This is a genomic window from Bacillus sp. LH1 (assembly GCF_057924895.1).
Window position 1 is genome coordinate 3,397,518 of the sequence record NZ_CM175007.1, and the last position, 115,343, is coordinate 3,512,860.

A 115,343-nucleotide genomic window follows, 5' to 3' on the forward strand; every position below is an offset into this window, starting at 1 on the left:
CGCGATACTGACGCACAATCTCTTGTCGATAAAGTATCACAATTACACGTGAAAGTAAGTGCAGCTAAATCTTTCTTTTCCCCCTTCTTACTTAGCATAGACGAAAGCACATTACATTCTTACATAGAAGAAACAGAAGGCTTACAATATTATAAAGAAGACTTATTTGAATTATATCGTTATAAAAAACACGTATTGAATAAGGACCAAGAAGCAATTTTATCACAGATGGGTGAAGCTCTTTCTTCTCCACAGCACACATTTGGTATGTTAAACAATGCAGATATATTATTTGGTGAAGTGACGACTGACGATGGAGAAAAAGTGAACTTAACACGCGGAATGTATGCAAAGTTAATAGAAGATACGAATCGTGAAAAGCGTAAAGAAGCTTATAAAGCATATTACAAACCATATGTTCAGTTAAAGAATTCCATCGCATCTACTTTATCCGCTGCTATTAAAAATAATGTTACTGTTTCGAAGCTAAGAAACTATCCATCAGCGCTAGAGAAATCATTATTTGGCGATATGGTTCCGAAAGAAGTATATGAAAACCTAATTGATACAACGAAAAAAAACATTCAAACATTACATACATACAATGAAATTCGAAAAGAAAAATTAAACGTAGATGAACTAAGACAATACGACTTAGGCGTCGATTTAGTAGAAGGTGCAAAACAAGACATTCCATATAGTGAAGCATTTGACATTATGATTGCATCACTAGCTCCTTTAGGAGAAGAATATATTGAAACATTAAAAAGTTTTAAAGATAAAAGATATATAGACGTAAGGGAAACACCAGGAAAACGTTCTGGTGCTTATAACTTTGGTGTATATGGTGTTCACCCTTTCATTCTTTTAAATCATCACGATGATTTAAACAGCCTGTTCACTCTTACTCATGAATGCGGACACGGTATGCATACGCACTATTCACATGGATACCAACCAAGAATTTCTGCACATTATTCTATCTTTGTCGCAGAAGTCGCTTCAACAGTAAATGAAGTGTTATTAATTCACTATTTATTAAAAGAAGCAAAAGAAACGAACGTACGTAACCATTTAGTTAACCATTTTATTGAGAAATTTAAAGGTACTTTCTTTACACAAATTATGTTTGCAGAATTTGAAAAAATCACACATGAAATGGCTGAACAAGGTAAACCATTAAATGCACAAGTATTCAGTGAAATTTATGAAAAGCTATTTAAAGAATATAACGGTGATTCACTTGTATTTGATGAAGAAGTAAAATACGGATGGGCTAGAATCCCTCATTTCTATCGCCAGTTTTACGTATACAAATATGCAACTGGATTCGCATCTGCCATTCAAATCGCTGATAAACTATTAAGCGGTGATCCGAATGCTCAGAAAAATTATATTGAATTCCTTAAAGGTGGAAGTTCTGACTATCCACTAAACTTATTGAAAAAAGCTGGCGTCGATTTAACAACGCCAGAACCGATTGAAAGTGCATTGAAACAATTCACTCAACTTGTTGAGGAGTTTTCAACATTATAAAAAGCATGCAGAGTATATGCTCTGCATGCTTTTTATTTGAATTACTCTATTCTATATGCTGCTGCGTCACACAATGAATCATACCACCGTATGCATACAATTCGTTAACATATATACCGACAATTCTTCTCCCTGGAAATTGACCTTCAATGATTTGAAGCCCTAATTTATCATGTTCATCACCGTATATAGGTACCAATACAACTTCATTACCAATGTAAAAATTTAAGTACGATCCTTTACAATCTGCTTCTTTTACCAATTTTCTTGTTACTGGTACTGGAATGAGCTGAAATGGCTTGCCATCTATATTTCTTGCTTGTCGCAATTCTTGATAATGCTTTTCGTACGCCTCCAAAAGATATGACTCTCCTTCACCGAAAGGATCATATTCATACAATATCGTATTTTCATTTACAAACCGTGCTGCGCCATCAATATGATAATCCGTATCTTCATCATAATTATCTTCTCCACGTATACCAGTTATCCATATAAAATTTGTTACTCCTAAATATTTCGTTAACTCCATTTCAATTTCTTTCTGACTTAGTGTAGGATTTCGATTTTCATTTATAATAGACGTTTCCGCCGCCATTAAGGTCCCGTTTCCGTTTGTCTCAATTCCCCCGCCCTCTAGACAGACACTAGATTCAACTTTTGGAATGCGATACATTTCACTTATTTTATTCGGAATATTAGCGTCGTTTTCGTACGGATATTTATTTCCCCAACCATTAAATATCCAGTGCGTTAGATAGCGGTTCCCTTCTTTATCTTTTACAAAGATTGGTCCGTTATCTCTTATCCAAATATCATCAGTTTCTTGAATTAAGAAATCAATTTTATTCATATTCACGTTAGCTTCCATTAACTTCGATTGGACATGTATTTTTTCTTCTTCATCACATACAACAATATGGACATTTTCTCCATAGTGAAGCTCCTTTGCCATCGATATCCAAATATCATCTAACTTAGCTCTGTAACCTTCACCCCTATGTGTTTTATCATGTGGCCATTGGAGCCATGTACCTTCATGTTTCTCCCATTCCGCAGGCATATAATACAAACTATTTTCTATATTTCTCATACGTGTTCACCCCTTATATGAATGTATGTCCAGTCTATACTTTGACATCGTGTTAAGGTCAACAGGAATATATTCATTTACTTGTAGCAACTTTATAAGGTGACTCTTTATTTCTCCTTGTGATACACTACTTCTCCTTGTAAAACCGTCACTAAAACTTTCGCATTCGGAATCTTATCGGCACTCATTTTAGTAATATCTTCATTTAGTAATACCATATCAGCTGATTTGCCTACTTCAATCGAACCTGTAATGTTATCAAGACCTAGCGCTTTAGCTGGCTTAATTGTATAGGCATCAATAGCTGCGTATACATCAGACAAGCCCTTTTCATCAATGCTTAATGCATTTGAAATCGTCACAAGTGGATTCAGTTCGTTTACATCCCAATCACTACTAAGTGATACATTCGCACCGGTTTTCCAAATTCGCCCTAACGGCATAATTCGTTTCATTTGCTGATTTGTAAAATACGTACTTGCCCAGCTTTGTTTTGGATCTTCCGCAAAATCATGACCTACTTGAAAATCAGCGCTAATACCTAACTTAGCAAAACGATCTATATCACTATCTTCTACCATTTCCACATGCGTAAGTGTATAAGGCTGGTTTGCACCTTCTTTTTTCGCTGCTTCAATCGCATTTAAACTCTCTCTTACCCCAGCATCTCCAATTGTATGAATAAGTGCACCGTAACCAATTTTATTTAATTCGGTTAACCACCATTTCATTTTTTCTTCTGGAATATAATTCAACCCATACGGAGTTCCTGTAAACCATTCAAATTTATATTTTTCTAGTGTTTTAGCAGTGCTATTAATACTAATTCCATCACTATACATTTTCACTTGATTAATAAGCATACGGGATGACACATCATCACGCTTAATTTTTTTGAAATACTCCATTTGTTCTGCTTCGTTTAAATTTGGATATACCCATGGTCGAAGTACTACGCGTGACGTTAGCTTTTTTTCGTCATTTACTTTATTCCAAACGTCTAACCAGCCTCGCTTCCAATAAAGACGTCCATCACCAACTGTAGTAATACCATTCTTTGCAACCTCATCTAAACCGTCTAATAAACCTTCATAATTTTTTTCAAACAGATTTGGTTGAGAATTCCATGCTTTTTCCATCACGATATCTCCTGCTGTATCATAAAGAATACCAAACGGTTCTCCTGTCTCGGAATCCCGAATAATCCTTCCACCTTGTGGATCTTTTGTATCTTTATTTATTCCAGCTAACTCGAGTGCCTTTGAATTAACCCATACAGAATGGGAGGTTCTTTCCATAATTAATACTGGATTATTAGGAAATAACTCATCAAGAACTTGTAATGGGGTTTGTTGCTCTGATTTTTCGTCCATATCTTTTAACAACGCTTCCAAACTGAACCCCGTTCCACTTATCCATTCGCCATCTTTCACACCTTTTTTACAAGCCTTTAAATACGAGCGTTGTTTTTGCAGAGAAGCATCTGGTGAGACACTACAATTTCCTGCTGCTGGTGATTTTGCTTCAAATATATGATTATGATTGTCCACAAAACCAGGAAGGATAAAACGTCCTTGTAAATCCACCACTTTCGTATCTTCATTTATAAATTCCTCTACATCCTTGTTTGAACCAACAAATATAATTTTCCCCTCTTTAACGGCTACAGCCTCTACGATGTCTTGCTTTTCATTTGAAGTATAGATTGTACCATTTTTAAACACTACATTTTTAGGTAACTGACTTGGTAGTACAGCGCTACCACTCTCACCTTCTCCTACTCCAGCAGTACATGCGGAAATCCATACCATACTTAGAACGAGACAAATAATCATGATTGTTCTTCTCATATTCTCTCTCCTTTTTATTATGATAAATTGCTTTCATACATAGAATAAGGATTGACATAATGTTAATGTCAATCCTTATTCTCATTCTATTTTCGTAACTAAAAAACAAATTTGTGTCACATACTCTTCTGCTAAACAATCACATTCAGGTCCCTTTATATAAACCTCATATGGCGAATTAATTATCACATACCCATTTCTTTCAATCCATTCTTCTAACGCTATATAAGCGTAACCTATATAGTCGTAACTTCCATAATGCATAGTAGTAACGATATGATGTGGACTTAGTTGTTTCATTTCATACTCTTGTGCTACGTCTTCATCATTCCCCTGCATAACCGGGATTCTTAATTCAATATCACTGTTACTTGGAATATATTCTTCATCATAAAAGACTGCAGATGGTGAACCGACTATTTGAAAATTATTTTTTTGTACCTCTTCATATAAGTCATAAAAATAATCATCCATATCATCTATATCTATTTTTACTCTTTGAGTAATTATCGTTACTTCATTCCTCATTCCCATTAATATATCGTAATTTCTATGACGAGCAATATTTAGACTACTATTCACCTTTACCATTTCATTCATTTCTGAAATAACCTGTAAATTTTGCTTCACTTCATGAGACAACTCGATAATTTGTGATTGTATATGTTGAACAAACGAATCTTGATCTGATGACTGCAAAACAATTTTAATTTTTGGAAGAGGAAATTTATACTCCCTTAACTTTTTGATTTTCAACGCTACTTCCAGCTGCTCTTGTTCATAATATCTATACCCATTAACCGGATTCACATATGCCGGTTTTAATATCTCCTCTTTGTCATAATGTCTTAACATCCGCGTACTCATTTTACAAATCCGAGAAAACTCAGCGATGGTATACATATCAATACTCCTTGAATAGATTTTCTTTTCATTACTTATTTATTAAAACCAATCAAAAATCTTCTTCATTGAAAAATCTTCATTCTGATTTTTTAATCTTCTCATTTTTGAAGGTAACAAATGGCTTGGACAATACCACGTTAAACAATTCATTGCGCCTCCCATTGTTGATATTTCTCCTACATGAATTTGAATAACTTGCTTCTCCGTATACTGTTGAATATATCGTAAAACTTCCTCATCTTTAGCTAATCCAAACTTAGGAACATAAAGAGCATCACATGATTCTAACATATTTATATACAACCCTTTTGCTGATGCTATCTCTTGATCATATTGTCCTTTCTCTGTATATGATGAAGGAACAACTATAAATTCAGCTTCTGGCATTTGTTCTTGAATAATCTCTTGAACACTATATCTAAATTCATGATCCCCTAAAAAATCACTAATAAACATTGTATGTTCATCAATAAATTTAACCATTCCGTCTGCGTGTGCTAGTACATCCCCTTCTTCAGCAGGAATAATAATAACTCGGCTCACATCTAAATCCCATTCTAACTGCTCAATAATTTCCTCTTCTGTCCAATCATCGTTATCATCAAATATACGTTCTGTTAATATTACGGTATCTTTTTTATTCCAAATAAGATTACCACCATCTAATATTAATGGGGATTTCACATATTCAAAGTCATTCTTTTTCAACCATTTATTAAACTGTTGATCTAAATATCGCCCTTGATCATCTGGCAAATAATTTGGTCGATATTTAAATTTAACTAGATGATTTGTGACAACCGGTGCAACATCTCTTAGCCAAATATCATCATACTCAAAACAGCTCGTATGAAAGTCTTGTTCTTCAACAGATAAAGATATAAGTTGATCCGCAATTGATTTCTTTTCATTTAAACATTCATTAAAGTAAATCAAGTCTTCATAAAATGGTTGATAATATTCATTCGATTCGTCTGGTATTGCAGTAAAAATAATCCCATTATGTTTTTGTTCCATATTATTTACCTCGCTTTTTAATAGTAGTTACATAACTGATTTCACAAAGCCAACTATTCCTCAATTCATTTCTCTTTTCATTACAACTCATGAACCGCGTATATTTCATGAATGGATTATAGCATGGAGAAATATTATATATTTATATAAAAAATATAAAGCTGACGTTAAGTCTTAAATTGACTCTTGACAAGTTTTTTAAATAACCTATTTTAAAACAACAATAAATGATTAAATGATTTTTGTATCAAGATTCAAACCCATTACTTCTAATAGATCGTTTTGATTATATAAATTCACTAAATGCGCTTCTACTCCTATACAAATTCCTTCTAGCGGAAGATCATTTGGATCCTGACCAAAGGGATCTTCAATTTCAACCCCTATTGCTTCAATACCTATGAATGCAAAACTTATAAACGTAGTCGCAAGTACTGTAAACCATCCGAGACTATCAACAAGACCAATTGGTAAAGTCGCACAAAATATAATCAATAAAATTTTTATATGAGCAAAATATGCAAAAGGAATAGGTGTTGTTTTGATACGATCACATCCACCCACAGATGTAAGTAACGTATTCAAATCCATTTCCATACTAATTATCGCATTTGGATGAATTTGCCCCGTTTTCAAACCTTTTGATAGTATAGTTTTCAACATAAAAACTATACTAATCGGTAAATGATTGGACTCAACCAAAAGTGCTTTTTCCTTCTCAGAACAGACAGCGAGCAATGATTTCACTTCAGATAAATCTTTTTCCTCTCTCAAGTGTCCTTTCGCTAACTTTGGAAATGCAATTAATAGATGTAAAAATTTTATTTTTTCCTGCTCCATACTCTTCCCTTTAGAATCCCAATGACACAAAAAACTAATTGCTAAATTTCTAGTACAAGCACCAATCGCGCCAAACAGCTTTCTACCTTCCCAGTACCGATCATAGGCAGTATTCGTACGAAACACTAATAGTAATCCTAAAGCTCCTCCGACGATTACCCAAGGAGTCTGATTTATATTTATTTCTGTATAGTAATAATTAATCACAGCTACTATCGTTGAAATACACGTATATAATACGATTTGTGGGAAAATATCTCTTATAATTGTCCCTTTTAATGTAAATATTTGATGTAAACTATTTTGATTATTGTAATGAACCATATTTACAAAAACCTCTTTCTCTATTAACCTTTTATTCTTTTAAATCATGAAAGTATACAATTAAATAATAGAATCATAAACCCTATCATTATGAGGCTGGTTAAGATTATTTCTTTCAATACCGTTACTCCTTTTTTGCAAAAAGATAAAATATCTTATTTAATTCAACAACAAATGTTTACTATTCTAAATCCCGACGCATCATTTTAGAATTCGCAATGAACAATGCACTAATTAATACAAAGATTGCACAGGCATATAACAATAAATCTAACGGACTATCGTGATCTATAATGATGAGACGCACAATAGCTGTTATACCTATATATATAAAATATCGTAATGGAAAATGAAAATTCATTTGAAAATACTTTATAATCATTACGATGAACTCGAAGTACAGAAAGAATACGACGATACTATCAATTAAATGATAACTAGATTCATTACCATCCAATTTCAGTTCTTGTATAAACTGAATGACTTCTTTCATAAGAAACACACTTAGAACAACCCCTAAGCAAATTAAAGCTACATTTAAAATGTACTGTAAAACGATAGGGAAATACGAAAACACTATTTTAAAATTCTTTAACACAAACATTTTTCTCCTTTACCATATAAAACGAAAAGCGAATATACACTACAATTCATTTATCATTATATTTAAATTTATTTTTATAAATAATAAGGAATGACAAAATAGGTAATAAGATTCCACCTATTTTGTCTATATAGCAGCACAACGAAATTACAATTAATTACTTCAATGCAATTGGTTGTTGTTGTGTCACACAATGTATCATACCGCCGTTTTTATACAACTCCCTCACATCAATACCGACTACTTTACGATCTGGGTATAACTTCTGAATCGTATCGTTTGCGATTTTATCATTCGGATCATTATAATTAGGCACTAATACAACTGTATTCCCAATATAATAATTGATATACGATCCCTTATAATCGAGAGTTTTTCCATTCTCTAAAGCAACCTTTTCTTTACTAAGCGGCAAGTATTCATACTTATATTTCTGTCCTGAAGCATTTTTGGCATCTAACAATGTATCCATATCTTTATTAGATAAACCCCATTCAGCTAGGTCATCTTCTTTCATCGTTACAATAGTAGATTTATTATGGAATTTAGCAAATCCATCAATATGAAAGTCCGTAATATCTAAATTAGGTACTCCGTCTAACCAAATAAAGTTTGATACCCCAAGGTCACTTATATATTTTTCAATTTCCTTTTCTGATAAATCAGGATTTCTATTTTTATTCGTTACTGCACTTCGAGTTAATAAAGCAGTCCCATTGCTGTCTAATTCAATTGCGCCGCCTTCAAGGACAAATTTCCCCCAATCAACTCTTTCAATTCCTGATTGTTTACTAACATTCTTACGTATTTGAGCATCATTTTTATAAGGTGTTTTCTTCCCCCAACCATTAAATGCTGGATCTAATATTTTGAGATTTTTATTGCTGTCATAAACAAAAATTGGTCCACTGTCCCTTGCCCATACATCATCAGTAGGCGCGATAAAGAAATCAATCTTCTCCATATTTAACCCTTCATCTGTTAAAAGGTTATTGATTCTTTCTTTTTCTTCCTGGTCATATGCAACAATGTGGACTTTCTCACCCTCAGTTAAAGCACTTGCCATCTTAACCCAAATAGGTTCAACTTCCTTCTTATACTCTTCACCATATGTATATTCATGTGGCCATTGCAGCCATGTACCTTCATGTTTATCTTTTTCATCTGGCATCGTATATTTCCCAGCATTTTTCTGTACCTCTACTTTTTCCCCTTCTTTCCCTTTAACATTTTCATTGTTACCCTCAAAAGAGCATCCACTAATAATTGTTGTAGATAATGTAGCTATTAAACAAAACTTTATTGCTTTTTTCATTTTTTCAACCTCCTGTTCTTGTCTCCAATAATATAAAGCTTCACATAGTGTGAAGCTCAAGCTTTTTTATCAATGTAAAAATTACCAATTGTTCTTTGCATTACTTAGCATTTAACTACCTATTTAGATTTATTCATATGCCAATCACCTTTCTTACCTATTTATCCCGCTATTTATGGGCAGTAAGACCCTCACCTCAAAATTCAGCGCAAGCAAAAAAGTTAGGTGGGGGCCCTGCTGCCCGTAAAAGCCCGATTGATGAGGGCTTCTACTCAGTGGGGGATGAACAAAGCCCCTCCACTGAATAAAGTTTCACTTTATTCAGTAAGTAAAACTTTACAAAATAAAAAAATCGGTATTGATAATTACATATCAATACCGATTTTTTATAATTATTTTCCTTCTATTAAATCATTCGCCATTTTCCTGAATTCTTGATTAAATGCGTCATTCATACCATTTTGGACGTTAGAAAATAATATGACAAACGTTCGTTTATCCCAGTTAAAATTATTAAAAGTGTTCCAACCAGCTAATACACCGTGGTTATGATAATAATCTGGGTAAATATAGAAACTAAATCCATATTTTCTTGCAGGTGATGCAGAAAACATATCTGATACACTTTGTTTAGAAAGTAGTTTACCATCCATAATAGCTTCATCTAACTTTTTCATATCTTCAACAGTCGTATACATTTCACCACAACCATACAGCCAGTTCATTTTTAAGCGCGGCGTGGCTATTAACTTATTATCTTTTTTCGTATACCCTTCTGCTAAGAAAATATCTTCTGGAAGTGTTGCGCCCATTCCAGATTCATTCATTTCAACGGGAGTCAAAATATTTTCTTTCACATATTCAGCAAGTGGTTTATTCGATATTTTTTCTACAATATATGCAAGCACCATATAATTATAATCTGTATATTTCCATCCTGTCCCTGCTGGAAATTGTAACGTTTGTGCCCCAATCCACGTTACTAATTTTAACCGTGATGCTGCGTCAACACTACCTTGTCCCTGTTCTGGTAATCCAGACGTATGTGTTAACAAGTTTCGTAACGTAATATTTTTATCTGCTGGAAACGATGGGATATATTTATTTACATTGTCTTCAATGTTCAACTTCCCTTTTTCTTTTAGTTGCATAATAGATATTGCAACAACTGTTTTCGTAATAGAACCAATGCGATATTTCGTTCTTGGCGTTGTTAATACTTGATCTTTCACATTCGCATAACCGTAGCCTTTTCGTAAAATCACATGACCTTTACTTGCTACAAGAACACTTCCATTAAATCCTTTATCTTTTAAGTACTGATCTAGTTTTCCAGCTGCAATTTCATAACGCTTTTTCTCATTCGCATCAATTTCCTGCTTAACATCTTTTTGCTTACTATTTACATTAGAAAATGCCTTTGCATCATATTTTTTTCCTTTATTTGCATGTATTAGTGTAACAATACTTCCACAAAAAACTGCAAAAATAAAGAAAACGATTAACCATTTCTTTAACATACTAGGAACCCTCTTTTATCTAGTTTCACTTAACGTACATCCATTCTATTTTATATCTTTTAATTATCAAGTATATTATAATATTATTTAATATTCACTCTGTTAAAACTAGATTCCTTTTTCTCATTTTCAATTTTGACTACTCTCTATTGTATTTCTTTCTTGCAAAATTTCCAACATACAATCGGATGCATTACACTATAATTTCAAATTCTTTTGTAACATTTGTTACATACTAAAAAGAATGGAGATGTAATATGAAAAACACCGATAAACGCAATCGTTTAGATGATAAGATGTTTCATTATCGGATAACAAAAAACAACATGGTATTAATTGAATATTACGGAAAACTGATTATGGTATTAAAAGGAAAAGATGCTGAAAAATTTTCAAATAAAATAAATCATGCAAATAACGATAAAGAAAAACAGCTAATTATGGCTAAAATTACAGGTAATTTCAAAAGAGGTAATGAACGAAATTGAAAACGAATCTCATTTATATTTTGATTATACAACAAATAAAAAAAGAAATGTCGCTCATTCAACATTTCTTTAGACTTTCTTCATAAAAAATTTACATTGCTAACATTCCTTCATTTTCTATCCTTCCTATATAAGCTAACCGCTGAAATAGTTAGTAATACAACTATGCATAACCACGCATACGTATATCCCTTCTTATCTACAATATAACCAAATAAAGCAGGCGCAGCAATAATGGCAATTTGATTTAATGTAAGTGCAAAACTCACTGTCATCCCTACCGATTCTTCACTTGCTGATTCCGCAACTTCAGTTATGAAAAGGCTAAACCATCCAATTGCAAAGAACCCTAACAATGCACTTACACCATACAATACATTCGTTATTGTATGTATGCTCATTACTAATATTAGAATGAAGAAAATAGAAATACAAACAGTTATAAATAAGAGGTTACGCCTATTCCCCTTATAAAATAAATCACTAGTAGCTGCTAATATAACCCTACCAACCATTCCAGAAAAGAACATAACGGAAAATACTTTTCCAGCTAAAATTGGCGTGATTGATTGTTCCAATACTAAAAATTTTATAAAGTGCGCAACTAACACCATTTGCAATGAAATCATACAAATGCCAGTTATATAAATTGCATATAACTCTTTTTTACACATCACTTCTTTTAACTGCATCCAAAAAGAAAGTTTACTACGTGCTTGTTTAACTTTCTCTTGAATATATGGTTCCTTATAAAATATAAAAAATAAAAACCCTCCAATTATACAAATACATGCAATACTATTTACCGCATAGGCCATATTATATTTTATTGTAAGAAACGGGATCAATACTCCCGCTAATGTACCACCAATCGGTATACCGGCTTGTCTAATCCCCATCGCTAACCCGCGATTTTCTTTTGAGAACCACTTCATTATCACCTTACTTCCTCCTGGCTGCGAAACACTATAAAACGTTCCTACTAATAAAAGTACAAAGAGTAACCCATTAAATCCATTGACCATATTAGTCAGTAAAAACGAACCTCCTAGTAAAAATGAACTTATCGAAATTAACAACTTTTCATTGTATTGATCAAGTAGCCGCCCGACAAAAAGCATACAAAATAGCGGTCCTATATTTACAACACTTACTAACAATCCAATCTCCGTATTCGTAAGTGCATATTCTTCTTTCCAAAATAAAGCAAACGCTCCAACACCATACGTTATAAGTGTCGCTGTTGTTTGAGCAACCGTCGCAAAAATTAACATAACCCACTTATAAGTACTATTTACCCTTTCTTCCATTAACACAATAATCCCTCCATCCCCTTCCATTGTATGAAAGTTCTGATATCATATAAAATAAAGATTTATCATGTAATTCATCAAAAAAAATGATACCTTTTCTGGAGGGATGATACTTGGATATAAAAGATTTAACTGTATTTTACGAAGTTGCGAAAGAAAAAAACATATCTCACGCAGCTAAAAATTTAAACTATGTACAGTCTGGCGTAACAATGCGTATGAAACAACTAGAAAACGAATTAGGTGTGCCTTTATTTTACCGAAACGGAAAAGGTGTAACTTTAACTTCTAATGGTGAGATTTTATTAACATACGCCAAACAAATTATCTACTTAATGGATCAATCTGTTAAAGCAGTTCAAAGTAATGGGATCGAACCAAGAGGCACTTTAAAAATTGGATGTACAGAATCTACAACCGCTGTAAGACTTCCATCTATATTAACGGCCTATTATGAGAAATACTCAAAAGTCGAATTGATTTTAGAATCAAATACGACGGAACAATTGATTAGGCTTGTACTAGAACGAAAACTGGACGGAGCGTTTATAGCTGGCTCTACTCAGCATGCTGAACTTCATACAAATATATTTCGTGAAGAAGAATTAGTTCTCATTAGCAAAAAGCCTTTATCTTCCTTTAAAGACATAGGAGACATGAATTTACTTGCATTTAGTCATGGGTGCTATTATAGAAATTTATTAGAAGATTGGCTTCAAGAAGAAGGAATTTCACCTAAGCGAGTATTAGAGTTTGGAACAATTGAAGCGATTCTCGCATGTGTAAAATCAGGTATAGGCATAGCAATTATGATGAAGTCTATTTTAAGTGGTCATAAACATGACATATCATTCAATCCTTTACCAAATAGCTTCAAAAAAGTTCCTACTACTTTTATTACTAGAAAAGATATATATCACTCTGCTGCATTACAAAAATTTATGGAGATGACTCGCAATGCGTGAAAAGAAAATAAGTGGTATGAAACGAAAAACAAACACTATGATAAAGCGAATTGAGGAACATACAAAAACGTTCCCTTCTACTTTCTATAACGATGAATATTGGAATATGCTATTGCCAGTTTCGCAAGCTTTTATTGACTCTCGTAAAACACCTAGAAAAGTAAAACGGTTATGTATTCAAACCTTATTAAATCAAGCAAATCATTTAATAAATATGAAACCGAGCGATACACATACATATCGAGTTGTTGTTTTGATTTCTATAAATAATTTGTGGGATTCGCAAATCATTATATTTAAAAATGAGGACTACTTTCATAATTTCTTTAATAGAGATAGTGAATTTCAAAAATGGATTCTTCTTTCAAATGAAATTGATTTTTGGGAGACACGGGAAATGTCAGTTTGTCATTCCTTCAAAACGCTTCACTTTCAAGAAATTATTTATGATGCAGATGAATGCTATGAAAAAGAGATTCTGTTTATTGGAGAGTTAGATTAAAAAGGGTATACCTAAAACACTGGTATACCCTTTTCCACTTATTTTTCCTTCAATACACTATGTAATCGATCCGGATAATTTGTAAACATTCCTGTAGCACCCCATTTGATTAACAGTCTCATATCTGGTTTCTCATTAATTGTATAAGGGTGAATTAACAGTCCATTTTTCCTAGCCATTTTCATATATGACTCATCAATAATTAGTTCCCCGTTATCATTACGTAAGTTTGGTCCAATACCAGCTGCATACTTTTTAATTTCTTGAAAATCATCATTTGTTACACTTTTCGGTTCATGTGTAATGCCAGACCATTCAACAATTTCATTGTTTTCATTTGGGTAATACCAAAGCAATTGAACTAACGGAATATTTTCATTCATACTATGAATCTTTTTCAAACTATCTTTACTAAATGATTGAATCATAACACGGCTAGAAGACATGTTTTGGCCTACTAAATTATATTTTTGTAACAACGCCAACAATTTCTCTTCCATTCCTGGATACACATCTGGTGATTTTGTTTCAATATAATACTTCATACTTCTTCCATACTTTTGGAAGATTTCTTCAAGAGTTGGAACCTTTTGCCCAACATACTCTTGCTTAGCCTTTTCTGGATACGCTTTATTAAACCATGATCCAGCATCTAAACTCTTTATTTCACTTAACGTTTTATCGCGTACTTCGCCTGTTCCATTTGTAGTGCGATCAACTGCTGTATCATGCATTGCAATTAATTGGCCATCCTTTGTTAATTGAATGTCTAACTCTAAATAATCCGCTTTCATTTTTTTCACTAAATCATAAGAAGCAAAAGTATGCTCAGGTGCATGTCCACTTGCTCCGCGATGTGCAATATTTAAAAACTTATTCGTATTCCATTCATGCTTTCCTTCTGCTTTCGCATGAACAGCTCCCCCAGCAAAGATACTTCCAGTCATAAAGAAAATAACTAAAACGCTAATAATCTTTCTCATTCTTCTAACCCTTCCTACGTTGCAAATTTCAACAAGCTAATGAGATTTACACGAAACAGAAGACACACTTTCATTATTTTTATAAACCTATATTAAAATTCCAATCTTACAAATGTTTTCTATATTATTAATATAGAAAACTAGTATTATCCTATTTAATTTCTATAGCCCTCCTTTTCACATGTAACTCCCTATTTTGTACGGTTCATTCAATAAAAAAAGCCATAAATTATTTAGGCTACACTCCTGTATCCCTAAATAAATTTATGGCTTTTCTCAAATATCTCCGGCCTCTATTAACTTGTCGAATTTAATCATATCAAACCTATTGAAATTTGTGAATATTTTTTTCAGTGCAGTGAAGCACATAAAACAATATTTCCGTAGTTACTTAAAAATCACATAATAAATTTCCCATTACCTCGTCCAATACTATATCTGGATTTACTACCGCTTTTTCTGAACGCCATCCTATAAAGCCATCTGGTCTAATTAATACAGCACCTCCATTCTCTATACCATATAATTTGCTAAAAATATCTTCTGGAGCAATAAAGTCTCCACTTAAGCCAACACGATACCCTTTTATATTTATTCCTAATTTAGCTGAAACAGTATGTGCTACCTCAGCCCAAGAACTATTTTCTACTCCTGTAAGTAATACAAAACTGTTACCGAATAAGTCTAATGTAGAAACTTTCTTCCCTTCATACGTTCCCCATAAATGTGGCGCTCGCGTTCCAGGTCTTCCGTTCAACTCTATGCTATCCATTCTATGTGGAGTGACTGAATTATCTATAATCGCCTCTGAACAATACTGATATCCAACTGTAACAGCTAAACCATCCATATTATTCAAACTGCCTTTCTCTCTCTTCGCAGCACGAAACAGTAAACTACTTGCATAAGCTGTCGTTAATTTTGCAACAGAGTGTCTCTCTTCATGATATGTTTCTAACAATTTTGGTTTTGCCTTCCTTTTTATAACAGCCGCTAATTTCCAAGCTAAGTTATGCGCATCTTGTATTCCTGTATTTGAACCAAATCCGCCTGTTGGTGGCATAATATGTGCTGAATCTCCAACTAGAAAGACTCGATTTCCTTGAAATTTCATTGCTGTACTTTCGGCCGCTTCCCACGGTAAAACACTTAATATTTCTGACTCAACATTTGTACTTCCAATTGCTATTTCAATAATTTGTTTACAACGTTCCATCGTGAAATCCTCTGGTCCCTCTCCTTTTAATGGATCGTAGGCTACATGGTAAATCCATTTTTTTACGTTATCTACTGGGATCAGTGCACCAAGAACCTCTGGATGAAGTACCATAGAAAAACCGAATGCGTCTCCTTGTATAAACTCACTTAAGTCTGCTTCAAAATAAATATTCATATAATAGCCACCAATGGTTCCACGCCCCTCAGTTTTAATCCCTAACTGCTCACGTATTTTACTTTTCGCTCCATCTGCTGCAATTACATAGTCACAATGTATGACACTTTCTTTTTCTGCTTCACGATTTCGAATCTTTGCTTTTACCCCGTTTTCACTTTGTTCAAATGAAACTAATTCATGATAAAAAGATAGTTGCCCGCCTAGCGTTTTTGCCTCTTGTAACATCATCTCTTCTAAAATAATTTGATAACATGCAGTTTGTTTTGATGGACTAATCTTTTCTATTTTTTGAAGTAACTCTTCATCGTTTCTGTATTGCGTCGCTCTCATTTGTTCCAGGTCTTCTTTATTCGCTTCAGCTATTGTATGAACCGCTATTCTTCCTCGGCAGTTCTCTAATGCTTTACCTGCCAATTTAATTCTTTGTTCCAAGCCTAATTCTCGAAATAACTCCATTGTACGTAAAGTAAGACCACCTGCTTTCGGATGAATGGCAGTAGACGGATGCCTTTCAATAAGTAAGTACTCAATGTTATGTTTTGCAAGAAATAACGCAGACGCTAACCCAGATAATCCCCCTCCAACAATTAAAACTGGTACATAATTCGATTTCATATATTTACCCTCCACATCATTGTTCTGAGCTCAGTGACATAAATATAATCAAAAAAAACATTAAAATATAGACTTATATTTCATTTTGAATTATCATATAGATAGATTACGCCCCAAAATTCCTTTTACCTTTTCATACATCTATAATCCACCTGAATTGTGTCTGTATGAAAGTGTAAAACAAAAGAACTTACTTTACGTTGAACCATGTTCTATCGTAAAAATCAAAAATAATATAAACATTATAAGCGGTCGTAACCTTATGGATTATACAAGGTTACGACCGCTTATTTTATTGTTACATCATTTTTTGTTTTTAAAACTTCATCTATTGTGTTATGTAATCCTTCCAATCCCTTTTCTATCTCCCTATAATTTTCAACAATAAAAAATTCATTCGTCTCGATTTTCTTTCTCAATATTGCACCTCGTACAACAATCATGTAGCATTACCGTATCGAAGTAATGGTTTATCATCTTAAACCTTTCGACTAATTACCTGGAGGCAAAGTGATTGAAATGAATAAACAAGAACAATTAAATATTATAAAAAAAGATTTTATTGATTCTCAAAAAGTATTATTGGCAATTGGTGATGAAACACGTCAAGCTATTTTATTAGTGCTAATGGAAACAGAATGTCAAACAGGATTACGTGTAGGAGAAATCACGAAGCAAACACACCTTTCCCGTCCAGCAGTATCACATCACCTTAAGATTTTACGAGAAGCTGGCATTATTTTAATGAGAAAAGAAGGTACAAAGAATTTTTATTATATTGATATACGTACAAAATTAGGTTTATTAAAAAATCTTGTATTAGATATTGAGAAGCTATTGCAAAACTTTTATTAAAACTTGGAGGTATAAGATATGAAAGCAATGATAATTGATAGATATGGAAAAGTCCCAATGCGTATGGCAGAGGTACCTACTCCTGAAATTAATGAGTATGAAGTGCTCGCAGAAATTCATGCAGCTAGTATTAACCCAATTGATTTTAAAATACGTGATGGAAAAGTTAAAATGTTACTGAAATATGAAATGCCTCTAATCCTTGGGAATGACTTTTCCGGTGTCATCACGAAGGTTGGATCAAAAGTGACTCGTTTTAAAGTCGGTGATGAAATATATGCTCGTCCAAGAAAAAATAAGATTGGTACTTTCGCGGAGTATATAGCCATTCATGAAGATGATATTGCTTTAAAACCGAAAAATTTAAGTTTTGAGGAAGCTGCTTCGATTCCACTCGTTGGCTTAACATCATATCAAGCATTACATGACATCATGCAATTACAAAAAGGACAAAAGATTTTAATTCACGCCGGATCCGGTGGTGTTGGTACTTTCGCTATTCAGCTAGCAAAAATAATGGGTGCCATTGTTACAACGACTGCTAGTGAAGCTGGTGCGAATTTAGTAACGTCTCTTGGCGCAGATGAAATTATTAATTACAAAACAGAGAAATTTGAAGATATACTAAAAAATTATGATGCCGTATTTGATACAATCGGCGGTGCAACACTTGAAAAATCATTCAATATTATAAAAAGGGGAGGAAACATTGTTTCCGTTTCAGGCATGCCGAATGCTCGCTTCGGTAAAGAATTTGGTTCAGGATTCTTTAAAACTCTCTTATTTTCATTAGCCAGCAAAAAACTTACTGCACTTGAAAAAAAGCATAATGCTCAATATTCATTTTTATTTATGAAGCCAAGTGGGGGTCAATTACGTACTATTGCAAACTATATTGAAGCTGGTGAAATCAAACCGGTAATCGATCGAGTTTTCCCTTTTGAAGATGCGCAAAAAGCAATGGAATATTCCGAGGCTGGAAGAGCAAAAGGAAAAATAATTGTAAAAATTAAATAATAATAAAACCTCCATTTTCTTAAAATGGAGGTTTTAAATTTGCTGTTAAATAGACATAGTGCAATGAAGTCCTTACAATAGATTGCAAGGGGAAATATTATATTATACTTTTAGTTAACTTTACAAAGAATATATACGTACAAATACATAATTTAAAATACAAAAAGGAGGAGATACAATGACTAAAAATAATGAAACAGGTTGGAATTTAGATAATAGTTATACGACTTTACCACAATCATTTTATACAGAAATCCCCCCTACTCCCGTAAGTTCACCGGAGTTAGTTAAACTAAATCATTCATTAGCGATATCTCTTGGCTTAACCCCTGAAGAACTGAAAAAGGAAGCTGAAATTGCCATTTTCGCTGGCAATGGACTTCCAGAAGGAGCTCATCCATTAGCTCAAGCATATGCTGGTCATCAATTCGGACATTTTAATATGTTAGGCGACGGTCGTGCTCTTTTAATTGGCGAACAAATTACTCCTTCAGGTGAGCGTTTCGATATTCAACTGAAAGGTTCTGGCCCTACTCCCTATTCACGCCGAGGAGATGGCCGTGCTGCACTCGGTCCGATGCTACGTGAATATATTATTAGTGAAGCAATGTATGCACTTGATATTCCGACTACTCGCAGTTTAGCAGTTGTTACAACCGGGGAGCCAACATATCGTGAAACAAAATTACCTGGAGCAATTTTAACTAGAGTCGCTAGTAGTCATATACGGGTCGGTACATTTCAATATGCTGCAGCTCGTGGTTCAATAGAGGACCTGAAATCACTAGCTGACTATACGATAAAAAGGCATTATCCAGAAATTGAAGCTCATGAAAACCGATATACTGCATTACTACAAGAAGTCATTAAAAGACAAGCCAGTCTTATCGCAAAATGGCAACTTGTTGGATTTATTCACGGCGTAATGAACACTGACAATATAACAATCAGTGGCGAAACAATTGATTACGGTCCTTGTGCATTTATGGACAATTACGACCAAGGAACCGTATTTAGCTCTATTGACACACAAGGTCGTTATGCATATGGAAATCAACCATATATGGCCGCATGGGATCTAGCACGACTAGCTGAATCTTTAATACCAATTCTGCACGAAGATGAAGAAGAAGCATTAAAAATCGCTCAAGACGAAATTTCGAAATTTAGCGTACAGTATGAAAAACAGTGGTTCCTTGGAATGAAAAAGAAATTAGGACTATTTAGCAACGAAGAACAAGATCAATCACTTATTGAGCAACTTTTAAAAATGATGGAGAAATATAAAGCGGATTATACAAATACATTCCGTTCATTAACTCTTGATGCTATCGAAAATACAGCTCTATTTGAAAGTCCTGAATTTAAAGAATGGTACAAAATGTGGCAATCTCGATTAGAAAGACAAGAACAATCAAAAGAAAACGCCTACGAGATGATGAAAAATAATAACCCATCAATCATCCCGAGGAACCACCGTGTAGAAGAAGCACTAGAAGCAGCTGTTACAAATGAAGACTATAGCGTAATGGAGCAACTTCTTGAAGCTTTATCAAACCCTTATGCGTATTCTACAGATCAAGAAGAATACTGCATTCCGCCTGCACCGACGAATCGCCCTTATCGTACTTTTTGTGGGACTTGATTGTTTAATATGTAAAAAGGTGCGTTCATATAATTTGTGTGAACGCACCCTTTTTATATCCCCCCACTCAACTAAAACTTTAAAATACACATCCCCCGATGCCATTTCTTTAATCCAAAACAAATTCTACACTATTCCAATAGACTTACTCGTAAGCTTGTTAAACAAATATTGAGAAATATAAAACATCATTTCTAAATATTTTTATTTTTGATACTATATTTTATAAGAATATTCAAAAAGTGAGGGGATTTCATGAACGTTCAACTACAAGGTAATGAACAAATTACAAAATTATTTAATGACTGGTATAGAGCTATGTTACAGCATCAAACTACCCATGCAACAAAAATAAAAAAAGATATTGAAAATACCATCTCTAATTCAGAAGAAGATACAAACCTACAATTGTATTATTCACTTTTTAATTTCAGATACAAAATCTTAACAGATGGTTTAAATATTAATAAAGATGATTTTAATAAAATTGATTCTTTCCCACTTCCAGAGAATGGGCTATTTTCTTATTATTATCATTTTTTTAAGGCTATTCACAATACAATTATTGGAAACTACAATGCAGCAAAACACCTTTTCGAGAACGCTAAAAAGCTGCTAATACACGTATCTGACGAACTAGAGAATGCTGAATTTAACTACCGCTTAGCTGCCTATTATTATCAAACATATCAACCACTAGTAGCAATCCAATCTGCAAATGAAGCTAAAGCGATTTTTTCAAAACATATAAACTGTGAAATTAATGTTGCTTTGTGTGATAACATCTTTGGTTTATCTTGTATTGATTTAAAACAGTTTGAACAAGCTGAAATTAGACTTGATTCAGCATTAAATATTCTACAGAAGTATTCAGAGGAGACTTTATCATTAAGAGTACGACATAATTTAGCTTGGCTATATGCAAGTCAAAACCTTTCAGAGTTAGCAATGCGTCATATTTCAGAGGTTACAACTAAGCAACCAAATCACTTTAAAGCACTTTTTGTTGAAGCACGTGAATACTACAAGCTTGGAGAATATACCCAGGCTAAAGAACTTATAAAAAAAGGATTAAACATCTCAAATAAACTAGAAAACAAAGAGTTTCAATATCGTTTCATGATTTTAAGAGAACTAAATAATAAAACTTCTATAAATGATTTAGAAATGATAATTTTGGAAGGAATTTCTTACTTTAAAACAGAAAACCTTTGGGAATGTATACAAGAGTACACTGATGTTCTAGCAAATATGTTTTATGAAAAAGAAGACCATATAAAAGCTAGTCAATACTTTTACATGGCCAATCAAGCAAGAAAAAAACATGAAGAAAAGGGAGCTTTGATATAATGAAAAAGATTAAATTGAGCATCATTGGCTTAGCTGTTATTAGCATCACAACTCTTGGGTTAAGCTTCACCTCAGAAACACCGAAAACACAGTTAGGATATGTAGCATTAAACATTGGGGACACCCCTGCACCACAAAGACCTGACCTTGTTCAATCTATTGACGTAAGTAAAGACTACAACTCAACAACAACTGAAAAAGCACTTTAAAAAATGAAAGACCTTCAATTAAGAAGGTCTTTTTAAATACGCTTATTTAGAATATTTCCCTTTCATGTAGGCTTTATTTTCTCATCAACTCCGCAATCCTCTTACTCTCCTCACTACCAACTTTCTCAAGTTTCTCCACAACTAAATTCCGTCTCTCTACAGAATGATTTTGACTTAACTTCGCTTTTCCTTCTATTTTATTTATCTTTATTTTGAATCCAACTATTCCCTTACTTAATCCTCCCATATAATTTGGATCTACATCATTAAGTGAGTAGGTGCTCTCTGGATCTTCATATTTATTTACTAAATCTTGAAGAGAATCTACTAATGTCTTCTCATCTTCAACAATTTCTAATTCACCATATACATGCACTGCAACGTAATTCCATGTTGGTACTGCATTGTTTGTTTCATACCATGACGGAGAGATGTAACTATGTGGTCCTTGAAATATAGCTAGTACTTGCTGAGTCCCAATATCTTTCCACTGTTCATTCGGTCGTGCGAAGTGACCATGTAAAGTAAGGGTCTCCCTATTTAGCAACAACGGCAAGTGCGTTGCATATGGTTCTCCGTTATGTTGAGAAAATAATGTCGCAAAGCTATTTTGTTCCATTATTTCGTACTTCATCTCTTCATCTTGTATTGCGAAATATTTTGGTATGTACATAAGCTCCCTCTTTTCCGCTCTTTTCTATTTTATTTCCTATTATATTTAGTAACCGCATCAATCAACAGGGCCAGTTTATATTTGTTTTATAATGGCAGCTTTCTATTTCAAAACAATAGGCAGCATGTATTCCATGCTGCCTTAGTTTATTTTTTCTAATATATTTGTAATAAATACGGTCTTACCTTCAATATAACTAGATCGATTTTTCGACTCTCTTGCTAACTCTTCCTTCAAGTTTCCATACTTATTAGCTACTTCAGTATGTTCACGAAGGTAATCTCGAAACGCTATATGCCTTCTCAACTCTTCACTATTTTTATCACACACATATAAATGATGTTCCATCCAAACTGTATTTCCCTCGTTCCATGGAACGAACATATCCTTTCTTCCAAATGCCTCTCTTCCTTTAAAGCTCCATTCTAACTGATGATAGTACCCTATCTTCTCAAGTTTTTTTACTACCTCATGAAAAATTTCGTACTCTTCTATTACAACATCAATATCTAGTATTGGTTTTGATGCAAGCCCTTTAACAGATGTACTCCCAACATGTTCAATGGATAAAATGCTGTCTTCCATCACATCGTTAATGAGAGTTTGTAGCTTATTAAATTCACTTTCCCATTTGATGTTATATTCTTCGATAGTAATTCTCTGTTTCAACGTATCCCTCTCCTCAAAAGCAATTATAATCTTTGAATATGAGTATCCTTAAAATCCGTCTCATATTTCAATCCATATCCAAACATTCGATCCATTCCAATATGTGCTGTCCATATTAAGCCAATCATTATAACGGTATCTATCTTAAAATAGACACCTATTAGAACAATTAATATGGATATGATATATGTATGACATACGTTATATATTTTCGCACCAACGTGATTATTGATCCCATACGCTAACATGGATAAATCCGGCGCAAAAAGGAATACAAAAAATATAATCCAACTAAACTCATATATTGAATACATATAAATCGTGGCTAAAAATACAACCATTCCTTCAAAATGTACAATACGTTTTTGCATTATTTATCATTCCTATTTTTCTATATTTATTGATACATTTTCATCGCTGAAAGTGTTCTTTGCATTTTTTGACCAGATGGTTGCTAATATTGGCCCTACAATGTTATGCCATACTGCCGCTAATACACTTGGGAGTGCAGCAGCCGGTCCACAATGCAAAATACTTTCCAGCTATATTACTTATCGCTTCTAGTACTTTCATCCAATCAGCCCCTATCTTTTAATTGAAACACCTTATTCGGATTCAAAATATTTTGCGGATCAAGAGCTTTCTTTATTTTCTCCATTACAAATAATGCTGCCCCATGCTCTTCTTCTTGATACTTTCGTTTTCCGATTCCAACGCCATGTTCTCCTGTACACGTTCCTCCTCGTTTAAGAGCATACTGAACGATACTTTCATTTATTTCGTCTGCCTTCTTCACTTCCTCTTTATCATTTGTATCAATCATTAAGAGTACATGGAAATTCCCATCCCCAACATGACCGAGAATACCGCCAATAAGCCCTACTTTATCTAATACCTCTTTCGCATGTTGAATCGCTCCAGCTAATTCCGAAATTGGCACACATACGTCTGTACTCATTAGCTTTTTACCAGGATAACTATGCACGTAAGAGTACGCTAAGTTATGCCTTGCATCCCACAGTTTATTTCTCGCTGCTGTTTCCATCTCAAACGCAATTTCTATACATTTATGATCAAGAACGATTTCTTTCGTAAATTCAATATCTTGCTTTAACCCTGCTTCATTGCCGTGGAACTCTACAAACAGTGTCGGTTCTTCTCTGTAACTTGTTTCATTGTAATGATTTACTTGTTTCATAGATAATTCATCAACGAGTTCAATTCTCGCGATTGGAATACCTGCTTGTAATATGTTAATTACAGCTTCTACTGCATCATTTATAGTTGGAAACGATGCCCTCGCAGCCATAACATGTTCTGGTATACCGTATACTTTTAAAGTTAACTCCGTGAAACATCCAAGTGTTCCTTCTGAGCCTACGAAAATACCATTTAAATGATAACCTGATGATGACTTCGCCGCTAAATTCCCGGTATGTATTACTACTCCATCAGCAAGAACGACTTCTAAATCTCGAACTTGATCACGCATTACCCCATACTTTACCGCTGTCGTTCCGCTCGCATTTGTAGCAGCCATTCCTCCTAACGTTGCATCAGCTCCTGGGTCTACACTAAAAAACAATCCATACTTTTTCAATTCTTTATTAAGCTGAGAGCGCGTCACCCCTGGCTGTACTCTCACAAGAAAATCCTTTTCTCTTATTTCAAGTATTTTGTTCATAAGAGAAAAGTCCATTGTAATTCCTTTTTCGTAAGGGATTACATGTCCCTCTAAACTGGATCCTACTCCAAATGGAACGACAGCTGTTCCGTGCTGACTCGCTATTTTCATTATCGCGCTAACTTCTTCGGTTGTTTTTGGAAAAACAACTACATCAGGTAAACTACTACTATGGTAAGATTCATCTTTACTATGTAACTCTCGTACTGTCATATTTATTACTACTCGATCTTCAGGAAGTATGCCTTTTAATTCATTTACTACATGTTCAATTGTTATTTCCATAATCAACTCTCCTTTTTAATTTTAAAACAAGTATACCATCTTTATACTAAATAATTAGAAAAATAAGATTATTAAATCTGAACATACAAAAAAGAACCTGTAGCACACGCTACAAGTTCTTTTTTACTACATTTTAAACGATTTCTTTATTAACAACATAAACCAAATTAAAGTAACTGCCATCAACGAATGAGAAAACCCTACAATATAAGTTAACCCTTTAAAGTCAGCTCCATTTAACTGAAGAAGCCCTCTCGCTGCTAGCGAACCTAACATTAATGTTAATGCAATGTTATGTAAAACAAACCACTTATTAAACCCTTGCACTTCATGAAATGCGAATACTTTTGCTAATCCTAAAGCAATTAAAAAGAAGAAAAAGCCAAGTACAAGTGTATGTGTATGCAAAAGATTTAACAAAGTAGATCCTAAAATCCCTTTATACTTACCATACTCCCTAGCGAAAATCCCTGATAATAAACCGATAATCAAATACGTAAACGATGCATTATATAATTTCTTCATTATGTACCTCCTTGAGTAGAATGTGTAGTGTGTCATATTTAGTAATAATGATAGTTATATAGTAAAAACTCCTAGTCACCTAGGAGTCATTGTATAAGTATCTCACTCTTTACAATCAATCCTAATTATAAAATATCTCTCTATACAAAACAAACGAACTTTATGTGAACAAACACCCCCATTAAAATATGTTGCACTTTTGTTTTACACAATCCATACTAATTGTTATAACTTTTTAAAGGTGGTGTAATAATTGATAGTTCTTGAAACCGAACGTCTAAATCTTCGTTGGTTTGATATAAAAGACGCTTCTTTTATTCTTGAGTTAGTAAACGATCCTGCATGGATTCAGTTTATCGGTGACAAAGGGGTTAGAAACTTAGAAGATGCAAAAAATTATATTGTAAACGGTCCCATCGATATGTATAACAAACTCGGATTTGGCCTTTACTTAGTAGAACGAAAAGAAGATCTCACTCCACTTGGTATGTGTGGCCTTATTAAAAGAGATTCATTAGAAGACGTTGATATCGGATTTGCCTTTTTAGAAACATTCCGTTCAAAAGGATATGGCTACGAGTCAGCTTCTGCGATAATCGAATACGGTGTACAAAAGCTCGGCATGAAACGAATTGTAGCAATTACTTCTATAGATAACATTGCCTCAGGAAAGCTTTTAGAAAAAGTAGGATTACGATTTGAGAAAATCATTTCAGATTCAGGAGAAGATTTAAAATTATTTGGGTATAACGCATAGTAAAAAAGGTCGCCTTGAATGGCGACCTTTTTTACTACTTTACTGATCTCGTAATAATACTTTTAGTTACATTATAGTTTTGCAGTAATTCTTGTGATTACCACTATTCCTTTCATATCACATTTTTGGAAATTCATAGAAATAAAACTTTCACTTCTAAATAAATTATATTAATATATTAAATAAAGGAAGTGAAAATAAATGGGACAACCGCTATTTTTATTAGTTCTTCAATTCATTGCATTTATATTAATTATTTGTATCGTATATGGAATCTTGTACAATACCGTATTGAAATTAAATATGCCTAAATGGACTGCACATATAGTAGCTACGGTATTTTCACTTGGTATCGCCTATCAAGCTTTTATAAATTTCATTTGAATAACCTTTTTAGCAATTACTTCTATTGTTGATGCAGTAAAGCTTTTAGAAAAGCAGGATTGCAATTTGAGAAGATTATTTCAAAATCAGGAAACGTAGCCATTTTTTTATAAAGTCTGTCCTGCGCAAAATAGTGAAGACGTTATTTTCGCTGAAAATGTGTTTGCATAACAAGAAATGAATTTAATTGATCCTGCAAAAATTTTATTTTAAATCAAAGATATGTAAGAAAATAAGCACATCCTGTTAAAAAACAGATGTGCTTATTTTTTAATTTCTATGCATTTTTACGTTTCAAGAAAATAACTCCACCAACAATTAACAGTAATGCGCCTGCAACCATAGAGATCCAACTTGTAAGATTAGTACCTGTTTGCGGTAACCATCCAATTTTAGATTGAATTTCTTGCTTAGGTTGTGGTTGTTCTTTTACTTGCTCGTTAGGCTGCTCTGGTGTTGAAGTATTTTTATCTGAATTTGGCTGTTCTGGTTTAGGTTGTTCCGGCTTTGCCTCTTTAAATTTCACTGTTTGTCCCTTATCTTCAATTTCAGCGTGAATAGCTACTAATATATTATCTTGATACAGTTCTTCAAACACGACTACTTCTTTACCTTGTAATGCAGAAGCATTAAATGTGAAATCTAGTGTGATAGAACCATTCTTCTCTTTAGCAATAAACTTAGATTCTACTGTTACTTCTTTACCATCAACTAATAATGGCTTGTTTGTTGCTTTATCCATCAGTTTACCTTTTACAACATACTCTTTGCCCACGATTAAGTCTTTGTATTCCACTGTATCTTGGATTGTTACAGATTTAGAAGCGTCTAACTCTTTAGAACCATCAGCTTTGTTTGTTGCTGTCGTTTTTACTGATGGCTTAACGAACTTAACTGTTTGACCTTTATCATTGATATCAGCATGTGTCGTAACAACTTTTCCGTCTTTCAGTAACTCTTCGAATACTACTACTTCTTTTTCTTCTAAACCAGTTGCATCAAAAGTGAAATCTAGTGTAATAGAACCATTTGCTTCTTTTGGTGTAAACTTCGTTTCAGCAGTTACTTCTTTACCATTTACAACTAATGGTTTATTAGTCTCTTTATTCATTAATTTACCTTTTAAAGTGTACTCTTTACCTACTTGTAGGTCTTTGTATTCCACTTTATCTTGGATTGTTACAGACTTAGACGTGTGCATTTCTTTTGTACCATCTGTTTTATCAGTAGCTGTTGTTTTTATTGAAGGAATCTTTTCATCTTTGACAATGTGTTTAATGATTTGACCATTCTCTTTAATTTCAAAAGAGAACGTTTCTTCATTTAATACATAACCTTTTGGTGCAACAGTTTCTTTATATGTGTATTTTCCAAATGGTAATTTTTCAAATTTAGCGATTCCTTTATCGTCTGTTTTTCCTTTTACTACTTCTTTTCCTGCTTCGTTATAAATCGTAAATTCTGCATTTGGAAGCTTGTTATTTCCATCAGCTACATCTACCTTTGTAATTTCTAGATCACCTTTGATAAGATGATTAACTGCCAATAACTCAATAATCTTCCCATGTTCCTTTATTTCGAACATAATTTGTTCTTTAACAAGAACGTAACCATGTGGAGAAGCCTTTTCTACAAATGAATATTTACCATACGCTAAATCTTTGACGTTAATCTCACCATTTTTATCTGTCTTATATTCCCCAACTACTTTTCCGCTTGCATCTTTTAGCTCGAATGCTGCACCTTCTAATTTTTTACTAATATCTTCATTATCTACTTTTAGTAATTTTACACTACCTTTCACTTCGGTATTTTCCACTGTAAAAGTAAGTGTTTTATTGTGCTCTTTAATTTCAAAAGGATACTTTGTTTTATTTCCAATATATCCATTAGGTGTTTTTGTCTCTAAGAAATAATATTTACCATACGTAAGACCTTCAACGTTTGCAATTCCATTTTCTTTTGTTACTACTTTTTTCACTTCTTTTCCATCTTCAGTGAAGACTGTGAATTCAACATTTGGTAAAATCTTTCCTGAATCACTAAGCTTTTTAATTTCGATGTTACCTTTTACTTTGTTATTTACTATTTGGACAGCTCCTGTTTCTCCTGTCTTAACTTCAATAGTTTGTGGTTTATCATCTGAAACATAGCCTGTTGGTGCTTTAATTTCTTTTAATGTGTAAGTACCAATTGGTAAGTTGTTTAATTCTGCCATACCATCAGCACCAGTCGTGATTTTTCCGACTGATTCATTATTTACATTAAAGACCTCAAATACTGCACCAGCTAAAACTTCTCCATTTTCTCCAACCTTTTTAATTTTTAAAGAACCAGCTGCTTCCCAATTTACTGCAAGATCACTACTAAGCTTTTCTTCATTTCTTTCTAATAGTACTGTAGCGTTCTGAACAGTATCCGTACCACGGTAAGCAATTGCTTGAACTTTAGTTAAATTAGCAGCAACACTTAAATTAAATTCACCCGTTTTTGTATTCTTAGGAATTTGGATACGAAATTTTTCTCCAACTGAAAGCTGATCTTTCACTTCTCCATTTTCACTAACAATTCTAACTCCATTAGGTGCATTTTTCGCTACTACCTTATAAGAACCACTCTTAGCATTTGTTTGTACTGAATATAGATTTGTTTCGAAGAATTCACCCTTTAATTCTGCTTTTTGCTTTTCAGCAGGAATCACATTCATAAAAACATCTTGAGTCTCTTCACTATTATTAGCATTACTAATAATAGCCTTAGCTGCTTTTTCAACATTTTTATTCTCATGTTTTAATTCATTTACATCGAGTTGACCTAATGCATTCCAAACCGCAAGTTGCGTTGCATAATGCGCTTCATTTTTATTAGCTACTCCCAGCTGTTCAGCACTTTTTTGCGGGAAACCATTTAATAAGACTCTATATACTACATTATCTGTTTTCCCCATTTCAGGAAGATCTTCACCATTTGGTGATTTTAATCCAAGGGTTAAGCAATAAGCAATTTGACCACTTGAATTTTTAATCATTTCAGTGCGAATGTACTTACCTAGACTATTACTATAACTCCAGTCCATTGAATATTTCTCATGCGTCATAACCTCTGCACTAGCCCTAGGTAAAAATACATTAAGGAATAATGCCAGTACTGATAATAATGTAAAAACTCTTATAATGACTCTCTTACCCAATTTTGTAACCTCCCTAGAATAAATTAATCCGAGTATATATCGCAATATCTAAAACATTCACGATCGACCCATTTATCATTATAAAACAATAAATTACAAATATTAAATAATTTTAATAAAATAGTCAAAAAATTTACACATTTTATTATTTATCAAGTTTTTTAACGAATTTACTATATACAAATTCTAAAACACGTCTACAATTTAAAAGACAAATATGTATGTTAAATATATAAATAGCAATTCCTTTACTCCAGTTATTAAGCTTTCCCCATATAATTTAGCGGAATGTTACATCATCTTTATTTTAATATGTTTTATAGTAGACATTCTCTAGTTGACACAATCTAGTAGGTTAGCAATGGGAATATCAAAATATATTTATAATTATTTTCTGTTTAATAGCAAAAAACGAACACCCTCTCCCAATTAGATAAGGTGCTCGTTTTCATTTTTATCGGTAATTCTCAATTCAATTTAGCTTCTTTCCAATAAGTAAAGATTAAATTAACTTAAAAACAAAGCGTTTTAAATTTAATTCATAGATCTTACTGAAACTTGGAATTGCCCCTTAGAACCATCATCATTTGAAACGTAAATTTTATATGTTCCATTCGGTAATGGAGATAAAGCATTCCGTACATTTGTAACATTAATTTGTTGTTCTCCAGGTTTTATATAACCACCAACAATTAGCTCTGTATTTGGACCTTTTACACTATATCCCATTGTATTTTGACCATTATTTTTCATAGAGAAGCTTAAGTCAGTACTCCCATCATATACGAAAGAAGTTACAGCCTCACCACTATAATCCATTGTTTGGGTTAATAATAAGTCTGCAGAAACATGTTCAACTACATGAATTGGATCATTCGTTTTGTGTACTTCTTCAGCATAAGTATTATTCCCTAACACACCAAGTGTTAATGCTGAAACTACTCCACAACTAAGCACTAGTTTATTTAACTTCATTTTAAGTTCCCCCTTGATGTTTGTATTCTATTACCATCATACATCCTTTTTTAAGTGCGTTTTTATGTAATAATTCATATCTATAAACCTATATATATTAACTTTCCGCCTTAATAGTTATTGAGAAAGCCACATAGATAAAGCTACAATATTACACTTCATAAAAAACATGTAAATTTTAAAGTCTTTTTCTAGCAACAGAAAAAGGAACTGGGCTTGGTACTATGATTGCTTATAGTATTATTAGAGAATTAAACGGAGATATAGAAATAGAGAGTGAATTAGGTAAAGGGACACGCTTTTCTATTAGTATCCCTTGCTAATGTGATAACAATTTTCTGTTTAGTTAATTACATAAATGAATTTTAAGAATCCCGCTAGCTAGCTTACTTATTAATTATCTTAAATTCATATGCGTTAATTAAATATAATAAGGATCAGAGCTTATCTATTGTTACAGATACACTCTGATCCTTTAGTTTAACTACATTAAACGCACTTAATATTTATAACTTTTCTTACATCGTGATGAAATACTAGTTCATCGATTTTATCTCATTTACTGATTAGATTTGTTTAATGTAAATATAATATCTCGCGATACTTAATTTGTTATTATCATTAGGGACATTTCCTGCAGTTGTTTTTTCATTAAAGTACAGACCTTGTGCCATTCATTGAAAAAGACAACTCCCTTTTTACTACTTCACTTCCACCGTATAATTCCCTGTTCCACCACCATACTGATACACATGTAAATAATACTTCCCTGGATATGTGTAGTAACTACCTACTAGTTTATTCCCTTGTTGCTGAGCATACGTAACATAATTATTTAAATCTGCTGCAGAATAAAGTACCCAGTTCATTCCGATATTATTTTCATTCGTTACGTTAATTTGAAGGTTTTTAGCATTCTCCACATTAATTTCAAAGAAGTCACTTGTATCGCCATTTCCTAAACTAGCACGTAAAACTTGATTTAACTGCAGTTTGTTTGCTGTTTGGAATGAGTTATTCGGTTCTTTTTCTACACTGTTATCTTCTTTCTTTTGAACAGTTACAGTCGCTGTAGCAGTATTAGTTGCTCCTTTATCGTCTGTTACCGTTAATTTCGTCGTATACGTTCCTTCTTTTGTATATACGTGAGTTGGATTTTGCTCATTACTTACTGCTCCATCACCAAACTCCCATCTATACAAAGTAATTTTCCCGTCTTCATCTTTTGATCCGTCGCTTTTAAATGAAATTGCTTCATTTACATTTCCACTATACGGACCATTTATAACTGCAACTGGTGCTTTATTCTCTGCACCTTCTTCTGTATTAATACCGTGAAACACAACATCATATTCAAATTGTCCTGATGCATTCACGCGATAATTTACGAAGTATGCTGTTACTGTTTTATAGCCTGTCCATTCCTTTACACTTAAACGTTTTAACGTATCATTAACGTTTTGTGTAATTGTTTTCCAATCTTCGTATTCTCCTTTTGCTGCAGTTCCTGTATATGTTCCTTGTAGTGTGAATGTATTAAAGAACTGTGATTTATTTTTCTTCACTGATACATTTTTCAATTTTGCTTCCGCTGTTATTTCTGCTGCAATATCTGAAACTGGCTTCGATGCATGATTCGCTAAATAATCGTCTGATACTAATGGCACATTATACTTCTCACGATTATCAACTAGCATTTGCATATAGTCTTGATATTCTTTATTTAAATTCGCATCTTTACTTAATGTAGAGCGATATGCATCATATGCTGTTACATCATTTTTCCTAATAAGATCATGTATTTTATCGAACATATCATATCTCTTATTGTACATATACGATTGTAAAGCAAAGGAATAATTATAGAAATCCCACGTTCCATACTTTGCATTTAACGTTCGCTCTGCCGTATAACGCTCTGCTGGATTTGAAGATAATCCTCCTATAATACTCTTTCTCGGTACAACATTATCCGTTCTCGTTGCCCCTGCAAAAAATTCAGCATTTCCTTCTTCAAACCAAGATAATCTTTCATTTTCATATATTTTTCCTTGTCCCCATAATCCTGGTACTTCATATCTACCTTGTAAATAATGCGTGAACTCGTGCCGGAATAATTCTTCTAAACTATAAATACTTTCTTCTGGCGTACGCTCATAAGTAAAGAACGTACCTGTTCCTTCTATATAAAGACCACCGTTATTCGTTTCATAACCGTACAATTGACGATTAAATTGATATTCTGCTGGGCTATTATAAATAACCATCGTTAGTACATCATCAGGATTTCCATTTTCTAAAGGTTGATCACTTTCAACCGTACGATGGAATTGTGCCTTCACTTCTTTTGCCGCCCAATATAAACGTTTTACTTTTTCTTCTGTCACTTTATCTCCAGCTTTTAAAACAATTGCCCCATCATCAAACGTATACGTTTTTGGCAAATATTTTTTCTTTCCATCTTCTCTTATTTGATCTAAATTCACCACTTTACCATTTGCATCTTTTCCGCCATAATTCGTTGCGATTTGCTCAGCAGCTACGAAATATTGCTCCCCTAAATACGGATAAATTTTCATCGCATCTGTTACAACTTGTAACCCTTTCGTTCCTGTACTATGGAATGTACCAAGTCTACCTGTATAATAAATGCCATTATTAATAAGCCAACCGTTTTTTGCTGTAATCGTTCCCATTAATGCAAAACGACTTAGTTCATTAATATAACTATCTATTTTCTGATACCATACTGTATCTTTCGGAGCTTTCCTCGTATCGTACAAATACGATTGAATGTCGTAATCAACACCTTGCATAATATCGTAAATAGCATTTCCAGCTGAAAGATTATCTACTAATGTAGAAAAATTATCATTATATTGTTTGAAAATTTTTGCAGCTGATGTTATCGTTTCCACATCACTCGAAGCGTTTCCTATTAACTTTCCGTATGATGATACCACTCTATTTTGCTCTAATGTACCCAGCTTGAAATTTGAATTGTTAGCTATCGCTTTTAATGCAGGTAAGCATTTATCATGATAACTCCGTTCATTTAATTTACTAAGTTCCGAATTATAAAATCCTAAATAAAATCCTGAACGCAATACCTCCACTAATGTCTCAATCCCTTTTGAATCATCCTTCGTATAGGCTTGTCCTTGCTGCTTCAATTTATCAATAATCGCCTGCATCCTACTATCATTTTGATAGAATGCTAGACTGTCTGTATTAAACTGAAATAGCCCCGTAATTTGCTCCCAATCAATTGTTACAAGTAAATCTACTAACTGCTGATTGCTTAATTGATTTAATTCAGCAATTGTATAAGTTTTCGCTACAGCTAATTGCTTACTTTCTTTTTTCACCTCAGGTGGTCTTTGTGATAAATCGGCAAATTGTAACCTTTTCTCAAAAGACTTGCTTTCGAGCACTTTCGATGAATGAGCTAATTCTTGTACTGGTAGTTGTACACCGACTGGCTCCATTTTGAGCACATTTCGATAAGAAACTTGCTCTCCCTTAGTATCTTCTGCCAAACTGACCCCTTGAAAACTCCCTAACATTAAACTAGCAAAACTTACCCCTACTAACATGTTCTTTGAATAGCCTTTCATGCTCTCCCCTACCTTACATTTTTAGTGTCCCGCTCCATTATTTTACTATTTTCGCTTTTTGTCCTGTATTGAGAAAAAATAAGGTAACGTTCACACATGTATCCATTCCATGTAAAATTAACGCTTGACTTTCCGTGCATTTTATATCAAAAAAGATAGATAATAGCAAAATTTCTGCTACATCTATCCTCGTTTTCAACACTATGATTTTAACTTTATAAACGTAACTTCCGGTAATGTTTGCATATGCTGAATAAACTCATTCTTTTCTTCTGACGATATATTTTTCAGCTGCATTCCTACCTTATAAACAGTTTCTGTACCTTGCTGTGAAGCTTCCACCTCATATGAGAGTATTGGGATGCCTTTCACTTGTAGTGTTTCTAATATTTGTTGTATCGCTTCATGTTTATTTACAAACATTTGCACTGTTATATTTTGTGGAAATAGAAATTGCACCTTAAAAATACGACTTACAATTTCTAAACCAATTAAAACGAGAATCGTCGCTCCAATGCCTACTACATACATTCCCGCTCCAATTGCTAATCCTATACCGGCAGTAGCCCATAAACCAGCCGCGGTCGTTAATCCTTTCACCGCCTGCTTTTGAATAATAATTGTGCCTGCACCTAAAAAACCAACTCCACTAACGACTTGTGCTGCAATACGACTTGGGTCTAGAGACATATGCTCTTCAAACACAATATCTGAAAAGGCATATTTCGAAACAACCATTATTAACGCACTTCCTACCGCTACGAGGAAATGAGTCTTTAATCCAGCTTCTTTCGATCGAATTTCTCTTTCAATGCCAATCATTGCTCCTAACAAGCCAGCAACACCGATTCGTATAATAAAATCAAAATCTACACTCACGGGCACTTCCCCCTTTCATTCATTATAGATAGATAAAACAAAAAATATCACAAACATCCATTTATCAACATGAAGGAATACCACTAAAATACACTTAATACTCCGGTCGTTTTATGTTAATATTTAAAATATTAACATAAAATAAATAACTTCTAATTTTAAACCTTCACTAATTTTCTAAAAAATAAAAGGTGAATTACATGAAATTAGGTTGAGAAACTTCAGAAAACGCTTTCATTTTGTATCATAATTTTTTATAAATACTACATAAACAAAGGAGCTTACTAACAATGAACGTCTCGTTACTTACACCTACTACTGATTTACAAGAAGAATACTTAGATTTCTATAACGAATGGAAAGATAGCGGTGAAACAATGATCCCGTGGGTTATCTCAAAAAATCCTGCCAACTTCCCAGCTATGGTTCAAGAACTTCTCGATGCGCATAACGGAATAAATATCCCTGAAACTTGGGTACCAGACTCTACATATTGGCTTGTTACAGATGAAAATAAAATTGTGGGAGCTGTTAATATACGTCATAGTTTAACCGAACACTTATTTAACGCTGGCGGTCATATTGGTTATGGCATTCGCCCTTCTGAAAGAAGAAAAGGTTATGCTACGAAGTTACTAGCATTATCATTAGAAAAAACGAAGGAATTAGACATCACGAAAGTACTTGTCGTTTGCGACGCAGTGAATACCGCTTCTGAAAAAACGATTTTACATAACGGCGGGCTTCGTGATGATGATTTCACTGAGGAAGATGGGAATGTAGTAAGAAGATATTGGATTGAGCTATGAATGATCACAAATAAGCGAGAAAGTGATTATACACTTTCTCGCTTATTTTACACTGCTTCTATTTCAAACTGCACTGTAATACCACTTGGATCTACCACCACAAACCCATTTGTAGTTTCATTTATTTCATGTTGTTTTTCTATTAATCTTTCTTTCACTTCATCTAACGCTTCTTTATACGGTAGTACAATCGTATACACCTTTAGCCCAGTTGCATGTACTGGTGGGTGTGGATTGTTTACTCCGTTCCACGTATTTGCACCAATATGGTGATGATATCCCCCTGCTGAAATAAATAAGCAATCCTCTTCACGCTGTTGTACTTCAAAACCTACTGTTTCCACATAAAATTCATGTGATTTCTCTACATCAGCTATTCGTAAATGTACGTGCCCAACGACAGTATTAGCAGGCAAACCATCAAACTCATAATCAACGAATGTTGCCAATTCTTTTAAATCAAGTGGTGTACTTCCTCCTGGCCCTTCTCCCCATCGATCGCGCGGACGGTCTGCATAAATTTCAATACCATTCCCCTCTAAATCTTGCAAATAAAAAGCTTCGCTATATGTATGATCACTTGCACTATTAAACCTTGAAATTGGTAAAATTTCATTTGAATATGTATAACGCCCTTCTTGCTCAGCCGGGCTGTCAATTACATTCTTATTACGAAGAACCCCAAATAGCGCAGAAGCAAAAGCTTCACGAGTCGGAACTAAAAAGGCTACATGATATATACCAGTCGTACGCGGTTCTTGCAGTACCCCGTCCTCTAACTTTTCAAGAACAAGTAACGCATTCTTTCCACCTTTTCCAGATAAATATGCTTTATTCCCCTCTTGCTTAATTACCTCTAATCCTACAACATTCTCATAAAAAGCAATTTGACGCTCTAAATCTTTCACTTTAAATTCAACATGACCAATACGTGTTTTCGGATGAATTTTTACCATGAATAACTTCATCTCCTTATCCCTATATTTTCCCATTACATATAACCGTTACTATGAAGGATACAACTAAAATCATCCTATGTAAATAAGAAAAGTCAGAATTTACATACATTTTTATTTTCATAATAAAAAGCCACCTTTTCTAACTTTTAGAAAAGATGGCTTTTTAACTCTTATCTCATTTTATGTACTTCAGCAACTAGCTTTCCACCCTGAATGCCCATATAAAGCTTCACAGGTGCATCATTCGTATTTTCAAATACTAAATCTAAGTATGGATATGCAATTGTAGCATCTCTTCCTTGTGGAACATAACCTACCGTTTTAGAATGTGTAGTTCTCTCCACCATTTTCAGACCAGCTTGATCTGCTGCATTGTATAAAGTTGAAGATGTTTGACAAACACCACCGCCATATCCATCTACTAATTTACCATCAACTATTTCTTTCCCTAATTGATATCCTTTATCTGGTGTTGTATCACCGATTAATGAATTAAAAGAGAAACGGTCTCCTTTTGCTAACACAACTCCATTTATGCTCGCTGCTGACAAACGAATATTCTCAATACGGCCACCTGTTGAACCACCTAAATTCGTTTCATATCTACCAATTACCGTACCATTTCCTTGCGCATCACTTAATGTTGCGACTGGTTTTTTCTCCACGATCGGCAACTGATACGTAGCATCCCACATACCAACATTTAACAATTTATCTACTAATTCTTTTTCCATTAATTCATAAGAAGGTTTTCCTTCTTGCCAACTTCCATCAGGTGCTATACGTGAAGGAACCATTTTTTTGTCGACGCTTTTTCCAACCTCACCAACAACCTTTGTTACAGACTTTTTAAATTTCGCTTCATCTTCAAAATAGCCTAAACTAGATAAATCTAATTTTTTCACTTCAGTACCAGTTCGACCATCAACTAAACTAATAGTATCCTGCACTTCTGCTTTAGCCTCTACAGTATGCCCACCAATATCACTTACCAATGCAACATCACTTACTTTTGCACCACAGCCACTCATTATAGCTACACATAACACCCCAACCAATATACCCTTTACTTTACGGAACAATATACTCTCTCCCTTTCCCCAACATCACTATTATGTATTTATTTCATTTTTATGTATGTTTTGTTACAATCATTTTACAATATGTTTATAAAATGTTACAAGTTATTTTTCACTCTATATAAATTACTCTTTTCTTTTATAAATGTCTATACATATTTACATAAAAGTTTGAGTTTGATAGAATTGTAACTTTTATGTAAACTTTCTCTTTTATCCAGTATATACCATTAAGCAAAAGAAATACAAATCAAAAACCCTCAAGCTATTTTTTATAAAGTGAAACTGTAATCAGTGGGGGTTTTACGGGCATCCCGATCTTCTTTGTTTCTGCTGAATTTTGACATGGGGGTCTTATTGCCCAGCAAATAGCGGGATAAAGAGAAATCCCGTCAACATAAATAGGTATTTGCCGTGCCACCACTCCGCTTTTGCACATACATTATGGTGAATTCAACCTATTTTAAAGAAATGGAGGATGTTATTATGTATCCCTACAATCCATATGATCCATATAATCAATATGCGTACCAACAACCACAGTATGACTTACAAACACAATATCAATCTTATATAGATCAAGCAGAGCACACGAATCCATATGACCAAAATAGACAATTCCAACTTCCAATCTCTTTTCCTGGCACTGGAAATCGTCAATTAGAAAGACGCGTAAATGAGCTTGAACAAAGAGTTCGTCAACTAGAAAATACAGTTGAGCGCCATACACGTAGACTAAACCGCTTAAACCAACGTTTACGCACAGTAGAAAACAGACTAAACATTCCATTCGCAGCATTAGAAGACGGATTTTAATCGAGAAAATAAAGATTATATAAAGGAAGGGGCTTCCCCTTCCTTATATAAATTGACGAAAGTTTTTTCCATCTCTATACTGATAAGAGTTAATGAAATGAAACAAGGTGATAAATATGGATTTTGAAATAAATTATCTTTCCTTTTATGTTGTACAAGTAGAAGGAAAAGGTGAAGCAGTTGATAAACGCTACAAACATTTTCAAACTTTAGACGCTGAAGAATATGAAGATAGTTCCTTAAAAGAATTTTTGAATGGTGAGTTATTAAAAATATCGAAGCGAAAAGTAGAACGTCATGCAAAAACAGAACAAGCCCCAACAAAAATTGGTCGCTTTATTGTAGAAGAAGGGCACGAACTTGATTCAAACCCTCATTACAACCTTTTTAATCGTATTCGCTTTGCAGAAACAAAAGAAAACTTTAAAGATATGAGCGAACCTCTCGTTTATACATATCTTGACACAAGCGCTGTACGTGGTGGTGTATTTTTAATTGCTCAGGCAAAACTACGCAAATACTTTGATGATCCATTCGTATTCGTAATGAAATGCGACTTTGAACCAAAGGTTGCTTCTATTTCTGATGAATCAACACTGATTCGTAACGTTGAAATGGCCATCACAACAAAGAATATGAAATCTATCCAATATCCGTACATGCCTGAAGAAGGTATGGTTGAAGTAGGCGAACTAAAAATACACCAAGCATCACATGCCCGCTACTTTGAAGACTTCTTAAAATTCGTCGAATATGAACGCTCTATGCCTGAAATTATGAAAACACAGGTAATGGACATGGTATACGACCAAATTGAAGATGTATTTGAAGAAGGTACGGAAGAACGCGAACAATTCGACCAAGCGATGGAAGTATGGGCTGCTAGTCCGAAGCGGGAAATTATGGAACAATTTTCAACCGAAGAAGTAATGGAAGCTACCGCTCAAATCGTCGAGCATGCTCCTGAAGTGGAATTAAAACTAAAAGCCGATCATATCTCTGTGAAGGCTTTGCTTGCTGATTTCGGGGATCAAATACATATTGCGAAGGTAAATGACCGATATGTACTTATGATTGAAGCAGACACACTTACATTTGAAAAAGGCTTCTCTCCGATTGAGTTTCTGAAGCCAGATGAGCTGCAGGATGTGATTGAGCGGATTGAGAATAAGCAGCAGTATTCATTTGATCCGAGCGGTATTGAATAAAATGAAACTTTAATCAGTGGGGTTTTGTTCATCCCCCACTAATTATTACCCTCACCAATCGGGCTGTTACGGGATAAATACTTCCATATAACTGTTGTTACTGGGCGCTTATAATAAGCGCTCTTTTGTTTATATTAAAAACCGATTCTACTAAGAATCGATTTTTCTGCTTTATAATAAAACATGTTTATTTTCAAATTTTTTTGATGCAAGATGACATTTGTTGCAGAATCAAATACATCCCTTCCTTGTTATACAAGCTTATTTCCATTAGAAATATCTACTTCAATATTTCTAGTTGACCAAGACCTTCTATAAGTTGTTAAGATGCAAATTTCACTTTACTACCTCAAATTTATTGTACTCGTAAAAAGATAATTGAAAACGATATTCCGGATGTTCTCTCACCCAATCGTAGGCTTCTTCTAAAATTTCCATTTTGTTTTGCAAGTCATTAAGTTCACTACATTCGTCCCTTTTCTGTTTGCACAGAGGGCAGAATCCATTCACTATTTCCGCACTCGTCGCCCTAATAGTTTTACTTTCTAAATCAACTACTAGACGAAGAATAACAGAATGCTCTTCTTTTGTAGTCACCTTCATTTCAGCAATCCGATCCTCATTCCAAAAGACACCGTTTAATTCCATCTTTACTGTGACATCTTTAATATCCAAGTCTACCACTATCACACCTCCCTTGTACAAAACTCAATCTTACTCTTCTATTTTAAACTTTAATACACCACAACTTAAAGAGATATTAAGTTTTTTCCAATTCTTCTTTACTATGAAAGAAAGTGTAGTTAATGCTAATTGTGTGGTAAATATTATCCCAAAAACTAAAACAGTTAAAATGTTAAAGATCGTTTCCATTAAACTACACTCTTTTCTTTATATATATTTTTATTTTATTAATACGGTTTAAAACTCTTATTACGTCTTAACAATCCCAAAGCAATTATAATGCACAATCACAACAACAAGTTGATGCCTATTTAATATCAATACGCTGTTATTACATGTATGTAGTTAGAGGGGGAGGAGAAATTCATTTAACCTCTGTATTCTCCTCCATCTCAGCCAAATACCTAATCTGCCGTTCCGCTTTTCTCACTGCTGTACGAAAATGTTTTTTCAGGAGTTCCACTGTATTTTCACTTATATAATATCTTTCCGTTATACTTTCCCACGTGTCACCACTTTCAAATGTACTCCATTCAAAAGGGCGTTCTGTATTTTTCTTTAGTTCTTTAAAAACCCATTTTCGCATCTTTTTTTTCGCTTTTTCTGTTAGTTTTCCGTTTTTTACAAGTTCAAGTTCACCATGTCTTTTGTATCGCTTATTGATATCTCTCTCGCTATATACTTTAAGAAGTATATTTGCTGTATTTTCAGCATCTGCTAAAGCACGGTGCTGTTTTCCTTCCCACGTTAAAGCGAGCTGTTCTACCGCAAAGTGTAAACTTGGCGTATGTTCAAACAATTCCTCATATGCTTGGAAAACAAATTTTTGCAAATCAATTCTATTTTCTTTTTCTATACTTGGGCATTCAACACCATATAATGTACAATCATGAGATAGAAAGCGATAATCTTCTTTTCCCCATGAAACAAATATAGAACCTTCGCCGATGAACTGAATAAATTTCTCTATAATTTGAGGGAATTTTTCTACACCCATTAAATCTTTTTTCGTAATACCGGTTAATTTTGTTGTATGACGAGTTAATCGTGCACTTGGTTTTACTAACTCCGAAAATTCTTCAATTATCTTCATTGTACCTATTTCTATTTTTACAGCTCCGATATCAACTATTTCTGATGGATCTTCTGATTTATACGGTCTGAAATTCCTTTCAATATCAAACACAATGAAATGTGTAGCATTTTTCAATTTATTTACCTCTTTCTAAATTCCTTTTCACACAAACACTTTATTTTCAGTATTTATTTATTCATGTACTTTATACAAAAATACTCCGAATAAATAAATGAAAATTCAGTCTTGTTATGATATGTAAGTAGGAGGACATCTATAAAAATGCAAAAAAAAAGAAGGGCGAGCCCTTCTTTTTTCAAAAATTACTTCTTGTTTACGTTAGTAGCTTGAGGTCCACGGTTACCTTGTTCTACTTCGAAAGTAACTTCTTGACCTTCTTCTAAAGTTTTGAAGCCTTCGCCTTGGATAGCTGAGAAATGAACGAATACGTCTTCTCCGCCTTCAACTTCGATGAAACCGAAACCTTTTTCTGAGTTAAACCATTTTACTTTACCGTTTTGCATGAAAAAAATCCTCCTACAATGTACCTATATGTACATATTCATTTTCAACCACCTTACAATAATAAGCCAGATATTAAAAAACTGCAACCCCTGAGGAGATTTAACATTGCTATCCTCCTCGGAAGTTACAGCTCATTTAAATCTCTATATTATTAAAAGTAAAATGGTTTAAATATACTATATCATATCAATATAATAAAAGTAAAGTTTTTTTCTTAAATTATTTTTTGTTCCCACTGCATTGCTTTTAATTCACCTGATCCGGCTACTACATAACCATCTTTTTGATTAACAATGCGCCATCCGTGCCCTTTAACTGAATCACATACTGTAACAATACCTTCTTCAAGAAGCACACGGCACACACTACTAATCCCCGCCTTATTTTGCGTTGAAGTTGTATATAAAACATGTTGATCTACACTTAAGTCTAAATAACTACTTGCTTTCTGCTCACTTTGACATGTATGCCAATATATTTTTTCACTTGCAATACTTTCATCTATTTTACAATAAGAAATATTTCCGCTAACTCCCTTGCACGATCCACTTGCCACTACTAAATAAGAATTGTGTAAAGTCAACGCGGAGATCATTTGATTCATCGCAATTTTAATCCTCTTTAATTTACGTGTCTTCAAATCAAAGAGCCAAACACCACCATATTTAGCATGTATTTTCGTACCAATAAATAAGTAATGTTTATATAAAAATAATGATCGAATAGACGGTGCCGCACTGCCATACTCAAGAAACGGATGAATAGTTTCCCATGTCAAACCGAAATTATTAGAAAGATACAGCGTTTTTTCTCCATGAGCAACAACAGTTCCTTGTACATTGCTACATACATTCCAACTCGTTGCTTTTGTTGGAAAACGCTGAATTGTCCAGTTCTCTCCACCATTCATACTGCGAATAAAAATCCCTTCGTCACCTACACCATAAACTACATTATCTTCGCTATGTAAATCCCTAATTCGTTTTTGAAAACCATTTAAAATTCGTTTCCATTCTCCGTCTTGTTCAACAAATAAGCCATTATATGTAGTAGCTAACAACAGTTTTCCATCTCTTAACTTTGTAATAGCAGTTGCACTTAACATTGTCTCCACGTTGACACTCCCATTCTTAGAACTTCTCAGCAAATGCAATTGCAAAATTACTGCATTTTTCAACATCCTCTTCATCTTCTGGAGCTAATTCAATTTTCAGCCCTTCTTGTACAAGCTCTGCACCGCGTTCCACAAGACGTTCTTCAAATATCGTTACCGCTTCACAAAACAGTTCATACGCTGTATCACCCGATCCGAATACCGCTACCTTTTTCCCAGCTAAATCTATATTTTCTAAGTCATCATGAAAATCTTCCGCTTCAAATGGTAATTCACCATCGCCCCACGTATAAGATCCTAAAATGATTCCATCATAAGCTAATAATTCTTCAGCGTCCATGCCTTCCATTTCTTGCAATACTACTTCATGATCAAAAGCATCTAAACTAACTTTAATTAAATCAGCAATACTCTCTGTATTTCCTGACATACTTGCATAAGCTATTAAAATTTTTGCCACTTTGGCATCCCCCTCTAACAATAAATGATTCTCATTCTCATTATATTAATAATGAGAATCAATTTCAATTGATTTTTTCTACTTTTATTTACATTTCACATTACTTATTTCAAATAAGGTGAAACTTTAATCAGTGAGGGTATTCATCCCCCACCTAACTTCTTTGTTTCCGCTGAATTTTGAGGCGGGGGGCTTACTGCCCGGCAAATAGCGGGATAAAGTGAAAGTTTAATGAGTCCTCACCAATCAGGCTTTTTCAGACAACCCACAAAGAGCGGAATAAATAAAAAAGCACAGATGACTATACAATCATCTGTGCTTTTTTATTATTTTTTAAAAATACCAAAAGGCTTTCCTACTGGTAAAACAACTTTTCCGAAGTGTGTATTTAACACTGCTGCAGCTGAACCGTAGAAAGATAATAATGAAATAAGAAGTTCAGAATATGCTGCTAAATTATGCATTGCATGCGGCATAACACCTAAAGTACTTAATGAAAGACCGATAAATAAGAAATCAATAAGGACGAAAATCATAAATAATACTTTATGTGTTTCCATTGCACCAATTGTCATAAAGATTGTGAAAATCAAATATCCGATAAAGGCTACACCAAGCTGTTTTGAATCTGCAGCTTGTGCTAATTTTTCGCCAAATACTCCAAGTTGAATTAACCAAGTCATTCCAACACCTAGCCAAAATAGACCGTACGCACCGAATGCTGTTGTACCGAATGTATTGTTATGCTTTGCATCATGAATGCAAGCAAAGATTTGTGCAAATCCTCCTAAAAAGATTGCCCACGGTAATACAAGTGAAACGCCATCTGTTAAGCCTAACTTTTGAGATGATGCTACAAGTGTTACCATCGCTAATCCAAATAGACCAATTCCAGATGGATCCGCTGTTGTCATTTTCACATGATGTGTAGTAGTTTGATTGCTCATATAAACCTCCTGATTATAAACATACTCGAATACAATACTTAAATCAGAAGACTATGTCAATGGTTTTTTTTGTATGTTGTCAGACGTTATATTTTATAATGATTAAATATATTTCTGACCACTTCATAAGGTTTTATATTCACTTTTTCCAACTCGTTTATCGGTAGCCATAACGGAATATAATTTCCCCTACCTTCCAGCTGAAATTCCTCAGCTGTTCCGCTTCCGAACACTCCGCCTGTAATATAGGCAGCATAATAATATTCATTTCCTTTATATTTTACCTTTGCAATAAGGTGCTCCACTTGTATATGTACCCCTAATTCTTCGTATACCTCTCTTTTCGTTGCCTCTTCAGGCGTTTCACCTTCCTCAATCCCTCCGCCAGGAAAAACATAATATCTTTCCTCTTCTCGAATACGTTTTATAAGAGCGATTTTTCCTTCCTGTACAATGATAGCGGCTCCGCGATTTCTTATCATTTTATTACCTCAATACGAATCGCAACTGTTCCCCACTCTTTTTCTTGTTCTTTCGTATATATTTTGTATGTACTTTCTAACATTTCCTCTAAACTATCATTTTCACAATCCAATAATTTTTTATCGATTTGTTCATATATAGCTTTAAAGCTCTCGTATCGCTTTATTTCCTTTACTTTTACCGTCATCATTTCTGTTGTCTTAAGATTCGTAAATACGATTTCATCGTCTTTGTTTATTAGTTGACGTTTTTTATCGTATAGGCGTACTTCATATACTTTTTTCCCTGATCGAATTGACTGAAACGGTTTATTATATAAACCCATTTCGTATCGCATACATCCCACTCCCTTTTGTTCATTTCACCTATTAATACAGTTCACATTACTACATCTTGCATATAATATTCCATACGTATCACTTAATTGAGAAAGGAGGCTGAAGAAGCATGTTATATTTAAATCAAAAACCTGAATATAATAAATATGATATTGGTGATTATACTTATAGTAAAGTAGGGCCAACCATTTTTTCTTGGAACGATGAAACAAAATTGAAAATAGGTAAGTTTTGTTCATTAGCAGAAGAAGTCGTTTTCATACTTGGCGGTGAACATCGCGCAGACTGGATAACAACTTATCCATTTAATGCACTTTTTGATGAAGGAGCACATATTACTGGTCACCCTTCTTCAAAAGGTGATATCGTAGTTGGCAATGATGTATGGATTGGTTATCAATCCTGCATTTTATCTGGTGTTACAATTGGTAACGGTGCCATTATTGGTGCAAAAAGTGTTGTTACAAAAGACGTCCCTCCATATGCAATTGTGGCTGGTAATCCAGCAAAATTTATTCGATATCGTTTCCCGCAAGAAACAATTGACAAACTAGAGAATCTTGCATGGTGGGACTGGGACATTTCTGTTATAAAAGGAGCTATTCCATTACTACTTTCCGACAAAATCGACGAATTTTTCACCTCGCCCGAAAATGAATCTATATGATTAAAACAGAAAGAGCATCCAATTATTTTTCAGGATGCTCTTTCTGTTTTTATTTTTTATGTCCATGCAAATGATTACACGGAGAACATTGAAATGGAATCTTATCTAAGCAATTAAAGTTTGTTTCGCAAATTTGTTCAATCGTTGGAACAAATGGAATGACAACTATGTTACTTTCTACTATTTGTGTAACAGGTGGCAATACTGTGCCTACTTGATGTTCAAAACGAATACTCGCTTGATTTATATAATTTCCTGAACCATTTGGCGCGCTCTGTACTGCTACTTGGAACGAAACTGTCCTTGCTTCACCAGGATTTAAACTTCCGATAAGAAACCCTACTGCCGGGCTTACATTCGGCACTGGCGTATTATCAACCGTTACACTTCCAGGAACAAATCGAACACTACTATCTAACATATCTTGAAAACGAATATTTTGCATTACAGTATCACCCGTATTTGTGATGACTGTCGCAAACGTAATGACATCTCCAATTGTTGCTACCTGTAAATCTGCCGTTTTTACGACTGTCGTTGAGACATTTTGAGGAATAAACGGGATAACAACTGTATTACTATCACCTTCAACTACTACTGGCGGCTCATTCGGATTTACAGTTGCAAGCCCATTCGCTGTAGCAGTATTTGTAACTAAATTATTTACTTGCCCTCCTATTATTACAACTTGGAAATTAATAATTGCTGCATCATTTGGCTGAAAATCACCTAACGGAATACCAGTATTCGGATTAGCAAATGGAAGAGGTACATCATTTACCGTTACCGTACCATTTATAAATAGCGTATTCGGATCAATGATATCTGTTAACACAATATTGGTCACAGGAACTGTACTATCATTTATAACAGCGATTCCGTAAGTGACAACATCCCCTATCATTGCTACTTCAAAGTTTGCTCCTTTTGCAACAAATAAGATTGCAGTATTTACCGTCACTATAACTGTATTGCTTGTATCCATCACTGTAACTGGCGGCTCCCCTGGTACTAAAATATATTCTGCTAACGCCCCAGCAACGTTCACTACTGTACCACCATCCGGAAAACTTGTAATCGTAGCTTCATATGTTACAAGTGACGTCTCACCAACTGGTATATCAGGTATCGTAAATCCAATCTGCGGATTTAACCCCGGTTGCGGAACCCCATTTATCGTTACACTATTTGGAACGAAATCAGCTTCCTGAGATAGCACATCGATAAATTGAACATTCATTGCATCAGCAGTACCAGTATTTAATATACGAACAGTATACGTTACCGTTTCTCCTACACCAACAACTGAATCGTCTACTTCTTTTAGCATATCTAAGCTACCTCTATTTACCGGCGTAACCGTCGTATTACTTGAATTTGTAATTGTAGACGGAGGTTCTCCTGGAATCAATTCGAAATCACCCGTTACTCTTGCTGTATTCATAATGCTACTAGAAGGCGGAACTGCGATTACATTTACTTCAAATGTAATTAATACACTATCCCCTACTGCAAGATCAGGCAATGCAAAGCCTACAAATGGATCTAAACCTACTTGCGGAATCCCATTTATTTGTACACTTCCAGGAACGAATTCTAAACTAGGTGATGGAACATCGATAAACTGAACATTCGTTGCTGTTACCGTTCCCGTATTTGTAACTTGCACACTATACGTTAACGTATCTCCTAATCGTGTCGCTTCTTTATTTACAGATTTTATAACGCTGAATCGTCCTCTATTCACTCTAGTTATCGTCGTATTACTCGGCTCTGTTACTACAACTGGTGGTTCTCCTGGCACTAAAGTAAAGCTTCCTGTTATATTTGCAACGTTCGTAATTGTTCCTGATGACGGGATGTTTGTAACTGTCGCTTGAAACGTCACTATAACTGTTTCACCAACTGGGATATCTCCAACTCCAAATCCAGTAATCGGATTTAAGTTTGGTTGCGAGGCTCCATTTATCGTTACACTATTTGGTACAAATGACGCCCCTGCTGAAATGGTATCAACAAACTGAACAGCATTAGCTGTTACTGTTCCAGTATTTGTTATTTGAACCGTATACGTTAATATATCTCCAACGAGAGTAGCAACCCTATTTACTTGTTTAATAACATTAAATTGCCCTCTATTTACAGTTGTAAGTGTTGTATTGCTCGGCTCTGTTACTATAACTGGTGGTTCTCCTGGTACTAATACAAAACTTCCAGTTACATTTGCCGTATTGGCAATTGTTCCGTTTGATGGCGCACTAACAACGGTTACTTGGAAGATGACTTCTACACTTTCACCTGGGTTTATATCTGGAAGCGGGAATCCATTATTCGGATTGAATCCAGGTTGTAACACACCGTCTATCGTTACAGTGTTCGGCACGAATGCTATAGAGGAAGGTAATACATCACTATATTGAATATTCGTTGCTGGCACTGTTCCTGTATTTTGAACTACTGTTGTATATGTGATTGTATCGCCTACTGCAACAACCGGCTGACTCACTGATTTTAAAACATTCAAACCAGGCTCATTGATTTCTGTTAATGTCGTATTACTTGTCGTTGTTTCCGTAATAGGCGGTTCTGTTTCACTTACAGCAAATGTAGCTGTAACGTCTACAAAATTAACAATCGTTCCACCTTCTGGTATGCTTGTAACCACTTCCTGATATGTGACAAGTACAAAATCATCGACAGGTATATCTGGAACTGTAAAACCAATGAAAGGATCTAATCCTGGTGCTGGTACCCCGTTTATGCTCACACTTCCTGGTACAAATGCTACACCCGCGGAAGTAGTATCGATAAATTGAACATTCGTCGCTGGCACTGTTCCGAAATTAAAAATCAATACATCATACGTTAATATTTCTCCTACCGTCGCTACTTCTTTATCTACTAGTTTCAATGGAAAAATAAACGCTATATTAATTGTCGTAACGACTAAATTTGTTAATATCGTTTCCGTAATCGGTGGTTCCTGCGGATTTGGTTGTGAAGTAAATGTAACATCTGCATCATTTAATATGACTTCATTATCTGGAATTTCTGTAATCGTCACTTGGAATGTGACCTCAATACTTCCACCAGCGATTAATAATGGAGTAACTGTAAATCCTATTTCTGGATTTAAATCAAGTTGCTGCACTCCACCTATCGTTACACTATTGTCAACAAACGTCGTTCCTTCTGGTATGACATCTTGGAAGAACACATCTGTAACAGGGATAATTCCTACGTTTGAAATGAGCACAGTATACGTTAATACATCCCCAACGGCCCCAGTTGCAACATCAACTGTCTTTGTTGCAGTTACTTCACCAGGAGGAGGTAACGGTATTGTAACTACCGTTGTATTACTTGAATTCGTTGTTGTTACAGGTGGCTGTAAAGGATTTAATAAGAAAGTGGCTGTAGCAGATGCTGTATTTAATACTGCTCCACGTGTAGACGGTGCAACTACCGTAACTTGGAACGTTACTGTCAATGATGTTCCAGCTGCAATATTAGGAAGCGGGAAACCAACATTTGGGTCAAATCCAGGTTGTGGCGTTCCATTTATCGTTACACTATTTGCTACAAAAGTTGTTTCTAAAGCAATTGGATCAAGGAAAGAGACATTCGTTGCTGTTACTGTACCGTTATTTCGAATAACAACAGAATACGTGTAAGTTTCTCCAAGTGCTGCTTGTTGTACAGATGAAGATTTTTGTATATTTAACTGTGCTGTGTTTACTTGCGTCACTACAAAATTACTATTTGTAACAGTCGTTATTGGAGGGTTTGCTGGATTTATAAGAAAACTTGCAGTAACGTTTGATTGGTTTCTTATATTTCCACCGCTCGGAACACTCGTCACTGTAACTTGAAACGTAATCGTAGCCGTTTGCCCGACCGGAATATTTGGTACCGGGAAACCTAGCATAGGATCCGCGCCTTGCTGTACGACTCCATTTATCGTCACACTATTTGCTACAAAGGCAGTACCAGACGGAATTGGATCTTGAAAAACAATATTCGTTGCAGGAACAGTTCCTGTATTTTGAATAAGAATCGTATACGTTAACGTATCTCCTACACCGGCTTGTAGTGTATTTACACTCTTCATTACATTAAGTGATCCTACATTCACTCGCGTCACAACAATATTACTAATCGTTACAATTGTAATTGGTGGCTGGAGAGGACTTACTTGGAAATCAGCAGTGACATTCGCATTATTCGGAAGAACTCTATTTGGTGGTACACTCGTGATTGTCACTTGAAAAGTGACCGTCACCATTCCTCCTACTGGAATATTAGCAAGTGGAAATCCAGTTGTCGGGTTTAAACCTGGTTGAGGTGTCCCGTTTATTGTTACACTATTCGCTACAAAAGTGGTTCCAACTGGAATCGGATCAAGGAATGATACATTTGTCGCTGTCACCGTTCCACTATTTTGTATACGAACTGTATACGTTAACGTATCTCCTACACCGGCTTCAGTAGCACTTACACTTTTCATTACATTTAACCCTGAAGAATTCACGATCGTCATAACAGTATTACTTGGTACTGTTACAGTAATCGGCGGCTCTGTTGGATTTACAAGGAAATCTCCAGTTACATTCGCATTATTTACAACATTATTTCCTTGGGGAATTTCATCAATTAATACTTCAAATGTAACAATAACACTGGCGCCAGTAGGCAAATTATTTAATGGGAATCCAAGTTCTGGATCTGCCCCTTCTTGTAAAACACCATTCACAACTACACTATTTTCAATAAATAATGTCCCTTGGGGAATTGAATCTTGGAAAAATACATTCGTAGCTGGTACACTACCTGCATTTATGACTTCTATTGTATATACTAAAATATCCCCTACTGTTGCAACATCCGTATTGACTGCTTTCACAACTTCAAAGTTTCCTGATTGTACTGTCGTATTCACAACATTACTCGGTACATTGATTGTTACTGGTGGTTCATTCGGATTCACTTGAAAGCTTGCTGTTACATTTGCTTGATTTAAAATATCTTCATTTTCTGGATTCTGTACAATTACTACGTCAAATGTGACTACAACCGTTTGAGCCGCAGGAATATTCGGAAGAGAGAATCCTGTATTCGGATTTAGTCCACTTTGCTGTACTCCATTAATTGTTACAGAATTTGCAACAAATGAAACAGCAGAAGAAATAGGGTCTTGGAAAAATACATTTGTTAACGGAACATTCCCTGTATTTTGAACGGCAATTGTGTATGTTAAAGTGTCTCCTACTGCCGCTTGCGTTGTATTCACTTCTTTTATTACATTTAAACCGCCTGTATTAACTTGTGTCACAACTGTATTCGTTTGTCTATTAATCGTTATTGGTGGCTGATTTGGAATAACGACGAAATTAGCAGTTACATTTCCGCGATTCGCAATTGTGCCTCCTGATGGCGTTGATGTCACTCGTACTTGAAAAGTCACTGTCCTACTTCCGCCGGGAGATATATTTGCTACTGTAAACCCAGTCGCTGGATTTACCCCAGGTTGTGAAACCCCATCCACAGTCACACTATTTGCTATAAATGTCGTTCCAATTGGTATTGGATCTTGAAAAATAACGTTCGTTGCAAGTACATTTCCTGTATTTTGAATTGTTACCGTGTACGTAAGAACATCGTTAACCGTTGCAAAAGCTCTATCCACTGTTTTTCTCGTTGTTATATCAGCTATATTAATTGTCGTAACTACAGTATTACTTGTCGCTTGCCCTGAAACTGGTTGTTGACCAGGCACTGGAGTAAAGGTAAATGTTGCACTTGCACGGTTTGGAATTGGATTGACAAGAGGGTTCGATGTTACTCGAACTTGAAAGCGCACTACAGTCGTTTGCGAAGCATTAATACTTCCTAGATTAATACTACTTGCTGGATTCGCTCCTGGACGCGCTACTCCATTTACCGTAACGCTATTTGCGACAAATGTTGTTCCAGCAGGGATACTATCAACAAAAATAACATTGCTCGCAGTGACATTTCCATTATTTGTGATATTAACTGTGTACGTTAATACATCATTAAGCGTTGCCGTCTGTAAATCTACAGATTTCTGCATACTTATAGTTGCTTGATTCACTGTCGTTTGTACTGTGTTTGAAGAAGACGTACTTGTAATAGGAGGACTACCAACGAAAGGACGAAATTGATATGACACCATTGCACGATTTAAAATAGGATTGGGATTCGGGAATGATATTATTCGAACTTGAAATGTAACAATTCTTTGCGTGTTATTTGGGATTGTACCTAAATTAATTCCATTAGAAGGGTTTGCATTCGGCTGTGTTACTCCCCCTACCGTAACACTACCTGCAACAAACGTCGTTCCGTTCGGAATACTATCACGTAATACAACGTTTTCTGCACTTCCTGTTCCTGTATTTGGGACCGTAATCGTATAAGTGAGAATATCCCCTACCCCTGCGACTGTTCTATTAACTGATTTAACAGGATTAATAATTGGACCTGTTGCATCAATTTGAACACCAAAACCAGCTGCTGCGTATCCATCTCCATTTGTAACAAATCGAACCGTTGCTGATGTTTGATTGTTTACTAAAGATGAGGAGGCATCTACATTCGTAATATCCCACCCTTGTCTTCGGACGGCCAAAGCTACCCCTAACGGCTGATTCAAATCTCCAAACGTGCCGCTCGTATCTAAATTTCCACTATCATTACAAATTTGTGACTGAAAGAAATTATTCGCAGGATTTCTCGGTCCGAATAATGCAACTGTAGCATTTGCATTCGGCCCAAAGCGAAGTTGATCTCCAACAATGTTAGAATCACCTTCTTGAGCAGTTACGAGCACTCTTCCTGTAACAGCTCCTGTTGCCGGCGTAGCAAAACCTGAAATTGTAGCATCAACTGGCGGGGATGAAGCATCGATAATTTCTTGACCTGCATATACTGACAAATTTCGAAGTGGTAAACTTGCATTTTGATACACAACCTCAAGCGTCCATCCAGCTGAACGACTGATTGTCGGGTCGGCTGAAGTTCTTGCAGCTGGCACGGCACCTGTAGTATATGTGCCTGCTCCACCTGCACTAACAAGATTCGTTACATTGGCAGAGCGAGCATAATAAAACTGGTTTCCTACTGAACCTTGCTGCGCGGTAGCAGGATCTGGCGTAACAGAAAACGTCCCTGCTGGCGTTGTAAATGTAATGTTATCATTTAAAAATGGTAAAACATCTTCCGTATCAGTCCGGAAAGTACCAGCCCAAACTAATTCTGCATATAACACACTGCTTCCCGCTGGAATATTTAAAATTGCACTTGAAGAATTCAATTGCCACTCATCTGTTGTCCCCGCTGGGAATCCTGGTACTTGCAATGCTGTATTTACTGTCGTAAACACAGCAAGTGTACCAAAAATATTACCTGGTGCAGGTGATGTAGGGCTAAGTCCCAGCGTATTCCCAGTAAACGTGACGGCACCAGGTACTGTTGTCGTAAACCTATTTATAAAAGGCACACAATCATCTCATTTCAATTATAGTAAAAAGTGCTCTATACTATAAAATGTAGACAAACTATACAATGTACGTTGTCCAACAAAATTCCGCACATATGAGAGGGGTTTATAAAACTATGCGCTACGTTATCATAACAGGAACTTCACAAGGTTTAGGTGAGGCAATCGCTACGCAATTATTAGAAAAAAATACAACTGTCATCTCTATTTCTAGAAGAGAAAATAAAGAGCTTACGAAACTTGCAGAGCAATATAACAGCAATTGCATTTTTCATTCCCTAGATCTTCAAGATGTACATAACTTAGAAACTAACTTTAAAGAGATCATTTCATCTATTAAAAAAGACAATATATCCTCTATTCATTTAATTAATAATGCGGGTACAGTTGCACCTATGAAACCAATTGAAAAAGCAGAAAGCGAACAATTCATTACAAACGTTCACATTAATTTACTTGCTCCAATGATTCTTACATCTACTTTCATGAAACATACAAAAGACTGGAAAGTAGATAAACGCGTTATAAATATTTCATCTGGCGCAGGAAAAAATCCTTATTTCGGATGGGGCGCTTATTGTACGACGAAAGCTGGTGTAAATATGTTTACACAGTGCGTAGCAACCGAAGAAGCAGAAAAAGAATATCCAGTAAAAATCGTCGCTTTTGCACCTGGTGTCGTTGATACAAATATGCAAGCACAAATTCGGGAAACAAATAAAGAAGACTTCACAAATTTAGATCGATTCATCGCATTAAAAGAAGAAGGAAAGCTATTATCACCTGAATACGTTGCGAAAGCTATTCGTAACTTACTAGAAACTGAAAACTTCCCTCAAGGCGAGGTTATTAGAATTGATGAATAACAAAAAGGCGTGCTAAAATAGCACGCCTTTTTGTTCTACTTCTCTAAAAATATAAGCACAGACTCCGCAATTTGCTCATAACCAATTTCTTGATAAATTTTATTCGATGTCGGATTCGCTAAATCAGTATATAACGTAGTCGTCTTGTACCCTTCATCTAACATACGTTGACTAAGTGCCGCTACACACTTAGATGCGTATCCCTTTTTCCTTGCTTCTTTCGGCGTATATACAAAATTAACTGTTATATTATTTTTAGTTGGTCTCGTTTTTGCAGCTACAGAAACGAGTTTCCCATCCACTTCCAAACCAAACAGTCGATTTGTAGTTATTAATGTATATGCAGTTTGTTTTGCTTCTTCTTTCGTAGTAGGAAGCTTTACATCTTCACAAAATTGATATATCCACTGTTCTATTAATGGTAATTCATCATTATTTACCGCTCGAAAAAGTCCATTCGCATTACACTTCTTCTTTACTCTGTTCAACTCATACACACCTTGCTCCATTGCAACATTCATTTTCTTATTTTCTAATACCGCAATCTCTTCCGCTAATTTCTGTACAATTTTCTTATTACCGATCAATCCAGGAATATCCGGATATACTTTCGTTAACTCTTTTGCAAGTTCCTCAATAGCTACTCCCGAAATTTCAGAAGTTGCAACAATGATTTGTTTCTTCTCTTCTGTTTGCAGAAATACAACCGCAATGTCTTCTCCTTGTTTCGCTATCCCCATAAATATCGGTTCTTGAACCATTTGTAATACACCTAATATGAGATTGTTTTCCTGCTCATTCTTTTCTAGAAATGGTGTAACATCTTCTTTAAAATGAAAAATCTCTTCATATACATGTAATTGAATCATCGACAATCTCTTCTCTCTATTTATATTTTAATTAAGTATTGGCGATTAATTCATTAAATCCCTCTTTTACGATTCAATAATATTCAAAGCTAATGTATTCAAGGCATTTTCAGCTTGTAAAATTCTCTGTTTTTCCTTTTCAAATACATCTTCTTCTTTTCGAAAGGACTCTTTTCGATTTTTAATCATACGCTTCATTTCTTTTTTACTCGGTCCACCGTATACATTTCTTTTTTGAATAAAAGCTTCTGGCGATATAATTTCTTTCCACTCTTTTTCTAATAAATTTATTTTAAAATGTTCTTGCAAATACATATTTACATCTTTGAAGTGTAATTCATGTAGTTCTTTTTTCTGCTCCAATGACATATTTGCAATAACACTTGCTGCATGATGAGCATGCCGAAATGGAATTTCATAATTTTTCGTTAAAACATCAGCGAAATCCGTTATCGTTATTGCATGTTTATAGGAACGACTTTTTAACGTTTCTTCTTCTACTTTCATCGTTAGGATCACTGCATTCATCATACAAAAAACACGAATCGCCTTTTCAATCCCTTTATATAAATATGGCTGCAAGTCATCTTCCGTATCGACAATATCACCAAATGGTGTATTATGAATCATTTGAAATACTGTAAATGCTTCTCCTAAAGCACTACTCGTAATTGCACGAGCGTGTTCAATTGAAACCGGATTTCGTTTTTGCGGCATAATACTACTAATTTGTACATATGGCTTTGCAACAGTAATACCGTCATATTCTTTCGTTGCTAACAACAAAAAGTCATGAATCCATCTACTCGTATTCGTCATCATTACCATAAGTAGCGAGCTAACTTCTAATAAATAATCCGCTCCGGCAACAGCATCATATGAGTTCTCAATTACAGTTGTAAATCCAAGTAGATGAGCAACTCGTTCTCGTTTAATCGGGAAACTTGTTGTAGAGAGTGCAGCCGCCCCCATTGGAGACTGATTTAAAAGCTGGTACGTTTTTTTCATTCGTTCTAAATCTCTTTGCATCGTATCATAAATTGCTAACGTATAATGACCAAATGTTGTTGGCTGTGCCGGTTGTGTATGTGTATAAGCTGGCATGATCGTTTCCTTATGATCATCAGCAAGTTGCAGTACACTTTCTTGCAATAGCAAATAATGTTCCATTAATCGTAATATATACCGCCTTAAACTCATGCGATACATCGTTACACCCATATCATTTCTACTTCTACCAATATGCATATTACTTACAAAATCGCATTTCGCTTCTTGAGAAATTAAATGTTCGATTAAAAAAAAGAGGTCTTCATGCTGCTCTGTATATACCAATTTATCTTTTGGTATTCGCTCTACTTTTCTAAGTGCGTTTAATATAACTTTAGCTTCTTCTATTTTTATTAAACTTTCTTCAGTCAGCATCGTAATATGTGCTTTATGCACTTGAAACATATCTTTCAATAAGTAATTTCGTTGAAAATCAAATACATGTTGTAATACACAATCCACATATGTTTTTCCAGGGAAATCAGCGCCTTCACTCTTTATAAACTCTTCCTTACTCTGTTTCATCACCTTTTCCCCTCTCACCTAAGTATTACTACCCATCATACCCATTGATAGAAAAAAAGTGCCTGTACATAAAAATAAACTCGGTGCTCTCTGCACCGAGTTTATTTAATAAAAGTCGCATCATACTTATCACTTTGCAACACTTGGAAATGTAAGTTTGCTAAATGTTTCCGTATTTCTGCACTATCGTCTTCATTTAAATTATTCGCCAAAAACACAATCTCCGTACAGTTTCCACGTTTATCCATAGCGTAAACTGCTTTTGTAACCGTCCATGGTGTATAACCATTCTTTTGCCCAGCATGTCTAAATGTTTTACGGTATTTCTTGGCACTCATGTCTGTTTCAACGATATTTGCCCACACTTTTTCTTCAGCTTCTGTCAAGCCACCTTTATGGTTTGCCTTTTGAAGTAATACCATATAATCATTTGCAGAAGCTGCTGGTAATCTATCTGACCAAATTTTGTCGTAACGTTCCTCTAAATAAAGCGGAATTTCCTTCTGTAATAATGGTCCCTTCTTCTTTAAGCGTTCATGAATAATCATCGCATATTCACGATATTGCTCTTGAGACATTTCTTTTAACTTTTTCTCTATTTTATATTTTGGAACATGTAATTCTTTATGCAAATATCCCGGGATATACAAAGATGAGACGATTGGAAATAGTGGTTGATGTGCAGGAAGTGATAAACTTTGTAAATTTCGATTGATGTTATCTAATCCTAACAATTCCATTAAGTATTCAGCATTTGCATTCGAACTAAACTTAACCATTCCTTTTGCCACTTCTTCTAAAGAAACCGCTCCTTCAGTTATCTTGCCCGTCTTCTCCAAATACTTTTGCCATCTATCTTGTGCACCACCATCTGTATTCGGCACATAATAGCGATTCACATCATTAATCGACACGAAACTAGAAGAATCAATTTTCCCATCAGTAACTTGTTTCGTATATTCAAGCGCCACAATTAATTTCATCGTACTAGCAACTGGCAATACAACATTTGGGTTTACAGAATAAACAACTTTATCATTTCTCTTTACTAGAAGCGCACTATTTTTTTCATCTTTATGTTCTTCAATAAAAGATGCAATATACTGTGCATCATCATTATTTGAACTCCACACTTTTTTCACTAAAAAGTTACCCGATATTAGCAAAACAAAAATACCCACAATTACTGCGCATACTATAGTTTTTTTCAAGTAAAATTCCTCTCCTATTGTGTAACTCTTCTCTATTTATCATTTAAAAACAAAATAATGGAGATGGTTATTTACATAACCATCTCCATTATTTTAACTTGTATGCTCCTATTATGTCTACGTCATAAATTTCACAAAATCCTCAAGAAACTTTTTATAATGTAACGACCAACCAATTCGCACCCAATTTTTTAATGCTTTTGCATCAGGTTGAGGCCGAAAATCAGCAATACTCTCTCCTTTTGCAATTCCAGCTGTATCTACATCGACACGACGATATACATAATCTAAAAGGGATGGATTTGCCGCAACCATCATTGTAACGACGTCATGTACTGGACTTCCCTTTATTTTCGGATTTAACTTTCTATAAGCTTTATAATAGTACGTAAATATCGGCTCGATTAACTTATTAAAACTCGTTTTAGAGTGTTTCGTAATATATTTTACCATTTCCGGTGTAATAATTGCTTCAGATGTAACGTTAAGTGGCACTAATGTCACATTTTTGGCATTTTGCATAACTAATTGTGACGCAATGGGATCACCATGAAAATTCGCCTCTGCGACTGGTGTTACATTGCCAGGCATTAAGAAAGCACCGCCCATTATATAATATTCTTTCACATACTTCATCATCGGCTTTTCTAAAATAAATGCTGTCGCTAATGTTGTTGATCTACCAGCATCGACTATTATTAATTCTCCTTTATATTTTTCAAGAAGATCAAAAAATGTACAAAAAGGCTTTATATTTGGTAAAAAAGTTTTTGGAGGTTTAATTGGCCCTAAACCGTCTGTCCCATGAATTTCTGGATAATACGTCGTAATATCTCCGGATAAAGGAATTTTCGCACCATTAATAACAGGTATATCTTCCCGTCCTGCCATTTGCAATAAATATGCGGCATTACTTGTCGCCTTTTCTTGTGTTACATTTCCATATCCCGTTACTACACCAACAATATCAATATCAGGATGCAACAATCCATACATAATTGCTAAAGAGTCATCAATTCCTGGGTCTCCTAAAAATAACACTTTTTTCATCGACCTCAACTCCATCCCCTCAGTTGTTATTAATTTATGAATAACCGTGGATATACAGAATAAAAAAAGAACAAATTCATACGAAAAAACGCAGTCTTATAAGGACTACGTTCTTCAGCTAACCTATACTGTTTTTTTTACAGCACTCATACTTCCAATAACATAAGCGATAAACGCAAAACAAATCGGGAAGACAACTGTATGTATACCGAACGGATTTGGATAGAAAAGATGAATACACATATATGAGCCTACCCCAACTAAAATAGACGCAAGCGCTCCTGTAGCATTTCCTTTCCTCCAATATAACCCTAATACGATTGGCCAAATGAATGCTGCTTCTAATCCACCGAAAGAAAATAAATTTAGCCATATTAAAAAATCTGGTGGTTTAATCGCCGTTGCATAAACGAGTAGTCCTACAATACCAGTAATCCACAAACTTCCTTTTTTTATCGTACTGTCTGCTGCATCTTTATTTATGTAATTTACATATATATCTTTAATAATTGACGAGCTTACAAGTAATAATAAAGAGTTTACTGTAGACATAATCGCTGCCATCGGTGCAGCTAAGAAAACTCCAGCTAACCAAGGAGGTAACACTTCCATCGCAAGTAGCGGCATTACTTTATCTGGTACCGTTATACCTGGAAGTACTACTCTTGCAAATACACCAGTTAAATGCATACCGATCATAATTGTGCCAACGACAACGGTTCCAATTATTAAAGCTTGATGCATCGCTTTTGAATTTTTATAAGACATGGCACGCACGCTAATTTGCGGTAAGCCGACAACGCCAATTCCAATTAAAATCCAAAATGATGTAACATATGATTTCGTTAAACTGCCATCTGCTCCGAATGGTGTAATTAACTTTGGATTAATTTGAACAAGTTCCTGCATAATCTTTTCAATTCCACCACCAGCAATGACAGTAGCAATTAAAATGATTGTCGTTCCAACTAACATAATGATTCCTAATAATGTATCTGATAGAGCAACTGCACGAAATCCACCAATTAATACGTACACAAGTACAGAAAAAGTAAATAAAAATAGTGCTGTTGTATACGATAGACCAGTTAGTGACTCGATTAATCGTCCACCACCGACCCACTGGGCTACTGTCGCTGAAAATAAAAAGATAATAATACATAACGCAGAAAGTATAACAACTGCTTTATTATTGTATCTCCCTTTTAAATAATCGATAAGAGTAATTGCTTCCATCTTCCTAGCGATAATTGCAAACTTTTTACCGATAACGGTTAAAACGATATAGCCTGTTACAACTTGAATCGCAGATAACAGTACCCATCCAAGACCCATATTGTAAGCAATACCAGGGCCACCAATAAAGCTACTTGCACTACCGTACGTAGCAATCATTGTCATCGCTAATAATAAACCGCCTAGCTCACGCCCACCAAGAAAATATTCTTGTAAAAATTTATTATGAGCAGTTGCTTGCACACGTCTTGAAGCATATACACCAATTAAAAATACAACGATAAACGAAATTATCATTGGAATGATTACATACCAATTCATCTATTATTCCTCACTTTTTTCTTCCTCATCGAGTGAAATATCTTGAAATACAAAACGAACAACTAAACTAAGTAAAATAACCATAACGATAAATCCAACGATACAGCTATAAAAAAACCATGCGGGAAAACCTAATACATATGTATATTCATTCGGATTTTTACTACCAAGCCCATAAGCAAATCCGTACCATATTATAAAATTAATAATAGCAAGTCCAAGACCAATTAACGCTTCTCTATGGGCTATTCGAAAGCGTGGATCATCATGATAATCTTTCATTTTTACCCCTCCTCTCACGATGTATTATTGTACCATTGTTCTTCTAGTTTTTCCTACTAGAAAGCAAAAACAAGCAGGATTTTTTATAATCATATAGAAGATTCTCTTACATTACATATTTTTTACAATTGTAACACAAATGAAATTTGAATTTTCAGTATTTATTAATTATGATTTTAATTAGAGGCTTTCCATCTAGTTTCCACATCCTTGATTTCGGAATAAGCGCCGTCTCGTACTGCGTTTACATTATATTTTCAAGGGGGTTATACAATGAGTCAACTAGCTGTAAATCTTCATGAAAAGGTAGAGAAATTTCTTCAAGGTACAAAAAAGTTATATGTGAATGGATCTTTCATTGAAAGCGCTTCCGGTAAAACATTTAAAACACCTAACCCAGCAACTGGTGAAACACTTGCCGTCGTTTCTGAAGCTGGTCGCGAAGATATTCATAAAGCTGTAGTCGCAGCTCGTATGGCTTTTGACGAAGGTCCTTGGTCTCGTATGAGCACCGCTGAGCGAAGCCGTCTCATGTACAAGTTAGCTGATTTAATGGAAGAACATAAAGAAGAGCTTGCACAGCTCGAAACATTAGATAACGGAAAGCCAATCCGTGAAACCATGGCAGCAGACATACCACTTGCAATTGAGCATATGCGCTATTACGCTGGATGGGCTACGAAAATCGTTGGTCAAACAATTCCTGTTTCCGGTGATTACTTTAACTATACACGCCATGAAGCTGTTGGTGTCGTTGGTCAAATTATCCCTTGGAACTTCCCGCTTCTTATGGCAATGTGGAAAATGGGAGCAGCGCTTGCTACAGGATGTACAATCGTTTTAAAACCTGCAGAACAAACTCCACTATCTGCTCTATACTTAGCTGAATTAATTGAAGAAGCTGGATTCCCGAAAGGTGTTATTAATATCGTACCTGGATTCGGTGAATCAGCTGGACAAGCTCTCGTTAATCATCCACTCGTTGATAAAATTGCATTTACCGGTTCTACTCCTGTCGGTAAACAAATTATGCGACAAGCATCCGAAACATTAAAACGCGTTACACTTGAATTAGGCGGTAAATCACCAAATATCATATTGCCAGATGCTGATTTATCTCGCGCGATTCCTGGTGCACTTTCTGGTGTTATGTTTAACCAAGGACAAGTATGCTCTGCTGGATCACGCTTATTTGTTCCGAAGAAAATGTATGATAATGTCATGGCTGATCTCGTCCTCTATTCTAAAAAACTAAATCAAGGTGTCGGTCTTAACCCTGAAACAACAATTGGCCCTCTCGTTTCCGAAGAACAACAAAAACGTGTAATGGGCTACATTGAAAAAGGGATTGAAGAAGGCGCTGAAGTACTTTGCGGAGGAAGTAATCCATTCGATCAAGGCTACTTCGTTTCTCCTACAGTATTCGCTGACGTAAATGATGAAATGACGATCGCAAAAGAAGAAATTTTCGGTCCAGTTATTTCTGCAATACCGTTTAACGATATTGACGAAGTAATTGAACGTGCAAATAAATCACAATTCGGCTTAGCGGCTGGTGTGTGGACAGAAAATGTTAAAACAGCACACTATGTTGCAAGTAAAGTACGTGCAGGTACAGTATGGGTAAACTGCTATAACGTCTTTGATGCAGCATCTCCATTTGGAGGATTTAAACAATCTGGTCTTGGCCGTGAAATGGGATCTTACGCATTAAATAACTATACAGAAGTAAAGAGCGTTTGGCTTAACTTAAATTAATGAGAAAGAACCTGACCTACCTGGTCAGGTTCTTTTCATTATGTATTCCTTTAAACTTGCAGTCCTCCGCTCACATTTAATACTTCACCTGTAATATAAGATGCGTATTCTGATGCTAAAAAGGCTGCTGCGTTCGCAATATCTTCTGGCGTTCCAATTCTACCAACTGGAATAGCGCCAACCATCTTTTCTTTCACTTTATCTGGTATCGTTTTGGTCATATCTGTATCCATAAACCCCGGACAAATCGCATTACAAGTAATACCGAAACTTCCAACTTCTTTCGCTGCTGTTTTCGTTAATCCTACAACTCCTGCCTTTGTAGCCGCATAATTTGCTTGACCTATGTTTCCTTCTCTACTAATTGAAGATATATTAATAATGCGTCCATACCCTTGTTGTCTCATGTAAAGAAGCGCGGGTTGCATACAATAAAAAACTCCAGTTAAGTTCACTTGTAATACTTGTTCCCAAGCAGACTTCTCCATTTTATGTAACATTGCGTCTCTTGTAATTCCAGCATTATTCACCAAAATATGTAATGTACCAAATTTTTGAACCGCATATTCAATTAACGACTTTGCTTCATTTTGATTACTCACATCACATCGATATGAGCACACTTCATATCCTTCATCTGATAATTCACGTGTCGTTTTTTGTAGATTTTCTTCATTTACATCGCTAATTAATACTTTCGCCCCTAGTTTTGCATAAACCCTTGCAATCTCTTTTCCAATTCCCTGTGCAGCTCCTGTTACAACAGCTGTTTTCCCATTTAAAAACTCCATTCCTATCCCCCATTTCTATTACTTATACTGTATATTTCGGCTCCTTGCTTTCCAATTCCTCTTTGTATAAAAAAGTCTATTTGTGTCAAACTAACTTTGCAACGTCGCATAAACGCAAGGAGATTGTGTCGAATGAACAAAAAGAATTTCAAACAAAGCAAAGCAACTGATGGCATTGATGTTGAGTTCTCTCGCGAACTCGCTGACCACAACGACTTAGAAGCAAATGCACGTGCAAATGCCGCTGATGCACGTCAAAAGCGCCAATCAACCGAAAAATAAGGTACATCACAACCTTATTCTTTTCAAAAGGGACCTACTACCCAACAAAATAAACCGAGAGACATCTCTCGGTTTATTTTCTATATTTTTTTGCATAATGAGCCAAAGTAAGCAATGGATATATATGAGCATAACTATGATAACGAATATAAAACCCACCTGGTAAACCTGTTCCAGTAGGATATTTTTCATTTATATAAGAGTTGGAGAGCAAATATGAAATACCTTTTCGAATGACTGGCGTTTCTTTATCATAGTAAGAAATGAGGGCATCTAACGCCCATGCTGTTTGGGATGGTGTACTAAATGGCAAAGTAACAAATCTTTTTTCCACGCTACTTTGGCAAGATTCTCCCCAGCCACCATCTTCATGCTGTATATGTTCAAGCCATAAAGCTGCTCGTTTCACTGATGGATCGCTAGATGGTATTCCTAGTGACCGTAAACCAGTCAACACTGCCCATGTACCATATATATAACAAATTCCCCATTTCCCATACCACGATCCATTTTCCTCTTGTACATTCATTAACCAATTTATCGCACTTTGTTTTTGTTTCTCGGGCAATTCATTTTGCGTATACGTTCCGAAAAATTCTAATACTCTTCCTGTAATATCTGGTGTAGAAGGATCTGTAATCATATCACTTGCATTTTCGATTGGTAAATTTGCTAATATACGGCTCGTTACCCCCTTTTCAAAAGCCCCCCAACCACCATCATTATTTTGCAATCCTTTAACCCAATTAACCGCTCGCTTCCAAGCAGTGTCTACATTTTCGTTCCCTCTACTTCGCGCCAATGCTCTTAACGCAGCAGTTGTATCATCAATATCTGGAATCGTCGTATTCACATCCGAAAAGCCCCAACCACCCGGGAAGAGATCCGGTGCATGTACACTCCAATCTACTTTCTTCGTTTGCTGTTTTCTTAGTAAATATGCTGATGCATTGTGAATCACTTTACTTGCTTTCGGAACTTGAGCTTCTTGCAAAGCATAACTGAGTAAAGCTGTATCCCATACAGTTGATGGAGAGTTTTGCAAATGGCTCCCTCTCTCCATCTTCCATATATAAGATGTGATTCCCGTTATAGCTTTTTGAATAATTGGTGATTGAATAGAATGTCCTAATGCAAGTAAAGCATAAATCATATAAAACGAGGCAGTTGCGTAGCTATATAATGTTCCATTTTCATCAATACGCTCTTTCATAAAACGTTCTACTTCCTCATATCCTTTATGATGCAAAGAAAGTGGATACGTTATAATTTTCTTCACGTCACTTACTAACGTTTGAAAAACTGGAGACCGATCCTCCCGAAACCATTCTCCGCCCCCGCCTGCAATGTGATTTAAATTTGGCAATAACTTTTTCCCTACTCGAAATCTTTTATTTAAACACAACATCATCGGAATTAAATGAATACGTGCTGAGCTACTCAGTTCAAAAATACTGAGAGGGGAATCATTCTGCAGAAACATAATTGGTGTTGGCAAATGAAAGAGAGAAGGATATTCATATTCTCCATGAATCGCTAATAAAAACTTCGTCATAAAATGAGCACGCGCTACCCCACCGCGCTCATTTATAAACATTTCCGCTCGCTTCATATTCACATCTTCTTTTGTATATTTTTTCGATGCAAGTAAGGCAGCATAAGATTGAATTGTAGCAGATAAATTACCACCCACTTCATCTTCATACAATTTCCATGTTCCTTCATTTGTTTGGAGTGATGCTAATCTTTTTACAAACGGTTCTATCTCTTTATCTTTACCTAATAATTTTAATAAAAAAATCATATGACAATCTGTTAGTGGCGCTCCTTCAAAACAAAACCGCCACGTACCATCTTGCCGTTGCATTGTTTGAAGTGCAGTTGTTCTTCTCGCTATTTCTTCATGCACTTTTTCATATAATAACAAGTTGCTCACCCACCCTTTCGAAATCCGTATAACGATATTCAAAAAGGTAGCTGAATATGTATAAAAACAAAGAAAAGCAGAACATATAAAATGTTCTGCTCATAAACAATACCCTACTCCGACAATAATCCCTAATAAAGCACCGACTACTACTTCATACGGTGTATGCCCAACAAGTTCATTTAACTTCTTATATTCTGTTTCTCTACCGTGAAAAAAGTCATTCAATATTTTTGCTTGTTTACTTACTGCAAGCCTTACTCCTGAAGCATCATACATAACAATAATGGCAAAAATTGTAGCAACCGCAAACATCGAGCTTTCCACACCTTCCACTACTCCAACTCCTGTAGCAAGCGCTGTAACTGTTGAAGCATGAGAACTTGGCATCCCACCTGAAGCAAAAAACTTTGCAAAATCAAATTCACCTGTTTTAACTAATTTGAAGACTACTTTCGTTAATTGTGCTAAAAACCATGAAATTACAGCTGCCATAAGCGGATCATTATGTAAAATTGTTTCCATGTTCTCAGCTCCTTACTGACTATAATGGAAATTCTATATAATATAAGTATAAAGAAAAATGCGTAGAAAATACTACGCATTATGATACTTTTGCTGATTTATTTTTTATAAATTTCGGTTGTTTCTGCACTAAAAACTTAGTCTTCGCTACCGAGAATACAAATAATGCAACCCATATACAGAAAAATGCAATCATATGAGTAGATGTGAAATGTTCACCAAATACGAATACACCTAAAATTAAGCTAATTGTTGGTGCAATATATTGTAAAAAACCTACCATATAAAGCGGAATAAGTTGGGCTCCTTTTGCAAAATAAAAAAGTGGTAGAGCTGTAACAATACCTGCTCCTATTAATAGTAATGTCGATAACATTGAAATAGATCCAAATGAGCCGAAACCATGGGCGCCTGTCATAACAAGGTAAATGATTGCAAGCGGTGTCACTAACATCGTTTCCATCGTAAGTCCAATTGTAGCATCATAGTTTAACAGTTTTTTCGTTAATCCGTATAATCCAAATGAAAAGGCAAGTGAAAGAGAAACCCACGGAATAGATCCGAAACGCACTGTTAAAATGATAACCCCCACTCCAGCTAAACCAACTGCAACATATTGCCAGAAGTTTAACTTTTCCTTTAAAACGACTGTACCAAGTAAAATACTAATAAGCGGATTAATATAATAGCCAAGACTCGCTTCAATAACATGATTATGATTAACGGCCCATATGTAAACAAACCAGTTTCCGCTAATCAAGACTGAAGCTATTGTTAATGACATTAATAATTTAGGTCGTTTAAAAAGATTCACAAATTCCCCAATAAACTGACGAAACCTCTTCGTAACACCTAATACGAGTAACATAAAAACAAATGCCCAAACGATGCGGTGTGCTAATATTTCATCTGCTGGAACTTCCTCAACCCATTTCCAATAAATCGGTAGGATTCCCCACATCGTGTAAGCACCAGCCGCGTATAGTATCCCTTTTTTTTGCTCTGCTGATTGACTCCCCATCTTCCTTTTTCTCCTCTTCTCATTTTTTCTCCATTATACGGTCTCACATGCTCACTTTACCAATAATCAATCTGCATTTCTTTCGACATTTCTCATACAACGAATAATAAACATACCGTTATTACAACAAGTAACGGTATGCCGAAAACAAATTTCTTTTTATGAGTTTTATGATGAAACATATACATGCCGATCCAAGCTCCAACTGCTCCTCCAGCTGCCGCCGATAAAAACAACGTACTTTCTGGCGTTCTCCACTGTTTCTTCTTTGCTTTTCGTTTATCAAGCCCCATAAGGCTAAAAGCTATAACGTTAATAATAAGAAAATAAATCCATTTCATCGCTTTCTCTCCTTATGAAAAATTCGATTAATAGTAACACGAAAAAACGACGGAAACAACTGAAGAACTCTTTTTATCCAACTAGTTTCATTCCTTTTTCTTAATTAGTTACCTTCATATTTACATAACCAACTAAAATCGCAGTTAAAGCATTTAATATAGAAAAATGTTATGAGTAGAATCTTATATTTCATTACATTCATCCACTACCATATCATCAAAAAAATTGCTCTCAATCACTTTCTCATCAAAACGAAGAACTACAATTAGCCCTACATATAAAGAAACAAAATTTAGAAACCATTCCCCATTCTCATCTTTCTTAGCTAAGCATTTAAATATCTCTTGAAATTGCATACGCTCGTCTGCAGCAACAATGGGACGTACACCAAAATATTTCAATACAAGATTCAGCTTCAGCTGTACGGATAATGATAAAATATATTTTAATAGCTTCGTATACTCTGCACTATCTTTTTGACTATACAACTTCACAAGCTTTGGATGTAAATTCGAAATCGATAATTCCTCGTCAGTCACTCTAGTTACTTCTATCGTTTCAATCATCTTTTTCATATCCATCACATTCACCCCTTCTGAAAAAATTCTAAAGCCAAAGAGTACTTAATTCAAAATGTACAACAATTGTGCGTTTCTCGTCTCTCGTTCTTCCTCACTGACTAAATCATACTTTTTTAGGAGGTGAAAAACATCATTTAATAATTTCTGTGAATGAATACCTTGCAAAAAACTCTTTAACTCTTTAAAGATCCCTTCAGGTAAAAAATTCTTTTGACTTTCAAGCTTATTCATCACATCTTCAATAGAATGATCAATGTTACATGCCATACTAAACTTCCCCCTCTATCCTCTATAAATAATATCCTCAGCTAACGATGTAAACACTTCTCCAACAAGAGAATCTTCATCATATACAGATGAACCATTATTTTCTTCACGTTTCGCAAAAGGTATTTTGGCAATTACTTCTGTTTGCAATTGTTCTGCAAGCATTTCGCCGCCGCCTTTTCCGAAGAGATAATTTTTCGATCCATCTTGTTCTTCATAATAAGCCATATTTTCCACAATACCTAAAATCTCATGCTTCGTATGTTTTGCCATTACACCAACTCTTGAAGCAACGAATGAAGCTATATTGTGCGGAGTTGTAACAATTATTTCTTTCGCTTGCGGAATCATCGCTGCAACATCAATCGCAACATCTCCTGTACCTGGTGGTAAATCAAGTAATAAATAATCTAATTCTCCCCAGTGCGTATTCGCAAGGAAATTTTGAATCCATTTATTTAGCATCGGTCCGCGCCACATCACTGGGTTATTTCCTTCTGTAAAGAATCCCATCGACATGATTTTAACACCGTGACTAATGACTGGAATTGCCGTTTGATCAATCATCGTTGGTTTCTTATTCGTTTCCATCATAGCTGGAATACTAAAACCATATATATCTGCATCTAATATCCCCACTTTTTTGCCCATACGAGCTAGTGCAGTTGCAAGATTAATTGTCACCGTTGATTTTCCAACTCCGCCTTTTCCGCTCGTTACAGTAATAAAACGTACTCCTGAATCCGGGCGAAGCATGCTCGGCATACCAGTTTCTGTTCTAGTATTTCGCTTTAACTTCTCTGTTAAAGCTGCACGTTCTTCTTGTGTCATAGAACCAAATGTTACCTCCACTTTAGAGGCACCAATTGCGTGAAGCGATTCTTCAATATCTTGTTGAATTTTTGCTTTTAACGGACAACCTTGGATTGTTAGTACTACTTCAAGTTTAACCTCTGTTCCGTTCATTTGTATATTTCTAACCATATTTAATTCTACAACACTTTTGTGTAACTCTGGATCCTCTACATGTTTTAATGCATTCATTATTTGTTCTTGAGTAAGCATAGAACTCATCCCTTCTCTTATTCTAATTTATATACAACATTTTCTTGGCACTTCATCTGGTGAAAAAGCTTATTATCCCCCGCTAACGGGTGGGATTAATGCGACTATATCTCCGGCTTTTATCATCTCTTCATTCATTACAAACTCTTCATTAACAGCCACCATCACTTTATCCAGCGATTGTAAACAATAGCTGGCTTTGAGCCATTCTTTTAATTGCTGCACTGTCATTTCTTGCTTTTCTGAAATTACTAATCGATCCGATCCAACTTCCTCACGCAAATTTGCAAACAGTAAAATTGTAATCATTTTCTCATTCTTCCTTCTTTGGTTTTCCTTCTGGATAAGGTGTGTTTTCAAGTTGATCTCCAACCCACATCGTTCCATCTTCCCAAAATTCTTTTTTCCAAATTGGAACGATTCGTTTTATACGTTCAATCGCGTACTCATTCGCTTCATAAGCTACTTTACGATGCGGTGATGAAACTGCAATGACTACCGCAATATCCATTATTTCTAGCCGCCCTACACGGTGCGTAATTGCTACTTTTGCATCCAGCCATCTTTCACTAATTTCTTCACCAATTCTCATAAGTTGTTTTACTGCCATCGGTTTATATGCTTCATACTCTAAATGTAGCGTTCGTTTTCCTTTTGTTAATTCTCTCACCGTACCAATAAATGTTGTAATCGCACCTGCTTCCCTTCTTGCGACTTTATTCGTTACTTCTTCAACTAAAATCGGTTTATCTACAATCTCAAATAGCACTTGTCCCATTAAAACCACCTCTCACTTTATGAAATGTCCAAGGCCATTCACTACCTTCGTTATCTTCTAATAAAAGAACATCGACAAACATATCTTTTTTATATCCTCTTGTCCCGCCCGGCAATACGATAAACGCGTTGGATTCTGCCAATGAAGAAACTGAGCTAGATTTATCAAACCCTGATGGATAAGCGATTAATTTCCCCTCATCATATTGCAATTTTGCTCGTACAAATCTTGTAAATGGATTCGGTTTTAGAAAATCTTCTCCTAATAACGCTTTTTCTCTTTTTAAATGTACTTTTTCACTAAACATATACGTCCGAATACACGGTCTTACGAATAATTCAAACCCTACGTAACAAGCTGATGGATTCCCTGATAAACCAAATAATAACTTGCCATTTAATTGTGCTACAGTCGTAACACTTCCTGGTCGCATTGCAACTTTATTAAAAAGAACAGATGCACCTAACTTTTCGTAAATAGCTGGTAAATAATCATAATCTCCTACTGATACACCGCCCGTTGTAATTAACATATCTACTTGGCCAAGCGCTTCTTTCACAGCTGTAAAACACGTATTAAAATCATCACTAAACTTCCCAAAATATTTTACTCTTCCGCCCGCTCTTCGAATTTGAGACAATATCATGTACGTATTACTGTTTCGGATTTTCCCTGGCTGTAATGAATCATTGACATCCAGTAATTCACTCCCAGTCGCTAACAATCCAATTACAGGCTTTCTCGCAACTGGTACTTCACTATAACCGAATGTAGCAAGAAGAGCTGAAATACCTGGATTAATGTACGATCCCTTCTTTGCAAGAACTGTTCCTTTACGAGCATCTTCACCTTGAAAAGAAATATTGTCGCCCGTTTTGAATGATCGCTTCACTTCCATATAATTGTTGCCATTCTTCTCATATTGACGAGTCAGCTCTAACATAACAACCGCATCACATCCATTCGGAATTTGTGCTCCTGTCATAATTCGAACTGCTTGAAATGGACCTACTTTCTCATGGAATAGCGATCCTGCACCAATTTCACCCACTACTTCAAATACAATTGGCGTTTCATAACTTGCTAAATTAGTATCTTCTGCTCGAATAGCAAATCCGTCATACGGCGAACGATTAAATGACGGTACATCATGGTCAGCTACTAAATCCTCTGCTAATATACGTCCATAAGCTAATTCAATTGGTAATAGCTCCTTTAAGCCCTTATCAGCAAATCCCATCACTTTACGAACAGCTTCTTCAACCGTAATTGGCACTCTTCTTTCCATTGTTGACACCCTCTCTATTAACCGAATACGCGATAATATAGTTGTTTCGCTTTCGAAATATCATTTGTACCATGAATAAAAACACGACCATCCCGAAAAAAAACGATGCGGTAATCATCGGATTGGCAAGATAGTAAATACGGATTCCGATCTACTTTTCCCAGTTTTTTTAATACTTTTTCTATATCATCAAAATTGTATTTCCTATTGTCTACTGTTCTAATTTGAACTGTATTTCTTCCGCATAAAACAGCTGCTTTCGTTTGATTTTCGTATGATAAATAAGGATAAGTTCGATTCAAACCGCATGAGAGACAAGCGTCTGTTTTTATTTTCCCTAATTTTATAAAATGATTTTGATTACTCCATATATCAAACATGAAAAATGTTTTTCTAATTGCTGAGAAATCTTCCACTAAAATTTTGAGCGCTTCTGCCACTTGATATGCTGCGACGATTTGAACAGTCGGGCTAATAATCCCAGCAGTATCACACGTCACACCTGTAACAGGGATATTTTTCAGCATACAATGTAAACACGGTGTCTCTTGCGGAATAATTATATAACTCATACCATATGATCCAACGCAAGAACCATATACCCACGGAATATTATGTTTTTGTGATAAATCATTTATTACAAATCGAATATCAAAATTATCTGTTGCATCAATGATTACATCTACATTTTTTAATAGACCTTCCATATTTTCTGAAGTTGCATCCATTACGAAAGCATGTATTTGTACTTCCGAATTAATTTGTTCTAGCCGATTTTTTGCAGCAATTGCTTTCGGCATTTTCTCTCTCGCATCTTGTTCAGAGTACAATTGTTGCCTTTGTAAATTACTCCATTCAACGTAGTCACGATCGATAATCGTCAACTTACCAACACCTGCACGTACGAAACTTTCGGCACTTGCACTTCCTAATGCGCCTGCCCCTACAATTAACACATGTTTATTTCGAATTTTTTCTTGTCCTTTACTCCCAATTGGTTTGAACAACTGTTGTCGTGAATACCGATCAGCCATTACATACCCTTCCTCTCAAGAACTCTATTTCATATTAGAATGTTGTTTCTGATAACAAGCAAAGTAAGCAAAACCAACAAACCCAGCTCCTCCAATTACATTTCCGATAAAAACAGGAACAAAATTTTTAGCCAGATCCATCCACGTTAGATGACCAGCAAAAATAACAGCGGAAATGACAAACATATTTGCTACTACTTGCTGAAATCCAATCACTACAAATGCCATAATTGGAATCCAAATTCCGATGATTTTCCCGACAAAATCACTCGTCCCGTAAGCGAGCCAAAGAGCAAGACAAACGAGCCAATTACAACCAATTGCTAAAATCAAAGTTCTCCCAAATGATTCATGTAACTTCCCTTCCGCTATCGCTACCGTTTTATTTAAATACTCTCCCTCTGTTAATCCGCCAAGATGTCCAAAGCAATACGCAACGAAAATTGCCCCAATAAAGTTCATGAGAGTAATCCAAACCCAGTTATTCAGTACACTTATCAATGTAATTTTCTTTGCATAAAGCGCCATAGACAGTGACATCATATTTCCCGTAATTAATTCTCCTCCTGCTAATACTACGAGCATGAGTCCAACAGGAAATACTGCTCCTCCTAAAACATTCACTAGACTTCCCCAGCGCTCAGGTAAATTCCCTAAAACTCGAATGTTAAGTAAAAAACCTATCGCAATAAACGCTCCTCCTAAAAAACCGAGAATAAGCATCGCTGGCAATGTCTGTCTTACTTTTTGAACACCGGCCTCAATGACAAGCTCAGCAATTTGTTCCGGCTTATGAAATGCCATTACCCATTCCTCCATTTTCTCCAAATAAAAAAGCAGCTTCAAAAAACCTCCTCAAAATAAAGGTTTTTGAATGCTGCTTAATTTCTCTGCACATCTTTTACAGAGATATCAATCATCACTTTTACTATAAAATAGAAAATCCACAACTCTTGTAAATTTTCCATTTTTCACTATGACGCTAGCTTTATATATTAACCACCGATATGTGACATTTCAATTTTAGGTATTGTTTTCTTATTTGTATGATTTAAGCGTTCATCTGAATAACGATCTTCCCTATTATTCCATATATCGCGTACTACATCTGTAATGTCCTCATCTGTATGTTCAGAACGAAGCAATTCTCTTAAATCATTTCCTTTAGAAGCAAATAAGCAAGTATATAATTTTCCTTCTGCAGAAATACGAGCTCTCGTACATGATGAGCAAAAAGAATCTGTTACTGATGAAATAATACCTATTTCCTCATCGCTTCCTATATAACGATACCTAGTAGCCACTTCACCAGAATAATTTGCTTCTATCCGTTCTAACGGCATAACTTGATGAATCGTATCTACTATTTCTTGTTTAGAGACGACCTCTTTTAAATCCCAACCATTATAATTTCCAACATCCATATACTCAATAAAACGAAGAATATGCTTATTTTCCTTAAAATATTGCGCCATCTGCAAAATGTCCTGTTCGTTTTTTCCCTTTTGAACGACCATGTTTATTTTAATTTTCATTCCAACTTCAGCTGCAGCCTGTATTCCTTCCAGAACCCTTTGCACTTTGCTCCTATTACCATTTAAATAGAAAAACCGCTCTTCTTCTAAGGAATCTAAGCTAACTGTTACACGTGATAGTCCCGCCTTATATAAATCAGGAGCAAACTTTTTAAGTAACGATCCATTGGTTGTTAAACCGATATCTTCTACACCATCAATTTTATTAAGGCGCTCAATAAGCTTTGGAAGCCCTCTTCGAAGTAACGGTTCTCCGCCTGTAATCCGTAATTTTCTCACACCTAAAGAAACGAAAATACGTGTTATCCTTTCAATTTCATCAAAAGATAAAATTTTATCATTAGACAAAAACGAGTAATCAGGACCAAATATTTCTTCTGGCATACAATATCGGCAGCGAAAATTACAGCGATCAGTAACTGAAATACGTAAATCCTTTAACGGACGTTGCAACTTGTCTAATGTAACTGATTTCATCTTCATTGCCTCACTTTTATTTTATATTTAAAACACGTTCTGGATGGGTATATACATTTAAGGAGTGATTACGAATAAATCCTATTGTCGTAATACCTAAATCTTCCGCTAGTTGCAAAGCTAACTCAGTTGGAGCTGATTTTGATAGTATAATTTCACAACCGATTTTTGCAACTTTCAATAATATTTCCGAAGAAATACGACCACTAAAAACAATGATTTTATCTTTTATAGAAATATCGTTTCTTAAACAATAACCGTAAATTTTGTCTAGTGCATTATGCCTACCAATATCCATTCGGCTTAAAATAATACCATTAACATCACATAAAGCTGCATTATGAACCCCACCAGTACGATGAAACGTATCCGCAGATTGCTGCATTTCTTTCATTAACCGAAAACAATCATCGGCAGCAACCTGTACATGGACACCCTTCATTTTTTTTGCACTTAGTGCATCATTTGCAAAAACAAACCCTTGCCTACTCATACCACAACAAGACGTAATATAGCGTTTATTTTGCATTTGTTCATAATACGGATTTACTTTTGTCGTTGTTACATGCACAAATCCTTCTTTCTCCTGCACCCATACACTATCAATGTCTTCATACTTCCGAATGATTCCTTCAGACGCTAAGAAGCCTATTACCATATCTTCTATATATTCTGGAGTACTAACCATTGTAACAAACTCCTGTCCGTTCATTTTAATGGTGACAGGAAACTCTGTTACAATGCTGTCCTCTATATGTTTAAATGCTCCTTGTTCATAACGAAAGATTTCTCTTTCTACCTGTATCGGTTTCACGATCAGTATCCTTCTCTCACGTTATATTTTTATCAAAAACAAATACAGAAACTGCAATATCTTCTTCTACTTTCATATCTGAAAACAAATTCACTAATTTCGCTCCAACAAGTTCCTCCAAATGTTCACGGGAATTCGCAGCATACACTTCTTGAATCATTTTCGTTCTAGCCATATGAACCATTTCCGCACCGTCCATCGTACTTGAAATAAATTTTTCAGTAGGTGTTAAGTTTCCATAAAGAGTCGCTATAGCCATATTTTCCGCAAAAACAGTATGAATTCGTTCTGGTCCTTTTCCGAAAAGTTCCTTTCGAAGTTTTCGTATCATATCATTAAATTCATGTACTTTTTTTGACATACAATTATACCTCCCAAAAGCCTCATTTTACTCTATTATATATTTTACCAAAATGAGCCTTCCGCCCAAACTATTTCCTACAAATATTTGGGCGGAAAGGTTCACTTCATGAAGTTTATTCGTCTTTTAACCCTTTCCCCATACCTTTTAAAAAATGAAGCCCAAACCCGATAGCACGGTTAATATCTGGGTCTTTCAATACTTTCATAAGATCGAATACCCCTACTTTTTTATTACTTTCTAGATGTTCATTACCTTCTTCTAGCCCGACTAATAAACTACCTATAAGCTTTTTCGTAAGTTCTGGGTCAAGTTCAGTTAACGCACCTGCAGCGCCCATCATATTATTAATTAAATTTGTAACAGGCTCACGAGTTACTTGACCTAGAACAATTTTCGCAATTGGTTCTTTCGCTTTTAGCATTGAATTTGCAGCTTCTAGCATTCCAATGTCATTTAATTCCCCTACTATATTAAACATCTGATTTAGAGCTTCTTCATTATTAGTTAGAAGCTCTTTTAAATCATCTAACTTTTGCTGTTTTATTTCTTCCTCAGTTAATTCTTGTTTTTGAATCATTTTTATAGGTGCAGCCATAGTTTTCTCCTCCTACTTATCCGTTAAATGCACATACCCTGGACGTGCCCACTTACGATGTACCTCAATTCCAGCTTGAGGGTGACGTTTTTTATTGCGTGGGTTCGCTTTTGGCATCGGATTTTCGCCATCAACTTCTAATACTTCCATACGTACTTTTGTTTGTTTATACGCAGGTGTATTCGTACGTACATCCACAGCAGGACCTGTTAAGAAATTAATTGCCGTTTCGTTATCTGTAGAGTTCATCGGTAAATATAACTCATTCGCTTTTACACGATCTGTAACGAGTGCACGTAATTTTAATGCTCCAAAAGGAGAGACAAGACGAACTAACGAACCTGTTTTTACGCCACGTTCTTTTGCAAGGTCTGGAGAGATTTCAACGAAAACACCAGGTACTTTCGTTTGAATACCTGTTGATTTATTTGTCATATTCCCTTCATGGAAATGCTCAAGCATACGACCGTTGTTAATGTGAAGGTCAAACTCAGCTGGAAATTCAGCTGGACGTACCCAGTCAGCAATCGCAAAACGAGCCTTTTTATCTGGGAAGTTAAATCCGTCTTGGAACAGAAGTGGTGTATTCGTTCCATCAAAACTTCCCCAATGGAAACTGTTCCATCCTTCAAGCACTTCATAGTTCGCTTGGGAGAACAATGGTGATAAACTTGCCATCTCAGCAAAGATTTCACTTGGGTGGCTATAATTCCAGTTTGCACCTAGTTTATTCGCAACTTCCTGGACGATCCACCAGTCTGGTTTCGCATCTCCTAGCGTAGGAAGAACTTGATATAACCTTTGGACACGACGCTCTGTATTTGTGAAAGTACCTTCTTTCTCAAGAGATGGCGCTGCTGGTAATACAACATCTGCATATTGAGCAGTTTTAGAAAGGAAAACATCTTGCACAACGAAGAAATCAAGGCTCGATAACACTTCATGTACATGATTTGCATTAGAATCTACAAGAGCCATATCTTCTCCGACAAGATACATTGCTTTCATTTTTCCTTCGTCAATTGCGTGAAGCATTTCGATATTATTAAGACCTGGTTCACTATCAATTTTCACTCCGTAAGCAGTTTCAAATTTCGCACGTTCCATTTCGTTAGTAACGTGCTGATACCCTGGAAGCCACCCTGGTAAAGTACCCATATCACAAGCACCTTGTACGTTATTGTGGCCTCGAAGTGGGTATGCGCCTGCTCCTGGACGACGGTAGTTCCCTGTTGCAAGAAGTAAGTTTGAAATTGCAGCGGAAGTATCAGAACCACCTGTATTTTGCGTTACCCCCATACCCCAAAGGATACATGTACCATCTGCATCACGAATCATTTCAGCCATTTGAATAAGCGTTTCTTTTGAAATGCCTGTTACTTCTTCTGCATATTCAAGTGTATATTCCTCTAGGCTTTCTTTGAAATCTTCAAAGAAGTTTACATTCTCATTAATGAATTCCTGATCATGCCAACCTTGATCAATCATATATTTCGTAACAGCCATTAACCAAACTTGATCTGTTCCTTGTTTTGGACTAATAAAGACATCTGATCGCTCTGCCATTTCGGTTTTACGAAGATCAGCTACAATTAACTTTTGTCCGTGTAATTTATGTGCACGTTTAATACGTGTAGCTAGAACAGGATGACCTTCTGTCGGATTACATCCTACAATAATAACAAGACCAGATTGCGCAATATCTTTAATCGTTCCGGCATCACCGCCCATACCAATTGTACGGAACAAACCATCCGTTGCTGGTGATTGGCAATAACGTGAGCAGTTATCAATATTATTCGTTCCAAATACTTGTCGAGCTAATTTTTGAATTACATAATTGTCTTCATTTGTAATTTTAGAGGAAGAAATAAATCCGATAGAACCTTTACCGTACTCTTCTTTAATAGCGCCTAATTTATTTGCAACTACATTCAGTGCTTCTTCCCATGTAGATTCAACAAACGTTCCATTTTTACGAATTAAAGGTTTTGTTATTCGTTCTTTAGAATTTACGAAATCCCAACCAAATTTCCCTTTTACACAAGTGGAAATTGCGTTAACTGGTGCATCAGAAGAAGGTTGTACTTTAAGAATTTTACGTCCTTTCGTCCACACTTCAAATGAACACCCTACACCACAAAATGTACATACTGTTTTCGTTTTCTTCGTACGAGTATCACGCATGGCCGCTTCCACTTCTGATACCGCAAAAATACCGCTATATCCAGGCTCAACTTCTTTAATTAAATCTACCATTGGTTCAAGAATATCTGGTTTTAATCCCGTCATAAATCCAGCTTCACCGAGCATCGTTTTCTCCATTAAAGCATTACAAGGACAAATCGTTACACATTGACCACAGCTAACGCATGAAGAATCATTAATATTTACTCCTTCATCCCAAATAACTCGTGGGCGTTCCGCTTCCCAGTCTATCGATAACGTTTCATTTACTTGTAAGTTTTGACACACCTCAACGCATTGACCGCATGCAATACATTGATTAGGATCATAGCGATAAAACGGATGCGTCATATCAACTTCACTTACATCTACTTTTGGTTCATACGGATATTTTTGATGTTCAATTTCCATTAATTCTGCTGTATTATGCAGTTTACAGTTCCCATTGTTGTTGTCACATACTGTACAGTATAATAAATGATTTTCTAGTAACCGATCCATCGCCTCTGTTTGTGCTTCTTTTGCGCGAACAGAAGCACGTTCAATGTTCATACCTTCCGTTGCTATCGTCGAACAAGAACGCATTAACTTTCCGTCAACTTCTACAATACAAGTGTCACATGTTTGAATAGGATCTACTTCTGGCACGTAACAAATTTGCGGATGTTCAATCCCGTTCTCATTAATAACACCCAATATCGTTGAACCGGGCTCCGCTGTATACTTTTTTCCGTCAATTGTAATATGAACCATGTTGTTATTCATGGTCTTTCCCCCTTTTTGAGAATAAAAAAACTCCACCACGAAAATATACGCACCACATTTCGGCACGTTATTATCATGGTGGAGTAGTTTATTAGCACATCTTGCTAAAATACCAATCCATTTATTCATAAATAAAACGATAGAGTCATAACAGGTCATATCACGATTCCATCTTTAACACTATAATTATAGCGTTAAAGTTAAAAATATACAATATAAAATTTAAACTACGCATATGTCAGCTTGTAACTATCCATAATAACCCATATAAAGTGAAACTTTAATCAGTGGGGGGTTTTCTTCATCCCCCACTGATTATCAGCCCTCACCAATCGGGATAAAACATAACAAGGAGTAAGCGAACAAATGGGGTCTTTTAATAAATGGATTCGTGGTGAAAAATCTTTTTCTACCCAAGAGCAAGCTGATTACGCATTAAATAAATCTATCTCTTCTTCCCTTTCCCTTAATTTAAAGCACTTGTCCAAACTGTTTAGCGGTATTCCAGAATTAATAACACGCACTTTTCCATTAAAAAACGGACAGGAAGCTGCACTCATATATATGGAAGGACTTGTAGACAAAACTGTTATTAACGTAAACATTCTTCGTCCTCTCTTATTTAAAGAGTGGAATGAAGACGATTTTTGGAAAGCCTCTGTTTCTATCGGAAATATTAAAAAAGTTCAACAGTGGACAGACATTGAACAATCTCTTTTACACGGCAAAAGTATTTTATTTATAAACGGACAACTATCCGCTTTAGAGCTCGATACGCAAGCGGCACCAAAAAGGAGTATTGAAGAACCTACAACAGAGAGCTCCATAAAAAGCTCACACGAAGGATTTAATGAAGTAGCGAGCGACAGCCTTGCACTTATTCGTCGATATATTCCAAATCGCGAACTAAAAGTGAAGGAATTCACTGTTGGTGAACGAGCTACTTCAAAGGTTTTTTTGCTTTATCTAGCAGATGTTGCGAACGAAAATGTCGTAAAAGAAATGGCATCCCGTATCGAGTCAGTAAAAGTTGATGCGATTCTTACTACTGGTGAATTAGAGGGGTTTGTTGAAGATAATTCATTTACTCTCTTTCCGCAATTATCAATAACTGAACGCCCCGACACAACAGCACATCATATTCTAGATGGGCGAATTGCCGTTGTTGTAGATCGCTCACCAGGCGTATTAATAGGACCTATGACCTTTTCATCCTTTTTTCAGACGATAGATGATTACAGCTTCAGACCCATGATTCCATCTTTTATACGACTCCTTCGTTTCACTGGGCTATTTATTGCAATATTTGCTCCTGCTCTTTATATTGCTATGATTTCCTTCCATTATGAAGTGATTCCGCTCAAATTGTTGTTAACGATTGGAGAATCTCGAGCCAAAATTCCTTTTCCTCCCATATTAGAAGCTTTATTAATGGAATTAGTTCTCGAAATGCTCCGAGAAGCAGCGATTCGGCTTCCTGGACCTGTTGGGCAAACAATCGGCGTCGTAGGAGGAATTGTAATTGGACAAGCTGCCGTTCAAGCTGGGATTGTTAGTAACGTTATGGTTATCGTCGTATCAATTACTGCGGTTGCCTCCTTCATTATTCCTAACTTAGAAATGTCAGCAGGAATTCGGCTTCTTCGATTCCCTATGATGATAGCCGCCTCTTTATTTGGCGTCATTGGAATTATGGTTGGGATGGCGATCATTATTATTCATATACTTTCTATGGAATCTCTCGGTGTTCCTTATGGTAGTCCTTTTTCTCCGTTATTTGCTTCGGATTTAAAAGATACCCTTGTACGTTTCCCATGGAAAATTATGAAGAAACGGCCACTATCTCTACAATTAAAACAAGATAACCGGCAAAGAGATGTTGAGGAAAAGGAGGATAATAAGTGACAAAACGTGCAAAGAGGGAGATTAGTTTATTTCAATACATTTTAACGATTAGTGGTGTTCAAGTAGGATTCGGTGTCCTTACACTTCCGCGTGAAGTTGCACAAGGGGCAAATACAGATGGCTGGATGTCTATTATTATTGGATGTGCTCTCACTACTTTAGTCAGTTTATGTATTGTGAAAATTATGGAAAAGCATCCTGGATATACTTTACTCGATGTGCTAACTCGTTATCTTGGGAAGTGGCTAGGAAGAGTAGGAATGATTTTTTGGATTTTATATGCTGTCCTTGCAGCTATTTCCTTAATTTTTTCCCTCTTATACGTTATTCACATTTGGATTTTACCTAGAACTCCAATGTTTTTAATTATGATTTTACTATCTATTCCAATGTTAATGCTAGCATGTAAAGGCGTTCTTATTATAAGTCGCTACGCTGTTTTCACTGTATTTTTCACGCTATGGATGCCTTTTCTATTGTTTATTCCGCTTAAAGATGGGCATTGGATTTATCTTCTTCCTCTTCTTAAAGAAGGCTGGATACCAGTTTTAAACACAGTAAAATCAACTATCATTGCGTTTCTCGGATTTGAGTTTGCATTTGTCCTTTATCCTTATCTCAGTAATAAATCATCTGCAAAAAAAGGAATTGTTATCGCAAATTTGATTACGCTATTTATTTATCTTCAAGTCACGTTTGTCTCTTTTGTTTATTTTAGTCCAGATGGTATAACAAAGTTTTTATGGCCGACTCTTTCTCTTGTTACACCGTTTCACTTCTCATTTCTTGAGCGATTTGAAATTATCTTTTTGTCATTTTATCTCTTTATTATTTTTGATTCCTGTATTCCTTATATTTTCACTGCTTCAGATGGAATTAATCAATTTCTTAACAAAAAAGGCAGTTCATTACCTATTTATGTTTTATTATTCGGGTGTATTTTCATCTTATTCTTTTATATCCCTTCCTCTTACCAAATAAGTGCGTTGCGGGAATTTTGGGGAACTGCTAGTTATTTTATCGTTTTTCTATTCCCAGTCGTATTTCTCTTATACATGACACTTTATCAGCATTGGAAAAGGAGAAGAGTTTAAATGTGGCGCTTTATTCATTTCACTATACTTTACTTTCTCATAACCTTTTTAACAGGCTGTGGAGATCGACTCGACTTAGAAAAACAATCGATTTCATTAATTTACGGCTTTGACGCAAAAGCAAAAGGAAAATTAATTGTGTACCACGTGAATCCTATTTTTAATGAAGACGTAGAAAAAAAGTACGAAACACATGAAGCAAAAGTGCGTACACCTCGAGAAGCAAAAGCAACGTTTAATAGTTCAAGTGGCGGTTTAGTATCTACAGAAAAGTTACAGCTCATTTTATTTAGCACAAATTTTTTAAAACAAGAAGGGGCTATGCCTTACCTTGATGTTTGGTATCGTGATCCTAAAAACACTGGAAACATGCGCATGGTTGCAGTAGACGGTCCAATTTCTTCAGTTATATATAATAACTTTAAAGATAAGCCTGCCCTTCCCGAGTATTTAACAGATTTAATTAATACGAACAAACTGTACAATCGGACCGTTTTTACGACATTCCATGAATTTCACAGGCAAACGTTTAATAAAGGTATAACACCTGCTATTTCAGAAATAAAAAAAGGTAAAAAGGATGTTATCGTTACTGGTTCCGCGCTATTAACTTCTCGCGGAATTTATAAAATGTCATTAAATCGTTATGAAAGCGCCCTTCTTCTTTTGTTACAAAAGAAAGCGAATACACCGGTTTCGCTTACATTGAAAATCCCTTCTACTTCAGTTGAAAGTAATAGTGATTTAAAAGATACCGATGGCGGCGATTTCGTAACAATAAATGTTCTTAGCATGAATCGTGATATCCATACAGATTATAGCGATAACCACTTCAAATTTCATGTTAAAATGGATTTAAAAATTGCTGTCTCTGAACTTACATTCAATATGGATATAGACAAAGATAGAAAGAAATTAACTTCTCTTATTACAAAACAATTAAACAAAGATTTGAACGATTTAATCCACAACATTCAAAAACAGCAACTTGATCCATTCGGATTTGGTGATTATGCGAGAGCGTTTCAATATAAAGAATGGAAACAAGTCGAAGATGATTGGCCGAGTGCCTTTTCAAAAGCTAATGTGAAAGTGGCACCAACTATTAAAATTTTAGAAAATGGGATTATTAAATAGAAAAAACACGCTACTTGTTCTTATATGAATAAGTAGCGTGTTTTCATTTCCATTACAAGTATTATTTCAATGGACTATACTTTATTTCTATTTCTAACATTACTATGTTTTTTAGCATATACAAAATATATGAAAACACCTACTATAATCCATGCAACAAAACTAATTAAAGTAAGCTTAGAAAGGTTCAAAGCTAAATATATACAACTTACTATCGAAACGATAGGTAAAAAAGGTACTAGAGGAGCACGGAATGGCCTCTTCATATTAGGATGTGTCTTTCTTAATACAATGACAGCTATAGATACAAACACAAACGCTGTTATCGTTCCCATATTCACTAAATTAGCTAATAAATTCAAATCCACTAATCCCGCTAATAAAGCTGCTAGTATACCTGTAACCCATGTATTAAAAAATGGAGTTTGTAAACGTTTATGAACACTTGAAAGTCTTTTTGGTAACAATCCATCTCGACTCATCGAGTAAGATACACGAACAAATGCAAACATAGCTACTAACAGAACTGTTGTTAGCCCTGCTATCGCTCCCACCGATAACAACCCAGCAATTCTATCTTCTCCTACAGTGCGCAACGCATATGCAACAGGATCAGCAACATTTAATTCCGTAAACGGAACCATTCCAGTTAACACGAATGAAACACCTACATATAGAACCGTACAAATGAACAAGGAAACAAGTAGCCCAATTGGCACGTTACGTTGTGGACGCTTCACTTCTTCTGCGGCTGTTGCAACTGCATCAAATCCTAAAAAAGCAAAAAATACAGTAGCAGCGCCTCCTACCACACCGTGAAAACCAAACGGTAGAAATGGTTGCCAATTCTCTGGTCTTACATATTGTGTCCCTACAACAATAAATCCTACAATAACAGCCAGTTTAATAATAACCATTATATTATTTATTCGTGCACTTTCTTTTGCACCACGGCTTAATAAAAATGTAACAACTAAAATAATAAGAACTGCTGGTAAATCAATGATTCCACCCTTCCCCATTCCTGGTGCCGAAGCAAAAATCGTAGGAATGTGAATATTAAAACCTAGTAGCAATGACTGAAAATATGCTGACCAGCCTGCTGCAACCGCAGAAGTCGCTAATAAATACTCCAGCATAACACACCAGCCAACTATAAATGCAAAAATCTCACCTAGTGTCATATATGTATATGAATATACACTTCCCGAAACTGGAACTGTAGATGCAAATTCAGCATAACAGAAAGCTACACATGCACATATAATTGCCGCTAATACAAAAGATAATACAATCGCTGGACCAGCATGTTTCGCTGCTACAATACCAGTTAATACGAAAATACCTGTACCAATAATTGCTCCAATCCCTAAAAGAGTTAGATCAATCGCTCCTAAAGTTTGATTCAATACTTTTTTCTTTTCTTCATCCATTGCTTTCTTTATGAAAAGACTCATTCTTTGAAACCTCTTTTTCAAGTTTATCTCTTACTTGTTACATTCTTTATTACTGTTCTATTTTAAAAATAAAAATATACATAGTTCACTTCCCCTATAGACTTAGTAACCCACCTCAAAAAAAACAGAAAAATCAATCTCTTTATGCCGTATTGAATTTTCAAAATATTAATCGTACCAAAAACCATTAAGAATGCTGATTGAATTTATCATACAATTAATTATATTGTCAATAATAAATCAATCAAAAATAATCGGTTGATTATGTATCAAATGTTATTTTTATACATAATTATTTTCTCAAAAACATTGTTGTTTTCCACCTTAATATTCATACACATTTTATTACATTGATTTTCATACAATTTTCATTACATACAATGCAATAAAAATTATAATAACCTCAAATGAATTATTATTTAAAAATAATAATTCATTTGAGGTTATTTTACCATTTTAATACTAACAAAAAAGTGCAGATTTTCATCTGCACTTTTTTTATTCTTCCGCTTCAGCTTCTGCACTACTATTTCCAAGATGCTCCTTCTGAGCTTCCTCTTGCAGCTCCGCTGAAATCATCCCATAATAAAGTTCCGGATATAACCCAAATATTTGATATACACTTCCTAAAAACGGCATCAGAATCCCTCTTTTCTAAAGTTGTATTGCCACTTTTAAGGATTCCCTTTTCATTCATTATACATTCGTTTTTGACGTTTCTTCTTCATCTTGAACACCTAATAAATTTTGCCATTTTTTATACGGAGCGCTATTTGGATCTACATATCCTTTCGCATGCGAGCGATCCCACAATTGTTTAATAAACATTTCTTTCTCTTTCTTTGCCACCATATCGGCACCTGTACCGTAATAGTTCTGGAAATACAACTCGATTTCATCAAGGAATAGTCTTAATAATTCATCTGATGTTTCTTCTAACGTCGGATCATACTTCGCTTCACGATCATACATTAAAATCATATCTAAAAGATTGTGGACATGTTCTTTTCTAAGCCATCTTACATCTTGGGCTCCTAATACGAACGGATGTGTATATAAATGTCCACCTTGTATCATCGCCTTTTCTTGCTCTTCTTCAAATCGTGACAAGATGTTTTCATAAATAAACGGATTATGAAGCAACGCTCTGTGTAATTTATAACTTTCGCTTGAAATATTTTTCCCCATTGACTGAATTAAAAAGCTACGTCCTACACCGTTATATTGATACACAAACTGTCCATCAACAGCAACTAAACTAATCCAGCGATACATATATGCGTATAGTAATGCACGATTACATTTATCATAATCTAATTTTGTTTGAGTCGCATTTAAATCTGGCATAAAGGCTGGTAAGTGCCAATACTTATCTAAATGCGGCGTTAAACTAGATTTTTTACTATTTAATTTGTTTACACGGCGATAATACGATTGGAAATAGTCACCTTTATCATTCATAAATCCATTTGAAATATGTCCTGATGATAATTTAGGAAAGTCTTGCAGCGATAAGCCGTAATGCGCTCGATAACAGATCACTTCAAATGGCGAAAAGGCTTCATGTACTGTATCTTTTTCTTTAAACATTTCTTGAATTAATTCCTCTTGCAACTCTTTCTTTAAAGAAGGATGTATACCCCAATATTGTAATTCCCTATGATGAGCAACTTTCGGAACGAATGGACTCGCTAAATGGAACAGGTCTTCAATTTTTTCACGAACGTATTCATCGCGATCACGTTTCTTATAATCTGCTTCTTTTCGCAACGCTTCAATAATATTCAGTTCTAATTTATCACGATAGCGTACTTGCAGTTCGTCATAACAATAGCTCAGTATATGTTCTCGGTAGAAATCCTCTACCTTTTTCGACTGAATCTCTTCTGTTTTCGCATCACGACAATATTCCCCGTACAAACTCATGTAAATTTCCGCTGATATATCTTTCGGTAGTACACCTAAATTTAAATGTTGCTGCATATCTTGCCATATCTTTTCTTGCAGCTGTTCCTCAGCTAATACATATACATTCGTCGGGTTTGTTTTCCCTTCAAATTCCTTACTGCGCTTTTGGATTTCAAACAGTAAATTTTCACGTGTTTCATGTAAATTATCAAAAAATCTTTCCCAATATTGAATCATTTTATTAACTGCTTGATATAGCGATTGATATACAAGTTCTAATAGCATTTCTTTTCGATATTCATTTAATTTGTGTACATATTGCGTTACGATGTCTTCAAATTCTCTTTTGAATAAACGTTGCTGATTATTAATCATTTTTCCGAACCAGCCTTGTTGTTGAGCAATTTCTACTCGGCGTACAGCCGTTACCGTTCCATCAATATTACCCACATTAAATTTTTTATCGTAATTTTGAATTACATTACGCTTTTGTTCATTATTTTCATGTAGTCGATTCATTTTTTCTACTAACTGCTTTCGAATTTCATATAACATAAAACGCGCTGCTACTGGGTGAACGGGATCTGTTTTCTTTAAAAACCATGTATTTAATTGATAGGACTGCCCTTCAGAACCACTTGGTGAAAAGCGGTCTGATTCAATCATGTCATATAAAAGTGTCGTTACATGTTCATGTACCCGGCTCGGAATCGCATACGCATATAAACGCACCGCATGATCCACTCTTGCCACTTCACCCTTCATCTGTTCCATCATTTTCAGTTTCGTAGCTGAAATTTTACACTCATGTTGCAGACGATTTAATTCCTCATCTTTTTGCACCGTTCGTTGTACATAACTTTCTACAGCTTCTAAAAACAGTTTTGATTTCGCAACTCCGAGCTTACCACCCTCTGCTCCTTCACGTGTTTCATTGTACATTTGTCTATAGAAAATATGAGCTTGCTCTGGACGGGTAGCAAGATGCTCCAAGTCCTCTAAATAACTTTTACCTCTCTCCGGCTTTTCACGTTGCATCCCACGTTTTACATCTTGATCGTATCTTTGCTTCTTCTCTTGAAACAGTTGATCTAAATGAAGCCACGATTCATCTAAACCTTGCACAGCCCATTTTAAAGCACAATATTTTAACACATGTTCATATGGATAAATGAGTTTTGCCGTTCCTGCCCCGCAATATCGTCCTTTTCCGCTTGATTCTGCTAATTGCTGAATTTGATTGTCTTCCTGTGCAAAATGACTTGTGGACATCGGGCTAAATAACTGTAAATAAATTGTATTTGCCATCTGTTCCATATAGTCTGATAAATTGTGTAAATGGTGTCCATGTAGGTTTTCGTAATCGTATAAGAAACAATAATTGTACGGTAAATGATGTTGTTTAATTGTATGATTCGTTCTTCCGTCTTCATCTACTTGATCAGGGCGATACTCTAATTCAATTGTTACACCGCCGCGTTTTGATAATTCTCCAGTAGACCCGAGCGTAATAGCATGTAATTCTTTTAACGATGCATAGCCATTTGCTTGCACCGTTTCAAATTCTTTCGCGCTAACCGTTCTCGTCTTTACTAAAACATCCGGCATTAAAAACGCACCGCGTATTAAAATGTTATGATGCTGCAATTTCTTCCGAAGCATTTCACGTAAATATAAAGCAATTTGCAGAAACATCCCTGAACCTGTTCCGCCTGCTAGTGATGTTACTATAATGACACGCACACCATATTCCGTTTGATCACTTGTAACCGGAAAGATTTTCTCGATTTCTTGCCAAAAAGATGTCAATTTATCTTCTTTCATCGCAGCACGTAACGCTAAACGTGAAATGACGCGTAACTGTCCTGCTCCTTCTGTTAATGGTTTATCAAGTATAGTCGGATCCATCGGAAACCACTCTGGGATCGTTGGATCTCCCGCAATATACTCCCTAGGCGTTTTACTAGAACTTGTTTGTGTCTTAAACTTTCGAATATGATCGAATTTACTTAATGTATTCACATCTGTATCAAATACGTGCATTGCTACCTTTTTCCGGCGCTCTTCAGGCAGTTTTTCATATATTTGATGCGTCACAGTACTACCGATTCCACCTAAACCAATTAATATTGTTGGAACTTGTAATGTCATGTGAACCACCTTCCTATTCTTGCTTGTTGGAAAAAAGGGAAAGAGGATTAATACTCCATCCCCTTCTTATCCCTACCTACTATTCACATTCGTACTTGTAAATCTCTTTACCATATCCCCTATCAATTAGTAAAAGTTCATTTGGATATAGTGTCTTATGTTCCATTCCTACTTCATCCTCTGCTATAAACATTCCATCAATAATCATTCCAACTACTTGTGATTCTTTCGCTACAAAGACAGATTTCGAACCTTTCTTCGCTATAAACGTAACGGATTGCACGGTTTTTCTTTCTGCTCTATACGGAATACCAAAATAATGGTTCCACCATTTATTTCGAAGTAATTCTGGTTCAGATTGATATAGCCAATCTTTCGCTACCTCTTGATCCCATTCATAATACAGTAGTGCTTTCCGGTGAAATCTTGGCCGAATAATCCATCCTAAAACAATGATTCCTACTACTAGCAGTAATAAAGTGATAGGAATGACAAACTTAAAAATAAGCGCATATTTTTCATAAAACGGAGCATCTTGAATATGGAATGTTATGTTTTTCTTTACTTCTTGTAACTTTGAATCCTGCATTACGATGGTAGCTTCTACGGTGCCGGTATCTGTAAAATTAAATGTGTCGGAGTAATAGGGACGAGGATAAACATAGATTTGATTTCCATGTTGCTTTATTTCATAATTGATTGATTGTTTAGATGTGACACCAGTAGATTTTAATAGTTTTTTTACAGCCTCTTCTGTCATCGGCTTATCATCTAACTGTGGTTGTATAATAAATGGTTTACTATTCTCTAAATTTGTTACTTTTTCTTCATAATCTTTCGTGACAGTTTGAAGTGATAATTTAGGCTTTTTCGTTGTTTCGATTTTAAATTCTTTCGTCTGTCTGTAAAACCCCTTTATGTTCATATGAACTTTCCCGCGTACTAACCCTTTAGTAAGCTTCGTTTCGTAATAAAATACATGTCTTTTATCGTCCCACTTCATCGCATATTGCTTCCCGTCTATTTCTACTTCTGCCTGAAAGTAAGAAGACTGAACTGGCAACTCAGTAGGTTTTGCTTGAATAACAGCTGTCACATCTTCATACATTTCCTCAACATTTTTTCTATCCTTATCCTCTTTGTCATAAGTAGAAACAGTATAATTAAGTGCCGGTTCGACTAGTACTTGTAATCCTTCTTTCTCAATATCTCGGTCCACTTCTATCGTATACGTTCCTGGTTTAATAACTTCTTCATTTTCCGTACTGATATGAACTATATTTCCGAACAATTTCGCTTCACCTGGTGCATGTATGGAAAAAGAAGATTGTAATTGTAATGGTTTAGAAATTTGTGTGACCTGATAATCGGGCAAAGAAGGCGATTGTCGTACAAGTGTCATACGTTTTAACGGAAATGGTGTTGTAATCTCTACTTTCTTCCCTATTACTTTCGTTTTTACAATCGATTCAACGGAAGAGAACGGATCACGATTTGCAACTAATGCTGCCACTTGATTGACGCTTTTTACAATCCCATCCTCTCCACTAGATGGCATCGTAACCCCGTTGAGCTCTTTCTTCCATATTTCTTTAAACGTATTTAGTTGTGCTTTTTCTTGTTGCCCTAAATCCTCTTCCATCGTAATTAAAATTGGATGTAGCGATATCTTTTTTGCATCCATATCCTTCTTAAACTGTGCTAACTTTTGTGTAATTTGTTCTTTTCCGCCAACCTTATCTTTCTCTAAATCATTAAATGCCCCGTCAGTTAAGACAATAAGCCAAAATTCACGCTTCCCATCTATATCTGCTTCCTTTTTTATAGATTGCATCGCCGTTTCTACCGCGCTAAATGGAGTATTTAAATACGTTTTCCACGCTCCAATTCCCTCAATTTCCATTTGTCTCTTATCCTTCGCTAACGAAATGTTTAATGGATCATTCGGCTTACTCATTGGAACGTAAGAAAATTTATCTTTTTCATCTAATAGCGCAACTAAACTTTGCAAAGCATAATTGGCATATTTCCAGCGATCGTTATTTCTCATGCTGCCCGAATCATCATATACAAGTGAAACGACCCTTTCCTTTGCCTCCTCTCCTTTTGCAAAAGTCCAAAAAGGATGTAACCATATAAATAGAAACAACATGAATGTGGCACAAATTCGAATTTTCATGATGAGGCTTCGCCACCTTTGTAGACAAATTCCTATGTTTAAATTTATGAGAGGAAACAAGATATATGACTTGTATTTTAGGACAACTAACCCACCATAACTTTATTATGTAAACAGATCATACACTTGGTAATATTCCTTCTAGCATTCTCTATCCAATTATATAAGTAAAAAAGCCTGTTTAAGCTCCACGCTTAAAACAGACTTTTCCTACTTTTTATTTTAAAAACACATGACAAAAAGTTTGATTTTTAACTTAACACATCACTTCTATTGTAAATCCACCAGGTGCTTCAACGTAAAACGTATACGCATGGGCATGCTTAGGAGGCTGGACCAAAAATCCATCTTCCTTCAATCTTTGATTTATCTTATCTACTTGTTCTTCACTTTCTTGTGGAAATCCTACATGAAATGTTTTTGGATACTGAACTTCTTTTCCTTTCATTAACGTTAGTATAAATCCATCATTATCACGCATAACTGCAAAGGCATTCCCCCTTGTTCCACTACAAGTTAAGCCAAAATACTTTTCTAAAAACTCTCTTGCAGCTACTACATCTGCAACTGTTAAATTAAGATGTTTAATTCCCAATTCATCACCTTATTTCTTAATTTTCTAACATTTTATCATACAATTAAAAAACACGCCTTTCACAGCGTGTTTCCTTGCTTTACATACACTTCAACAATCGGATTCTCTTTATGATCCGCATGCAAGCGTATATTCTCTTCACTTGTATTATAAATACTAGCTAATAACATTATCGTTAACACATTAGGTGTCTTCGCATCACTTCCGTATTTTCTCTCAAGCGCTTCCTTATATTCAAAATCTAAATCCCCCTGCACATATGTATACACTTCAAAACCATCTTCTAAATTGCAAACTACTGTATCAATAATATCTGCCCCTACTTGCTTCTTCATTTCCTCTCGCAACGCTTCAATAAATTCTTCCCACGGTACTTCGTATGTCTGAAACTGATTTGTAGATTTCATGCCTTTTCCTCCTTATATATCCTCTTCTTATATTTCCCCTTTCCTATAACAATTATGATAGATAGGGCATTCGTACAAGCCGCACTTGTCCCCCTTACATATCGTATTACTGTAATGCGGAAGGAGGAAAGAACATGCATAGACAAAAATGTTATGATACATGCCGACGTTACTTCGGAAAAGTTGTTCGGATTGAAGACCGTGATGGCCGTATACATTTAGGGAAAATAATCGATGTGACACAAAGCTCTGTATGGATTGAACCGGTGCAACAGCGCTCATCTTTTGATTCAGGATTCGGCTACTATGACGCTTATGCAAACGGTGGTTGTGACCTTTGTGGAGGCCTTAGCAGGTGTGATAGTTGTGGATTCGGATGCGGTGGTGGATTCAGCAGCTGCGGATGTGGTGGTCGTGGTTGTAGTAGTTGTGGTTGCGGTGGCTGGGGAGGCGGCAGTTGTGGCTGGGGTGTTGAACTCGGATTTGGTTTCATCTTCGGAATTACATTAGCTGCATTATTTTTCATTTAACATAGTAAAGAGTTGGCTACCTTTAGCCAACTCTTTTTCTTTATTTTTCACATATAAAAATACGATACCCTAAAATGTGTTGGTACATAAGCCGTATATTTTCATGCTGTACCCACGCCTCATATAACTCATTCGGAATATGTGAGGATACATTCCATTCTGGCTCTTCTACATAGCCAGAGATCGTTTCTGCAATCGTGCCACCGCCAGCAATTGTAATTCTTTTAAAATTTGCTTTCTGAAATAATTGTACCCACTCATTCTCCGTTAATAATTCTTTCATACCATATAATTGGGCGATTTTTTCTTCCTCACCCTTATCAATGTGCCTATCAATAATCATTTCAATGACAACAAGCTTACCGTCCTGCTGTAATACACGATAACACTCCGAGATAACCCTTTCTTTGTCTGTAAAAGCGATGATTGATTCTCCAAGTACGAACTCAAATGAGTTATTCAAACACGGTAAATGCTCCACATTTCCTTCAATTAATTGTATAGCTAACCCTTCAAACAACCATCTATCTTTTGCCTTTTGAATCATAATTTCATTCTTTTCAACCGTTGTTACTTTATAACCAAATTCCCTTGTCATATATGCCGCTGTTTTCCCCGTACCGCAACCTATCTCAAGGACATTCGCTCCATATTTAAAAGGCAGTTGTGCTAACAATTGTTTTGTTAACGTAAAGCCACCAGGATGAGCGCTTCCTATTCCGTAATAAGCTAGGAAATCGATGTATGTGTTTCGCTTCATGGGATTCTCCCTTTTTTATTTTATATATTCGAGCAAGGAAGAAAAGTGCATAGAAAAAAGGGCGTATTGTACGCCCCTCATCTTACTTATCCTCTGTAATATATGCCCATTTATAGCTGTAGTCTCCACCAACTGGATGGTGAACAATACCTTTTACTTTAGGTCTTTGAACGATAGCATCACCACGTTGATATAATGGTGCAATTACAGCATCTTCCAATAACATTTTCTCCGCTTTCAGTAAGCTATCCCAACGCTCTTTCGTTTTCGTTAATAGCTCACCTTTACCTTTTTGTACAATCTCATCATATTTAGGATTTGAATATCCTGTTTGGTTATGAGGGCCATTTGTAACAAACATATCAATGAATGTCATTGGATCTAAGTAGTCAGGCCCCCAACCAGCGTAAGATAAATCATAATCTAGATCTGATTCTAATTTTAACTTTTGTTTAAATGGCTGGTTTTTCAAATTCACCGTTAAACCTGGTAGGTTTTTCTCAAGTTCTCCTTTTAAGAATTCTCCTACTTTTTTCGCACCATCACCATCATAGTTTAATAGTTCTACTGTAATTGCATCTTTTCCAAGCTCTTTTTTCGCTTTTTCCCAATGCTCTTTTGCTTTTTTCACATCTGTTTTTAAAATATCTCCATTTTCTTTACGGAAGTCTTTTCCATCTGGGCTCTTAGCAAATTCTTTTGGCACTAAATAATCTGCAGGTGTAGAACCATCATTTAAAATTACATTCGTTAAGCCTTTTTTATCGTACGCTTTTGCAATCGCTAAACGTAGATCTTTGCTCTTTAACACTGTATCTTGCCCACCACGTTTTTGGTTTAAGCGTAAGAAGAATGTTGACGGTGTTTTTTGTGTAAAGAAGTCGGGGTTTGATTTATATTTGTCAACAAATTCAGATGTAAGTCCTGAACGATCGATTTGTCCACTTTCATATAAGTTAACACGTGTACCGCTATCTTTTACTACGTCAAAGTTGATTTCATCTAACTTAACTGTTTTATTATCCCAATATTGTGCATTTTTCTTTAACTTCCAACCTTCTTCATGTTTCCAGTCTGTTAATGTAAACGGTCCATTGTATAACGTCGTATCTGATTCTAAACCGTACTTTTCTCCTTTTTCTTTTACAAATTTCTCGTTTAATGGATAAAATGTTCCAAATGAAGTTAATTCTACAAAGTAAGGAACTGGATTTTCTAATTCTACTTCTAACGTATAGTCATCTACAGCTTTTACTCCTAACGTATCTAGTTCAGCTTTTCCTTCATTAATCGCTTGTGCATTTTTCAAATCAAACATAATGTATGCATATTCTGCTGCTGTATTTTTATCTACCGCACGTTTCCAAGCAAACACGAAATCCTTCGCTGTTACAGGCTCTCCATTTGACCATTTTGCATTTTTATTTAATGTAAATGTGTATTTTTTACCATCATCACTCTTTTTATATGATTCAGCAACTCCTGGTGTTGCTTTATTATCTTTATCAAGTCGATATAAACCTTCCATTACGTTGTTTAAAGCTAGAAACGATACTTGGTCTGTCGCTTTAGCAGAGTCCATAGATGGAATCTCTTGAGACTCTGTTAAATTAAGCACTTGCTTCGCCGCTAGCTTTCCGCCTTCTTTTTCACCGCTTTTTGGTGTTGTGCTTGCCTTCTCTTTATCTCCTGATCCAGAGCAAGCTGTTAATGCCATACTCATTACTAAAACTGGTGCTACGACCGCTGTAAATTTTTTCATCTTTTTTCTCTTCATTTTTTTGTACCCTCCCCAATTATATGTACGATATTAACATTTAGAAATTCTCTACTAACTTTCGTTATCAGAAAATTCTTATTAATTAATATTCTACTGTTTTTTTAAATTTTGTAAAGTATTTTTGTAAATTTTCTAAATATTTATTTTTTTATTATAGTATCTTGTTGTTTTAACTACTATATGAATTATCCCCCGTCTACTATATGTAAACATCCCTTCTCTTATTCCACTCTATTACTACATTCTATATTTTTCTTATTAGCATGAGGTCTCTTACTATCATTCATCTTTCTTACCACTTACTGACCTCTCTAATTTCCTCAGATAGAACCTTCCTAATCACCTATCCAATTCTCAATAGGCTAAAGAGATTTATTCCCTTATACATACTAAAAAGCATTTCAAAAGCAGCTCAGCCACTTTTGAAATGCTTTCACTTTATTTTTTTCCGCCATCCTCAGTTACATACGCCCACTTAAAGCTATATTCTGGACTGATGTTATGTTTCACAATTCCTTTTACATTCGGTTTCATTACGTACGATCTTCCTGTTTGATATAAAGGAACTAACCCTGCATCTTCTTCAAGGAATAATTTTTCAGCTTTCCCTAACGTTTCCCAACGTTTTTTCGCATCACTCATTAATTCATTACCTGCTTTTCCTACCATTTCATCGTATTTTGGATTTGAATAACTCATTTGGTTGTACGGGCTCTTCGATTCAAACATATCAATAAATGTCATTGGATCCGCATAGTCTGGACTCCAACCTGCATAAGAAATTTCATAATCTTGCGCAGTTTCTAATTTTAATTTTTGTTTGAATGGCTGAATTTTCGTATTAATCGTTACACCTTTTAAATTTTTCTCAATTTGATCTTTTACATAGTCAGCAATCTTTTTCGCAGTTCCATCATCATAACTTAGTAATTCAATTGTCACTTGATCTTTTCCAAGTTCTTTTTTCGCCGCTTCCCAAGCTGCTGCTCCTTTTTTCGGATTATATTTCAGACCATTTTTAAATGTATCTTGATAATCTTTACCATCTGGCCCTGTCGCAAGTCCTTTTGGAACCAATTGATCTGTTGCTTTTGATCCATTATTTAAAATTACATTTGCCAATCCTTTTTTATCAACTGATAATGCAATTGCTTCACGTAGTTTTTTGCTCTTTAAAGGTGTATCTTGTCCGTTACGTTTTTGATTTAAACGTAAGAAGAATGTACTTGATTCCGCATACTCACCATATTCTTCTTTGTTCGATTTATATTTATCTACAAACTCTCCTGATAGTAATGTAAAATCAATTGATCCTGTATCATATAAGTTTACTTTCGTTGCAACCTCTTTTACTACACTATAGTTAATTTCTTCTAATTTCACAGTCTTTTTATCCCAGTACTTATCATTTTTCTTCAGCTGCCAACCTTGTTCATGTTTCCATGAAGACATAACGAATGGACCGTTATACACAGTTGTATCTGCTTCTAAACCGTACTTATCACCTTTTTCTTTTACGAATTTTTCATTTAATGGATAGTATGATGGGAATGCTAATAAATTTAAGAAATACGGTACCGGTTTTTCTAATTCTACTTCTAGCGTGTAATCATCTACCGCCTTCGCTCCTAATTCAGTTACAGGTTTTTCCCCTTTATTAATCGCTTCTGCATTTTTAATATAGTAAGCAATAAATGCATATTCTGCCGCAGTATTCTTATCAAGTAAGCGCTGCCATGCGAAAACGAAATCTTTCGCTGTTACAGGATCACCATTTGACCATTTTGCATCTTTTCGCAGTTTAAACGTATACTTTTTACCATCTTCACTTTTCGTACTAGACTCTGCCGCAGCAGGAATTGGCTTATTATCTTTATCAAGGCGATATAGGCCTTCCATCGTGTTCCCTAAAATTTGCGCACCTAATGTATCAGTAGATTTAGAAGTATCCATTGTCGGAATTTCTTGGTTTTCCGTACGATTTAATACTTGTTTCGCTGCATATTTAATATCAGATTTTTTTTCTTCCCCACTATTTGATGTAGTAGTCGTTTTCTTTTCCCCACCTGACACAGAACATGCTGTCAATGCAACACTCATCGCTAAAACTGGTACCACAACTGCCGTTAACTTTTTCATCTTTTTTCTCTTCATTTTTGTACCCTCCCTAATTATATGTACATTACCAACCCTTGAGAGACCCCTTACTAAAGATTAATTTTTCGGAAAATTACAACTAATGTTATTCTACTCTTTTTTTCGCATTTGTAAATAGTTTAATTTTAAATATTCTGACTTTTTTGTTTTAGTAGGATTTATCCCCCATCTACTATATGTACATACTATACACCTTATTCTCCTCTATTTAACCATACTAAAAATTAGTATTTTAAGCTCACAAAAAAGCATTTCAAAGTAGCTTAGCTACTTTGAAATGCTTTTTTAACTCTATTATTTTTCAGTTACATATGCCCATTTAAAGCTATATTCCGGACTGATATTATGTTTTACAATACCTTTAATATTTTGTTTTAGAACATATGCATCACCACGTTGGTATAAAGGTACAAGTGCTACATCTTTCTCAAGAAGTAATTTCTCAGCTTTTCCTAGCTCTTCCCAACGTTTCTTCGCGTCACCCATTAATTCAGTGCCAGCTTTTTTAATCATATCATCATACTTAGAATCAGCGAAGCTCATTTGGTTATGAGAATGATTAGACTGGAACATATCTAAGAATGTCATTGGGTCAGCATAGTCAGGTCCCCAACCAGCATATGATAAATCATAATCTTGCTCTGTTTCTAGTTTTAGTTTTTGTTTGAATGGCTGAAGTTTAATATTAACTGTTACACCTTTTAAATTTTTCTCAATTTGGTCTTTTACATATTCCCCTACTTTTTTCGCATTACCAGTATCATAGTTTAATAACTCAATTGTAACTTGGTCTTTACCAAGTTCTTTTTTCGCTTCTTCCCAGGCCGCAGCAGCTTTTTTCGCATCTGGTTTGATACCATTTTTAAATGTTTCTTGGAAGTCTTTTCCGTCTGGTCCAGTCGCTAACCCTTTCGGTACTAAGAAGTCTGCTGGTTTAGATCCGTCATTTAAAATAACGTTTGCTAAGTTTTTCTTATCGATAGAAAGCGCGATTGCTTCACGTAATTTCTGACTCTTTAATGGTGTATCTTGTCCACCACGTTTTTGATTCATACGTAAGAAGAATGTACTTACTTGTGAGTATGTGCCAAACTCCTCTTTGTTATTTCTATATTTGTCAACGAATTCACCTGATAGAAGTGCGAAATCAATTGCACCTGTATCAAATAAGTTAACCCTTGTATTTATTTCTTTTACTACACTATAGTTGATTTCATCTAATTTTACAGTCTTTTTATCCCAATATTGATCATTTTTCTTTAGTTTCCAGCCTTGCTCATGCTTCCAATCAGTAAGAACGAATGGTCCGTTATATACTGTTGTATCAGACTCTAAACCGTATTTATCACCTTTTTCTTTTACGAACTTCTCATTTAATGGATAGTACGATGGGAACGCTACTAAGTTTAAGAAGTATGGTACCGCTTGTTCTAATTCAACTTCTAATGTATAGTCATCTACCGCCTTAACTCCTAGTTCAGTTACTGGTTTTTCACCTTTATTAATCGCCTCTGCATTTTTAATTGGGAATGCGATAAACGCATATTCTGCAGTTGTTTTTGGATCTAATAATCGTTGCCATGCATAAGCAAAGTCTTTTGCTGTTACAGGATCACCATTTGACCATTTTGCATCTTTACGTAGTTTAAATGTATATTTTTTACCATCTTCACTTTTCGTACTAGATTCTGCTGCAGCTGGGATTGGTTTATTATCTTTATCTAATCGATATAACCCTTCCATTGTGTTCCCTAAAATTTGAGAACCTAATGTATCTGTATTTTTTGAAGTATCCATTGTTGGGATCTCATTTGTTTCTGTACGATTTAACACTTGTTTTGCTGCTAATTTTTCCCCTGATTTACTATCTCCACTAGAGCTAGAATTTGTGCTTGTCTTCTTATCTCCACCTGATGTAGAACATGCTGTTAACGCCATGCTCATTGCTAAAACCGGTGCTACAACTGCTGTTAGTTTTTTCATTTGTTTCTTTTTCATTTTGTACCCTCCCTAATTCTTAACGATAGCTATTAAAGAATTTTCTGATAATTCTGTTTTTCTCTATATATTTATCAGACGATTCTTACTAATTCTTATTCTACTAATTTTTTAATTTTTGTAAAGTATTATTATTGAAAATTTTTAAAAAATTATTTTTTTACAGTAATATTCATAAAAATTCCATATTTTGTTCAAACCTTATTTCGCATTCATACACATTCGTTGTTTTAATCACTTTCATCTCATTTACCACTTGAATACTTGTTAATTATTGCTAATAAATAATGCATATATCTAAAAACATCTTTTCTACAAAAATAAAAAAGTCAGCAAAGCTGACTTTTTACCCGACCATTTTTTCTCTTTTCATTTCCTCTACTACTCTCGTATACTTCTCATCATCAAATTCATTTTCACTTTTCGCAACAACTACAGTTGCAATACCGTTACCAATTAAATTAACGATAGCACGTGCTTCTGACATGAAACGATCTACACCAAGTAATAACGCTAAACCTTCTAATGGGATAACATTCATTGCCGATAGGGTAGATGCTAGTACAATGAATCCCCCGCCGGTTACTGCTGCTGCTCCTTTAGATGTAACTAACAAAATAGCTATTATAGTTAATTGTTGACCTAGTGAAAGATCGACGTGAAAAACTTGCGCTAAAAATATAGTTGCCATTGATAAATAAATCGTTGTTCCATCTAAGTTAAAAGAGTAACCTGTTGGAATGACTAAACCTACTACCGGCTTCGAACACCCGAAGTCTTCCATCTTTGTCATCATCCGCGGCAGTACTGATTCTGACGATGATGTCCCGAGAACAATAAGTAATTCTTCTTTAATATGCGCTAAATATTTCCACAAACTAAATTTATACAATTTACAAATAAAATTTAAAACAATAAAAACAAATAATGCCATTGTCGCATATACACAAATCATTAATTTACCAAGTGGTATGAGCGTGCTTAAACCATACTTCCCAATTGTAAATGCCATCCCACCGAATGCTCCAACTGGTGCTAATTTCATTACAATTGATAAAATGTTAAAAAATACTTTCGATAATCTTTCAAAAAAGTCAATAACCGGTTGTCCATTTTTTCCTAACATCGTTAACCCTGCTCCGAATAAAATGGAGAAGAACAGAACTTGTAAAATATCACCTTTGGCAAATGCTTCAAACATGTTAGACGGCACGATATGTAAAAAGAAATCCATCCATTTCATTTCTTGCCCACTTTGTACATATTGCGAAACATCTCCGCCTTTTAGTTTTGAGGGATCTAATCCATCTCCTGGACGTACAACATTCGCTACGATGATACCAATAATTAAAGCCGCTGTTGTAACAATTTCAAAATATAATAGTGCCTTCCCACCAACACGGCCTACCTTTTTCATACTTCCCATACTTGCAATACCGAGCACAATTGTTAAAAAGATAATCGGTGCAATAACCATTTTAATCATATTGATGAATGTTTCACCAATTGGCTTCATTTGTTGTCCAACACTCGGCCAAATTGCCCCTACTGCAATACCACAAATAATGGCCACAATAACTTGGAATGTTAAATTCTTTACGATTCTCATTTTTGATACTCCCCTGTATTTTCATTTCTCCCATACTATTTCAATAATTGCTAATGATATATTCTATGTAATAGCCCCCCTGTTATTTAACTTAAACTATAACTTTATGTTACACTATTATCTTAAACTTGAAAATAGTATATAATATTCACGAATAAAAGACATACTATTTAACGTAATAAAAAAGCAGACATTACATCTGCTTTAATTCTCCTCAATCTGTTTTTCACTTAATCCTAGATGTGTTCTAAGAGTATTACTCAAACTCTGTAGATCTTTTTTATTAGGATTATAATAATATACACGTTGCCCGTTTGGGCCATTAGGTAAGTATAAATCATCACCAGCTAATTGTATTTTTTCAACTGAACCGTTTAAACCGTATTTATAAAAAGATAAAATATCATCCATTACTAAATTTGTTTTAAAATCACCATCAACCGCCTCAACTATTTTTTCTAGCTTCGTAATCGATCCTACACTTTTTAATTTACTTAAAATCGCTTCAATAACAAGTTGTTGGCGCTGTCCTCTCATTGCATCACTATCAATATGGCGCGTTCTTGCTAGTGCAAGTGCTTCTTCCCCATTTAATTTTTGTAATCCTTTTTTCAAATGAATCGCATCAGGTTCATCTTTACTATTTTGCTCCGTAAATTCAACTGGGACATCCACTTCAATACCATCTAACCCATCAACAATTTTAGTAAAGGAACCAAAATTAAATTTCACAAAATAATCAACAGGCACCTGTAACAATTTTTCTACCGCTTCCACAGAAGCTTGCGGTCCTCCATCTTTACCATTTTTAACGAAACCACTTCCATATGCATGGGTTATTTTATCTTTTTTCTTTTCAACTGGAACATATGTATATGTATCACGCGGTATGCTCGTTAATTTCACTGTTTTATCGTCTTTATTAAAAGTCGCTAACAATAATGCATCTGTATGAAATGCACCATTATATTCCTTTTGTCGTTCTTGATTTTCATCAATTCCCATAATTAAAAGTGAAACATGATTTGCAATTGGCTTTACAGATTTCTCACGTAAATTGGATTTTTCACCTCGTGCTAAATTCAAATTAGATTTTTGTACAAGACTAGAAGTTTTCATATATACATAGGCCCCATAGCCAATTCCACCAAATAGTAATACCGCCAGTAGTAAACTTATTATCTTTTTCTTTTTATATTTTTGCTTATTTTTCTCTTCTCTTAAAGATGAATGATTCCCCATTTACTCTCCTCCTGTTTCTATTCATCCAATATGTTTTTCATTTTTTCATATTTAGCGCTATCCTTTTGAAACATACTTTCTTTCAATCCCTTATCTATTTGTATCCATTCAGTCGTAACTGAATATTGAATCAAGCCTTCTTGAAAACTAAGAAATTTCAACATAATCCCTGTATTTTTCTCCACAACCATTTCGAATTTCCCTCTTAAATCTTCAGAGGTGCTAACAGGCATCTCTATGTTTATAACTCCTTCAATTTTGTAACAATCTAATCCAAGATATTTCGTTTCTTTATAATTCCAATCTTTATATCGAATTAATAAATCTGCGAATTCTGATTGAATACTATATTTAGCTAGCCCTACATATTCATCATCATATCTCTTTTTCTCATCTGATTTTCTCACTAACCTTTCCGTAGGATTTAATTTTAATAGTTCATTGTTTCTTTCTTTCGGGTTCCATTTTGTCTCTTTATAGGTATACTTCTCATCATCAAACTCTTTTTTCTTCCCCTCGTTATATATAATTGTTCGTTTTTTGGCTAGTTTATCTTCTTTCGAAGAGATACCTCTTTGTTTCTCCGTATCAATCGCATACTTATATGTTGTAGCAATTCTTGATGAGCTAGAATATTCCTCAAATTGTCCTGAAATATTTTTAAAATAATCAATAGAATCTAGCATTTTTTGATGAATCTTTTCTTTATCTGGATAATGTACATTCGATTTTATTTCTTCTTCATTTTCATAATCAGAAAACGCTTTTTTCTTTACATATTCAAATACTCCACCATTTTGCGCAAAACTTTGTATAGAAAACTCAGTCATAGATACCACTGAAAGTATACAAACCGCTGCACTAATTATCATCATATGAATTTTGTAACTCTTCTTTTTTACCTTAAGATTATGTAGCGTGCTATTAATCTTTTCATTTAACTCTGGAGGTACTATAACATTTTCATCTTTTATTCTCTTTTTTAATTTCTCATCAAATAATTTTTCATTATCCATCCTTTACACCCCCTATTCCATCTTTAATCGTTTTTGTAGTTGTTCCCTCGCACGTGATAATCTTGATTTCACTGTTCCTTTCGGTATTTCTAACAGCTTTGCTATACTCTCTTGATGCATGTCTTCATAGTAATAAAGCACCGTAACAGCTCTTAATTCTTCATGTAACGATTGAATCGCATTACACAAATCTATATCTTCATACTGATCACACGCACTCATAATGTAATCATTCTCTTCTGTCACAATTACATTTTTATACGCTCTAATAATATTGTTACACTCATTTATTAGTATTCGAATTAACCAAGTTTGAAAAAATTCTTCTTTTTTTAATTTTTTTATATTTTCATAGGCTTTTAAAATTGTTGTCTGTATCGCATCCTCTATATTTGTCTCATCACGTAACATCGCCTTTGCTATTCGATACATCTTCGCTTTTTCTGTATGTATAAGCGCTATAAAGGCTTCATGATCACCTTTTTTCGCTAAAGAAACATCCGTTTCTTCTTTTACAATCATTTTATATAAAGGGATTACTTTCACAATTGCTCCTCCTGTTTCATCCTCACTTCATCACTTCCAATTTAACTTTACATGTATTAGACGTATGAACCTAGAAAAAGGTTCATTTTTTTGAATATTTTCTTAATTAAAAAGATAAATATCCTTTATAAGTGTTATGCGATAAACATACTAGTTTAAATTTACAAATAAAAAAAGCCCACTTTCTCAGTGGACTTTCTACTCTATAACGGTAAATCCCTCTTCCTAAATAATACAATCGCTACGATAAAAATACAAAGCGCTACAGTAGTTAAACCTATACTTACCGGCCATATATTATATGATCCTTCAGCAATTTCTTTCGGACGAAACAGCGTGAATAATGATAGGTTTTTCATCCATTCTAACTTATCACTTAACTTCCCTACCATATCCAATACGAAAAATAAAATAGTTAAACTCGCTGAATAACTTAGTGCTTTTCTTTCGTCATTACATATACAAGAAAAGAAAAATGAATACGCACTAATGACTAAAAATATGAGCCCTCCGACTACATTTATCTTCAAAAATAATTCTTTATTTAAGTTGTTATCTTGTAAAAACCATTCTGCACCTACTAACCCAGCTACATACGTAACAGATACAATAATTAGAAGTCCCAATATGAGAACAGCAGCTTGTGTAATCGCAATTTGCACTCTAGATACAGGTGTTGCTAGCAAGTATGCCATTGCTCCTTTATCTACATGACGAGCAATTAAATGTGTCGCAACTGTTACGCAAAAAATTGTTAAAATGATAATAAACAATAGACTATAGTATTCGCCCGCTAGAAAATCCATTACGTTTTGAATCGGACTTTCCATACCAACGATTTTTTTCACACTATCAGGCATGGCAGCTATTAATTCATTTAGCCCTTTCGCTGATACCATTGACGGGAATATCCAAATTAATAACCACAGATATAAAGCTGCACCAGACGCATAACTCAAAATACTTTTTTGTGTTTCTTTCAAACTAGCTAAAAATAATTGCTTATTCATGCGTTACCCCTTCTTTCTTATCGTAATAATGCATAAATAAATGTTCTAAATCCATCGCTCTCGTTTGAAGTGCCGTTACATTATAGTTTGAAAGTGTTTGTAAAACAATTTGATAGTTTCCTTGTACAATGATAGATGCCTCTCTACCTTTTACCGCTTCAAATTGCAAATTACACTTTGTAAGGGACTCAATCTCTTCTTGTGATGATACTGTTACATCTATCACCTGTCTTCTCATACTTTGTAAATCGTGAATATTTTCAACCGTTACGAGTCGACCATCTTTAATAATAGCTACTCTGTCACAAGTTCTCTCAATTTCAGTAAAAATATGTGATGACATTAGGATTGTTTTTCCTCTTTGCTTTTCCTCTAATATTAAATCTATAAACACTTGTTGCATAAGTGGATCAAGTCCAGATGTTGGTTCATCTAAAATTAACACCTCTGGATCGTGCATAAATGCAGCGACTATCCCTACTTTTTGCTTCATTCCTTTAGACATTTTGCGAATCGGTGTTTTCACATCAAATTGCAGACGCTCTATCAGTTCATCTCGTTTTTTCGTATCCTTTAATCCACGCATTCCCTGCATTAATTTTAAAAACTCTAATCCATTCATTCCTTCAATAAAAGAAATTTCACCTGGCAAGTAACCAACTTCCCTTTGAATTTTCGCTGCTTCATTCCAACAATCTAATCCAAAAATTGTCGCTTTACCAGCTGTCGGTTTTATAAATCCCATTAAATTACGAATCGTCGTTGATTTTCCGGCACCATTCGGTCCTAAATAACCAAATACTTCTCCCTCTTTTACATCAAATGTAATATGAAACAAACCTTTTCCATTCGAAAACTGTTTTGTGACATCTTGAACTGAAATCATAATTCCACCTCATTTTTTGAAATATTTAATGTTTGATATTTCAAAATTATTGTACTCCTCATCTTCCATATTCGCAACAACTTTTTGAAATATTTATTAGTCCATATTTCAAAATTATTGTTTTCCATTATTTTTTCTTGTATATTTTAAGTGAGGTGATTGCATTGAACGGCTTTGAAAGAGTAAAAGAAAAGAAAAAGCGTGCCATTAAAGAAGCAGCATTCGTATTATTTTCAGAACGTGGATTTAATGAAGTGAAAATAGAACATATCGCAAAAGAAGCAAACGTTTCTCAAGTTACAATTTATAATCATTTCGGAAGTAAAGATGCGTTATTTAGGGAGCTTATACAAGAATTTATCATATCTGAATTTCAATATTATAAAGAGCTTGCAGAAGAAAAATTACCTTTTCATGATATGATGCAAAAAATGATTGTAAGAAAAATGAATACTGGCGGATTATTTCAACCTGATATGTTACTACAAATGATGCAAAGGGACGAAGAACTCCGTAAGTTTATTTATAGTTATCAAAATGAAAAAATCCTACCCTGGTATTTAGAAATATTAGAACAAGCTCAGCGCAAAAACGAAATTAATCCACACCTTACTAAAGAAATGATGTTACTTTACATTCAAATGTTTACAAAATTAGGTGATGAATTTGGAGCACAACTTCTTGAAGGAGATCGGGAAAAACATATAAAAGATATCGTTACGATGTTCTTTTATGGACTGTCCGTCCCAGAAAAATAATTGTTTCTAAAAAACAAATACAATCACCAAAAAGCCCTTTGGATATTTAAATCTCAAGGGCTTTTTCATATCAAATAAATAGCTAAAACTAACTTTATCTTAAAGAAGTTAAATGCTGCTTTATAGATAACACCTTATTATAGATTAACTCTTTTAGCATAACAGGCTGAATTGAAATAATCGTTTCACCGAAATTCAGAAAATAATTTGAAATAAAATCAGATTCTTGCTTGTTAAAATAGCCTGTTATAATGTAATTTTCATTTTCCTTTTGCAACCTCATGGAAGGGTAATTCTCTTTATCAAAAATGTCTTTTCCTTTTTGATTAACAATGACGCTAAAATCAATTGCATCAGACTTTCTGTGAAAGGTAGTAAGATAACTTAATAATTCTTCAAGATTTTTTGGATGAACATTGCTTGTTTCCACAATAGAAAGAATTTTATCACATCTAATTATTTGAACATGATTTGTCTCAAAATTAAAGATTTTAGCATACCACTGGCCAAATTTAGATTCTATTCGAATAAATTGGGCAACCAATGCTTTCTCCTCACCTTTTTTTAAATATGTTAAATGATAAACTTGCTCAGCAAAAATTCCCTGTAAAATTTCTTTTAAGAACGGACTAAAATTACTATGATTTGTTACTTCAAAGGAAAGCGTTCGTTCCATAATTGAAATATTTTTACTCACATTATCAGGTAATACATGTTTAAATTTATTTTCAAGCGCAATACTTTCTACATTAAATGGTTTTGTCTTGTATCCATTTAGCGTAAGAATTGAAAAGTATAACGCATACATTTCATCCACACTAAAATAAATTGGCGATAACACACTATTTTCTATAATTTTATAACTTCCATTTCTACCTAATTCAGAATATATGGGTACACCTATTTCTTCCAATGATTGAATATCTCGCAACGCAGTACTTTTAGAAATATCATATCTAGCCATTAAATCTTTTAAATTAAAATATCTTTTATTATTTAAGAAAATAAGCATGTCATTTATTCGTTCAATTTTTTTCATATTTCCCTCCCAAAAAGGTATCATGTATTGAAACCTTTTTAATCTATATTATAATTATCAACTAATAAAGGAGTTATATATTTATGACATTAGAGATAGCTATTTTTCTTTCAATGAACGGGCAAGCAAAGGAGGCGATTAACTTTTATACACGTAATTTAGAAGCCAAAAAATTAATGATTGTTACGTATGAAGAACTGGCGAAAAGAGATAGTTCTTTTAAAATTACAAGTGAAAATAAAGATCATATTGCTCACTCTGTTTTACAAATTGGGAATACAAAGCTAATGATAGCAGAAGATACAATGAAGCATAATGAACGTTATAACGTTGGAAATAACATGTCACTTTGCATTCAAAGCGCTAATTTAGAAGAAATACAACGGTTTTATAATAATTTAATTTCCGATAAGCATGTGAAAATAATCTCTCCGCTAGAAAAAAATATATTTAGTGAAGCATATGGTATTATTGAAGATCCTTATGGCATACAAATCCAATTAATGTATGATAAACGACTAAACTAATTAATTAATCATATTCACATATTCCTAATAAAAAAGACACCCATATGTTAAATATATATAACCATTATTAAACATTAAAATATAAAGCTTGTATCGACGATTACCTGGTAATTTTCGATACAGGCTTTTTTTACTTATTCGCTATTTTTCCAAGTAGAATAGAATTGTCTCTTTTTAGTTTTTTGTTTTCTTCTTCTAAATTACCTATTCTTCTTTTTAGGGAATCAATAAGTTTGTCCTTGGAACTTTCACTAAATGTCTGTTTTTTTGTGATAACCTTTAATTTCTGATTTTGTTTTATTATTGCTTCATCAATTGGCTTTATAAGTTCTTCTGGATACGAGTACAAAAACGTTTTACTTACTCCTGCTTTACGGCAAATTTCAGCTTTTGATATAGGGTTACTTATTGGATCATCAAGGAGCGTTAGCTCCTTTAGAACAGCTAAAACAGTTTGCTTCTTTAACCTGCTTTCCATTTTCTTTGATTCAACCATTTTAGAGGTATTTGGACTCATATTAGCCATTAATGGACACCTCCTGTATAGAAATGTTTTGAGGCATCGAATGTTTCACCCTTTTCAATGATTTCCAATGCGGTTTGATAGAACTGAACTACCTTGTCAAATTCCTCAATTTTTTCATTTAGTCCAATTTGTTTCGCTTGGTTTAAATGCGTTGTAAAGGCATCTATTGTATCTATAACTGCGTTTTTATGTCTCGGCAATATCTTTTTCTTAATGCACGTTTTACAAGCCACCTGATGAGGACAGGAGGGCATCTTATAAGGATGCTCACAACATCCGTCACCTTGGTCAAAAATAGCGATAATTTTGTTTTTGACCCATTTGTTATCACCGAAAGTTTCTTCTTGCTCTGGGAGATTGTCTTTAATTGCTGTGGCATCAGATTTAAGAAGCTTATCTTTAAACTCCTTTTTTAAACGTTGTTGGTAGACCTTAATATACTTTTCTGTCATGTTAACTGATGAATGCCCTAAAAAGTTTTTAACAGCGTATATATCGACTCCTGCATCAATCATTTCGGTGGCTACTGTATGCCTAAACTGGTGTGAAGCTATTTTATAAATATCTCCAGACTGTGCACCAATATCTGATAATGGGATTTGATTACATATTTTAGACAGTACATGATGATAAATAGTGGCATAACTAACAGACTCCGTTATCAGAGTTTTTTCTTGAACGAAAGTAATAACTTCCCTAAATAAATACTTTTGCTTATCAGAAGTAGGAGGTAAATCTTTTACCCGTTCCTTTTGGCGTAAAATTGCCCGTTCCACTATATTTCTTCCTTTGGAGTCTTTTAAATGTGCTAATGGAACGACCAAATCTTTTTTGATTTTTGCAATACGATGGTCAAGGAAAAGTTGTGGATCTCCATCCAAATCATATTTCAAACAATCAATATCACTTCCATCTGCAATTAAGTGAGCTATGTCCTCAAAACGTCTTCCTGTATATCTTAAAATGATAATTAAATCCCAATAAGTCGGGGATACAATGGGAGTTTCCTCACTATCTTCCAATAGGGGGATTACTATATTTTCCAAGTAATCATCCAATTTTATTTTAATATGTGGTGGAATGGGTCTTGGTAGGGTTTCTACCGTTTTAGGCGTATCATAACTAATCAATAAAGCGTCTGTTTTTGGTCCATCGGACCATTTATTTTCGTACATGTATCGGAACATAGAACGGGTAGTTATTATCGCTCTGATAGATTTGCAGTTAGAAAGTGAATATATGTCAGGAAGAATTTTTTCGATATGTTCCTGCCTATTTAGCTCCTTAAAAGATTTGATATTCGGAAATTTATCATGCAGTATACTAAAAAAATCACTCAAGCATAGGATGTTTTCTTTAAACGTTTTAGCTTCCCAAGTTCCAAGCATATTTACAAAATACCTTTTTACCGTTGGGCGTAAATGAATATTTTCCAATTTAGTCAATTTAACGATAAATTGAACAGGAGAAAGATGTTTTGGATAATTCTTAAATAACCTTCTTACATCCCACACATCTTCTTTGAGATATTCTTCTCGCTCTTTTGGGTTTTTAATGTACTCAACTTCGTGATGGGGAGGGTAGTCATCTTCGTAGTGTTTTACCTGAACACCCATGTTTTCTAAAAGTTCAGCGAACTTTTCATCTTTGATGGCTGTATACCAAGGACCAGAGCTTTTAAATCCTGCTAATTTAGATAATACGTCATACTTTTTATCTTGGTTTTCAGATTGCTGTAAGACTTCGAAGAACTTCTTCTGTGTCTTCGTCATCCAAGAGGTATCGATAGCTGTAATAGGAAAAGGAGAAAAGGTTGCCTTTGTTCCCAAACTCTTCGAGTTATTTGCTTTTGATGAATTTGCTGCTTCATTTTTTGCCATTTTCTCGCTCCTTCCGTTTCTCTTCTCTATACTCACTCATTCGTTGGTATTCTTTTTTATGGTCTTCTGCATTTAAATGGGCATATATTTGCATCGTGGTTGCAACATCTTTGTGACCAACCCTTTCTTGGATATACTTCCAGTTGATAGGCTCACCTTTACTGATGTACTCTCTTGCTAATTCAGTAACGTGCGTGTGTCTTAGTTTATGGGTGTTCAGTTTAATCCCTGTTTTCCTGTTGTAATGATTAAGGGTGGAGGTAAGTGTCGATTTCTTCATCGGCTTTCCATTATCCATAGGATTATTACTATTAACCACAACAAACAGGAAATCAGTAACAGGGTCACTGTTCACCCAATAGCTACTAATATATCTATCTATCAAAATCATAAGGTCAGGTGGGAGATGAACAAACCTGTCCCTGCCATACCCAGCCTTAGCCCTTGATCCATTTTCGTTGTCTGGTCTGAAACGAATATGTATGCCTTGCTCGCCATAATCAATGTCCTCAAGCTTTACTCCAAGAAGCTCACCAGACCTTACCCCTCCTTCTTTAAGAGTTAAGAGAATGATTTTATCTCGTAAGAGATTGACTGCCTTCAGGTACGTCTGAAAATCCTTTTGATCAATGGTCTTAGGAATAATATGAGGAACTTTTGATTTTAAAGTGTTCTTCTGAACAGTCCTGCTTTTCCGAGTGTGGGATAACATATCTTTATCTCTCATCTCATTTGTAACCATGACATTACGATACACAACAGGATTGTCTTTAATCCTCCCACTAGCTTTAAGCCAAAGGAATAAAGAACTTACCCTATCTACGATGGCATTGACAGTAGAAACTTTAAGGTCGTCTTCAACGTATTCATAATCTAGCATCTCTACATTTTCATAAAATCTATACGGGTTCTTGAGCCATAATTTGAAGTTAGTAAGAATATCAGGTTTTCCATCTAGGTCCAAAATACCCAAACCCTTTATTTTCAAATACACAATGAAATACCATAAGTTGTAGCAATATGTTTTTATCGTATTAGGAGATACTTCTCGTATTGCTCTTGCTTGTATCATATCGAGATATTCTTTTACTAATAGTATAAAATCTAAGTTTTCATCCATAAGATAGTACATTGTCCCATTACCTGTTTGTGCTTCTCTAACAGATACAATCTCATGCCATTTATCCTTTATTGTTTTTTCCTTACGAGATATTGTCATTTAGCTACTAACTCCTTTACTTAAATTCAAGGTCCTCGCACAGAGGCTACGTCTTCCTCCATAAAAATAATATATATAATATTCAGATAATAACATAAAGTATCTATTATTACTATGTATTTTAAATTTATCCGTTTAGATAAAAAAAGATAGTAGGGATAATCAATCCTTACTATCTTTACTCTTATTATTCATATGTCTTTAAGAATTTCGTGTCTTTTTATTTTATAGAAATGACTCTACCCTTTTCACTACTTTCAATCGCTAATTGAATCATTTTAATAACATCTAAACCTTCTTTTGCTGTTACAGGTAGTTCCTCACCATTTAATATACTATCTCGTACACCTTGATAATAATTGTCATAACAACCGACTTCTGTTGGAATACGCTCTAAGCTTTCTTCTGTTTCTAAAGTAGCAAAATTCTCTTCATCGTCTACTCCATAACCGTTATCACCTGGCTTCATTCCATTTTTTAATTGCTCTTCCTGCGAATCCATACCGTACTTCACGATAGAACCTTTCTCTCCATGCACTATAAAATGTGGTCCAGCTTTTTTCACATAACTGCTACTACGTAAAATGACACGTTTAACTCCGTAATGAAGTACTATGTGGAAATAATCATCCACCTCTGCACCTGGTCGTTGTTTTATTACATCTGCACTTATCGCATCTGGTTTCCCGAATATTGATAACGCTTGGTCAATTAAATGCGATCCTAAATCGTATAATATACCGGAGCCTGGTAGATTTTTTTCTCTCCATCGATCACGTACATGTGGACGGAAACGATCAAAATTCGATTCATATGCGTATACATTCCCTACTCTGTTTTCTCCTAACAATTTCTTAATTGTTAAGAAATCATTATCAAAACGACGATTATGATATACGCTTAACATTACATTATGCTGCTCTGCTAATGAAATAAGCTCTTCCCCTTCTTCAATTGAGACAACAAATGGTTTTTCTACAACAACATGCTTACCTTTTAAAATTGCTTCTTTTACATATGGAAAATGAGTTGTATTAGGTGATGTAATAACAACTAAGTCAACATCAGCTCGCTTCACCAATTCATCAATTGTACTAACAACATTAGCGTTTGGTAATGTGTCTTTTACTACCTCTTCTTTTGAGGATAATACAGCACGAATATCATATTCTTCTATTGTTTGTAATAGTGGGATATGAAATGTCGTACTAGAAAAACCAAATCCTACAATCCCTACACCTATTTTTTTCATGTTGCCCCTCCATTTGTGCCGCTTTAACGAGCAGTAAGATTCCTAACCCAAAATTCAGTGAAAGCTAAGGAATTAGGTGAGGAATCAACTGCTTGTTAAAGCCCGATTAGTTGAACTTTATGAGAACGATTTCATTTAGTTATTATAACAAGATTATTATTATTTACATAATAAATTGCCTAGAAAAAAGCATCTTGCTACTATTCATAGCAAGATGCCCTCTTTATTCTGGTCTTTTCTTCGTCCACGTTTCTACTACTTCACCAGTATCATTAACATCTAGCACAAGGCTACCATTACTATACCGGTCTTTATTTCGATACGCTTTCGGATCAATTTCTTCTACAATGTTTTTCTCTGTCTTCATGTAAACTAATTCATCGTCCCGAACGATTTCAATACCGACAATGCGGTACGGATTACGTTTTAATTCTTTGAAAATAACAAGACCTCGCTTCGCCCTCGTTGATTTCTCAATTTCTGATGCTTTTAGGCGTTTTACAGCACCGCGCTGTGTTACGAGAATAAGTTGATCTTTGTCACCATTTAACGGTTTACCAGAAGCGACATAGTCATCTTCTTTTAAATTAATTGCTTTCACTCCAGCAGCTCTTACACCGACTGGACTTACTTCCTCTTCATGGAAAATAAGTGCATATGCACCGTGTGTAGCAAGAACAATATCACTCGTTCCATCTGTCGCAAATATATCGACAACTTCATCATCTTTTTTCAAGTTTACAGCAACGAATGCCCTTGAATAACGCTGAACTTTATATTGATTTAATTCTGTTTTCTTTATCATACCATTTCGTGTTACAAATACGATAAATCGTTTTTCTTCCTCAAAGTTCGGTACAACCGTTGCCCAAATGATTGTTTCATCCCGGTCGAGTGAAACGATATTAGCAACGTGCTGACCTAAATCTTTCCAACGAATATCTGGCATTTCGTATACTGGCAGATATATATAGTTTCCTTTATTCGTAAATAAGAGGACTGTCTCTGTCGTATTCGTATCGAATCGTTCAAGTAAGATGTCACCCTCTTTCATACCGAAGTCTTTGCCGTTTGAGGCATTATGTGAGCGCCATCCAGTACGTTTCACATATCCTTCTTTCGTTACAGTAACGATGACATCTTCTTGTGGGATCATCACTTCTACATCGATTTTAATTTCCTCGATTTGATCTTCAATAATCGCGCGTCGATCATCACTATACGTTTTCTTAACTCTCTTTAAATCAGTTTTAATTACTTGAAGTAATCTTTTTTCACTTTGTAAAATTGCCTGTAGCTCAA

Annotated in this window: 102 protein-coding genes and 2 pseudogenes (2 of these 104 cut by a window edge); 25 read left to right on the top strand and 79 right to left on the bottom strand. The window is 34.9% G+C overall.

What is annotated here, in order from left to right; all coding sequences use genetic code 11:
* On the top strand, positions 1-1,536 hold the 3' portion of the coding sequence (gene pepF, locus ACX9TM_RS17600; RefSeq protein WP_072770236.1) for an oligoendopeptidase F. The gene continues 252 nt to the left of window position 1, outside the view; the window shows 1,536 of its 1,788 coding nt (coding positions 253-1,788); its start codon lies beyond the left edge, outside the window; its stop codon occupies positions 1,534-1,536.
* Positions 1,537-1,582: 46 nt separating this feature from the next.
* On the opposite strand, the gene ACX9TM_RS17605 is transcribed toward pepF, so the two are convergent.
* From ACX9TM_RS17605 to ACX9TM_RS17640, 8 genes are all read right to left on the bottom strand, one after another.
* A complete protein-coding gene (locus tag ACX9TM_RS17605) occupies positions 1,583-2,629 on the bottom strand; it encodes an agmatine deiminase family protein (protein WP_065382386.1) in 1,047 nt (348 codons plus the stop codon).
* A 107-nt stretch (positions 2,630-2,736) separates the two neighbouring features.
* On the bottom strand, positions 2,737-4,479 hold the full coding sequence (locus tag ACX9TM_RS17610; protein ID WP_001254972.1) for an amidohydrolase: 1,743 nt from the start codon (positions 4,477-4,479) through the stop codon (positions 2,737-2,739).
* An 81-nt stretch (positions 4,480-4,560) separates the two neighbouring features.
* The gene (locus ACX9TM_RS17615) at positions 4,561-5,382 is read right to left on the bottom strand and encodes a MerR family transcriptional regulator (RefSeq protein WP_000287978.1); all 822 of its coding nucleotides are present in this window, start codon (positions 5,380-5,382) and stop codon (positions 4,561-4,563) included.
* Positions 5,383-5,424: 42 nt separating this feature from the next.
* Positions 5,425-6,402: an agmatine deiminase family protein gene (locus ACX9TM_RS17620; protein WP_000435519.1), complete on the bottom strand. Its 978-nt coding sequence runs from the start codon at positions 6,400-6,402 to the stop codon at positions 5,425-5,427.
* A gap of 231 nt (positions 6,403-6,633) precedes the next feature.
* Positions 6,634-7,566, bottom strand: a complete 933-nt coding sequence (locus ACX9TM_RS17625; RefSeq protein ID WP_065382387.1) for a bestrophin family protein — start codon at positions 7,564-7,566, stop codon at positions 6,634-6,636.
* 181 nt (positions 7,567-7,747) lie between these two features.
* Positions 7,748-8,164, bottom strand: coding sequence for a phosphate-starvation-inducible protein PsiE (gene psiE, locus ACX9TM_RS17630; RefSeq protein ID WP_000916570.1), 417 nt, complete (start codon positions 8,162-8,164; stop codon positions 7,748-7,750).
* Positions 8,165-8,327: 163 nt separating this feature from the next.
* Positions 8,328-9,485, bottom strand: coding sequence for an agmatine deiminase family protein (locus ACX9TM_RS17635; protein WP_000709181.1), 1,158 nt, complete (start codon positions 9,483-9,485; stop codon positions 8,328-8,330).
* Positions 9,486-9,877: 392 nt separating this feature from the next.
* Complete coding sequence (locus tag ACX9TM_RS17640) at positions 9,878-11,005, bottom strand: serine hydrolase domain-containing protein (RefSeq protein ID WP_000915192.1); 1,128 nt, start codon at positions 11,003-11,005, stop codon at positions 9,878-9,880.
* A gap of 257 nt (positions 11,006-11,262) precedes the next feature.
* Between ACX9TM_RS17640 and ACX9TM_RS17645 the strand changes: the two genes are divergently transcribed.
* Positions 11,263-11,493, top strand: coding sequence for a hypothetical protein (locus ACX9TM_RS17645; RefSeq protein ID WP_065382230.1), 231 nt, complete (start codon positions 11,263-11,265; stop codon positions 11,491-11,493).
* A 110-nt stretch (positions 11,494-11,603) separates the two neighbouring features.
* Here ACX9TM_RS17645 and ACX9TM_RS17650 read toward each other — a convergent pair whose 3' ends face one another.
* Positions 11,604-12,833, bottom strand: coding sequence for an MFS transporter (locus ACX9TM_RS17650; RefSeq protein WP_065382231.1), 1,230 nt, complete (start codon positions 12,831-12,833; stop codon positions 11,604-11,606).
* 86 nt (positions 12,834-12,919) lie between these two features.
* Between ACX9TM_RS17650 and ACX9TM_RS17655 the strand changes: the two genes are divergently transcribed.
* Together ACX9TM_RS17655 and ACX9TM_RS17660 are read left to right on the top strand one after the other, a co-directional pair.
* On the top strand, positions 12,920-13,771 hold the full coding sequence (locus ACX9TM_RS17655) for a LysR family transcriptional regulator (RefSeq protein ID WP_065382232.1): 852 nt from the start codon (positions 12,920-12,922) through the stop codon (positions 13,769-13,771).
* Entirely contained in the window at positions 13,764-14,273 is a 510-nt protein-coding gene (locus tag ACX9TM_RS17660) for a DUF3916 domain-containing protein (RefSeq protein ID WP_065382233.1), read from the top strand. The genes ACX9TM_RS17655 and ACX9TM_RS17660 overlap by 8 nt, the downstream gene beginning before the upstream one ends.
* Positions 14,274-14,311: 38 nt before the next feature.
* Here the strand turns inward: ACX9TM_RS17660 and ACX9TM_RS17665 are convergent, their stop codons facing one another.
* The 3 genes from ACX9TM_RS17665 to ACX9TM_RS17675 all read right to left on the bottom strand — a co-directional run bounded on the left by ACX9TM_RS17665 (position 14,312) and on the right by ACX9TM_RS17675 (position 17,686).
* Positions 14,312-15,256 carry a glycerophosphodiester phosphodiesterase gene (locus ACX9TM_RS17665; protein ID WP_001226340.1) on the bottom strand — a complete coding sequence of 315 codons (945 nt, stop codon included), beginning with the start codon at positions 15,254-15,256 and terminating at the stop codon, positions 14,312-14,314.
* A gap of 391 nt (positions 15,257-15,647) precedes the next feature.
* On the bottom strand, positions 15,648-17,267 hold the full coding sequence (locus ACX9TM_RS17670) for an FAD-dependent oxidoreductase (protein ID WP_077393165.1): 1,620 nt from the start codon (positions 17,265-17,267) through the stop codon (positions 15,648-15,650).
* Between the two features lie 287 nt (positions 17,268-17,554).
* A complete protein-coding gene (locus ACX9TM_RS17675) occupies positions 17,555-17,686 on the bottom strand; it encodes a hypothetical protein (RefSeq protein WP_001227549.1) in 132 nt (43 codons plus the stop codon).
* 91 nt (positions 17,687-17,777) lie between these two features.
* On the opposite strand from ACX9TM_RS17675, the gene ACX9TM_RS17680 reads away from it, so the two are divergent.
* From ACX9TM_RS17680 to ACX9TM_RS17700, 5 genes are all read left to right on the top strand, one after another.
* Positions 17,778-18,122: an ArsR/SmtB family transcription factor gene (locus tag ACX9TM_RS17680; RefSeq protein WP_000571870.1), complete on the top strand. Its 345-nt coding sequence runs from the start codon at positions 17,778-17,780 to the stop codon at positions 18,120-18,122.
* Positions 18,123-18,140: 18 nt separating this feature from the next.
* A complete protein-coding gene (locus ACX9TM_RS17685) occupies positions 18,141-19,139 on the top strand; it encodes an NADP-dependent oxidoreductase (protein ID WP_063220831.1) in 999 nt (332 codons plus the stop codon).
* A 178-nt stretch (positions 19,140-19,317) separates the two neighbouring features.
* On the top strand, positions 19,318-20,784 hold the full coding sequence (locus tag ACX9TM_RS17690; RefSeq protein ID WP_063220830.1) for a protein adenylyltransferase SelO: 1,467 nt from the start codon (positions 19,318-19,320) through the stop codon (positions 20,782-20,784).
* Positions 20,785-21,039: 255 nt separating this feature from the next.
* Complete coding sequence (locus ACX9TM_RS17695; RefSeq protein WP_016125000.1) at positions 21,040-22,134, top strand: response regulator aspartate phosphatase; 1,095 nt, start codon at positions 21,040-21,042, stop codon at positions 22,132-22,134.
* Positions 22,134-22,343 (top strand): hypothetical protein, encoded by a 210-nt coding sequence (locus ACX9TM_RS17700; protein ID WP_000721430.1) that lies wholly within the window; start codon positions 22,134-22,136, stop codon positions 22,341-22,343. Before ACX9TM_RS17695 ends, ACX9TM_RS17700 begins: the two co-directional genes overlap by 1 nt.
* A gap of 73 nt (positions 22,344-22,416) precedes the next feature.
* Here the strand turns inward: ACX9TM_RS17700 and ACX9TM_RS17705 are convergent, their stop codons facing one another.
* The 6 genes and pseudogenes from ACX9TM_RS17705 to ACX9TM_RS17730 all read right to left on the bottom strand — a co-directional run bounded on the left by ACX9TM_RS17705 (position 22,417) and on the right by ACX9TM_RS17730 (position 26,179).
* Positions 22,417-23,016, bottom strand: a complete 600-nt coding sequence (locus ACX9TM_RS17705; RefSeq protein ID WP_000275796.1) for an FMN-binding negative transcriptional regulator — start codon at positions 23,014-23,016, stop codon at positions 22,417-22,419.
* A 141-nt stretch (positions 23,017-23,157) separates the two neighbouring features.
* A complete protein-coding gene (locus tag ACX9TM_RS17710) occupies positions 23,158-23,685 on the bottom strand; it encodes a GrpB family protein (RefSeq protein WP_059303544.1) in 528 nt (175 codons plus the stop codon).
* A gap of 23 nt (positions 23,686-23,708) precedes the next feature.
* The gene (locus tag ACX9TM_RS17715; RefSeq protein ID WP_001172060.1) at positions 23,709-24,056 is read right to left on the bottom strand and encodes a DUF4260 domain-containing protein; all 348 of its coding nucleotides are present in this window, start codon (positions 24,054-24,056) and stop codon (positions 23,709-23,711) included.
* A gap of 12 nt (positions 24,057-24,068) precedes the next feature.
* Positions 24,069-24,212, bottom strand: a pseudogene (locus ACX9TM_RS17720) (bile acid:sodium symporter family protein); the annotation flags it as partial.
* A gap of 50 nt (positions 24,213-24,262) precedes the next feature.
* On the bottom strand, positions 24,263-25,654 hold the full coding sequence (locus tag ACX9TM_RS17725; protein ID WP_000406573.1) for an FAD-binding oxidoreductase: 1,392 nt from the start codon (positions 25,652-25,654) through the stop codon (positions 24,263-24,265).
* A 126-nt stretch (positions 25,655-25,780) separates the two neighbouring features.
* Positions 25,781-26,179: a DUF2871 family protein gene (locus ACX9TM_RS17730; protein ID WP_000737896.1), complete on the bottom strand. Its 399-nt coding sequence runs from the start codon at positions 26,177-26,179 to the stop codon at positions 25,781-25,783.
* 253 nt (positions 26,180-26,432) lie between these two features.
* Here ACX9TM_RS17730 and ACX9TM_RS17735 point away from each other — a divergent pair, with 253 nt between their 5' ends.
* Together ACX9TM_RS17735 and ACX9TM_RS17740 are read left to right on the top strand one after the other, a co-directional pair.
* Positions 26,433-26,936, top strand: a complete 504-nt coding sequence (locus tag ACX9TM_RS17735) for a GNAT family N-acetyltransferase (RefSeq protein ID WP_000636213.1) — start codon at positions 26,433-26,435, stop codon at positions 26,934-26,936.
* 201 nt (positions 26,937-27,137) lie between these two features.
* A complete protein-coding gene (locus ACX9TM_RS17740) occupies positions 27,138-27,320 on the top strand; it encodes a hypothetical protein (protein WP_000531430.1) in 183 nt (60 codons plus the stop codon).
* 277 nt (positions 27,321-27,597) lie between these two features.
* Here ACX9TM_RS17740 and ACX9TM_RS17745 read toward each other — a convergent pair whose 3' ends face one another.
* Together ACX9TM_RS17745 and ACX9TM_RS17750 are read right to left on the bottom strand one after the other, a co-directional pair.
* Positions 27,598-30,510 carry a VaFE repeat-containing surface-anchored protein gene (locus tag ACX9TM_RS17745; RefSeq protein ID WP_065382376.1) on the bottom strand — a complete coding sequence of 971 codons (2,913 nt, stop codon included), beginning with the start codon at positions 30,508-30,510 and terminating at the stop codon, positions 27,598-27,600.
* Positions 30,511-31,044: 534 nt separating this feature from the next.
* The gene (locus tag ACX9TM_RS17750) at positions 31,045-31,485 is read right to left on the bottom strand and encodes a hypothetical protein (RefSeq protein ID WP_000773522.1); all 441 of its coding nucleotides are present in this window, start codon (positions 31,483-31,485) and stop codon (positions 31,045-31,047) included.
* 188 nt (positions 31,486-31,673) lie between these two features.
* On the opposite strand from ACX9TM_RS17750, the pseudogene ACX9TM_RS17755 reads away from it, so the two are divergent.
* A pseudogene (locus tag ACX9TM_RS17755) lies at positions 31,674-31,808 on the top strand (ATP-binding protein); the annotation flags it as partial.
* Between the two features lie 378 nt (positions 31,809-32,186).
* Here the strand turns inward: ACX9TM_RS17755 and colA are convergent.
* Together colA and ACX9TM_RS17765 are read right to left on the bottom strand one after the other, a co-directional pair.
* A complete protein-coding gene (gene colA / locus ACX9TM_RS17760; RefSeq protein ID WP_072770238.1) occupies positions 32,187-35,102 on the bottom strand; it encodes a collagenase ColA in 2,916 nt (971 codons plus the stop codon).
* A 201-nt stretch (positions 35,103-35,303) separates the two neighbouring features.
* Entirely contained in the window at positions 35,304-35,981 is a 678-nt protein-coding gene (locus ACX9TM_RS17765; protein ID WP_000109719.1) for an MgtC/SapB family protein, read from the bottom strand.
* A 290-nt stretch (positions 35,982-36,271) separates the two neighbouring features.
* On the opposite strand from ACX9TM_RS17765, the gene ACX9TM_RS17770 reads away from it, so the two are divergent.
* Positions 36,272-36,790 (top strand): GNAT family N-acetyltransferase, encoded by a 519-nt coding sequence (locus ACX9TM_RS17770; protein WP_001103118.1) that lies wholly within the window; start codon positions 36,272-36,274, stop codon positions 36,788-36,790.
* Between the two features lie 47 nt (positions 36,791-36,837).
* Here the strand turns inward: ACX9TM_RS17770 and ACX9TM_RS17775 are convergent, their stop codons facing one another.
* Together ACX9TM_RS17775 and ACX9TM_RS17780 are read right to left on the bottom strand one after the other, a co-directional pair.
* Positions 36,838-37,782: a VOC family protein gene (locus ACX9TM_RS17775; protein ID WP_139256967.1), complete on the bottom strand. Its 945-nt coding sequence runs from the start codon at positions 37,780-37,782 to the stop codon at positions 36,838-36,840.
* Positions 37,783-37,919: 137 nt separating this feature from the next.
* Complete coding sequence (locus ACX9TM_RS17780) at positions 37,920-38,831, bottom strand: VanW family protein (RefSeq protein WP_000488973.1); 912 nt, start codon at positions 38,829-38,831, stop codon at positions 37,920-37,922.
* 483 nt (positions 38,832-39,314) lie between these two features.
* Here ACX9TM_RS17780 and ACX9TM_RS17785 point away from each other — a divergent pair, with 483 nt between their 5' ends.
* Both ACX9TM_RS17785 and ACX9TM_RS17790 read left to right on the top strand, forming a co-directional pair.
* Entirely contained in the window at positions 39,315-39,644 is a 330-nt protein-coding gene (locus ACX9TM_RS17785; RefSeq protein WP_000283715.1) for a hypothetical protein, read from the top strand.
* A gap of 116 nt (positions 39,645-39,760) precedes the next feature.
* Positions 39,761-40,852: a DUF3900 domain-containing protein gene (locus ACX9TM_RS17790; protein WP_000345046.1), complete on the top strand. Its 1,092-nt coding sequence runs from the start codon at positions 39,761-39,763 to the stop codon at positions 40,850-40,852.
* A gap of 336 nt (positions 40,853-41,188) precedes the next feature.
* On the opposite strand, the gene ACX9TM_RS17795 is transcribed toward ACX9TM_RS17790, so the two are convergent.
* From ACX9TM_RS17795 to ACX9TM_RS17830, 8 genes are all read right to left on the bottom strand, one after another.
* On the bottom strand, positions 41,189-41,536 hold the full coding sequence (locus ACX9TM_RS17795; protein ID WP_000227983.1) for a hypothetical protein: 348 nt from the start codon (positions 41,534-41,536) through the stop codon (positions 41,189-41,191).
* Positions 41,537-41,900: 364 nt separating this feature from the next.
* The gene (locus ACX9TM_RS17800; RefSeq protein WP_065211554.1) at positions 41,901-42,746 is read right to left on the bottom strand and encodes an exonuclease; all 846 of its coding nucleotides are present in this window, start codon (positions 42,744-42,746) and stop codon (positions 41,901-41,903) included.
* Positions 42,747-42,934: 188 nt separating this feature from the next.
* Positions 42,935-43,135 carry a cold shock-like protein CspB gene (gene cspB / locus ACX9TM_RS17805; protein ID WP_001179150.1) on the bottom strand — a complete coding sequence of 67 codons (201 nt, stop codon included), beginning with the start codon at positions 43,133-43,135 and terminating at the stop codon, positions 42,935-42,937.
* A 215-nt stretch (positions 43,136-43,350) separates the two neighbouring features.
* Positions 43,351-44,250, bottom strand: a complete 900-nt coding sequence (locus ACX9TM_RS17810) for a WD40/YVTN/BNR-like repeat-containing protein (RefSeq protein WP_063220826.1) — start codon at positions 44,248-44,250, stop codon at positions 43,351-43,353.
* 16 nt (positions 44,251-44,266) lie between these two features.
* Complete coding sequence (locus ACX9TM_RS17815) at positions 44,267-44,710, bottom strand: flavodoxin (RefSeq protein WP_001062752.1); 444 nt, start codon at positions 44,708-44,710, stop codon at positions 44,267-44,269.
* Positions 44,711-45,036: 326 nt separating this feature from the next.
* The gene (locus ACX9TM_RS17820; RefSeq protein WP_000070938.1) at positions 45,037-45,657 is read right to left on the bottom strand and encodes an acetate uptake transporter; all 621 of its coding nucleotides are present in this window, start codon (positions 45,655-45,657) and stop codon (positions 45,037-45,039) included.
* 86 nt (positions 45,658-45,743) lie between these two features.
* Positions 45,744-46,139: an NUDIX hydrolase gene (locus tag ACX9TM_RS17825; RefSeq protein ID WP_000620822.1), complete on the bottom strand. Its 396-nt coding sequence runs from the start codon at positions 46,137-46,139 to the stop codon at positions 45,744-45,746.
* Positions 46,136-46,477: an ASCH domain-containing protein gene (locus tag ACX9TM_RS17830; RefSeq protein WP_063220825.1), complete on the bottom strand. Its 342-nt coding sequence runs from the start codon at positions 46,475-46,477 to the stop codon at positions 46,136-46,138. The genes ACX9TM_RS17825 and ACX9TM_RS17830 overlap by 4 nt, the downstream gene beginning before the upstream one ends.
* Before the next feature lie 110 nt (positions 46,478-46,587).
* Between ACX9TM_RS17830 and ACX9TM_RS17835 the strand changes: the two genes are divergently transcribed.
* Positions 46,588-47,145, top strand: a complete 558-nt coding sequence (locus ACX9TM_RS17835; RefSeq protein WP_000966303.1) for a CatB-related O-acetyltransferase — start codon at positions 46,588-46,590, stop codon at positions 47,143-47,145.
* Between the two features lie 49 nt (positions 47,146-47,194).
* Here the strand turns inward: ACX9TM_RS17835 and ACX9TM_RS17840 are convergent, their stop codons facing one another.
* Positions 47,195-54,667 carry a DUF7507 domain-containing protein gene (locus ACX9TM_RS17840; protein WP_063220823.1) on the bottom strand — a complete coding sequence of 2,491 codons (7,473 nt, stop codon included), beginning with the start codon at positions 54,665-54,667 and terminating at the stop codon, positions 47,195-47,197.
* 116 nt (positions 54,668-54,783) lie between these two features.
* On the opposite strand from ACX9TM_RS17840, the gene ACX9TM_RS17845 reads away from it, so the two are divergent.
* A complete protein-coding gene (locus tag ACX9TM_RS17845) occupies positions 54,784-55,533 on the top strand; it encodes a (S)-benzoin forming benzil reductase (protein WP_033695963.1) in 750 nt (249 codons plus the stop codon).
* Between the two features lie 35 nt (positions 55,534-55,568).
* Here the strand turns inward: ACX9TM_RS17845 and ACX9TM_RS17850 are convergent, their stop codons facing one another.
* The 6 genes from ACX9TM_RS17850 to ACX9TM_RS17875 form a co-directional block, all read right to left on the bottom strand.
* On the bottom strand, positions 55,569-56,402 hold the full coding sequence (locus tag ACX9TM_RS17850) for a GNAT family N-acetyltransferase (RefSeq protein WP_000615373.1): 834 nt from the start codon (positions 56,400-56,402) through the stop codon (positions 55,569-55,571).
* 66 nt (positions 56,403-56,468) lie between these two features.
* A complete protein-coding gene (gene argH, locus ACX9TM_RS17855; protein ID WP_063220822.1) occupies positions 56,469-57,977 on the bottom strand; it encodes an argininosuccinate lyase in 1,509 nt (502 codons plus the stop codon).
* 101 nt (positions 57,978-58,078) lie between these two features.
* Positions 58,079-59,188 carry a serine hydrolase gene (locus ACX9TM_RS17860; RefSeq protein WP_063220821.1) on the bottom strand — a complete coding sequence of 370 codons (1,110 nt, stop codon included), beginning with the start codon at positions 59,186-59,188 and terminating at the stop codon, positions 58,079-58,081.
* A gap of 117 nt (positions 59,189-59,305) precedes the next feature.
* On the bottom strand, positions 59,306-60,238 hold the full coding sequence (locus tag ACX9TM_RS17865) for a nucleoside hydrolase (RefSeq protein ID WP_065211553.1): 933 nt from the start codon (positions 60,236-60,238) through the stop codon (positions 59,306-59,308).
* A gap of 123 nt (positions 60,239-60,361) precedes the next feature.
* Complete coding sequence (gene panF, locus ACX9TM_RS17870) at positions 60,362-61,795, bottom strand: sodium/pantothenate symporter (RefSeq protein ID WP_065211552.1); 1,434 nt, start codon at positions 61,793-61,795, stop codon at positions 60,362-60,364.
* Positions 61,796-61,798: 3 nt separating this feature from the next.
* Positions 61,799-62,077, bottom strand: a complete 279-nt coding sequence (locus ACX9TM_RS17875) for a YhdT family protein (RefSeq protein ID WP_000656239.1) — start codon at positions 62,075-62,077, stop codon at positions 61,799-61,801.
* A 273-nt stretch (positions 62,078-62,350) separates the two neighbouring features.
* On the opposite strand from ACX9TM_RS17875, the gene dhaS reads away from it, so the two are divergent.
* Positions 62,351-63,835: an aldehyde dehydrogenase DhaS gene (gene dhaS / locus ACX9TM_RS17880; RefSeq protein WP_000080281.1), complete on the top strand. Its 1,485-nt coding sequence runs from the start codon at positions 62,351-62,353 to the stop codon at positions 63,833-63,835.
* A gap of 50 nt (positions 63,836-63,885) precedes the next feature.
* On the opposite strand, the gene fabG is transcribed toward dhaS, so the two are convergent.
* Positions 63,886-64,626 (bottom strand): 3-oxoacyl-ACP reductase FabG, encoded by a 741-nt coding sequence (gene fabG, locus ACX9TM_RS17885; RefSeq protein WP_000395038.1) that lies wholly within the window; start codon positions 64,624-64,626, stop codon positions 63,886-63,888.
* A 132-nt stretch (positions 64,627-64,758) separates the two neighbouring features.
* Here fabG and ACX9TM_RS17890 point away from each other — a divergent pair, with 132 nt between their 5' ends.
* Positions 64,759-64,908, top strand: a complete 150-nt coding sequence (locus ACX9TM_RS17890) for a YfhD family protein (protein WP_001035815.1) — start codon at positions 64,759-64,761, stop codon at positions 64,906-64,908.
* Between the two features lie 73 nt (positions 64,909-64,981).
* Here the strand turns inward: ACX9TM_RS17890 and ACX9TM_RS17895 are convergent, their stop codons facing one another.
* The 17 genes from ACX9TM_RS17895 to fdhF form a co-directional block, all read right to left on the bottom strand.
* On the bottom strand, positions 64,982-66,835 hold the full coding sequence (locus ACX9TM_RS17895) for a terpene cyclase/mutase family protein (RefSeq protein WP_000928147.1): 1,854 nt from the start codon (positions 66,833-66,835) through the stop codon (positions 64,982-64,984).
* 99 nt (positions 66,836-66,934) lie between these two features.
* Positions 66,935-67,360 carry a divergent PAP2 family protein gene (locus ACX9TM_RS17900; RefSeq protein ID WP_000447820.1) on the bottom strand — a complete coding sequence of 142 codons (426 nt, stop codon included), beginning with the start codon at positions 67,358-67,360 and terminating at the stop codon, positions 66,935-66,937.
* 79 nt (positions 67,361-67,439) lie between these two features.
* Positions 67,440-68,381 (bottom strand): EamA family transporter RarD, encoded by a 942-nt coding sequence (rarD, locus tag ACX9TM_RS17905; protein ID WP_000535539.1) that lies wholly within the window; start codon positions 68,379-68,381, stop codon positions 67,440-67,442.
* Between the two features lie 92 nt (positions 68,382-68,473).
* Positions 68,474-68,722: a DUF1294 domain-containing protein gene (locus tag ACX9TM_RS17910; protein ID WP_000871349.1), complete on the bottom strand. Its 249-nt coding sequence runs from the start codon at positions 68,720-68,722 to the stop codon at positions 68,474-68,476.
* A 183-nt stretch (positions 68,723-68,905) separates the two neighbouring features.
* Positions 68,906-69,304 (bottom strand): hypothetical protein, encoded by a 399-nt coding sequence (locus ACX9TM_RS17915; protein WP_000367297.1) that lies wholly within the window; start codon positions 69,302-69,304, stop codon positions 68,906-68,908.
* A 42-nt stretch (positions 69,305-69,346) separates the two neighbouring features.
* Positions 69,347-69,571, bottom strand: a complete 225-nt coding sequence (locus tag ACX9TM_RS17920; protein ID WP_000752375.1) for a hypothetical protein — start codon at positions 69,569-69,571, stop codon at positions 69,347-69,349.
* A gap of 15 nt (positions 69,572-69,586) precedes the next feature.
* A complete protein-coding gene (locus ACX9TM_RS17925) occupies positions 69,587-70,636 on the bottom strand; it encodes a P-loop NTPase (RefSeq protein ID WP_000957508.1) in 1,050 nt (349 codons plus the stop codon).
* A gap of 72 nt (positions 70,637-70,708) precedes the next feature.
* A complete protein-coding gene (moaD, locus tag ACX9TM_RS17930) occupies positions 70,709-70,945 on the bottom strand; it encodes a molybdopterin converting factor subunit 1 (RefSeq protein WP_000628500.1) in 237 nt (78 codons plus the stop codon).
* A 4-nt stretch (positions 70,946-70,949) separates the two neighbouring features.
* Positions 70,950-71,414 carry a molybdopterin synthase catalytic subunit MoaE gene (gene moaE, locus ACX9TM_RS17935; RefSeq protein ID WP_000531881.1) on the bottom strand — a complete coding sequence of 155 codons (465 nt, stop codon included), beginning with the start codon at positions 71,412-71,414 and terminating at the stop codon, positions 70,950-70,952.
* Positions 71,395-72,702 (bottom strand): molybdopterin molybdotransferase MoeA, encoded by a 1,308-nt coding sequence (locus ACX9TM_RS17940; RefSeq protein WP_000442200.1) that lies wholly within the window; start codon positions 72,700-72,702, stop codon positions 71,395-71,397. Before ACX9TM_RS17940 ends, moaE begins: the two co-directional genes overlap by 20 nt.
* Before the next feature lie 17 nt (positions 72,703-72,719).
* Positions 72,720-73,736, bottom strand: a complete 1,017-nt coding sequence (locus ACX9TM_RS17945) for a molybdopterin-synthase adenylyltransferase MoeB (protein ID WP_000785261.1) — start codon at positions 73,734-73,736, stop codon at positions 72,720-72,722.
* Between the two features lie 24 nt (positions 73,737-73,760).
* Entirely contained in the window at positions 73,761-74,540 is a 780-nt protein-coding gene (locus ACX9TM_RS17950) for a formate channel (RefSeq protein WP_000863998.1), read from the bottom strand.
* A 191-nt stretch (positions 74,541-74,731) separates the two neighbouring features.
* Complete coding sequence (gene moaA / locus ACX9TM_RS17955; RefSeq protein WP_000844124.1) at positions 74,732-75,748, bottom strand: GTP 3',8-cyclase MoaA; 1,017 nt, start codon at positions 75,746-75,748, stop codon at positions 74,732-74,734.
* 16 nt (positions 75,749-75,764) lie between these two features.
* Entirely contained in the window at positions 75,765-76,562 is a 798-nt protein-coding gene (gene fdhD, locus ACX9TM_RS17960; protein ID WP_000802688.1) for a formate dehydrogenase accessory sulfurtransferase FdhD, read from the bottom strand.
* A 16-nt stretch (positions 76,563-76,578) separates the two neighbouring features.
* A complete protein-coding gene (locus ACX9TM_RS17965; protein WP_000039582.1) occupies positions 76,579-76,923 on the bottom strand; it encodes a Na-translocating system protein MpsC family protein in 345 nt (114 codons plus the stop codon).
* Between the two features lie 115 nt (positions 76,924-77,038).
* A complete protein-coding gene (locus tag ACX9TM_RS17970) occupies positions 77,039-77,521 on the bottom strand; it encodes a helical membrane plugin domain-containing protein (protein ID WP_000729897.1) in 483 nt (160 codons plus the stop codon).
* Positions 77,522-77,533: 12 nt separating this feature from the next.
* A complete protein-coding gene (gene fdhF, locus ACX9TM_RS17975) occupies positions 77,534-80,473 on the bottom strand; it encodes a formate dehydrogenase subunit alpha (protein WP_001063637.1) in 2,940 nt (979 codons plus the stop codon).
* Between the two features lie 366 nt (positions 80,474-80,839).
* On the opposite strand from fdhF, the gene ACX9TM_RS17980 reads away from it, so the two are divergent.
* The 3 genes from ACX9TM_RS17980 to gerSC are packed head-to-tail and all read left to right on the top strand — an operon-like array spanning position 80,840 to position 84,609.
* Complete coding sequence (locus ACX9TM_RS17980; RefSeq protein ID WP_033695956.1) at positions 80,840-82,378, top strand: spore germination protein; 1,539 nt, start codon at positions 80,840-80,842, stop codon at positions 82,376-82,378.
* Positions 82,375-83,472, top strand: a complete 1,098-nt coding sequence (locus ACX9TM_RS17985; RefSeq protein ID WP_033695955.1) for an endospore germination permease — start codon at positions 82,375-82,377, stop codon at positions 83,470-83,472. The genes ACX9TM_RS17980 and ACX9TM_RS17985 overlap by 4 nt, the downstream gene beginning before the upstream one ends.
* Positions 83,473-84,609, top strand: coding sequence for a spore germination protein GerSC (gene gerSC, locus ACX9TM_RS17990; RefSeq protein WP_025687015.1), 1,137 nt, complete (start codon positions 83,473-83,475; stop codon positions 84,607-84,609). It abuts the gene before it with no gap.
* Positions 84,610-84,683: 74 nt separating this feature from the next.
* Here the strand turns inward: gerSC and ACX9TM_RS17995 are convergent, their stop codons facing one another.
* From ACX9TM_RS17995 to ACX9TM_RS18020, 6 genes are all read right to left on the bottom strand, one after another.
* Positions 84,684-86,066: an APC family permease gene (locus ACX9TM_RS17995; protein WP_000051656.1), complete on the bottom strand. Its 1,383-nt coding sequence runs from the start codon at positions 86,064-86,066 to the stop codon at positions 84,684-84,686.
* Positions 86,067-86,564: 498 nt separating this feature from the next.
* The gene (locus ACX9TM_RS18000; RefSeq protein ID WP_001116195.1) at positions 86,565-86,705 is read right to left on the bottom strand and encodes a hypothetical protein; all 141 of its coding nucleotides are present in this window, start codon (positions 86,703-86,705) and stop codon (positions 86,565-86,567) included.
* A gap of 57 nt (positions 86,706-86,762) precedes the next feature.
* Positions 86,763-90,125: a tubulin-like doman-containing protein gene (locus ACX9TM_RS18005; RefSeq protein ID WP_000175124.1), complete on the bottom strand. Its 3,363-nt coding sequence runs from the start codon at positions 90,123-90,125 to the stop codon at positions 86,763-86,765.
* 79 nt (positions 90,126-90,204) lie between these two features.
* On the bottom strand, positions 90,205-92,304 hold the full coding sequence (locus tag ACX9TM_RS18010; RefSeq protein ID WP_000702081.1) for a vWA domain-containing protein: 2,100 nt from the start codon (positions 92,302-92,304) through the stop codon (positions 90,205-90,207).
* 256 nt (positions 92,305-92,560) lie between these two features.
* A complete protein-coding gene (locus tag ACX9TM_RS18015; protein WP_033695953.1) occupies positions 92,561-92,899 on the bottom strand; it encodes a VOC family protein in 339 nt (112 codons plus the stop codon).
* Positions 92,900-92,958: 59 nt separating this feature from the next.
* On the bottom strand, positions 92,959-93,306 hold the full coding sequence (locus tag ACX9TM_RS18020) for a hypothetical protein (protein ID WP_063220817.1): 348 nt from the start codon (positions 93,304-93,306) through the stop codon (positions 92,959-92,961).
* A 134-nt stretch (positions 93,307-93,440) separates the two neighbouring features.
* Between ACX9TM_RS18020 and ACX9TM_RS18025 the strand changes: the two genes are divergently transcribed.
* Positions 93,441-93,836, top strand: a complete 396-nt coding sequence (locus tag ACX9TM_RS18025; protein ID WP_033695952.1) for a hypothetical protein — start codon at positions 93,441-93,443, stop codon at positions 93,834-93,836.
* A 40-nt stretch (positions 93,837-93,876) separates the two neighbouring features.
* On the opposite strand, the gene ACX9TM_RS18030 is transcribed toward ACX9TM_RS18025, so the two are convergent.
* From ACX9TM_RS18030 to ACX9TM_RS18075, 10 genes are all read right to left on the bottom strand, one after another.
* Complete coding sequence (locus tag ACX9TM_RS18030) at positions 93,877-94,596, bottom strand: class I SAM-dependent methyltransferase (RefSeq protein ID WP_065382367.1); 720 nt, start codon at positions 94,594-94,596, stop codon at positions 93,877-93,879.
* Between the two features lie 82 nt (positions 94,597-94,678).
* Positions 94,679-96,373 carry a peptide ABC transporter substrate-binding protein gene (locus tag ACX9TM_RS18035; protein WP_000823435.1) on the bottom strand — a complete coding sequence of 565 codons (1,695 nt, stop codon included), beginning with the start codon at positions 96,371-96,373 and terminating at the stop codon, positions 94,679-94,681.
* 441 nt (positions 96,374-96,814) lie between these two features.
* Complete coding sequence (locus ACX9TM_RS18040; RefSeq protein ID WP_063220816.1) at positions 96,815-98,530, bottom strand: peptide ABC transporter substrate-binding protein; 1,716 nt, start codon at positions 98,528-98,530, stop codon at positions 96,815-96,817.
* A 297-nt stretch (positions 98,531-98,827) separates the two neighbouring features.
* Positions 98,828-100,531, bottom strand: a complete 1,704-nt coding sequence (locus ACX9TM_RS18045) for a peptide ABC transporter substrate-binding protein (RefSeq protein WP_000730163.1) — start codon at positions 100,529-100,531, stop codon at positions 98,828-98,830.
* 346 nt (positions 100,532-100,877) lie between these two features.
* Positions 100,878-102,140 (bottom strand): dicarboxylate/amino acid:cation symporter, encoded by a 1,263-nt coding sequence (locus ACX9TM_RS18050; protein WP_001223628.1) that lies wholly within the window; start codon positions 102,138-102,140, stop codon positions 100,878-100,880.
* A 204-nt stretch (positions 102,141-102,344) separates the two neighbouring features.
* The gene (locus ACX9TM_RS18055; RefSeq protein ID WP_000526726.1) at positions 102,345-103,382 is read right to left on the bottom strand and encodes an LCP family protein; all 1,038 of its coding nucleotides are present in this window, start codon (positions 103,380-103,382) and stop codon (positions 102,345-102,347) included.
* Between the two features lie 17 nt (positions 103,383-103,399).
* Complete coding sequence (locus ACX9TM_RS18060) at positions 103,400-104,398, bottom strand: hypothetical protein (protein ID WP_063220815.1); 999 nt, start codon at positions 104,396-104,398, stop codon at positions 103,400-103,402.
* A gap of 12 nt (positions 104,399-104,410) precedes the next feature.
* The gene (locus tag ACX9TM_RS18065) at positions 104,411-104,944 is read right to left on the bottom strand and encodes a sigma-70 family RNA polymerase sigma factor (RefSeq protein WP_000864729.1); all 534 of its coding nucleotides are present in this window, start codon (positions 104,942-104,944) and stop codon (positions 104,411-104,413) included.
* 203 nt (positions 104,945-105,147) lie between these two features.
* A complete protein-coding gene (locus ACX9TM_RS18070) occupies positions 105,148-105,954 on the bottom strand; it encodes an ABC transporter permease subunit (protein ID WP_001041427.1) in 807 nt (268 codons plus the stop codon).
* Positions 105,947-106,840: an ABC transporter ATP-binding protein gene (locus ACX9TM_RS18075; protein WP_063220814.1), complete on the bottom strand. Its 894-nt coding sequence runs from the start codon at positions 106,838-106,840 to the stop codon at positions 105,947-105,949. The genes ACX9TM_RS18070 and ACX9TM_RS18075 overlap by 8 nt, the downstream gene beginning before the upstream one ends.
* Before the next feature lie 155 nt (positions 106,841-106,995).
* Between ACX9TM_RS18075 and ACX9TM_RS18080 the strand changes: the two genes are divergently transcribed.
* Positions 106,996-107,598, top strand: a complete 603-nt coding sequence (locus ACX9TM_RS18080; RefSeq protein WP_002041614.1) for a TetR/AcrR family transcriptional regulator — start codon at positions 106,996-106,998, stop codon at positions 107,596-107,598.
* A 94-nt stretch (positions 107,599-107,692) separates the two neighbouring features.
* On the opposite strand, the gene ACX9TM_RS18085 is transcribed toward ACX9TM_RS18080, so the two are convergent.
* Positions 107,693-108,661 carry a helix-turn-helix transcriptional regulator gene (locus tag ACX9TM_RS18085; protein ID WP_063220813.1) on the bottom strand — a complete coding sequence of 323 codons (969 nt, stop codon included), beginning with the start codon at positions 108,659-108,661 and terminating at the stop codon, positions 107,693-107,695.
* Between the two features lie 59 nt (positions 108,662-108,720).
* On the opposite strand from ACX9TM_RS18085, the gene ACX9TM_RS18090 reads away from it, so the two are divergent.
* Positions 108,721-109,164: a VOC family protein gene (locus ACX9TM_RS18090; protein WP_000171342.1), complete on the top strand. Its 444-nt coding sequence runs from the start codon at positions 108,721-108,723 to the stop codon at positions 109,162-109,164.
* A 130-nt stretch (positions 109,165-109,294) separates the two neighbouring features.
* Here ACX9TM_RS18090 and ACX9TM_RS18095 read toward each other — a convergent pair whose 3' ends face one another.
* From ACX9TM_RS18095 to parC, 5 genes are all read right to left on the bottom strand, one after another.
* Positions 109,295-109,690, bottom strand: a complete 396-nt coding sequence (locus ACX9TM_RS18095) for a DUF6262 family protein (RefSeq protein WP_000002619.1) — start codon at positions 109,688-109,690, stop codon at positions 109,295-109,297.
* Positions 109,690-111,570: a site-specific integrase gene (locus ACX9TM_RS18100; RefSeq protein WP_001096999.1), complete on the bottom strand. Its 1,881-nt coding sequence runs from the start codon at positions 111,568-111,570 to the stop codon at positions 109,690-109,692. Before ACX9TM_RS18100 ends, ACX9TM_RS18095 begins: the two co-directional genes overlap by 1 nt.
* Positions 111,557-112,789 carry a tyrosine-type recombinase/integrase gene (locus tag ACX9TM_RS18105; RefSeq protein ID WP_000156041.1) on the bottom strand — a complete coding sequence of 411 codons (1,233 nt, stop codon included), beginning with the start codon at positions 112,787-112,789 and terminating at the stop codon, positions 111,557-111,559. Before ACX9TM_RS18105 ends, ACX9TM_RS18100 begins: the two co-directional genes overlap by 14 nt.
* A gap of 220 nt (positions 112,790-113,009) precedes the next feature.
* Positions 113,010-114,041 carry an oxidoreductase gene (locus ACX9TM_RS18110; RefSeq protein WP_063220548.1) on the bottom strand — a complete coding sequence of 344 codons (1,032 nt, stop codon included), beginning with the start codon at positions 114,039-114,041 and terminating at the stop codon, positions 113,010-113,012.
* Between the two features lie 223 nt (positions 114,042-114,264).
* On the bottom strand, positions 114,265-115,343 hold the 3' portion of the coding sequence (gene parC / locus ACX9TM_RS18115; RefSeq protein WP_001147464.1) for a DNA topoisomerase IV subunit A. The gene runs 1,345 nt beyond the window's last position; 1,079 of the gene's 2,424 nt are visible here — the last part of the coding sequence; its start codon lies off the right edge, out of view; it ends in the stop codon at positions 114,265-114,267.

Excerpts from the sequence above, each read along its gene's own strand:
- ACX9TM_RS17605 (WP_065382386.1), bottom strand. The coding sequence starts at position 2,629 with ATGAGAAATATAGAAAATAGTTTGTATTATATGCCTGCGGAATGGGAG.
- ACX9TM_RS17610 (WP_001254972.1), bottom strand. The coding sequence starts at position 4,479 with ATGAGAAGAACAATCATGATTATTTGTCTCGTTCTAAGTATGGTATGG.
- ACX9TM_RS17615 (WP_000287978.1), bottom strand. The coding sequence starts at position 5,382 with ATGTATACCATCGCTGAGTTTTCTCGGATTTGTAAAATGAGTACGCGG.
- ACX9TM_RS17620 (WP_000435519.1), bottom strand. The coding sequence starts at position 6,402 with ATGGAACAAAAACATAATGGGATTATTTTTACTGCAATACCAGACGAA.
- ACX9TM_RS17625 (WP_065382387.1), bottom strand. The coding sequence starts at position 7,566 with ATGGTTCATTACAATAATCAAAATAGTTTACATCAAATATTTACATTA.
- ACX9TM_RS17635 (WP_000709181.1), bottom strand. The coding sequence starts at position 9,485 with ATGAAAAAAGCAATAAAGTTTTGTTTAATAGCTACATTATCTACAACA.
- ACX9TM_RS17640 (WP_000915192.1), bottom strand. The coding sequence starts at position 11,005 with ATGTTAAAGAAATGGTTAATCGTTTTCTTTATTTTTGCAGTTTTTTGT.
- ACX9TM_RS17645 (WP_065382230.1), top strand. The coding sequence starts at position 11,263 with ATGAAAAACACCGATAAACGCAATCGTTTAGATGATAAGATGTTTCAT.
- ACX9TM_RS17650 (WP_065382231.1), bottom strand. The coding sequence starts at position 12,833 with ATGGAAGGGGATGGAGGGATTATTGTGTTAATGGAAGAAAGGGTAAAT.
- ACX9TM_RS17660 (WP_065382233.1), top strand. The coding sequence starts at position 13,764 with ATGCGTGAAAAGAAAATAAGTGGTATGAAACGAAAAACAAACACTATG.
- ACX9TM_RS17665 (WP_001226340.1), bottom strand. The coding sequence starts at position 15,256 with ATGAGAAAGATTATTAGCGTTTTAGTTATTTTCTTTATGACTGGAAGT.
- ACX9TM_RS17670 (WP_077393165.1), bottom strand. The coding sequence starts at position 17,267 with ATGAAATCGAATTATGTACCAGTTTTAATTGTTGGAGGGGGATTATCT.
- ACX9TM_RS17685 (WP_063220831.1), top strand. The coding sequence starts at position 18,141 with ATGAAAGCAATGATAATTGATAGATATGGAAAAGTCCCAATGCGTATG.
- ACX9TM_RS17690 (WP_063220830.1), top strand. The coding sequence starts at position 19,318 with ATGACTAAAAATAATGAAACAGGTTGGAATTTAGATAATAGTTATACG.
- ACX9TM_RS17695 (WP_016125000.1), top strand. The coding sequence starts at position 21,040 with ATGAACGTTCAACTACAAGGTAATGAACAAATTACAAAATTATTTAAT.
- ACX9TM_RS17700 (WP_000721430.1), top strand. The coding sequence starts at position 22,134 with ATGAAAAAGATTAAATTGAGCATCATTGGCTTAGCTGTTATTAGCATC.
- ACX9TM_RS17705 (WP_000275796.1), bottom strand. The coding sequence starts at position 23,016 with ATGTACATACCAAAATATTTCGCAATACAAGATGAAGAGATGAAGTAC.
- ACX9TM_RS17715 (WP_001172060.1), bottom strand. The coding sequence starts at position 24,056 with ATGCAAAAACGTATTGTACATTTTGAAGGAATGGTTGTATTTTTAGCC.
- ACX9TM_RS17725 (WP_000406573.1), bottom strand. The coding sequence starts at position 25,654 with ATGGAAATAACAATTGAACATGTAGTAAATGAATTAAAAGGCATACTT.
- ACX9TM_RS17730 (WP_000737896.1), bottom strand. The coding sequence starts at position 26,179 with ATGAAGAAATTATATAATGCATCGTTTACGTATTTGATTATCGGTTTA.
- ACX9TM_RS17740 (WP_000531430.1), top strand. The coding sequence starts at position 27,138 with ATGGGACAACCGCTATTTTTATTAGTTCTTCAATTCATTGCATTTATA.
- ACX9TM_RS17750 (WP_000773522.1), bottom strand. The coding sequence starts at position 31,485 with ATGAAGTTAAATAAACTAGTGCTTAGTTGTGGAGTAGTTTCAGCATTA.
- colA (WP_072770238.1), bottom strand. The coding sequence starts at position 35,102 with ATGAAAGGCTATTCAAAGAACATGTTAGTAGGGGTAAGTTTTGCTAGT.
- ACX9TM_RS17770 (WP_001103118.1), top strand. The coding sequence starts at position 36,272 with ATGAACGTCTCGTTACTTACACCTACTACTGATTTACAAGAAGAATAC.
- ACX9TM_RS17775 (WP_139256967.1), bottom strand. The coding sequence starts at position 37,782 with ATGGGAAAATATAGGGATAAGGAGATGAAGTTATTCATGGTAAAAATT.
- ACX9TM_RS17785 (WP_000283715.1), top strand. The coding sequence starts at position 39,315 with ATGTATCCCTACAATCCATATGATCCATATAATCAATATGCGTACCAA.
- ACX9TM_RS17790 (WP_000345046.1), top strand. The coding sequence starts at position 39,761 with ATGGATTTTGAAATAAATTATCTTTCCTTTTATGTTGTACAAGTAGAA.
- cspB (WP_001179150.1), bottom strand. The coding sequence starts at position 43,135 with ATGCAAAACGGTAAAGTAAAATGGTTTAACTCAGAAAAAGGTTTCGGT.
- ACX9TM_RS17820 (WP_000070938.1), bottom strand. The coding sequence starts at position 45,657 with ATGAGCAATCAAACTACTACACATCATGTGAAAATGACAACAGCGGAT.
- ACX9TM_RS17825 (WP_000620822.1), bottom strand. The coding sequence starts at position 46,139 with ATGATAAGAAATCGCGGAGCCGCTATCATTGTACAGGAAGGAAAAATC.
- ACX9TM_RS17830 (WP_063220825.1), bottom strand. The coding sequence starts at position 46,477 with ATGCGATACGAAATGGGTTTATATAATAAACCGTTTCAGTCAATTCGA.
- ACX9TM_RS17835 (WP_000966303.1), top strand. The coding sequence starts at position 46,588 with ATGTTATATTTAAATCAAAAACCTGAATATAATAAATATGATATTGGT.
- ACX9TM_RS17845 (WP_033695963.1), top strand. The coding sequence starts at position 54,784 with ATGCGCTACGTTATCATAACAGGAACTTCACAAGGTTTAGGTGAGGCA.
- ACX9TM_RS17850 (WP_000615373.1), bottom strand. The coding sequence starts at position 56,402 with ATGATTCAATTACATGTATATGAAGAGATTTTTCATTTTAAAGAAGAT.
- argH (WP_063220822.1), bottom strand. The coding sequence starts at position 57,977 with ATGAAACAGAGTAAGGAAGAGTTTATAAAGAGTGAAGGCGCTGATTTC.
- ACX9TM_RS17865 (WP_065211553.1), bottom strand. The coding sequence starts at position 60,238 with ATGAAAAAAGTGTTATTTTTAGGAGACCCAGGAATTGATGACTCTTTA.
- panF (WP_065211552.1), bottom strand. The coding sequence starts at position 61,795 with ATGAATTGGTATGTAATCATTCCAATGATAATTTCGTTTATCGTTGTA.
- ACX9TM_RS17875 (WP_000656239.1), bottom strand. The coding sequence starts at position 62,077 with ATGAAAGATTATCATGATGATCCACGCTTTCGAATAGCCCATAGAGAA.
- dhaS (WP_000080281.1), top strand. The coding sequence starts at position 62,351 with ATGAGTCAACTAGCTGTAAATCTTCATGAAAAGGTAGAGAAATTTCTT.
- fabG (WP_000395038.1), bottom strand. The coding sequence starts at position 64,626 with ATGGAGTTTTTAAATGGGAAAACAGCTGTTGTAACAGGAGCTGCACAG.
- ACX9TM_RS17890 (WP_001035815.1), top strand. The coding sequence starts at position 64,759 with ATGAACAAAAAGAATTTCAAACAAAGCAAAGCAACTGATGGCATTGAT.
- ACX9TM_RS17900 (WP_000447820.1), bottom strand. The coding sequence starts at position 67,360 with ATGGAAACAATTTTACATAATGATCCGCTTATGGCAGCTGTAATTTCA.
- rarD (WP_000535539.1), bottom strand. The coding sequence starts at position 68,381 with ATGGGGAGTCAATCAGCAGAGCAAAAAAAAGGGATACTATACGCGGCT.
- ACX9TM_RS17910 (WP_000871349.1), bottom strand. The coding sequence starts at position 68,722 with ATGAAATGGATTTATTTTCTTATTATTAACGTTATAGCTTTTAGCCTT.
- ACX9TM_RS17915 (WP_000367297.1), bottom strand. The coding sequence starts at position 69,304 with ATGGATATGAAAAAGATGATTGAAACGATAGAAGTAACTAGAGTGACT.
- ACX9TM_RS17920 (WP_000752375.1), bottom strand. The coding sequence starts at position 69,571 with ATGGCATGTAACATTGATCATTCTATTGAAGATGTGATGAATAAGCTT.
- ACX9TM_RS17925 (WP_000957508.1), bottom strand. The coding sequence starts at position 70,636 with ATGCTTACTCAAGAACAAATAATGAATGCATTAAAACATGTAGAGGAT.
- moaD (WP_000628500.1), bottom strand. The coding sequence starts at position 70,945 with ATGATTACAATTTTACTGTTTGCAAATTTGCGTGAGGAAGTTGGATCG.
- moaE (WP_000531881.1), bottom strand. The coding sequence starts at position 71,414 with ATGGGACAAGTGCTATTTGAGATTGTAGATAAACCGATTTTAGTTGAA.
- ACX9TM_RS17940 (WP_000442200.1), bottom strand. The coding sequence starts at position 72,702 with ATGGAAAGAAGAGTGCCAATTACGGTTGAAGAAGCTGTTCGTAAAGTG.
- ACX9TM_RS17945 (WP_000785261.1), bottom strand. The coding sequence starts at position 73,736 with ATGGCTGATCGGTATTCACGACAACAGTTGTTCAAACCAATTGGGAGT.
- ACX9TM_RS17950 (WP_000863998.1), bottom strand. The coding sequence starts at position 74,540 with ATGGCATTTCATAAGCCGGAACAAATTGCTGAGCTTGTCATTGAGGCC.
- moaA (WP_000844124.1), bottom strand. The coding sequence starts at position 75,748 with ATGAAATCAGTTACATTAGACAAGTTGCAACGTCCGTTAAAGGATTTA.
- ACX9TM_RS17965 (WP_000039582.1), bottom strand. The coding sequence starts at position 76,923 with ATGTCAAAAAAAGTACATGAATTTAATGATATGATACGAAAACTTCGA.
- ACX9TM_RS17970 (WP_000729897.1), bottom strand. The coding sequence starts at position 77,521 with ATGGCTGCACCTATAAAAATGATTCAAAAACAAGAATTAACTGAGGAA.
- fdhF (WP_001063637.1), bottom strand. The coding sequence starts at position 80,473 with ATGAATAACAACATGGTTCATATTACAATTGACGGAAAAAAGTATACA.
- ACX9TM_RS17980 (WP_033695956.1), top strand. The coding sequence starts at position 80,840 with ATGGGGTCTTTTAATAAATGGATTCGTGGTGAAAAATCTTTTTCTACC.
- gerSC (WP_025687015.1), top strand. The coding sequence starts at position 83,473 with ATGTGGCGCTTTATTCATTTCACTATACTTTACTTTCTCATAACCTTT.
- ACX9TM_RS17995 (WP_000051656.1), bottom strand. The coding sequence starts at position 86,066 with ATGAGTCTTTTCATAAAGAAAGCAATGGATGAAGAAAAGAAAAAAGTA.
- ACX9TM_RS18000 (WP_001116195.1), bottom strand. The coding sequence starts at position 86,705 with ATGCCGTTTTTAGGAAGTGTATATCAAATATTTGGGTTATATCCGGAA.
- ACX9TM_RS18005 (WP_000175124.1), bottom strand. The coding sequence starts at position 90,125 with ATGACATTACAAGTTCCAACAATATTAATTGGTTTAGGTGGAATCGGT.
- ACX9TM_RS18010 (WP_000702081.1), bottom strand. The coding sequence starts at position 92,304 with ATGAAAATTCGAATTTGTGCCACATTCATGTTGTTTCTATTTATATGG.
- ACX9TM_RS18020 (WP_063220817.1), bottom strand. The coding sequence starts at position 93,306 with ATGAAATCTACAAATCAGTTTCAGACATACGAAGTACCGTGGGAAGAA.
- ACX9TM_RS18025 (WP_033695952.1), top strand. The coding sequence starts at position 93,441 with ATGCATAGACAAAAATGTTATGATACATGCCGACGTTACTTCGGAAAA.
- ACX9TM_RS18030 (WP_065382367.1), bottom strand. The coding sequence starts at position 94,596 with ATGAAGCGAAACACATACATCGATTTCCTAGCTTATTACGGAATAGGA.
- ACX9TM_RS18035 (WP_000823435.1), bottom strand. The coding sequence starts at position 96,373 with ATGAAGAGAAAAAAGATGAAAAAATTTACAGCGGTCGTAGCACCAGTT.
- ACX9TM_RS18040 (WP_063220816.1), bottom strand. The coding sequence starts at position 98,530 with ATGAAGAGAAAAAAGATGAAAAAGTTAACGGCAGTTGTGGTACCAGTT.
- ACX9TM_RS18045 (WP_000730163.1), bottom strand. The coding sequence starts at position 100,531 with ATGAAAAAGAAACAAATGAAAAAACTAACAGCAGTTGTAGCACCGGTT.
- ACX9TM_RS18050 (WP_001223628.1), bottom strand. The coding sequence starts at position 102,140 with ATGAGAATCGTAAAGAATTTAACATTCCAAGTTATTGTGGCCATTATT.
- ACX9TM_RS18055 (WP_000526726.1), bottom strand. The coding sequence starts at position 103,382 with ATGGGGAATCATTCATCTTTAAGAGAAGAGAAAAATAAGCAAAAATAT.
- ACX9TM_RS18060 (WP_063220815.1), bottom strand. The coding sequence starts at position 104,398 with ATGGATAATGAAAAATTATTTGATGAGAAATTAAAAAAGAGAATAAAA.
- ACX9TM_RS18070 (WP_001041427.1), bottom strand. The coding sequence starts at position 105,954 with ATGAATAAGCAATTATTTTTAGCTAGTTTGAAAGAAACACAAAAAAGT.
- ACX9TM_RS18075 (WP_063220814.1), bottom strand. The coding sequence starts at position 106,840 with ATGATTTCAGTTCAAGATGTCACAAAACAGTTTTCGAATGGAAAAGGT.
- ACX9TM_RS18085 (WP_063220813.1), bottom strand. The coding sequence starts at position 108,661 with ATGATACCTTTTTGGGAGGGAAATATGAAAAAAATTGAACGAATAAAT.
- ACX9TM_RS18090 (WP_000171342.1), top strand. The coding sequence starts at position 108,721 with ATGACATTAGAGATAGCTATTTTTCTTTCAATGAACGGGCAAGCAAAG.
- ACX9TM_RS18095 (WP_000002619.1), bottom strand. The coding sequence starts at position 109,690 with ATGGCTAATATGAGTCCAAATACCTCTAAAATGGTTGAATCAAAGAAA.
- ACX9TM_RS18100 (WP_001096999.1), bottom strand. The coding sequence starts at position 111,570 with ATGGCAAAAAATGAAGCAGCAAATTCATCAAAAGCAAATAACTCGAAG.
- ACX9TM_RS18105 (WP_000156041.1), bottom strand. The coding sequence starts at position 112,789 with ATGACAATATCTCGTAAGGAAAAAACAATAAAGGATAAATGGCATGAG.
- ACX9TM_RS18110 (WP_063220548.1), bottom strand. The coding sequence starts at position 114,041 with ATGAAAAAAATAGGTGTAGGGATTGTAGGATTTGGTTTTTCTAGTACG.